Annotated in this window: 88 protein-coding genes, 4 pseudogenes and 1 riboswitch (1 of these 93 running past the window's edge); of the genes and pseudogenes, 56 read left to right on the plus strand and 36 right to left on the minus strand. The window is 74.6% G+C overall.

Annotation, left to right across the window (positions count from 1 at the left end):
* Positions 1–340 precede the first annotated feature (340 nt).
* Positions 341–1,240, plus strand: a complete 900-nt coding sequence (locus B124_RS10480) for a hypothetical protein (protein WP_496502465.1) — start codon at positions 341–343, stop codon at positions 1,238–1,240.
* Positions 1,241–1,281: 41 nt separating this feature from the next.
* On the opposite strand, the pseudogene B124_RS10485 reads toward B124_RS10480, so the two are convergent.
* Positions 1,282–1,452: pseudogene (locus B124_RS10485) on the minus strand (winged helix-turn-helix transcriptional regulator); the annotation flags it as partial.
* 255 nt (positions 1,453–1,707) lie between these two features.
* On the opposite strand from B124_RS10485, the pseudogene B124_RS10490 reads away from it, so the two are divergent.
* Together B124_RS10490 and B124_RS10495 are read left to right on the plus strand one after the other, a co-directional pair.
* Positions 1,708–2,758, plus strand: a pseudogene (locus tag B124_RS10490) (RNA-guided endonuclease InsQ/TnpB family protein).
* A 164-nt stretch (positions 2,759–2,922) separates the two neighbouring features.
* Positions 2,923–4,242, plus strand: coding sequence for a DUF6986 family protein (locus B124_RS10495; protein ID WP_496502466.1), 1,320 nt, complete (start codon positions 2,923–2,925; stop codon positions 4,240–4,242).
* Positions 4,243–4,439: 197 nt separating this feature from the next.
* On the opposite strand, the gene B124_RS10500 is transcribed toward B124_RS10495, so the two are convergent.
* Together B124_RS10500 and B124_RS10505 are read right to left on the minus strand one after the other, a co-directional pair.
* Entirely contained in the window at positions 4,440–5,633 is a 1,194-nt protein-coding gene (locus B124_RS10500; protein WP_496502605.1) for a fumarylacetoacetate hydrolase family protein, read from the minus strand.
* A gap of 260 nt (positions 5,634–5,893) precedes the next feature.
* Complete coding sequence (locus B124_RS10505) at positions 5,894–6,880, minus strand: LacI family DNA-binding transcriptional regulator (RefSeq protein ID WP_496502606.1); 987 nt, start codon at positions 6,878–6,880, stop codon at positions 5,894–5,896.
* A 153-nt stretch (positions 6,881–7,033) separates the two neighbouring features.
* Between B124_RS10505 and B124_RS10510 the strand changes: the two genes are divergently transcribed.
* The gene (locus B124_RS10510) at positions 7,034–8,008 is read left to right on the plus strand and encodes an ROK family protein (protein ID WP_496502467.1); all 975 of its coding nucleotides are present in this window, start codon (positions 7,034–7,036) and stop codon (positions 8,006–8,008) included.
* A 90-nt stretch (positions 8,009–8,098) separates the two neighbouring features.
* Here B124_RS10510 and B124_RS10515 read toward each other — a convergent pair whose 3' ends face one another.
* Positions 8,099–10,183 (minus strand): NPCBM/NEW2 domain-containing protein, encoded by a 2,085-nt coding sequence (locus tag B124_RS10515; protein ID WP_496502468.1) that lies wholly within the window; start codon positions 10,181–10,183, stop codon positions 8,099–8,101.
* 272 nt (positions 10,184–10,455) lie between these two features.
* Between B124_RS10515 and B124_RS10520 the strand changes: the two genes are divergently transcribed.
* The 6 genes from B124_RS10520 to B124_RS10545 all read left to right on the plus strand — a co-directional run bounded on the left by B124_RS10520 (position 10,456) and on the right by B124_RS10545 (position 16,807).
* Positions 10,456–11,730: an ABC transporter substrate-binding protein gene (locus B124_RS10520; RefSeq protein ID WP_496502469.1), complete on the plus strand. Its 1,275-nt coding sequence runs from the start codon at positions 10,456–10,458 to the stop codon at positions 11,728–11,730.
* Between the two features lie 6 nt (positions 11,731–11,736).
* Positions 11,737–12,657, plus strand: a complete 921-nt coding sequence (locus B124_RS10525; protein WP_496502470.1) for a carbohydrate ABC transporter permease — start codon at positions 11,737–11,739, stop codon at positions 12,655–12,657.
* Positions 12,654–13,592 (plus strand): carbohydrate ABC transporter permease, encoded by a 939-nt coding sequence (locus B124_RS10530; protein ID WP_496502471.1) that lies wholly within the window; start codon positions 12,654–12,656, stop codon positions 13,590–13,592. Before B124_RS10525 ends, B124_RS10530 begins: the two co-directional genes overlap by 4 nt.
* 370 nt (positions 13,593–13,962) lie before the next feature.
* Complete coding sequence (locus B124_RS10535; protein WP_496502472.1) at positions 13,963–14,919, plus strand: NUDIX domain-containing protein; 957 nt, start codon at positions 13,963–13,965, stop codon at positions 14,917–14,919.
* A gap of 245 nt (positions 14,920–15,164) precedes the next feature.
* Positions 15,165–15,842, plus strand: a complete 678-nt coding sequence (locus B124_RS10540; protein ID WP_496502473.1) for a hypothetical protein — start codon at positions 15,165–15,167, stop codon at positions 15,840–15,842.
* 386 nt (positions 15,843–16,228) lie between these two features.
* Entirely contained in the window at positions 16,229–16,807 is a 579-nt protein-coding gene (locus tag B124_RS10545; protein ID WP_496502607.1) for a class F sortase, read from the plus strand.
* 66 nt (positions 16,808–16,873) lie between these two features.
* Here B124_RS10545 and B124_RS10550 read toward each other — a convergent pair whose 3' ends face one another.
* A complete protein-coding gene (locus tag B124_RS10550) occupies positions 16,874–18,244 on the minus strand; it encodes a dipeptidase (protein ID WP_496502474.1) in 1,371 nt (456 codons plus the stop codon).
* A gap of 156 nt (positions 18,245–18,400) precedes the next feature.
* Between B124_RS10550 and B124_RS10555 the strand changes: the two genes are divergently transcribed.
* Positions 18,401–19,777: a geranylgeranyl reductase family protein gene (locus B124_RS10555; protein WP_496502475.1), complete on the plus strand. Its 1,377-nt coding sequence runs from the start codon at positions 18,401–18,403 to the stop codon at positions 19,775–19,777.
* Here B124_RS10555 and B124_RS10560 read toward each other — a convergent pair.
* A complete protein-coding gene (locus B124_RS10560) occupies positions 19,761–20,216 on the minus strand; it encodes a nitroreductase family deazaflavin-dependent oxidoreductase (protein WP_496502476.1) in 456 nt (151 codons plus the stop codon). The two genes, B124_RS10555 and B124_RS10560, sit on opposite strands and share 17 nt — an antisense overlap.
* A 140-nt stretch (positions 20,217–20,356) precedes the next feature.
* Between B124_RS10560 and B124_RS10565 the strand changes: the two genes are divergently transcribed.
* The 3 genes from B124_RS10565 (at position 20,357) to B124_RS10575 (ending at position 23,252) form a co-directional block, all read left to right on the plus strand.
* Positions 20,357–21,058: a TetR/AcrR family transcriptional regulator gene (locus B124_RS10565; protein WP_496502477.1), complete on the plus strand. Its 702-nt coding sequence runs from the start codon at positions 20,357–20,359 to the stop codon at positions 21,056–21,058.
* A 146-nt stretch (positions 21,059–21,204) separates the two neighbouring features.
* On the plus strand, positions 21,205–22,590 hold the full coding sequence (locus B124_RS10570; protein WP_496502478.1) for a sensor histidine kinase: 1,386 nt from the start codon (positions 21,205–21,207) through the stop codon (positions 22,588–22,590).
* Entirely contained in the window at positions 22,587–23,252 is a 666-nt protein-coding gene (locus B124_RS10575) for a response regulator (protein WP_496502479.1), read from the plus strand. The genes B124_RS10570 and B124_RS10575 overlap by 4 nt, the downstream gene beginning before the upstream one ends.
* Before the next feature lie 53 nt (positions 23,253–23,305).
* Here the strand turns inward: B124_RS10575 and B124_RS10580 are convergent, their stop codons facing one another.
* Positions 23,306–25,549, minus strand: coding sequence for a terpene synthase family protein (locus tag B124_RS10580; RefSeq protein ID WP_496502480.1), 2,244 nt, complete (start codon positions 25,547–25,549; stop codon positions 23,306–23,308).
* Positions 25,550–25,873: 324 nt separating this feature from the next.
* On the opposite strand from B124_RS10580, the pseudogene B124_RS10585 reads away from it, so the two are divergent.
* Positions 25,874–26,536: pseudogene (locus tag B124_RS10585) on the plus strand (Bug family tripartite tricarboxylate transporter substrate binding protein); the annotation flags it as partial.
* Positions 26,535–27,905 (plus strand): annotated as a pseudogene (locus B124_RS10590) (tripartite tricarboxylate transporter permease); the annotation flags it as partial. The pseudogenes B124_RS10585 and B124_RS10590, both read left to right, overlap by 2 nt.
* Here the strand turns inward: B124_RS10590 and B124_RS10595 are convergent.
* Positions 27,835–28,080 (minus strand): DUF6332 family protein, encoded by a 246-nt coding sequence (locus tag B124_RS10595; RefSeq protein ID WP_496502481.1) that lies wholly within the window; start codon positions 28,078–28,080, stop codon positions 27,835–27,837. The pseudogene B124_RS10590 and the gene B124_RS10595 sit on opposite strands and share 71 nt — an antisense overlap.
* Positions 28,081–28,168: 88 nt before the next feature.
* Between B124_RS10595 and B124_RS10600 the strand changes: the two genes are divergently transcribed.
* Positions 28,169–28,564: a MarR family winged helix-turn-helix transcriptional regulator gene (locus tag B124_RS10600; RefSeq protein WP_496502608.1), complete on the plus strand. Its 396-nt coding sequence runs from the start codon at positions 28,169–28,171 to the stop codon at positions 28,562–28,564.
* A gap of 32 nt (positions 28,565–28,596) precedes the next feature.
* On the opposite strand, the gene B124_RS10605 is transcribed toward B124_RS10600, so the two are convergent.
* Positions 28,597–29,865 carry an MFS transporter gene (locus tag B124_RS10605; RefSeq protein ID WP_496502482.1) on the minus strand — a complete coding sequence of 423 codons (1,269 nt, stop codon included), beginning with the start codon at positions 29,863–29,865 and terminating at the stop codon, positions 28,597–28,599.
* A gap of 68 nt (positions 29,866–29,933) precedes the next feature.
* Between B124_RS10605 and B124_RS10610 the strand changes: the two genes are divergently transcribed.
* The 3 genes from B124_RS10610 to B124_RS10620 all read left to right on the plus strand — a co-directional run bounded on the left by B124_RS10610 (position 29,934) and on the right by B124_RS10620 (position 33,436).
* Positions 29,934–31,109: an ROK family protein gene (locus B124_RS10610; protein WP_496502609.1), complete on the plus strand. Its 1,176-nt coding sequence runs from the start codon at positions 29,934–29,936 to the stop codon at positions 31,107–31,109.
* A 412-nt stretch (positions 31,110–31,521) separates the two neighbouring features.
* Positions 31,522–32,856: an NsdA family TPR-like regulatory protein gene (locus B124_RS10615; protein WP_496502483.1), complete on the plus strand. Its 1,335-nt coding sequence runs from the start codon at positions 31,522–31,524 to the stop codon at positions 32,854–32,856.
* Positions 32,857–32,902: 46 nt separating this feature from the next.
* The gene (locus B124_RS10620; protein ID WP_496502484.1) at positions 32,903–33,436 is read left to right on the plus strand and encodes an NUDIX domain-containing protein; all 534 of its coding nucleotides are present in this window, start codon (positions 32,903–32,905) and stop codon (positions 33,434–33,436) included.
* A gap of 100 nt (positions 33,437–33,536) precedes the next feature.
* Here the strand turns inward: B124_RS10620 and B124_RS10625 are convergent, their stop codons facing one another.
* Entirely contained in the window at positions 33,537–33,794 is a 258-nt protein-coding gene (locus B124_RS10625; RefSeq protein ID WP_496502485.1) for a hypothetical protein, read from the minus strand.
* A 317-nt stretch (positions 33,795–34,111) separates the two neighbouring features.
* Between B124_RS10625 and B124_RS10630 the strand changes: the two genes are divergently transcribed.
* From B124_RS10630 to B124_RS10640, 3 genes are read left to right on the plus strand one after another with little or no spacing between them, the layout of a single operon-like run.
* On the plus strand, positions 34,112–34,435 hold the full coding sequence (locus tag B124_RS10630) for an SHOCT domain-containing protein (protein ID WP_496502486.1): 324 nt from the start codon (positions 34,112–34,114) through the stop codon (positions 34,433–34,435).
* Entirely contained in the window at positions 34,432–35,247 is an 816-nt protein-coding gene (locus B124_RS10635) for an ABC transporter ATP-binding protein (RefSeq protein ID WP_496502487.1), read from the plus strand. Before B124_RS10630 ends, B124_RS10635 begins: the two co-directional genes overlap by 4 nt.
* On the plus strand, positions 35,244–37,814 hold the full coding sequence (locus tag B124_RS10640) for an ABC transporter permease (RefSeq protein WP_496502488.1): 2,571 nt from the start codon (positions 35,244–35,246) through the stop codon (positions 37,812–37,814). The genes B124_RS10635 and B124_RS10640 overlap by 4 nt, the downstream gene beginning before the upstream one ends.
* Positions 37,815–38,265: 451 nt before the next feature.
* Here B124_RS10640 and B124_RS10645 read toward each other — a convergent pair whose 3' ends face one another.
* On the minus strand, positions 38,266–38,607 hold the full coding sequence (locus B124_RS10645; RefSeq protein WP_496502489.1) for a hypothetical protein: 342 nt from the start codon (positions 38,605–38,607) through the stop codon (positions 38,266–38,268).
* A gap of 150 nt (positions 38,608–38,757) precedes the next feature.
* On the opposite strand from B124_RS10645, the gene B124_RS10650 reads away from it, so the two are divergent.
* Positions 38,758–39,900 carry a PLP-dependent cysteine synthase family protein gene (locus B124_RS10650; protein ID WP_496502490.1) on the plus strand — a complete coding sequence of 381 codons (1,143 nt, stop codon included), beginning with the start codon at positions 38,758–38,760 and terminating at the stop codon, positions 39,898–39,900.
* 26 nt (positions 39,901–39,926) lie between these two features.
* Here B124_RS10650 and B124_RS10655 read toward each other — a convergent pair whose 3' ends face one another.
* Complete coding sequence (locus B124_RS10655) at positions 39,927–40,748, minus strand: DeoR/GlpR family DNA-binding transcription regulator (RefSeq protein WP_496502491.1); 822 nt, start codon at positions 40,746–40,748, stop codon at positions 39,927–39,929.
* A gap of 440 nt (positions 40,749–41,188) precedes the next feature.
* Between B124_RS10655 and B124_RS10660 the strand changes: the two genes are divergently transcribed.
* Entirely contained in the window at positions 41,189–43,687 is a 2,499-nt protein-coding gene (locus B124_RS10660) for a hypothetical protein (protein WP_496502492.1), read from the plus strand.
* On the opposite strand, the gene B124_RS10665 is transcribed toward B124_RS10660, so the two are convergent.
* The 3 genes from B124_RS10665 to B124_RS10675 all read right to left on the minus strand — a co-directional run bounded on the left by B124_RS10665 (position 43,657) and on the right by B124_RS10675 (position 48,210).
* Complete coding sequence (locus tag B124_RS10665) at positions 43,657–46,110, minus strand: right-handed parallel beta-helix repeat-containing protein (RefSeq protein WP_496502493.1); 2,454 nt, start codon at positions 46,108–46,110, stop codon at positions 43,657–43,659. The two genes, B124_RS10660 and B124_RS10665, sit on opposite strands and share 31 nt — an antisense overlap.
* 98 nt (positions 46,111–46,208) lie before the next feature.
* Positions 46,209–46,781, minus strand: a complete 573-nt coding sequence (locus B124_RS10670) for a DUF6643 family protein (protein WP_496502494.1) — start codon at positions 46,779–46,781, stop codon at positions 46,209–46,211.
* A gap of 190 nt (positions 46,782–46,971) precedes the next feature.
* Entirely contained in the window at positions 46,972–48,210 is a 1,239-nt protein-coding gene (locus B124_RS10675; protein WP_496502610.1) for a glycosyltransferase, read from the minus strand.
* Positions 48,211–48,298: 88 nt separating this feature from the next.
* Between B124_RS10675 and B124_RS10680 the strand changes: the two genes are divergently transcribed.
* From B124_RS10680 to B124_RS10690, 3 genes are read left to right on the plus strand one after another with little or no spacing between them, the layout of a single operon-like run.
* Complete coding sequence (locus B124_RS10680) at positions 48,299–49,099, plus strand: glutamate racemase (protein WP_496502495.1); 801 nt, start codon at positions 48,299–48,301, stop codon at positions 49,097–49,099.
* Between the two features lie 57 nt (positions 49,100–49,156).
* Entirely contained in the window at positions 49,157–49,687 is a 531-nt protein-coding gene (locus B124_RS10685) for a hypothetical protein (RefSeq protein WP_496502496.1), read from the plus strand.
* A gap of 57 nt (positions 49,688–49,744) precedes the next feature.
* Positions 49,745–50,233, plus strand: coding sequence for an NUDIX hydrolase (locus tag B124_RS10690; RefSeq protein WP_496502497.1), 489 nt, complete (start codon positions 49,745–49,747; stop codon positions 50,231–50,233).
* A gap of 137 nt (positions 50,234–50,370) precedes the next feature.
* Here B124_RS10690 and B124_RS10695 read toward each other — a convergent pair whose 3' ends face one another.
* The 4 genes from B124_RS10695 to dhaK form a co-directional block, all read right to left on the minus strand.
* Positions 50,371–51,393 (minus strand): 2-dehydropantoate 2-reductase, encoded by a 1,023-nt coding sequence (locus B124_RS10695; RefSeq protein ID WP_496502498.1) that lies wholly within the window; start codon positions 51,391–51,393, stop codon positions 50,371–50,373.
* A 174-nt stretch (positions 51,394–51,567) separates the two neighbouring features.
* Positions 51,568–51,972: a PTS-dependent dihydroxyacetone kinase phosphotransferase subunit DhaM gene (locus B124_RS10700; protein ID WP_496502499.1), complete on the minus strand. Its 405-nt coding sequence runs from the start codon at positions 51,970–51,972 to the stop codon at positions 51,568–51,570.
* The gene (gene dhaL / locus B124_RS10705) at positions 51,965–52,576 is read right to left on the minus strand and encodes a dihydroxyacetone kinase subunit DhaL (RefSeq protein ID WP_496502500.1); all 612 of its coding nucleotides are present in this window, start codon (positions 52,574–52,576) and stop codon (positions 51,965–51,967) included. Before dhaL ends, B124_RS10700 begins: the two co-directional genes overlap by 8 nt.
* Positions 52,577–52,647: 71 nt before the next feature.
* A complete protein-coding gene (dhaK, locus tag B124_RS10710; protein WP_496502501.1) occupies positions 52,648–53,640 on the minus strand; it encodes a dihydroxyacetone kinase subunit DhaK in 993 nt (330 codons plus the stop codon).
* Between the two features lie 236 nt (positions 53,641–53,876).
* Between dhaK and B124_RS10715 the strand changes: the two genes are divergently transcribed.
* The 4 genes from B124_RS10715 to B124_RS10730 all read left to right on the plus strand — a co-directional run bounded on the left by B124_RS10715 (position 53,877) and on the right by B124_RS10730 (position 59,935).
* Positions 53,877–54,662, plus strand: coding sequence for a class I SAM-dependent methyltransferase (locus B124_RS10715; protein WP_496502502.1), 786 nt, complete (start codon positions 53,877–53,879; stop codon positions 54,660–54,662).
* Between the two features lie 123 nt (positions 54,663–54,785).
* Positions 54,786–55,700 (plus strand): oxygenase MpaB family protein, encoded by a 915-nt coding sequence (locus tag B124_RS10720; RefSeq protein ID WP_496502503.1) that lies wholly within the window; start codon positions 54,786–54,788, stop codon positions 55,698–55,700.
* 35 nt (positions 55,701–55,735) lie between these two features.
* The gene (locus B124_RS10725) at positions 55,736–58,201 is read left to right on the plus strand and encodes a serine/threonine-protein kinase (RefSeq protein WP_496502504.1); all 2,466 of its coding nucleotides are present in this window, start codon (positions 55,736–55,738) and stop codon (positions 58,199–58,201) included.
* 177 nt (positions 58,202–58,378) lie between these two features.
* Positions 58,379–59,935: a phytoene desaturase family protein gene (locus B124_RS10730; RefSeq protein WP_496502505.1), complete on the plus strand. Its 1,557-nt coding sequence runs from the start codon at positions 58,379–58,381 to the stop codon at positions 59,933–59,935.
* A 70-nt stretch (positions 59,936–60,005) separates the two neighbouring features.
* Here B124_RS10730 and B124_RS10735 read toward each other — a convergent pair whose 3' ends face one another.
* Positions 60,006–61,817, minus strand: a complete 1,812-nt coding sequence (locus B124_RS10735) for a serine hydrolase domain-containing protein (RefSeq protein ID WP_496502506.1) — start codon at positions 61,815–61,817, stop codon at positions 60,006–60,008.
* Between the two features lie 301 nt (positions 61,818–62,118).
* On the opposite strand from B124_RS10735, the gene B124_RS10740 reads away from it, so the two are divergent.
* Together B124_RS10740 and B124_RS10745 are read left to right on the plus strand one after the other, a co-directional pair.
* On the plus strand, positions 62,119–62,985 hold the full coding sequence (locus B124_RS10740; protein ID WP_496502507.1) for an endonuclease/exonuclease/phosphatase family protein: 867 nt from the start codon (positions 62,119–62,121) through the stop codon (positions 62,983–62,985).
* A 116-nt stretch (positions 62,986–63,101) separates the two neighbouring features.
* Positions 63,102–63,341, plus strand: coding sequence for a DUF397 domain-containing protein (locus tag B124_RS10745; RefSeq protein WP_027757485.1), 240 nt, complete (start codon positions 63,102–63,104; stop codon positions 63,339–63,341).
* 26 nt (positions 63,342–63,367) lie between these two features.
* Here B124_RS10745 and B124_RS10750 read toward each other — a convergent pair whose 3' ends face one another.
* Together B124_RS10750 and B124_RS10755 are read right to left on the minus strand one after the other, a co-directional pair.
* Complete coding sequence (locus tag B124_RS10750) at positions 63,368–64,087, minus strand: leucine-rich repeat domain-containing protein (protein ID WP_496502508.1); 720 nt, start codon at positions 64,085–64,087, stop codon at positions 63,368–63,370.
* Positions 64,084–64,812 carry a maleylpyruvate isomerase family mycothiol-dependent enzyme gene (locus B124_RS10755; RefSeq protein ID WP_496502509.1) on the minus strand — a complete coding sequence of 243 codons (729 nt, stop codon included), beginning with the start codon at positions 64,810–64,812 and terminating at the stop codon, positions 64,084–64,086. Before B124_RS10755 ends, B124_RS10750 begins: the two co-directional genes overlap by 4 nt.
* A 140-nt stretch (positions 64,813–64,952) precedes the next feature.
* Here B124_RS10755 and B124_RS10760 point away from each other — a divergent pair, with 140 nt between their 5' ends.
* Both B124_RS10760 and B124_RS10765 read left to right on the plus strand, forming a co-directional pair.
* The gene (locus B124_RS10760; RefSeq protein ID WP_496502510.1) at positions 64,953–65,456 is read left to right on the plus strand and encodes a hypothetical protein; all 504 of its coding nucleotides are present in this window, start codon (positions 64,953–64,955) and stop codon (positions 65,454–65,456) included.
* 116 nt (positions 65,457–65,572) lie between these two features.
* A complete protein-coding gene (locus tag B124_RS10765; protein ID WP_496502511.1) occupies positions 65,573–67,921 on the plus strand; it encodes a glycoside hydrolase family 95 protein in 2,349 nt (782 codons plus the stop codon).
* Here B124_RS10765 and B124_RS10770 read toward each other — a convergent pair.
* Positions 67,906–69,801, minus strand: a complete 1,896-nt coding sequence (locus B124_RS10770) for an N-acetylmuramoyl-L-alanine amidase (RefSeq protein WP_496502512.1) — start codon at positions 69,799–69,801, stop codon at positions 67,906–67,908. The genes B124_RS10765 and B124_RS10770 overlap by 16 nt on opposite strands.
* A 161-nt stretch (positions 69,802–69,962) precedes the next feature.
* The gene (locus B124_RS10775) at positions 69,963–71,084 is read right to left on the minus strand and encodes an aminoglycoside phosphotransferase family protein (RefSeq protein WP_496502513.1); all 1,122 of its coding nucleotides are present in this window, start codon (positions 71,082–71,084) and stop codon (positions 69,963–69,965) included.
* A 312-nt stretch (positions 71,085–71,396) separates the two neighbouring features.
* On the opposite strand from B124_RS10775, the gene B124_RS10780 reads away from it, so the two are divergent.
* Positions 71,397–72,866, plus strand: a complete 1,470-nt coding sequence (locus tag B124_RS10780) for a DNA-binding protein NsdB (protein ID WP_496502514.1) — start codon at positions 71,397–71,399, stop codon at positions 72,864–72,866.
* A 79-nt stretch (positions 72,867–72,945) separates the two neighbouring features.
* Here B124_RS10780 and B124_RS10785 read toward each other — a convergent pair whose 3' ends face one another.
* The gene (locus B124_RS10785) at positions 72,946–74,412 is read right to left on the minus strand and encodes a PP2C family protein-serine/threonine phosphatase (RefSeq protein ID WP_496502515.1); all 1,467 of its coding nucleotides are present in this window, start codon (positions 74,410–74,412) and stop codon (positions 72,946–72,948) included.
* Between the two features lie 286 nt (positions 74,413–74,698).
* Between B124_RS10785 and B124_RS10790 the strand changes: the two genes are divergently transcribed.
* From B124_RS10790 to B124_RS10810, 5 genes are all read left to right on the plus strand, one after another.
* Complete coding sequence (locus B124_RS10790) at positions 74,699–76,117, plus strand: HEAT repeat domain-containing protein (RefSeq protein ID WP_496502516.1); 1,419 nt, start codon at positions 74,699–74,701, stop codon at positions 76,115–76,117.
* Positions 76,118–76,167: 50 nt separating this feature from the next.
* The gene (locus B124_RS10795) at positions 76,168–79,797 is read left to right on the plus strand and encodes a hydantoinase B/oxoprolinase family protein (protein WP_496502517.1); all 3,630 of its coding nucleotides are present in this window, start codon (positions 76,168–76,170) and stop codon (positions 79,795–79,797) included.
* A 449-nt stretch (positions 79,798–80,246) separates the two neighbouring features.
* Positions 80,247–81,794 carry a hypothetical protein gene (locus B124_RS10800; protein ID WP_496502518.1) on the plus strand — a complete coding sequence of 516 codons (1,548 nt, stop codon included), beginning with the start codon at positions 80,247–80,249 and terminating at the stop codon, positions 81,792–81,794.
* Complete coding sequence (locus B124_RS10805; RefSeq protein WP_496502519.1) at positions 81,791–82,696, plus strand: hypothetical protein; 906 nt, start codon at positions 81,791–81,793, stop codon at positions 82,694–82,696. Before B124_RS10800 ends, B124_RS10805 begins: the two co-directional genes overlap by 4 nt.
* A gap of 36 nt (positions 82,697–82,732) precedes the next feature.
* Positions 82,733–87,979, plus strand: coding sequence for a hypothetical protein (locus B124_RS10810; RefSeq protein ID WP_496502520.1), 5,247 nt, complete (start codon positions 82,733–82,735; stop codon positions 87,977–87,979).
* Positions 87,980–88,001: 22 nt separating this feature from the next.
* Here the strand turns inward: B124_RS10810 and B124_RS10815 are convergent, their stop codons facing one another.
* From B124_RS10815 to B124_RS10825, 3 genes are all read right to left on the minus strand, one after another.
* Entirely contained in the window at positions 88,002–88,679 is a 678-nt protein-coding gene (locus tag B124_RS10815) for a hypothetical protein (RefSeq protein ID WP_496502521.1), read from the minus strand.
* Positions 88,680–88,695: 16 nt separating this feature from the next.
* Entirely contained in the window at positions 88,696–89,865 is a 1,170-nt protein-coding gene (locus tag B124_RS10820; RefSeq protein ID WP_496502522.1) for an L-histidine N(alpha)-methyltransferase, read from the minus strand.
* A 119-nt stretch (positions 89,866–89,984) separates the two neighbouring features.
* Entirely contained in the window at positions 89,985–90,374 is a 390-nt protein-coding gene (locus tag B124_RS10825; protein WP_496502523.1) for a hypothetical protein, read from the minus strand.
* Between the two features lie 173 nt (positions 90,375–90,547).
* Here B124_RS10825 and B124_RS10830 point away from each other — a divergent pair, with 173 nt between their 5' ends.
* On the plus strand, positions 90,548–90,970 hold the full coding sequence (locus B124_RS10830) for a roadblock/LC7 domain-containing protein (protein WP_496502524.1): 423 nt from the start codon (positions 90,548–90,550) through the stop codon (positions 90,968–90,970).
* Between the two features lie 31 nt (positions 90,971–91,001).
* Here the strand turns inward: B124_RS10830 and glpK are convergent, their stop codons facing one another.
* The 6 genes from glpK to B124_RS10860 form a co-directional block, all read right to left on the minus strand.
* Positions 91,002–92,543, minus strand: coding sequence for a glycerol kinase GlpK (gene glpK, locus B124_RS10835; protein ID WP_496502525.1), 1,542 nt, complete (start codon positions 92,541–92,543; stop codon positions 91,002–91,004).
* 15 nt (positions 92,544–92,558) lie between these two features.
* Positions 92,559–93,293 (minus strand): MIP/aquaporin family protein, encoded by a 735-nt coding sequence (locus tag B124_RS10840; RefSeq protein WP_496502526.1) that lies wholly within the window; start codon positions 93,291–93,293, stop codon positions 92,559–92,561.
* A 308-nt stretch (positions 93,294–93,601) separates the two neighbouring features.
* On the minus strand, positions 93,602–94,408 hold the full coding sequence (locus B124_RS10845) for an RluA family pseudouridine synthase (RefSeq protein WP_496502527.1): 807 nt from the start codon (positions 94,406–94,408) through the stop codon (positions 93,602–93,604).
* Positions 94,409–94,426: 18 nt separating this feature from the next.
* Positions 94,427–94,921 carry a TrmH family RNA methyltransferase gene (locus B124_RS10850; protein WP_496502528.1) on the minus strand — a complete coding sequence of 165 codons (495 nt, stop codon included), beginning with the start codon at positions 94,919–94,921 and terminating at the stop codon, positions 94,427–94,429.
* 53 nt (positions 94,922–94,974) lie between these two features.
* On the minus strand, positions 94,975–95,802 hold the full coding sequence (locus B124_RS10855; RefSeq protein ID WP_496502529.1) for a M15 family metallopeptidase: 828 nt from the start codon (positions 95,800–95,802) through the stop codon (positions 94,975–94,977).
* Positions 95,803–95,906: 104 nt separating this feature from the next.
* Complete coding sequence (locus tag B124_RS10860) at positions 95,907–98,246, minus strand: glycoside hydrolase family 31 protein (protein ID WP_496502530.1); 2,340 nt, start codon at positions 98,244–98,246, stop codon at positions 95,907–95,909.
* A 257-nt stretch (positions 98,247–98,503) separates the two neighbouring features.
* On the opposite strand from B124_RS10860, the gene B124_RS10865 reads away from it, so the two are divergent.
* Both B124_RS10865 and B124_RS10870 read left to right on the plus strand, forming a co-directional pair.
* Positions 98,504–100,615: an acetoacetate--CoA ligase gene (locus B124_RS10865; RefSeq protein WP_496502531.1), complete on the plus strand. Its 2,112-nt coding sequence runs from the start codon at positions 98,504–98,506 to the stop codon at positions 100,613–100,615.
* Between the two features lie 68 nt (positions 100,616–100,683).
* Entirely contained in the window at positions 100,684–101,568 is an 885-nt protein-coding gene (locus B124_RS10870) for a DUF8829 domain-containing protein (RefSeq protein ID WP_496502532.1), read from the plus strand.
* A gap of 269 nt (positions 101,569–101,837) precedes the next feature.
* Here the strand turns inward: B124_RS10870 and ptsP are convergent, their stop codons facing one another.
* Complete coding sequence (gene ptsP, locus B124_RS10875; RefSeq protein WP_496502533.1) at positions 101,838–103,508, minus strand: phosphoenolpyruvate--protein phosphotransferase; 1,671 nt, start codon at positions 103,506–103,508, stop codon at positions 101,838–101,840.
* Positions 103,509–103,963: 455 nt separating this feature from the next.
* On the opposite strand from ptsP, the gene clsA reads away from it, so the two are divergent.
* From clsA to B124_RS10925, 10 genes are all read left to right on the plus strand, one after another.
* On the plus strand, positions 103,964–104,584 hold the full coding sequence (gene clsA / locus B124_RS10880) for a cardiolipin synthase ClsA (RefSeq protein WP_496502534.1): 621 nt from the start codon (positions 103,964–103,966) through the stop codon (positions 104,582–104,584).
* A gap of 47 nt (positions 104,585–104,631) precedes the next feature.
* A complete protein-coding gene (locus B124_RS10885) occupies positions 104,632–107,151 on the plus strand; it encodes a sugar phosphate nucleotidyltransferase (RefSeq protein WP_496502535.1) in 2,520 nt (839 codons plus the stop codon).
* An 81-nt stretch (positions 107,152–107,232) separates the two neighbouring features.
* A complete protein-coding gene (locus B124_RS10890; protein ID WP_496502536.1) occupies positions 107,233–108,126 on the plus strand; it encodes a DUF881 domain-containing protein in 894 nt (297 codons plus the stop codon).
* On the plus strand, positions 108,123–108,455 hold the full coding sequence (locus tag B124_RS10895) for a small basic family protein (RefSeq protein ID WP_027744874.1): 333 nt from the start codon (positions 108,123–108,125) through the stop codon (positions 108,453–108,455). The genes B124_RS10890 and B124_RS10895 overlap by 4 nt, the downstream gene beginning before the upstream one ends.
* Before the next feature lie 242 nt (positions 108,456–108,697).
* A complete protein-coding gene (locus B124_RS10900) occupies positions 108,698–109,531 on the plus strand; it encodes a DUF881 domain-containing protein (RefSeq protein ID WP_496502611.1) in 834 nt (277 codons plus the stop codon).
* Between the two features lie 155 nt (positions 109,532–109,686).
* On the plus strand, positions 109,687–110,511 hold the full coding sequence (locus tag B124_RS10905) for a double zinc ribbon and FHA domain-containing protein (RefSeq protein ID WP_496502537.1): 825 nt from the start codon (positions 109,687–109,689) through the stop codon (positions 110,509–110,511).
* 32 nt (positions 110,512–110,543) lie between these two features.
* Complete coding sequence (gene ftsR / locus B124_RS10910; RefSeq protein WP_496502538.1) at positions 110,544–111,263, plus strand: transcriptional regulator FtsR; 720 nt, start codon at positions 110,544–110,546, stop codon at positions 111,261–111,263.
* Between the two features lie 53 nt (positions 111,264–111,316).
* Positions 111,317–111,790, plus strand: a complete 474-nt coding sequence (locus B124_RS10915) for a bifunctional nuclease family protein (protein ID WP_407563429.1) — start codon at positions 111,317–111,319, stop codon at positions 111,788–111,790.
* 158 nt (positions 111,791–111,948) lie between these two features.
* Positions 111,949–112,548 carry a MerR family transcriptional regulator gene (locus tag B124_RS10920; RefSeq protein WP_496502539.1) on the plus strand — a complete coding sequence of 200 codons (600 nt, stop codon included), beginning with the start codon at positions 111,949–111,951 and terminating at the stop codon, positions 112,546–112,548.
* Between the two features lie 102 nt (positions 112,549–112,650).
* Entirely contained in the window at positions 112,651–114,021 is a 1,371-nt protein-coding gene (locus B124_RS10925; RefSeq protein ID WP_496502540.1) for a DNA polymerase IV, read from the plus strand.
* Here B124_RS10925 and B124_RS10930 read toward each other — a convergent pair whose 3' ends face one another.
* Positions 114,022–114,432: a PRC-barrel domain-containing protein gene (locus B124_RS10930; RefSeq protein ID WP_496502541.1), complete on the minus strand. Its 411-nt coding sequence runs from the start codon at positions 114,430–114,432 to the stop codon at positions 114,022–114,024.
* 140 nt (positions 114,433–114,572) lie between these two features.
* A riboswitch (glycine riboswitch) is annotated at positions 114,573–114,669 on the plus strand.
* 178 nt (positions 114,670–114,847) lie between these two features.
* On the opposite strand from B124_RS10930, the gene gcvP reads away from it, so the two are divergent.
* Positions 114,848–115,343 carry the 5' portion of an aminomethyl-transferring glycine dehydrogenase gene (gcvP, locus tag B124_RS10935; protein WP_496502542.1) on the plus strand. It continues 2,411 nt past the right edge of the window, so the window shows 496 of its 2,907 coding nt (coding positions 1–496); it begins with the start codon at positions 114,848–114,850; the stop codon falls past the right edge of the window.

Below are 115,343 nucleotides of genomic sequence, written 5' to 3' on the forward strand. Positions count from 1 at the left end.
GCGCAGCCGGTCATACTCCGCCCGCCCCGGATGCCCGCCCCTGCCCGACTTCCCACGGCCACGCACCCCGGCCTTCCGCGCCCACCCAGCCGCCGTGTGCCGATTCACCCCGACCGCCCGAGCAGCACCCGCGACACTGCCGTCCTCGCGGTCCAGCGCCTCGAAGAACCTCGCCCTCAGCTCCTCAAAACCCACGATCCCCGCAACTCCCTGAACTCCAGGGTGTTGCGGGGATCACTAGAACCCGCCCTGCCGCGGGCCCTTCCGCGTGTGGTGAGACCGCCGGATGCCGCGGCGGCACCGTGGCTGCGGGCGTGCGCCGCGTGGGAGGATGCGGCGCATGAGCGGGAGCGGCGGCACGAGCCCGTACGCCTGGCTGCCGCGGGGCGCGCGGGAGTGGAGCCCGCCGTACGGCGGGCTGCCGGGCACCTGGCCGCGGTTCACCGCGGCGTACGCCCTGCTGGTGCTGCTGCGGATCACCGGGGACGTGCCGGTGCCGTGGCTGCTCGGCGCGGCGGCGGCCGTGGGGGCGGCGAGCGTGGCGGGGTACCGGCTGCGCCGGCGCGGCGTCCGGCCGCGGGGCGGCAGTTGGGTGGTCGCGGGGCCGGGTGCGGTGTCGCTGGTGGTGCCCGCCGGTGCGGCGGGGGCCGCGGTGCTGACGACGGTCACGGACCGCGGCCGGGTCCTCGGCGGGGTGCAGGCGGCGGGCGCGCTGCGCGGGGCGGCGGCGCTGCTGCGCTCGGCGGACCGGGACCCGGCGCTGCTGGCGGCGGTCCGCTCGGGGCCGGAGCGGGACGGCGAGGTGCCGTACGTCGTGTACGACGAGCGGTCCGCTTTCGTGCTGCGGGCCGGTGCTCCAGGCGCGGTGCGCGCGGGCCGGCGGGGCGGGGACCCGCAGCGGGGCACCAGCGCCCGGCAGCGGGCGCTCCTCGCGGAGGTGGCCGGGGAGTTGGGCACCGAGGTGCCGTCGGCGGACGGCACGGACAGCGCTGGCGGTGCGGGCGGCCCCGGCGACGTACCGGACGCGCTGAGTCCGGCGGGGCGTGCCGCCGCGTGTCTGGCGGCGTCGGCCGCCGCGGCCGACGGGCCCCCGCTGCCGGACACGGATCCCGGCGTACGCTCCCTGCCCTGGCCGCCGCACCACGCCGCCGCCGCGGCGGCGGACAGCGTGCTGCGTCTGCTGACGTTCGCCGCGCCGGTCGTGCTGTGGGCCGCCTGGCTCGCCGGCGCCTGGTCCTGAAGGCCCCGTACGTCACACCGCCGGCGGGCCTCCGGCGCGGCTCACCCGGCGGAGACCTTGTGCACGGCGGTGTCGTCGGGACTCAGCCGCCGGCCGTCCGCTGACCGCACCTCCAGTGCCTTCAGGCGCCGGCCCTCCCGCCGGTCGAGCAACTCCGAGTGCGGCTCACCGGGAGCGAAGAAGTTCTGCTCGCCCCACTGCCTACGCGGTACACGATGGTCCTGTACGCGTACTGCGCCGGCACGGCGTCGCCCGCCGGCGAAGCAGCGTTACAGGCAACTTCTGCGCTCCACCGTCACCGTGTTCCTCCGAGGATGCTCTGGCCTTCAGGCCGGGGAGGAATCGGACTCCTGCGGAGCAGGGCAGAGTGATGAGTCGACGTCAGGGTGATTCAGTGTTCCCGCGGGTGGGGGACCATCAAGAGCGATGAGGCTCAACTGTCAGTCTTCCGGGGTAGCTTGGTGTGCATGGCTGGGGACGCGACGGCGGAGGGTTCCGGGGTAGCCCGGTATACCTACCGGCTTCGCGTGTCTCGTGGTGCTGAGCGTCTTCTGCTCGGTGAGTGGGACCGGTGCCGCTGGCTGTGGAATGAATGCGTGGCGAAGTCGAAGCAGACGCACCTGTGGAACAAGGCGCCGATGCGGCAGCGGGCCGGTATGCCCCGCTGGAAGAAGAAGCGTGAGGCTGACCCGAGCCTGAACTACACCCGCCGCGGCTTCCGCCTCAAGGACGGCCGTTTGCACCTGGCGGGCGGCATCGTGCTGTGTGTGGTGTGGTCGCGGGACCTGCCCCAGCCGCCCAGTCCGGTGCGCGTGTACCGGGACAGTACCGGTCACTGGTGGGCGTCGTTCGTGGCGCCCGGTGATCGAGGAGCTGCTCGCCACCGGCCGCGTGATCGGTATCGACTGGGGCGTCGGTCAGATCGCCACGACCACGTCCGATGCTCACGATCTTCCGCATGCCCAGTACGGGCTTAGGGCCGCGCAGAAGCTGGCCAGGTACCAGCGGATGATGGCCCGCCGTAGGCCGAAGCGCGGCCAGGCTGGATCCAGAGGCTACCGCGAGGCGAAGCGGCAGACCGCGAAGCTGCACAAGAAGGTCGCCCGGCAGCGTCAGGACACCGGCCGAAAGTGGGCCAAGTCGGTAGTCCGCGACCATGACGTGCTGGCAGTGGAGGACTTCCGCCCGCGCTTTCTGTCCCAGACCACGATGGCGCGCAAGGCGGCCGACGCTGCCATCAGCACCACCAAAGCGGCCTTGATTGAGATGGGCCGCAAACACGGGCGAGATGTCCGTCTGGTGCACCCTGCGCACACCACGATGGACTGTGCGCAGTGCGGAGCGAGAACCAAGCACGCACTACCTCTTTCCGAACGAACCTATGCCTGCACCGCGTGCGGGGCTGTCTCCCCCAGGGACAAGAACTCCGCGCGCGTGATGCTGGTCCGGGCTGGTCTCAACCCGGACGGTGCTGAGGGCGTAAGACCTCGGGGGCCGCTGGCCCCCAAGGCAGCCTGAGCCGTGAATCCCCACACCAGCCCTGGAAGGAGGGAACCCTTCCCTTCAGGGAGGGGAGGTTTCAAGCTGCGGACGCTCATCAGGCGTGAGGTCGCCGTCCGTTGACGCACCCCGCGTGCCCGGTTACGTTCCCTTCAACGTTCTGTTGAACGCCGGGAGGGTGCATGGTGGCGCAGGACGACTCGGCGCGGGACGACTCGGCCGCGACGTCGATCGGCGCCCCCGTACGGGCCCGGATCGCCGCCTCGCTCGCCCCCGTCGACGCAGAACTCGGCCGCCGTTACCCGGGCGACCCCGGCACCCGCCAGCCCGTGCACACCGTCTACGTCCCCGCCGACGCCTTCCGCGCCCGTACCGTACGCGACTGGGGGCGGCAGGCCCTCGACGCGCTCGACGCGCACGCGCCCGACGCCGGCGCGTTCGCCGCCGCGGTGGGGCTGTCCGAGGGGGCGGCAGAGGTGTACGGCCGGGTGCGCGCCAAGCTCGCGCGCGAGCCGGTCGAGGACCTGCGGATCGACTTCGAGGACGGCTACGGCCCGCGGTCCGACGACGAGGAGGACGCCGCCGCCGTGGCCGCCGCCCGCCTCCTCGCGGACGCCGTCGGCGACGGCAGCGCACCGCCGTACGCCGGCATCCGGGCCAAGTGCCTGGAAGCCGCCGTCCGCGACCGCGGCATCCGCACCCTCGACCTCTTCCTCACCGCGCTGCTGCGGGCATGCGGCGGCGTACTGCCGGACGGGCTGGTGCTGACGCTGCCGAAGGTCACGTACCCGGAGCAGGTGAGCGCGATGGCCGCGCTGCTGGGGGAGTTCGAGAAGGCGCACGGCCTCGCGGCGGGGCGGCTGGGCTTCGAGATCCAGATCGAGACGACGCAGGCGGTCCTCGGCGCGGACGGCCGCGCCACGGTGGCGCGGATGATCGACGCGGCCGGCGGGCGGGCGACGGGGCTGCACTACGGGACGTTCGACTACAGCGCGGCGTGCGGGGTGAGCGCGGCGTACCAGTCGCTGGACCACCCGGTGGCCGACCACGCGAAGGCGGTGATGCAACTGGCCGCGGCGGGCACGGGCGTACGGCTGTCCGACGGCTCGACGAACGTGCTGCCGGTGGGGGACACGGCGCGGGTGCACGCGGCCTGGCGGCTGCACTACGGGCTGGTGCGGCGGTCGCTGGCGCGCGCGTACTACCAGGGGTGGGACATGCACCCGGGCCACCTGGCCACCCGGTACGCGGCGGTGTACGCGTTCTGCCGGGAGGGCCTGGATGCGGCGTGCGCCCGGCTGGCGGCGTACGCGGGCCGCGGTGCCGGCGCGGACGGCGGGGCCGGCGGCGTGCTCGACGAGCCGGCGACGGCGCGGGCCCTCAGCGGCTACCTGCTGCGGGGGCTGGACTGCGGGGCGGTCGACACGGCGGAGGTCACCGAGCGGACGGGGCTGGGGCGCGCGGAGCTGGACGCGCTGGCGGGGCGGGCGCCGCGGGGGTGAGGGCGGGAGCCGCGGGTGCGCATGGGGAGGCTGTACGGCGTGCTGCCGGGGACGCGTGCGTGTCAGTGGGGCGGCCTACCCTTGGGCGGGAGTGCGGGGGACGGGGCAGGAGGCCGCGGCAACCCCCGGGATGCTGGCCGAGGCCGCCGGGCCGGCGCGCGGTTCACGCGCACCGGAACTCCCGCTGCGGGCGCGGGTCACGGCGTCGCCGCCGGGAGCAGACCGCGGCGGGCGAACCCGGCGTACAGCTCGCGGATGCCGGCCTCCCACGCGGGTGCCCGCTCGCTGGTGGTGACGGTGTTGCGCAGGGTGCCGAGGAGCGGGCTGGATATCTCCACGAGGTCGCCCTCGCGATGGGTGAACCCGCTGCCCGGGGTGCCGCGGTCCGCGGTGGGCGCGAAGAGCGTGCCGGTGAAGAGCACGACGCCGTCGGGGTATTGGTGGCGGCGGTTGACCGCCTGGGCGACCAGGGTCTCCAGCGGGCGGCTGATACGCGCCATGTCGGAGGAGTCGCTGAGCTCGAAGCCGTCCTCGCCCCGCACCGACAGGGCGATCGTCGCCTCGCGTACCGAGTCGACGGTGAAGCCGTCGTCGACGAGGCGGACGAACGGGCCGAGCGCGGTGGAGGCATTGTTGTCCTTCGCCTGGGGCAGGAGCAGGGCGCTGCGGCCCTCGATGTCGCGGAGGTTCACGTCGTTGCCGAGGGTGACGCCCGCGACGCGGCCGTCCGAGGCCACGACGAGGACCAGCTCGGGTTCGGGGTTGTTCCACTCGGAGACCTCGGCCACGCCGATCCGCGCCCCGTACCCCACGGCCGAGAGCACCGGTCCCTTGGTGAAGATCTCCGCGTCCGGCCCGAGGCCGACCTCCAGGTACTGCGACCACAGGCCCTGCTCGCGCAGCCACGCCAGCAGTTCGACGGCCTCCGGGCTGCCGGCCCGTACCGTCTCCAGCCGGGTGCCGAGCCGGGCGCCGATCAGCGCGCGGATCTCGTCCGCCGCCGCGGCGACGCCGCCGGCGCGCTCCTCGATGACCCGCTCCATCATGCTGTCCGCGAACGTCACCCCGGCCGCCTTGAGCACCTGGAGGTCCACCGGCGCCAGCAGCCGCGGCCGGCCCGCGTCCCCGCCGGCGGTCGCGGCCAGCACCTCGGCGAGGGGCCAGCTCCGCCCGTCCGCCGCGCCGCGGACGCGGGCGGCGGCGTCGGGGTGCTCCAGCAGGTCCGAGACGGTCGGCCCGAGGGCGGTGACGTCGACGAGGGCGTCGCCGCGGACGGTGACCAGGCTCGGGCCGCCGTCCGCGGGGTCGAGAAGGCGGCCGACCAGCAGAGCGGCGTCCGCGTCTGCGGGCAGGACGTCCGCGGGGGCGGAGGGGATCTCGCGGGAGGCCATGGGCATCCGGCCTTTCTGTGCGCGTGGCGGCGTGGGCGTACGGACTTCGCACGGTGATCGGAACACAGCCGCCCGGGAAAGGGCGACCCCCCTGACGGAAGTTCGCCGTAGCCCCGCGCCTCCGAGCCGTAGCCCCGCGCCTCCGGGCCCGCGCCCCGCGCCTCGTGCCCCGCGCCTCGTGCCCCGCGCCTCGTGCCCCGCGCCTCGTGCCCCGCGCCCTCGCGCCCGGCGAACCCGCCGCGCGCGCCGGCCGCTCCGCCTCAGCCCGCCGGCGGGCGTTCGCCAGAGCCCCGTGCGATCAACCGGGTCGGCAGCACCAGCCGCTCCGGGTCGCCGACGGCGCCTTCGAGCCGCTGGAAGAGCCGTCCCGCCGCGCGCCGGCCCAGTTCCGCGGGGTCCTGGGCGACGACGGTGATGCCGGGGGAGAGCAGGTCGGCCATCTCGAAGTCGTCGAAGCCGACGAGCGCCGCCGTCCTGCCGCCGGCCGCCAGCGTCCGCACGGCGGTGACGGTGACCCGGTTGTTGCCGGTGAACAGGGCCGTCACCGGCTCCGGCCCCGACGTCATCCGTATGCACTCCGCCGCCACCCGCGCCGGCTCCGTGCTGCCCGGCGAGGTCCACGCCGCGGACACCGGCAGCCCGGCGTCCGCCATCGCCTCCCGGTAGCCCCGCAGCCGCTCGGCGGCGGTGTGGATACGGGGGTGGTCGCCGATGAAGCCGATCCGGCGGTGGCCGTACCCGACGAGGTGCTCGACCGCCCGGCGGGCGCCGCCGCAGTTGTCGGACAGCACGGTGTCGGCGCTGATCCGCCCCGGCGGCCGGTCGACGAAGACGGCGGCCACGCCCGCCGCCAGCTCCGGCTCCAGATAGCTGTGGTCGGCACTCGCCGGCACGACCACAAGACCGTCCACCCGGCGTGCGCACAGCGCGAGCACCAACTCCTCCTCGCGCCCGGGGTCCTCGCCGCTGGAGCCGTGGATGAGCAGCGAGCCGTGCGCGCGGGCGACCTCCTCCACGGCCCCGCTCAGCGGCGCGTAGAACGGGTCGGACAGGTCCTCCAGGACCAGCCCGACGGTGGCGGTGCGGCCCTTGCGCAGGATGCGCGCGCTGTCGTTGCGGCGGAAGCCGAGCGCGTCGATGGCGTCCCTGACGCGCCGCTCGGTCTCCTGCGTGACGCCGGGCTCGCTGTTGACCACCCGCGAGACGGTCTTGAGGCCGACACCCGCGCGGGCGGCGACGTCCTTCATCGTCGGGCGGCTGCCGTAGCGGGGCCGCTGCGGGCCGGGGAGGTGATCGGACACCCGCCTGATGATAGGGGCTGGACAACGTTGTCACATGCCGGGCAGACTGACCGCGCACCGCAATCCGACGCCCGCACCGCCCCTCCAGGAGGCGCCACGATGGCCGCCGCCCAGCCGACCGAACTCGTCGCCGCGCTCGACATCGGTGGCACGAAGACGGCCGCGGCCCTGGTCGACGTCGGCGGCCGGCTCCTCGCCCGGGCCCAGCGGCCCACCCCCGCCGCCGCGGACGGCGAGACGATCACGGCCGCCGTGACCGGCGTCCTGCGCGACCTCTCCGCCGCCGACCCCGCCGGCTGGGCCCTTGCGACCGCCGTGGGCATCGGCAGCGCCGGACCCGTGGACGCCTCCGTGGGCACCGTCAGCCCCGTCAACATCCCCGGCTGGCGCGACTACCCGCTGGTGGCCGCCGTGCGCGAGGCGGCCGGCGGGCTGCCCGTGGTGCTCGTCGGCGACGGCGTCGCCATGGCCGCCGCCGAGCACTGGCAGGGCGCGGCCCGCGGCCGGTCAGCGGCGCTGTGCATGGTCGTCTCCACCGGCGTCGGCGGCGGGCTCGTGCTCGACGGCCGCCCGTACCCCGGCCCCACCGGCAACTCCGGGCACATCGGCCATATCTCCGTCGACCTCGACGGCGACCCGTGCCCCTGCGGCGGGCGCGGCTGCGTGGAGCGGATCGCCTCCGGTCCCAACATCGCCCGCCGCGCGCTCGCCGCCGGCTGGACCCCGGGCCCGGACGGCGACGACACCGCCGCCGGCGTCGCCGCGGCGGCCCGCGCCGGCGACCCCGTGGCGCTCGCCTCCTTCGACCGGGCCGCCAAGGCGCTGGCCGCGGGCATCGCCGCCACCGCGACGCTGGTGGAGATCGAGGCCGCCGTGATCGGCGGTGGTGTGGCGGCGGCCGGGGAACTGCTCTTCGCACCCGTACGGCAGCATCTGAAGGCGTACGCCGCGCTGTCGTACGCCGCGGACGTGGCGGTGGTCCCGGCACATCTCGGTACGGATGCGGGTCTGATCGGCGCCGCCGCCGCGGCGGCGCAGGAGTTGGGCCTGCGGCGGTTCACCGCGCCCGGCTGACGGCCGGGTGCGGTGCGGGCGGGTGCGGCGCCGCGTGCGTCAGGCGCGGCGGCGCACCCGCCCTCACTCAGTGCGGTACGTGACGGGGCGTCAGCAGGTGAACTGCGCGTCCGCCCAGTCGGCGTGGTCGTAGTCCACACCGTCGCCGCCGTCGGTGACGACCAGCCGCACGGACTGGGCGCCGCCGATGTCCGCGGACAGCGGCTGCGCCGGCTTGTCGTTCGTCAGCACGCCGGAGTCCGCGACCTTGGCGCCGTCGGCCCAGACCTCGAAGGCCACCGAGCCGTTGTTCCCGGTCTCGTCGTCCAGCCCGACCCGGGCGCTGAACGTCTCGCACTCCTCGCCGGTGTAGAAGCCGATGTCGCTGGCGGCGTGCACGCCCAGGCCCTTGCCGTACGTCTCGCCGCCGATGGTGAGCGGCTTGCCGTCACCCTGCGACTGCTCGCCGACGCTGGTGTCCCGCTCCACCGGACCCCAGCCGTTGCCGGCCTCCAGCCACTCCCAGTCGCTCGCGTACGTCGTCCCCGCGGGCGGGGCCGCGACCACATACGCCGAGCCCGTCGAGGTCAGCGACGCGGTCGTGCCCGACGGGCCGGCGTAGTCGGCGGTCAGCGGGAACTCCTGGCGGCCCGTCGCGGCGTCCGCCGGGGCGGTGAGCCGCCAGGTGGTGGTCAGCTCGGCGCCCGGCTCGACCTTCTTCGCGGTGGTGGGCGAGTCGGTCTCCGCCTGCCAGCCGGCGGGGGTCTCGAGCGCGACGGCCACGTTCCTCGCCGGCGTGACGCCGGTGTTGCGGAACGTCGTCGTCACCTCGGCCTCGCCGCCCGCCTCGACGTACGGCGAGGCGTCGGCGCCGAACTCGGCGGCCGGCGGGTAGCTGCCGGCGCCGTCACCGGGCCAGACGCGGTAGAGCACGGTGCCGTGTGCGGGCACCGTCGCGGAGATCTCCGCGCCGGAGTTGTAGTCCTTGTGCTGCCACAGGTCGCGCACCCGGTAGCTGTCCGCGGCCGGCAGGCCCACGGCGTCGGCGGTGGTGGAGATGCGCTGCGGCGTGTTCGACTCGTTGAACAGGGCCACGGCCCGGCTGCCGTCCGCCATCTCCTTGGCGACGACCCAGCGGCCGTCCTCGGAGGTGACCACGGCGCCCTGCTTGCCCAGCGGGTCCTGGTCGACGGCGATGACGTCCTCGTTCTCCAGGATCTCGAACGTCGCCTCGTCGGCTTCGCGCAGGTCGGAGCCGATGAGCAGCGGCGCCGCCATGATCGACCACATCGAGAAGTGCGTGCGGTACTCGGTGTCGGTCATGCCGCCGTTGCCGACCTCCAGCATGTCCGGGTCGTTCCAGTGGCCCGGGCCGGCGTACTCGGCCAGCGGCAGGTTCTGCTTCATGATGCCGAGCATGCTCGACCAGTTGTCACTGATGTCACCGGTCGTACGCCACAGGTGGCCGACGTCCGCGGCCCACTCCCACGGCTTGTTCTGGCCCCACTCGCAGATGCTGTAGACGATGGGCCGGCCGGTGGTCTCGGAGGCGGCCTTCAGCGCGTCGCGCATTTTGGTGTAGCGCTCGATGGCGTCGACGCCCTGGTTGTTGCAGTTGTCGTACTTGAGGTAGTCGATACCCCACTCGGCGAACTGCATCGCGTCGCTCTCCTCGTGCCCGAGGGCACCGGGGAAGCCGGCCGAGTTGCAGGTCTTGGTGCCGGCGCTGGTGTAGATGCCGATCTTCAGCCCCTTGGAGTGGACGTAGTCGGCCACCGCCTTGATCCCGTCGGGGAAGCGCTCGGGGTCGGGGACGAGCTTGCCGTTCGCGTCGCGCTCGGGCAGGGCCCAGCAGTCGTCGAGGTTCACGTACTCGTAGCCGGCGTCCTTCAGGCCCCGTTCGACGAAGATGTCGGCGATGCCCGTGACCATCTCGTGGTTGAACTCCTCCCTGCAGTGGGTGGAGTTCCAGTTGTTGAAGCCCATCGGCGGGGTCTCGGCCAGCCCGTCGGGCAGCCGGAGCTCCGGCCCGGCCGCCGGCTTCGCGGCGGCGGTTGCGCTCGGCTTGTGGATTCCCGTCGGCGCCGCCACGGCGGGTGCGGTCAGGGTCGCGCACAGCGCGACCGCTCCCGCGGCGCCGATCAGCGTGCGTGTGCGGGGGCCGGCGACTCTTCGTCCGAACGGTAGGTTCCGCATCGGATCCACTCCTCTGGGTGGGGTGTTGCGAACGGATGGGTCATGGACGCGTCACACGAGCGTTTACGGTAGAGCTTGTTCGACTCTGTCGGAAGAGATGCGGTAACAGTTGGCTGACACTCGGTCAAAACCCTTGACAGTGCCCGTGGGTGGAGGTGTGATCCCTCAATCCACGTTCGATTGTGTTTGGTTAACACTTCACCGGAAGGGGAGCGATGAGCGCCTCATCTTCTGTCAGCAGGACTGTAGGCCGCCCCGCCGCTGCGTCACCGTTGACGCGCCGGAGTCTGCTGCGGGGCGTCGCTCTGGGCGCCGGCGCCGTCACCCTCCCGACCCTGCTCGCCGCGTGCGGGAGCGGTCCGGGCGGGGACGGCAAGACCGTGACGATGGGGTCCAACGCCTCGGACGAGGTGCCCCGCAAGGCGCTCCAGGACGTGCTCGACGCGTTTGAGAAGAAGTCGGAGAAGACGGTCGACGTCAACACCGTCGACCACAACACGTTCCAGGAGAACATCAACCGCTACCTGCAGGGCCGGCCGGACGACGTGTTCACGTGGTTCGCCGGCTACCGCATGCAGTTCTTCGCCGAGCGCGGGCTGCTCGCCGACATCAGCGACCTGTGGAAGGGCTTCGACGGCTTCTCCGGCGCGCTGAAGGACCAGTCCACCGGCGCCGACGGCAAGCAGTACTTCGTGCCGATGTACTACTACCCGTGGGCGGTCTTCTACCGGAAGAGCGTCTTCGAGCAGGGCGGCTACGAGATACCGACGACCTTCGACCAGTACACCGCCCTGGCCAAGCAGATGCAGAAGGACGGCCTGGTCCCGTTCGCCTTCGGCGACAAGGACGGCTGGCCGGCCATGGGCACGTTCGACTACCTCAACATGCGCACCAACGGGTACGAGTTCCACAAGTCGCTGATGGCCGGCGAGGAGGCATGGACGGACCCCAAGGTGCGCGAGGTCTTCGACCTGTGGCGCGGCCTCATGCCGTACCACGACCAGGGCGCCAACGGCCGCACCTGGCAGGAGGCTGCCCAGTCACTGGCCCTGAAGAAGACCGGCATGGGGGTGTTCGGCCTGCCGCTGCCCGGCCAGCAGTTCCCCGAGGCCGACCGCGAGGACCTCGACTTCTTCCCCTTCCCTGAGATATCGCCCGAGCACGGCCAGGACGCGGTCGAAGCCCCGATCGACGGCTACCTCATGTCGTCCAAGACCAAGAACGAGGAGGCCGCGCGGGAACTGCTGACGTTCCTGGCCACCCCGGCGGCCGAGGAGACGTACCTGAAGTCCGACCCCAACAACGTCGCCGTGAACTCCGGCGCCGACACCTCCTCCTACGGCACGCTGCAGAAGAAGGCCGCCGAGCTGGTCTCGGGCGCCAAGCAGATATCCCAGTTCCTCGACCGGGACACCCGCCCGGACTTCGCCTCGACGGTCATGATCAAGGCGTTTCAGGACTTCATCGACGACCCCGACGACATCGACGGGCTGCTGGACGGCATCGAGAGCCAGAAGAAGACCATCTTCGCCGAAGGCGGGGAGTAGTCCACCGTGCCGCTCGTCACCTCCGCGCGGCGCACCCGACGGCGGGGTCCGCGGCGGTTCACCGCCCGCGACCTCGCCGTCATCGGCGTGCTGCTGGGTCTGGCCATCCTGCTGGACCTGTTCATCATCTGGGGGCCGACCGTGGCCTCCGTCACCCTGTCCTTCTCCTCCTGGGACGGCCTGTCCGACCTGAGCTGGGTCGGCACCGACAACTACGACACCCTCGCGAGCGGCGACTACCCGGCGTTCTGGCCCGCGGTGCGCAACAACCTGCTGTGGATCGCCTTCCTGGGCCTGGTGGCCACGCCCTTCGGGCTGCTGCTCGCGGTCGTCATCGACCGCGGGGTGCGCTTCTCGCGGTTCTACCAGTCCACGATCTACCTGCCGGTCGTCCTCTCCCTCGCCGTCGTCGGCTTCATCGCCCAACTGGTCTTCTCCCGCGACCAGGGCGCGCTGAACGCCATCCTGGGCAACCAGGACAACCCCACCGACTGGCTCGGCGACCGGGACCTGAACATCTGGATGGTGCTGCTGGCCGCGGCCTGGCGGCACACCGGCTACGTGATGATCCTCTATCTGGCCGGGCTGAAGGCCGTGTCGCCGGAGCTGAAGGAGGCCGCCGCCATCGACGGCGCGAACGAGCGGCAGACCTTCCTGCGCGTGATCTTCCCCACGATGCGGCCGGTCAACGTCGTCGTCCTCGTCATCACCGTCATCGAGGCGCTGCGCGCCTTCGACATCGTCTACGCCATCAACAAGGGCAGAAACGGACTGGAGCTGCTCTCCGTGCTCGTCACCGACAACATCATCGGCGAGGCCAGCCGCGTCGGCTTCGGCTCCGCCATCGCCGTGGTGCTGCTGACCGTGTCACTGGGGTTCATCGTCACGTACCTGGTGCAGGAGATGCGCGGGGAGGAGAGCCGATGAGCGCCCACGCGCCCACCGCGCCCGGGGGGCGTCCCGGCGCCGCGGCCACGTCCAAGGCGCCGGACCCCCAGGGCCCGCGCCGGCCCCGCCGCGGGCGGTTCGGCGTGCACATCTTCCTCGGCGGGGTCTCGCTCGCCTTCCTGGCCCCGCTGCTGCTCGCCGTGTACGCCTCGCTGCGCCCGTACGAGGAGACCGCCGAGCACGGCTACTTCTCCCTGCCGCGGAAGCTGTCGTTCGACTACTACCGGCAGGCGTTCTCCGACTCGCAGATGAGCAAGTACTTCATCAACTCGCTCATCATCGCGGTGCCGGGCGTACTGGTGGTGCTGTTCCTCGCCTCGTTCGCCGCCTTCGTGCTGACCAGGCTGAACATCCGCGGCGGGTTCTTTTTGATCATCCTGTTCACCGCGGGCAACCTGCTGCCGCAGCAGGTCATCGTCACGCCGCTGTACGTGATGTTCAACCGCATCGAGCTGCCCTACTGGATGTCCGAGTCGATGCTGCTCTACGACTCGTACTGGGCCGTCATCCTCGTCAACGTCGGCTTCCAGCTGGGCTTCTGCGTCTTCGTGCTGGCGAACTTCATGCGTGCGCTGCCCACGGAGATCCTGGAGGCCGCGGTCGTCGACGGCGCGGGGGTGTGGACCCGGTACTGGCGGATCATCCTGCCCCTGTGCCGGCCGGCGCTGGCGGCGCTGGGGACGCTGCAGTTCACCTGGATGTACAACGACTTCCTGTGGGCGCTGGTGTTCATCTCCGACGGCGACAAGCTCCCGATCACGTCGGCGCTCAACAACCTGCGCGGGCAGTTCTTCACGGACTACAACCTGCTCGCCGCGGGGTCCGTGCTGGTCGCGCTGCCGACGATCGTCGTCTTCCTGCTGCTGCAGCGCCACTTCATCGCCGGTCTGACCCTCGGTTCCACGAAGGGGTGAGGCGGGCGGGAGAGCGTCGGCGGCCCGTCGGGGGAGGTGCCGGCGGCCCGGGGGGAGTCGTCGGTCAGCCTTTGCCGACCTCCGGACCGGGCCGCCGGACCCGGCTCGCGTGAAGCGGGCTGGTGAGTGTCATCCTGCCTGGTCGGCGGCGTGCGGTGGAGGGCCGAACGGCCCTGTCCCGCACGCCGTACGGCCCGGTCCCGCAGGGCATGACGGCGTACGGGCCGGCCGCCCGGCTGCGACCGCGACCCGGCGAAATCCCGCCGGGTCGCGGTGGTGTGACGTAGCCCGATGGCCAAACTCTTCGCGCGGAGTTTCCCCGGGAGCAGGTAGCGGGCAACTCTCTGGGGTCGGCTGAGAGGGGGAACATGTGATCGTCTGGCTGAACGGCGCATGGGATAAGGGGCTGCGCCGCGTCGCGCACGAACTGGTGGAGCTGACGCCGGGGAGCATGCTCTACGACCCGGAGCTGACGGGCGGGCAACTGCGCGAACTGCTGCCGCAGAAGCGCCTGGACGAGGTCGGCGATGAGCAGGAGCTGCCGTCGTGGCGCCGGCTGGTGGTGGAGACGGCGGCGGCGCTGCTGGCGGAGGCGGACGGTCCGCTGGTGGTGCCGGCGGCGCTGTGGCGCCAGGAGCACCGCGACGAGATCTTCGGGCGGCTGGCTTCTCGCGGCTTCGAAGTGCGGCATCTGCTGGTCTCGTTTGACGAAACGATCCTGCACACCGGGTCCCTTCCGCACTGGCTCACCGGCGACGCCCACCTCGTCGACGCCGCAGGTCACACCCCCCGCGAGGCGGCCGAGCAGATCGCGTTGTGCCTGCGCGCCGGGGCCGGATACTGCGACATCGTGCAGAACTCCGAGCCCACCGGCGAGACGCTCGCCGCCGGCGTGCTGCTCTTCGACGAGGACGACCGGGTGCTCCTCGTCGATCCGACGTACAAGCCGGGCTGGGAGTTCCCGGGCGGCATCGTCGAGGCCGGCGAGGCGCCCGCGCGGGGCGGCGTCCGGGAGGTGGCGGAGGAACTGGGGCTGAGCCTGCGGCGGGCGCCCCGGCTGCTGGTGGTGGACTGGGAGCCGCCCCGGCCGCCCGAGTACGGCGGGCTGCGGCTGCTCTACGACGGCGGCCGGCTGCGCCCCGCGGAGGCGGCCGGTGTGCTGCTGCCGGGGCCCGAGCTGCGTGCCTGGCGGTTCGTCACGGAGGACGAGGCGGGCGGGCTGCTGCCGTCGGTGCGGTTCAGCCGGCTGCGCTGGGCACTGCGGGCCCGGCGGCGGGGTGCGGCGGTCTACCTGGAGGGCGGCGCACCGGTCGCGGACGGGGCGTAGCGCAGGGGACGCGAGTCAGGCGGCAAAGCGGGGCGGGAGGCGTACGGGCCCGACAGGCATGCCGGTCCCGGGCGTACGGGCACGGGACCGCGGGATGCCCGGACGGGTGTCCGTAGCAACTCCATTGGCCCCGCTATTGCCCCATTCAGCAGTTTTTGAGTGCGTGTCACTGCCTTTGGCTGCATAGCGTCTGTGCTAGCGGCGGCCCACGTCGTCGCGTCCCCCACTTCAGGAGCGAACGACCGATGCGGATCATCACCACGGCGCTGGCCGCCGCGGCCGTCGGCGCCCTCGCCGCCGGCCTCACGGCCGCGGCGGCGACGGCGCAGGGCAACGACGACGACATCACCTCCTTCGGCTTCACCGTCACCCCCAAGACCGTCAAACCGGGCGGCACGGTCGATCTGGACGTGACGGAGTGCGACAAGGAAGCCACGGCCTCCTCGGCGGTCTTCGGCAAGACCGCCCTCGGCATGGGCGGCGGCACCCAGAGCGCGCAGGTGAAGGTCGACTTGGACGCCAAGCCGGGCGCCACGTTCGACGTGACCTTCACCTGCGGCGCCGAGTCCGGCACCGCGCCGCTGACCATCGCCGCCGCCGGTGGCGGCGACGGGTCGGAGGTCGGCGCCACGGCCAGGCCGCGCCAGGAGCCGGGCAACGCTCCGGACAAGGCAGAGACCCGGCCGGCGCAGCCCGGCAAGGAGGCGGTGCGGCCCGCCGAACCGGGCAAGGAGGCCGCCGCGCCGGTCCGGCCCGCCGAGCCGGCGCAGCCGGTGAAGCCCGTCCAGCCCGCCCGCGGCGGACTGGGCGGCTCTCAGGAGGACCACACCGCGATGCTCGCCGGCGGCGCCGGGCTCACGGCCGCCGGCGCGTTCGGCGGAGTCCTGCTCCTGCGGCGCCGGGAGGCGCCCGGGCGCGACTGACCGCGCGGCGCAGGCAGCGGTCCGCATCCCGCGTGCGCCCCGCGGCCTACGGGCCGCGGGGCGCACGGCAGAGCCGAGAACCGGCCCCCCGCGCAGTTCCCCCCGCAGCCCGTTCCGCTCCGCGCAGCCCGCCCTGCCCCGCTCCCTATGCGCAGAAAACGGTCCGCATCATGCACGAGCAACGCACCATCGACCCCTACGCCACCATGCCCTTCGGCATGACCCCGTACGGCACTCCGCCCCACGACATGACCGGCTACGAGGCCGCCCCGAACGGCACCGCGCCCGGCGGCCCGCCCCCGGACCGCGGTGGCGACGGCGAGGGCGGCGCGGGCGTCGCCGGTGCGCTGCGCAGCAGATTCGCCGCGGGCCTCGTCAGCTGCGTGATGCTCCTGGGCATCGGGATGATCCACACCGCCCTCACCGGCGGCATCGGCCCGCCGCAGCCCTCCGCGCAGCACGCGCTCGCCAACGGCGGCCCGCCCGCGCACCCGCCGCTGCCCACCTCGCCGCCGGCCGCGATCCGCATCCCCGCCATCGGCGTGGACGCGCCGCTGACCGACGTCGGGCTGGACGCCGAAGGCTGGCTCGCGGCGCCGCCCCCGGGGGTACGCGACCTCGCCGGCTGGTACCGGGACGCCGCCACTCCCGGCGCGGCCGGCACCGCCGTCGTCACCGGGCACGTCGACGACGCCGCCGGGCCCGCCGTCTTCTACCGCCTCGGCGGCCTGGAGCGGGGCGAGGTCGTCAGGGTCGACCGGGCGGACGGCCGTACGGCGGAGTTCACCGTCTACGCCGTCGAGGTCTTCGACGCCGACGCCTTCCCCGGCAAGCGGGTCTACGGCGACACCGACCGCGCCGAGCTGCGCGTGCTCACCTGCGGCGGCGACTACCGCGACGAGGGGGACAACCCCGGCTACCAGGGCAACGTCGTCGTCTTCGCCCGGCTCACGGACGTCGTCTGACGGCGGCCTTCCGGCCGGCTTCCCCCGGCCGGCGGCCGGCCGGACCGCCGGCGCGGGCCCGCGGCCTCAGTCCGTGCGCCCGGCCGCGTACGTCTGCAGGAACAGCGCCTCCGCGAGCGACAGCCGCTCCAACTCCTCCGGCGACACGCTCTCGTTCACCGCGTGGATCTGCGCCTGCGGCTCGGAGAGCCCGATCAGCAGGATCTCCGCTTCCGGATACAGGCCGGCGAGGGTGTTGCACAGCGGGATCGTGCCGCCCTGCCCGGCCACCTGCATCTCCTCGCCCGGGTACGCCGCCCGCAGCGCCTCGGCCATCGCGCGGTACGCGGGGCTGGTGACGTCGGCGCGGAACGGCTCGCCCGAGCCGTACGACTCGGTGGTCACCCGCACGCCCCACGGCGCGTTCGCCTCGACGTGTGCGGCCAGCCGCGCCGTCGCCTCGGCCGCGTCGTGGCCCGGCGGCAGCCGCAGGTTCACCAGCGCCGCCGCGGTGGCCTGCACCGAGGGCGTGGCCTCGGCCACCGAGGGGACGTCCATGCCGAGCACCGTCACCGCCGGGCCCGCCCAGACGCGGTCCGCGATGCTGCCGGAGCCGATCAGCTCCACGCCGTCCAGCACCTTGGCGTCCCGGCGGAAGTCCTCCTCCGCATACGCCAGGCCGTCCCACGTGGAGCCGGGCGCCAGACCGTCGACCGTGGTCGAGCCGTCGGGGGCGCGCAGCGAGTCGAGTATCCGGATGAGCGCGGCGAGGGCGTCGGGGGCGGCGCCGCCGAACTGGCCCGAGTGCAGGTTCCCCGCCAGCGCGTCCACCTGCACGCGCAGCATCGTCATGCCGCGCAGCGTGGCCGTGACCGTGGGCAGCCCGACGCGGAAGTTGCCGGCGTCGCCGATGACGATCGTGTCGGCGGCCAGCAACTCCGGGTGCGCTTCGGCGTACTGCTGCAGGCCGCCGGTGCCCTGCTCCTCCGAGCCCTCCACGATGACCTTGACCGAGACCGGCACGCCGCCGTTCTCGCGCAGCGCACGCAGCGCGGTCAGGTGCATGAGCACGCCGCCCTTGCAGTCCGCGGCGCCGCGCCCGTACCACCGGCCGTCGCGCTCGGTCAGCTCGAACGGCGGGCTGAGCCACGCCGATTCGTCGAGCGGCGGCTGTACGTCGTAGTGGGCGTAGAGCAGCACCGTGGGGGCGCCCGCCGGGCCCGGCAGGTACCCGTACACCGAGCGGGTGCCGTCGGGGGTGTCGAGCAGCCGTACGTCCGTGAAGCCTTCGGCGGTCAGGGCGTCCGCGACCCAGCCGGCGGCGGCGTCGGACTCGCTCGCCGGGAAGCGCTCCGGATCGATGAGCGCGACCGAGCGGAAGGAGACGAGCTCGGCCAGCTCGGTACGGGCGCGCGGCAGCAGGCCGGCGACGGTGCCGGCGAGCCGATCGGTGTCCATGGGAACGCTCCTCGGGAGAACTGCGTTGTGTCCTGCGGTGTCGGGTCCCGGAATCGGGGCTAGCGGTGACGATCATCGCACAGCGGTGCGTCGTTCTAGGATGCGGCAGGTGGGCGCCCCGGTGGGGGTTGCCGGGAACAGGAGCAGAGAGCCAACGTGACCATCGAGAACGAGGCGGGCAACGAAGCGGGCGAAGCGGCGGACGACCGGTCGCCGGGCGGTGCGCGGGACGCGGCGCGGGCCGGGACGCCGGACGAACCGGCCGCGCAGACGCCGGCACCGGCGGAGCCCCAGGCGGCGCCCGCGGGCGCGGAAGCCGGCGGGACCGGCGGGGATCCGAAGGTCTGGGACGTCGTCGTGATCGGCGCGGGCCCGGCCGGGGCCTCGGCGGCGTACGCAGCCGCCGGCCAGGGCCGGAGCGTCCTGCTGCTGGAGCGCTCCGACCTGCCGCGCTACAAGACCTGCGGCGGCGGCATCATCGGGCTGTCCCGCGAGGCGCTGCCCGACGGCGTCGAACTGCCGCTGCGCGACCGCGTCAACGCCGTGACGTTCACCATGCGCGGCCGGCTCGCCCGTACGCGCCGCTCCCGCCGCACGCTGTTCGGGCTCGTCAACCGCGCCGAGCTCGACGCCCGGCTGGCCGAGGCGGCGCAGACGGCGGGCGCGCGGCTGCGCACCGGCGTCACCGTCGCCCGCGTCGAGCAGCACGGGCCCGACGTGCCGGACCGGCGCACGGTGGCCGTGCACCTGGCGGGCGGCGAGAAGGTGCTGGCCCGCGCGGTGGTCGGCGCGGACGGCAGCGCGGGGCGGACCAGCAGCCACGTCGGGGTGGAGCTGGAGCAAGTGGACCTGGGCCTGGAGGCGGAGATCCCGGTGCCGCCGGAGGTCGCCGACGACTGGCGCGGCCGGGTCCTCATCGACTGGGGCCCGCTGCCCGGGAGTTACGGGTGGGTCTTCCCCAAGGGCGACACCCTGACGGTCGGCGTGATCTCCGCCCGCGGCGACGGTGCCGCGACGAAGCGCTATCTGGAGGAGTTCACCGCCCGGCTGGGCCTGGCGGGCTTCGAGCCGAGCCTGTCGTCGGGGCATCTCACCCGCTGCCGCGCGCACAACTCCCCGCTGTCCCGCGGCCGGGTCGTGGTCTGCGGTGACGCCGCCGGGCTGCTGGAGCCGTGGACCCGGGAGGGCATTTCGTACGCGCTGCGCTCCGGCCGGCTCGCGGGGGAGTGGGCGGTGCGGATCGCGGAGGCGCAGGACGCGGTGGACGCGCGGCGCCAGGCGCTCAACTACGCCTTCGCCGTCAAGGCCGGCCTCGGCGTGGAGATGGCGGTCGGGCGGCGGATGCTGGCGGCCTTCGAGCGGCACCCCGCGGTCTTCCACGCGGCGCTGACCGGGTTCCGGCCGGCGTGGCACATGTTCGCGAAGGTCACACAGGGGTCGACGACGCTCGGCGAGATCGTCCGCACCCACCCGGTGGCGCACCGGGCGCTGTCGCTGCTGAACCGGAAAGGCGCGGTCAGCGGGTCTCGGTGAGGCGGAAGACCGGGTGGTCGGGGGCGGCGGCGAGCAACTCCTCGTCGGAGGAGTCGGCCGTCACGCCCTGGAAGTACTGCTTGACCTCCCAGCCCCAGCGCTTGAGGTAGCTGCGCAGCACGGGCGCGGCGGTGGCGGGCGGCAGCTCCTCGACGGTGAAGGCGCGCACCTTGCGCCCGACGCGCAGCTCGCCGCCGCCGGCCGCGCGCATGTTCCGTACCCACTGGGAGTGGCCGCGGGCGGAGACGAGGTACTGCGCGCCGTCGTGGCGGTGGGGGTTGACGGGCAGGCGCAGCATCTTGCCGGACGTGCGTCCGCGGACGGACAGCTCGGCGGTGCCCATGATGCTCACGCCGCGGCGGGCGAGCCAGCCCACCGCTCTGTTGAGCCGCGAGGCGACGGGACCGGCCTTGAGGTAGTAGGGCTGCTGTGTGGTCATCGTGACCTCCTGGCGTGAGCGGTGATCTGATTCGAGAGCACTGCTCTCGTTCGAGAACAGTGTGCACCGGAGCACTGCTCTCATGCAAGAGCAGTGCTCTTGTTTGTGTGCACTGCTCTCGGAATGGCAGACTGGCCCCCATGACGAGGGTCACAGGAGCCAGGGAGCGCGCCCGCACCGAGATCGCCGAGAACATCAAGGCCGAGGCCAGACGCCAGCTCGCCGAGGCAGGCGCCGCCCGCCTGTCGCTGCGCGCCGTCGCCCGCGAGCTGGGCATGGTCTCCTCCGCGCTCTACCGCTACTACCCCAGCCGCGACGACCTCCTCACGGCCCTCATCATCGACGCCTACGACGCCGTCGGCGCCGCCGCGGAGCGCGCCGTCGCCGCCGCGCCCGCCGCCGACCCCGTGCTCCGCTGGACCGCCGCCTGCCACGCCGTACGCCGCTGGGGGCTGGCCCACCCGCATGAGTACGCCCTCCTCTACGGCTCCCCGGTGCCCGGCTACGCCGCCCCGGAGGACACCACCGCCCACGCCTCCCGCGTCCCCCTCGCGCTCATCGGCATCGCCGAGGACGCCGCCGACGCCGGGCTGCTCGCCCCCGCGCCCGTCGAGTCCGCCGCCGTGCTCTACGACGCGGAGCAGTTGATCCGGCGGCTGGACGTGCGGCTGAACCCGGCCGCGATGGCGCGGGTGACCGCCGCCTGGTCGCAGCTCTTCGGCCTCGTCGGCTTCGAGGTGTTCGGCCAGTTCCGCAACGTCGTCCACGCCCGCGAGGAGTTCTTCGACCGGGCCGTGGCGGACCTCGGCCGCGGCGTCGGGCTGCGCACCCCCGCCGCGTAGCCGCCCCGCCGCGCACCCGCCCCGGGCCCCCCGCGGTCCCTCCCGCAGCACCGGCCCCCCGCTGAGCAGGTACTCCACCGGGAGTACGCCGGGTGCCCGCGTACGGCTGACGCCGGAAACCGCCGCCGCCGGTTAGCGTTTCAGCCATGCGACGCGGAGGACCCCCGTGCCGGGGGCGGGATCACGAGGCCGGCGGCCGGCGCCGGCCGTGGCCCCCGTTCGGCGGCCCCCACGGCCCCGGACCCGGCGGTGGCCCCGGCGACCCCGACAGGCCGCTGCCCGGCCTGCTGCGCTGGCTGCCCAGCCGCGACCGGCTGCCCTGGCGCTCCACCCTCGTCCTGACCCTCTTCATGGTCGCCGGCACCCGCGGCGCCTCCCACGCCAGCGACCGCGCCGACGCCTTCCCCGGCGCCCTCGGCTTCCTCTTCGCCGCCGCCGTCCTCCTCCTGCTGCGGCACCGCTACCCGCGCACCGCCGCCTTCGGCACCGTCGCCGTCTGCCTCGGCTATCTGGCCGCGGGCTTCCCGTACGGGCCGATCTTCCTCAGCGCCGCCGTGGCCTGCTTCGCGGCGATCTCGGTGGGGGAGCGCCACACCGCCTGGGCGGCGCTCGCACTGCTCTTCGCCGGCCATGTCGCGTACACCGGCGTCCTCTACCGCTGGCTGCCGCCCGGCGACGACGGCGGCGGGAACTGGGGCCAGGTGCTGTTCGTCGTCGCCTGGGTGCTGGCGGTGGCCGCGGGCGGCGAACTCGCGCGCACGCGCCGCGAGCAGTGGGCCGCCCTGCGCGCCGAGCGCGAGCAGGCCAGGCGCCGCCGCGCCGACGAGGAGCGGCTGCGCATCGCCCGCGAGCTGCACGACGTGCTGGCGCACAGCATCTCCGTGATCAACATCCAGGCCGGCGTCGGCCTCGCGCTCCTCGACCAGCAGCCCGAGAAGGCCCGCGAGGCGCTCACCACCATCAAGTCCGCCAGCAAGGAAGCCCTCGGCGAGGTCCGCCAGGTGCTCGACGCGCTGCGCACCCCCGGCGGCGCCCCGCGCTCGCCCGCCCCCGGCCTCGACCGGCTCAGCGAGCTGAAGGAGCAGGCGGCGGCGGCCGGCCTCACGGTGGACGTCACCGTCGAGGGCGAGCGCTCCCCGCTGCCGCCGGGCACGGAACTGGCTGCGTTCCGCATCGTCCAGGAGGCGCTGACCAACGTCGTCCGCCACTCCGGCTCACGCACCGCCCGCGTCCTCGTCCGCTACGCCCCCGGCGAGCTGGAGCTGCGCATCGACGACGACGGCCCCGCCACCGCGAGCGGCCTCACCGGCGGCGGCAACGGCCTGGTCGGCATGCGCGAGCGCGCCGCCGCGCTCGGCGGCACCGTCGAAGCGGGCACCCGGCCCGACGGCGGCTTCCGGGTGCGGGCCCGCATCCCGCTCCCGGCGGATACCGTGAACGCCGGCCGCCAGCCCCGCACCCGCGACACCCCCGGCCGCGATACCCCAAGCCGCGGCACTCCCAACCGCGACACCCCAGAGGAGCGCCAGTGATCCGCGTGATGCTCGCCGACGACCAGGTGCTCGTACGGGCCGGCTTCAGCGCCCTCCTCGACGCCCAGCAGGACGTCCAGGTGTGCGGCGAGGCCGCCGACGGCGAGCAGGCCGTGGCCCTCGTCCGCGAACTGCGGCCCGACGTCGTCCTCATGGACATCCGCATGCCGGTCCTCGACGGCCTTGAGGCCACCCGCCGGATCACCGGCGACGCGGACCTGGCGGACGTGAAGGTCGTCATGCTCACCACCTTCGAACTGGACGAGTACGTCTTCGAGGCGATCCGCTCCGGCGCCTCCGGCTTCCTGGTCAAGGACACCGAGCCGGAGGAACTGGTGCGCGCGGTACGGGCCGTGGTCGAAGGCGACGCGCTGCTCTCCCCGGGCGTCACCCGCCGGCTGATCTCCGAGTTCGCCGCCCGCTCCAAGGAACCCGCGGCGGCAGCGGCGCTGGACGAGCTGACCGAGCGGGAGCGGGAGGTCATGGCGCTCGTGGGCATGGGCCTGTCCAACGAGGAGATCGCCCGCCGGCTGGTGGTCAGCCCGCTGACGGCCAAGACCCACGTCAGCAGGGCCATGGTCAAGCTCGGGGTGCGCGACCGGGCGCAACTGGTGGTGCAGGCGTACGAGTCGGGGCTGGTGCGCCCCGGCTGGCTCGGCTGACCTGCCCCCGGCCGCCCCTGCCCGCTCACCCCTCACCCCTCGCCCGTCCCCCCTCACCCCCGGCCCACGGCCCCCGCCCACGCCTCCGGCCGCGCCGCCGCCGTGCCGAGCCCCGTCGGCGCCCCGCCCGGCAGCCCCGGCCCGCCGGCGTCCTCCGCCAGCTCCGCGGCCCCGTACCGCCGTACGCTGCGGTGCCAGTTGAGGATCCCGGCCATCCAGTTCTGCAGGTCGCGTACGTAACCGTCCACCGCCGCGCGTGTCTCCTCCGCCGCGTCCAGATCCTGGTACAGCACCGGCAGCCCGGCGTCGAGGACGTGCTCGAACTGCCGCATCCGCCCCACCGCGAGGTCGTGCACGATCCGTACCGCGTCCGGGTAGCCGACGGAGAAGAAGCTCTGCACCACCAGTACGCCGTTGTGGATATCGCCCTCGTACTCGATCTCCTTCTGGTAGGAGAACAGGTCGTTGAGCAGGCAGGCGTAGTCGACGGCGGAGTTCTCCAGCGCCCGCACCGGCCCGCTCTCGTAGACCTCGGCCGGCACCGCGCTCCCGCGCCGCAGCCGGCACAGGTACATCGTCATGCCGGCGCCGAACGTCTGCCGGCGCATCTCGATGTAGTCGACCGGGTCGGGGATGCGGCGCTGCACCCCGTTGGACAGCTCCCACAGCCAGGCGTCGAGCATCACCTCCACCGCCGCCCGGAAGTGCGCCCGCTGCTCCGGCGACATCGGCCCGGCCGTCCGCCGCCACAGGTCGGCCAGCCCGCGCTCCAGCGCGTTCGCCGGGGGCTCACCGGCCTGCGGCGCCGTCCCGTCGTCCGGTGGCATGCACCGCTTCAGCCGGTCGTTCGAGGCCCGCGCCCCGGCCAGGTCGCCGGTGCGGCCGAAGACCGCCGGGTAGTAGTCGTCCCCGTACGTGCCCCAGGTCAGCCACCGCGCGCCCAGGTCCAGCTCGTCCTCGTCGGCGTCCGGGTGCAGACCGGCGGCGCAGAGCGGGAAGTCGAAACCGCGCAGCCGCCGGGCGTCCCAGATGTACGACCCCGGCACCCCGGGCTGGGGTTCGAGGAAGCCCGTCCGGCGCGCCCAGGCCAGGAGCCGCGGCCGGGCCGCGCCGAGGTGCGGGGAGAGCCGCAGCACGTACGGCATGGGCAGCTCCGGCACCTGCGACGGGCCGACGCGCCGGTGCGGCACGTGCGCGTAACTGCGCAGCCGCGTCGCCCCGGTGGCGGTCAGCAGCCCGCGCAGGCCCGCCCCGGCGGTGCCGGGTGCGGCCGGCGCGCAGGGCGGCGCGGTCCCGGCACCCTCGTTCATGTAGCGGCTTGAGCGCATGTGCCACTCGTGCCCGCCGGACTGCCAGTCCTGCAGCCCCTTCGCGTACGCGACCACCCGCGCGCACTCCGCCGGCGTCAGCTCCTCCTCGGCGAAGAGCACCGGCAGCTCGGTGAGCGCGGTGTGCTCGAACTGCTGCATCCGGGAGGTCAGCAGGTCGTTGACGCGCTCGGCGGCCTCCTGCGTGCCGCAGCCGAGGAAGGTCTCCAGCACCAGGACGCCGTTGCTCAGCTCGCCCTCGTCCTGGACCTCTCGCTGGTACGAGAAGAGGTCGTTGCGCAGGTGCACGGCGTCGGCGAAGGTGTCGCGCAGCACCCGCAGCGGCCGGGACGCGGCTACCCGGTCCGGCACCTGGGCCGCCGCGGCGTACTCCACCAGACCCGCGGACCACGGCGCCCCGCCGACCTTGCGGCGCATCTCGATGTACTCGACGGGGTTGGCCACCCGCCCCTCGTCGATGTTGGCCAGCTCCCACAGCGACTCCTGGAGCAGGTTGACCGTGGACTGCGCGAACCGCCGCCGCCACCCCGCCGACATCGCCGGCACGGTCCGCGCCCACAGGTCGGCGAGCCCCGCCTCGACCGGGTTGCGCGGCTCCGGCACGTCCGCGCCGGCGGGCTCCAGCGGCATGAACGCCGGCAGCCGGTCGAGGTATGCCTTGGCGCCGGCCCGGTCGCGGCTGCGCTTGAACGTCTCCACGAAGTGGTCGTCGAAGAAGAAGACCCACACGTACCAGTCGGTGACCAGCGCCAGCACGTCCGCGGAGCACTCGGGATGGGTGTACGCGCACAGCAGCGCGTAGTCGTGTGCGTCGAGGTCGGCGGTGTCCCAGACGCCCGAGCCCTCCAGCATCCCCCTCTCACGCGCCCACGCCCGCGAGTGCACCCGCGCCTGCTCGACGTGCGGGTTGAGCCGCGCGGGCCAGGGCAAGTAGAAGGCCGGCAGTTCGAACGGCTGCTTCTGCGGCATCCGCCCCTCCCCGTTCGCTCGCGTCCACGTACCCGGGGCAGCACTACCCCCGGCGTTGCCCCGGCACCCCGGGAAACACTCGAAGGAGTGATGTACGGGCCGCGCGTACGGACCGCGCGTGCCCCGCGCCGGCGCCCGCCGCCCCGTGCCGCACTCCGGCGACCTGCTCCGGGCAACCGGAGCGCGCCGCGGCGGGTTTCGGCGTCCCTGGACGCGGTGACCATGAGTACGTCGGTGTCCGCGTGCCCCCCCGCGTGCCCCCGCGTGCCGCCGCGGACGGCTCCGCGGAGCCGGCTTCTCGACGAAGAAGGCGGTGACCCGGACGTGCGTCTGCCGACAGCTCTGCGTATCCCGTTCGCGCTCGCGGCGGCGGCGCTGCTGGTGCTCCTCGGCCCGCCGCTCCTGACGGAGGGGGACGGTGCGGCGGGCGGCAGCCGGATCCCCGGCCTGGAGCTGATGGTGCCCAACACCCCCGGCGGCGGCTACGACATCACCGCCCGCACCCTCGCCCGGAACCTCGAGGAGGCCGGCCTGGGCAGCAACGTCGAGGTCTTCAACCTCCCCGGCGCCGGCGGCACCGTGGGCCTGTCCCGGCTGGTCGACGAGCGCGGCAACGGCAAGCTCGCGATGTCCATGGGGCTCGGGGTCAGCGGCGCGGTCCGTACCAACACCGCCGACCGCACGCTCGCCGACACCACCCCCGTCGCCCGGGTCACCGAGGAGCCCGGCATCGTCGTGGTCCCCGCCGACTCCCCGTACCGGACGTTCGCGGAGCTGCTGGCCGACTGGAAAGCCGCCCCGGGCACGACGCCGGTCGGCGGCGGCTCGTCTCCCGGCGGACCCGACCACCTGGCGCCGATGCTGATCGCCAGGGCCGCCGGGATCGTGCCGGAAGAGGTCAACTACGTGCCGTACGACGGCGGCGGCGAACTGCTCGCGGCCGTCCTCGGCGGCAAGGTCGCCTTCGGCGTCTCCGGCGTCGGCGACCGGCATCTACTACGGCGGCATGTTCGGCGGCTCCACCACCTCCATCCTGCTCAACACCCCGGGGGAGAGCGCCGCGGTGGTCGCCGCCATCGAGGGCCATCCGATGGCCAGGGCGGGCCGCGGCCCGCAGGCCCTGGCCGCCGCGGCGGTCGGACACTTCGCCGGCGGCGTGATCGGCACCGTCCTGCTGGTCGCGCTGGCCCCGGTGATCGCGGACCTGGCCGTCGGCATCGGCGCGCCCGACTACTTCGCCCTCATGGTCCTCGCGTTCATCGCGGTGACCTCCGTGCTGGGCCGCTCCCGCATCCGCGGCTTCGCCTCGCTGCTCGTCGGGCTGACGATCGGCCTGGTCGGTCTCGACCAGATGACCGGTCAGGAGCGGCTGACGTTCGGCTCGCTGCAACTCGCGGACGGCATCGACGTCATCATCGTCGCGGTCGGCCTCTTCGCCGTCGGCGAGGCGCTGTGGGTGGCCGCCCGGCTGCGCTCGGACGACCAGGGCCCCGTCCCCGTGGGCCGGCCGTGGCTGGCGCGTGCCGACCTGCGGCGCACCTGGAAGCCGTGGCTGCGGGGGCCGGCGATCGGCTTCCCGTTCGGGGCGATCCCGGCGGGCGGCGCGGAGATCCCCACGTTCTTGTCGTACGTGACGGAGAAGCGGCTGTCGAAGCACCGGGGCGAGTTCGGCAAGGGGGCCATCGAGGGCGTCGCAGGGCCGGAGTCGGCCGCGTCCGCCTCAGCGGCCGGAACGCTGGTGTCGATGCTCACGCTCGGTCTGCCGACGACCGCGACGGCCGCCGTGCTGCTCGCCGCGTTCCAGCAGTACGGCATCCAGCCGGGGCCGCTGCTCTTCGACCGGGAACCGGAGCTGGTGTGGGGCCTGATCGCGTCGCTGTTCGTCGGGATGTTCCTGCTGCTGCTGATCAACCTGCCGCTGGCGCCGGTGTGGGCGAAGCTGCTGCGGATCCCGCGGCCGTACCTGTACGCGGGCATCCTGTTCTTCGCAGCGGTCGGCGCGTACGCCGTCAGCGGCGAGGCGGTCGATCTTGTCATCCTGCTGGTGATCGGACTGATCGGGCTCGGCATGCGGCGCTACGGGCTGCCGGTGCTGCCGGCGGTCATCGGCGTCGTCCTCGGCCCGGCGGCCGAGCAGCAGATGCGCCGGGCACTGCAGCTCAGCGACGGCAGCCTGCGCGGCCTGGTCAACACCCCGTTCGCGGTCACGGTCTACGCCGTCATCGCGCTCATCCTGCTGTGGCCCGTGGTCAGATGGCTGGTCGGGCGCCTGGTCAGGCGCCTGTTCACCAGCGGCGCAGCACGAGCCCGACGCGGCAGACGAACGCCGCGGCCCCGGCCGCCTTCGCGGCCGTGAGCAGCCCCGCCCGCGCGTCGCCGTGCACCGCGTCGAAGAACAGCCCGGGGGCGGCGACGGCGAGGAACACCGCGCCCCCCAGCAGCGCCGCCGTGAGTGCCGCGTACACGATCTCGACGGTGGCGGCGTCCCGTTGGCTCTGCGTCCTCGGTCCCCGCATCTCCAGCCCCCTCATGCTCCGAAGGGTATCCGCACGGCCCCGTGTTCAATCCGTTGCACACCGGCCGTCACATACCGCTCACGGGCTGGTACGGTGCCATGCCATGGCAACGGGGAGCGCCGAGGGCGCGGTCGTTTCTCAATGGCGGGAGATCCGCGCGGTGCACGCGCGGGCTGTGGGCGAGTTGGACCGTGAGCTGCATCGATACGGCATCGGGGCCAGCGACTTCGAGGTGCTGGACGTGCTGCTCGGCATGGCGGACTCCGGCGACAAGGCAAGTCTGAGAGTCCAGGAGCTGGCGGACCGGGTGCACCTGAGCCAGAGTGCGCTGTCCCGCCTCGTCGGCAGGCTGGAGAAGCACGGCTTGGTGCGCCGCGGCATGTGCCCCGAGGACCGCAGAGGCGTGCAGGTGTGCGTCACCGACGCGGGCCGTATGCTGCACGCCCAGGCGCTGCCGGTGCAGCGGGCGGTGCTCGCCCGCACGGTCGGTGTCAGGTGACCGGCTGACCTGGCTGGCCCTTCAACTCCCGTTCAGCTCCGGCGCGGGCGCCCGGCGTGCTGCGCGGCCTGCATCGCGTACGCGATGACCGACGCGGCCCCGGCGAGCAGCGCCACCGTGCTCAGCGCGGCGCGCAGCGAGAACCAGTCGGCGAGGAAGCCGATCGCCGGCGGGCCCAGGAGCATGCCGCCGTAGCCGAGGGTGGACGCGGCGGCGACGCCGTGGGGTCCGGCCAGCTCGCCGGCGCGGCCGATGGCGATGGGGAATATGTTGGCCAGGCCGAGCCCGGTGAGGGCGAAGCCGGCCAGCACGCCCCAGACGAACGGGGAGAAGGAGCCGAGCAGCATGCCGGCGCAGGCGGTCGCGCCGCCGGCGACGAGGGCGCGGTGCTGGCCCAGGCGCAGCAGCAGCGCGGTGCCGGAGAGCCGGCCGGCGGTCATGGCGAGAGCGAAGACGGAGTAGCCGGCGGCGGCCACGCCGGGACCGGCGTCCAGGGTCTCCTTCAGGTGCAGTGCACTCCAGTCGGCCATGGCGCCCTCGCCGTAGGCGGTGCACAGGGCGACGAGCCCGAGCACCCCCACCAGCAGCCGGACGCGCCCGGCGGGCGGCTCCGTACGCGGCCCCTCCGCGGCCGGCCCGGCGCCGGGGGCGGCCGGGGCGGGCGGCTCCGGGGCCGGGATGGCGAGCAGCGCCCGGCCGGCGACGGCGGTGACGGCCAGCCCGAGCAGCGCGAGCAGCAGCAGGTGCCGGGTGGGGGAGAGCTGGCCGGCGACGAGCGCGCCGAGCCCGGCGCCGAGCATCCCGCCGAGGCTGAACGCCGCGTGGAAGCTGGGCAGCACCGGCCGCCGCATCGCGGCCACCAGGTCGACGGCCGCGCTGTTCATGGCGACGTTGATGGAGCCGAACGCGGCGCCGAAGACCAGCAGGACCAGGCCGAGTGCGAGCGCGGAGCGGGTCAGCGGCGGCAGCGCCACGCTGGCCGACAGCAGGGCGGCCGTACCCACGGTGACCGCGTGGGCGCCGTAGCGGCGGACGAGCCCGCCGGTGAGCACCATGGTCGCCACCCCGCCCGCGGACACGCCGAGCAGCGCCAGGCCCAGGGCGCTGGGCGAGGCGCCGGTCTGGTCCTTGATGTCCGGGATACGGACCACCCAGCCGGCGAAGACGAAGCCGTCGAGGGCGAAGAAGACGGTCAGGACGATGCGGAGCCGGGCGAGCAGGCCCCCCGTCGCGTCGCCGGGCGGGGTGGTGCCGCGGAGTCGCCGGGGGAGTGCCGCCCGTATTTTGTTTATCGTCGGCACAAAGACAGAATAGGAGGGTGACGCCGACACGTTCAAGGCCCGGGCGACCCGAAAGAGGCCGGAGCGCGCTGGGGCCCGCGCTGGAACTCGTCCACACCGGCCGGGCGCCCACCCGCGCCGTGCTCACCGCCGAGCTGGGGGTGACCCGCGCCACCGCGGGCGCCGTCGCGGCGGAGCTGGCAGCGCTCGGCCTGATCACCGTCGACTCCCGGCCGGCCGCCGCCGGGCACCAGGGCCGCCCCTCCCACGGTCTGTCCGTGAACCCCGAGGGCCCCGTCGTGCTCGCCGCGCAGGTGCACACGGACGGCTTCCGCGCCGCGCTCGTCGGGCTCGGCGGGCGCATCGTGGCCACGGCCCCCGGCTGCGGGACCGTACCTGCCGACCCCGCGCACGTACTCGCCGCCGTCGTCGAGGAGGGCGCGAAGCTGCTGCGCGCCACCGGGCGGAGCTGCGTGGGCGCGGGCCTGGCCGTGCCGTCCGCGGTCGCCGAGCCGGACGGCGAAGCGCTCAACCCGCTGCACCTCGCCTGGCCCGTGGGCGCGCCCGTACGCCGGATCTTCCACGACTGCCTGACCGCCTCCGGCATCGAGTTCGCCGTCCCCCCGCGGGCGTTCACCGGCAATGACGTCAACCTCGCCGCCCTGGCCGAGCACCGCCACGGCGCCGGCCGCGGCTCCGCGCACCTGCTCTGCGTCGCCACCGGCCACCGCGGCGTCGGCGGGGCGCTCGTCCTGGACGGGCGGCTGCACACCGGCAGCGCGGGGCTCGCGCTGGAGGTCGGCCACCTGACCGTCAACCCCGACGAGGGCCTGCCCTGCCACTGCGGCAGCCGCGGCTGCCTGGACGTCGAGACTGACCCGCTGGCCCTGCTGACGGCCGCGGGCCGCGCCCCGGGCCCGGAGGTCTCGCTGTTGCAGCAGGCCCGCGAGCTGGTACGCGACGAGTACGCGGACCCGGCGGTCGCCGCCGCCGTCGGGCTGGTCGTGGACCGCCTCGGCCTCGGCCTCGCGGGCCTGGTCAACATCCTCAACCCCGACCGCATCATCCTCGGCGGCCTGCACCAGGTGCTGCTGGCCGCCGCCCCCGAGCGGCTGCGCGCGGTGGTGGCGGACCGCAGCCTGTGGGGGCGCAGCGGAGCCGTCCCGATGCGGGAGTGCGTGCTCGAGCACAACAGCCTGGTCGGCGCGGCAGAACTGGCCTGGCAGCCCGTGCTCGACGACCCCCTCGGCGCCCTCGCGGGGTGACGGCGCGGCCGGCACCCGGGTGCCGGCCGAAGCAGGTTCAGGCCGCAGCCGTGCCGTATCGGCACCGTACGGGCATCCGGCTGGGCGCGCCGCCGGAGGGGCGGCCCCGCGGCCCCCTCGCCCCGGTCGCGGACGTCCGCGGGCCGGACCGCCGTCCGGTCCGCGGCGTCCGCGCCGGTGGGGGTGTGCCGCTCCGCCGGCCGGCCAGGTGCCGGGTCCGGCACGACCGGGCGGAGCGGCTACGGAACCGCCGCCAGGCTGCGGGGAAGCGAGCGGACCCGATGCCGCACAGTCAACTCGCCACCCGTGCCCACCGGGAGGGCGCACACGCCACCGCTGCGGGCGCGCACTTCACACCCCGTGTGAAAAGCCCTCGGTTACGCTGGCGAACACCCTGCTCGCGGGAGGGCACATGGAGCCCAACACCCTGCTGGACGCGGCGCTCGACGAAGCCGGGATCTCCCACGCCGGGCTCGCCGCGCACGTCAACCGGGCCGGCGCCGCGCGCGGTCTGCGGCTGCGCTACGAGCACACCGCCGTCGCCCGCTGGCTCAAGGGCCAGCGACCACGCGGCCAGGTGCCCGACCTCATCTGCGAGGTGCTGGCCGACCGGCTCGACCGCCCGGTCACCCTGGACGACATCGGCTTCGGCTCGGCCGGCGGCCCCTCGGCCGCCGCGCCGCTCGCCCGCTTTGTCGAGCGCGCCACCGCCCTGTGGCGCTCCGACGAGCAGCAGCACCCCAACGTCGTCGGCGCCCGCGCGCTCACCGGCACCCCCGCCGTCATCCCGGTGTGGGAGTGGGAGAACCCGCCGGAGGACGGGGACGTCTCCCGTACCGGCCCGGTGCACGTCAGCGAGGCCGACGTCACCACCCTCAGGGCCGCCCGCGCCCACTACGAGCAGATGTACCGCAAGGCGGGCGGCATGGCGACCCGCGCCCGCGTCGTGCGTTTCCTCAACTCCGAGGCGGCGCCGCTGCTGCGCGGGTCGTACGACGACGAGCTGGGCCGCCGGCTGCACCGGGCCACCGGCGGTCTCGTCGCCGTCGCGGGCATCTGCGCGTACGACTCGGACGCCCTCGGCCTGTCGCAGCGCTACTTCCACCAGGCGCTGCGGCTGGCCAAGGCCAGCGGGGACCGCGGCTTCGGCGCGTACGTGATCGCCATGCTCGTCAACCAGTCGCTGTTCCTGGGGGAGTACCGCCAGGCGGTGGCGTTCGCGGAGGCGGCGCTGCGGGCCGCGAACAAGGACGTCAGCCCCGCGCTGGCGGCCGATCTGTACGCGATGCAGGCCAAGGCGTACGCCTTCCTCGGCGACCGCTCGGGCACCCTGGACTGCATCCGCCGCGCCGAGTCCGCCGCCGGGCGGATCAGCGCACGCCAGGAGCCGGCCGAGACGGACTACGTCCAGCCGGGGCTGGTCAACGTGCAGGTCGCCGAGGCGTTGTTACGCATCGGGGACCTGCGCGCCGCCCGCGAGCAGGCGGCGACCGCCGTGCACACGCCCGCACACGACCGGGGGCGGGTGCACCGGCTGGCGATTCTGAGCCACGTCGAGCTGCGCCAAGGGGACGCCGAGGAGGCGGCGCAGGCGGCGCTGGAAATGGCAAGGGCGGCCAGAGGGATGGAGTCGCAGCGGCTGCGGGACAGGTTGCGCGCGGTCCGTCGCCATCTGACCGAGACCGGCGGAGGGGGGACCGCCGAGGCGGCAGAGCTGATCGACGCAGCGTTGCGCGTTCCGCTCTGAGGCGGGGGCCGTCACCGCCACTGGACGGCGACAAGGGGGATGGTACGTGCGATGGAGGAATCTCAGGGAGCACACCGTGTACGAAAACCGCTGGTTCCGCGTCAACCTGGCCGACGTGGAACTCCCGGACGGGCGCCACCTTGACCACTACCTGATCCGCCTGCGCCCGGTCGCCGTGGCGACCGCGGTCAACGAGGCGAACGAGGTGCTGCTGCTGTGGCGGCACCGTTTCATCACCGACGTCTACGGATGGGAGCTGGCCGCCGGGGTGGTGGAGGACGGGGAGGACCCCGAGGCCGCCGCCGCCCGCGAGATGGAGGAGGAGACCGGCTGGCGGCCCGGCCCGCTCACGCACCTGATGACCGTCGAGCCGTCCAACGGCCTGACGGACGCCCGGCACCTCATGTACTACGCGACGGAGGCGGAGCAGATCGGCGACCCCGAGGACGACTTCGAGTCCGACAGGCGCGAGTGGGTGCCCCTGAAGGGGGTGCCCGACATGGTCGGCCGCGGCGAGGTGCCCGCCGCGAACATGGCGGCGGCGCTGCTGATGCTCCATCACCTCCGCCTCGGCGCCTGACCCGCGCCGGGCCGCTGGCCCGCACGCCCCGGCCGCACCGGACCGCCGGTCCCGCCCACGGCGGGACCGGCGGCCGGTGCTCGATGGCCGGGCGCGCCACTCAGCGGCCCAGGGCCTGCCATAACGCCAGCACCATCGCCCCCGCGCCGGTCAGCGCGGCGATCGACGGCAGTGGCCAGCGCGAGTGCTCCAGCTTGCTGACGCGTGCCGTGAGGTCGTCGATCTCGCGCTCCATCTGCTGACTGCGCTGCGACAGCAGGGCGAGCCGCCCGTCGACGCGGGCCTGGCCCACATCGTGCGAGCGCCGGATCTCGGCGAGCTCGGACACGACCGCACTCGTGTCGGGTTCCGTGGCCACGGTCTCTCCTTTGTCCTGTTCGTGCCCCGTGTCCGCTGTCCATGGAAGTCCACCGCGGGGGGCGCGCGGGAGCGTGTGGAAGGCGCATATGCACGTGCACGGGACGCGCCCCGTGTGAATGCGTCACGCACGGTGACGGCAGTGGGCGTACGGGCCGCAGCAACCCGCCGCGTACGGCCGCGGGAAGCAGCCGCAGACCGCGTGCGTACTCCGCCGGGAGCAGGTCAGGTGCCGCTGGCCGTACGACGACCAGGCCCCCCTGTGAGCGGGAGCCTCGATGGTGTCAGCACCGCAGACACACCGAGGAGTTGAGAACGGTGAACACCCTGGCGCACTGGAACGACGGGGGACCCGGCCCCTGGATCCTGCTCTTCCCGCTCATGTGGGCGCTCGTCATCGGCGGCCTGTTCTTCTTCGTCCGCCGCGTCGTCTGGCGCGGACGCGGCGCCCCCTGGCAGCGGTTCCCCGGCGGCCGGGGCGGCCCCGGCGGCCTCGGCGCGGGATACGGCGAGCAGTCGCCGATCGCCGTGCTCGGCCGGCGCTTCGCGGCGGGTGAGATCGACGAGGACGAGTACTGGCGCCGGCTGTCCGTGCTGAACGAGGAGTTCGGCCGCGGCGTGGGCAAGGGCGGTGCGGCATGAGGTACGCGACCGGCACCGCCCCCGTGCTCACCGCCGCGGCGGCCCGCGTCGTCGACGCGGTCAAGGTCTACGGCAGCGGCGACACCGAGGTCCGGGCGCTCGACGGCGTCGGCGTCGCCTTCCCGGCCGGGAAGTTCACGGCCATCATGGGCCCCTCGGGGTCCGGGAAGTCCACGCTGATGCACTGCGCCGCCGGACTCGACACGCTCACCGCCGGTGCCGCCTTCATCGGCGACACCGAGCTGGGCACGCTCGACGACAAGCGGCTGACGATGCTGCGCCGCGACCGGATCGGCTTCGTCTTCCAGGCGTTCAACCTGCTGCCGACGCTGACCGTCGCGGAGAACGTCACGCTGCCGATGGACCTCGCCGGCCGCCGCGGCGACCCCGCGTGGATCGACTCCCTGATCGACGTGGTCGGCCTGCGCGACCGGCTGCACCACCGGCCGGCGGAGCTGTCCGGCGGCCAGCAGCAGCGCGTCGCCGTGGCCCGCGCCTTCGCGGGCCGCCCCGACGTGGTCTTCGCCGACGAGCCGACCGGCAACCTCGACTCCCGCTCCGGCGCCGAGGTCCTCGGCCTGCTCGCCGACACCGTGCGCGAACTCGGCCGCACCGTGGTCATGGTCACCCACGACCCGGTCGCGGCGGCCTACGCCGACGAGGTGGTCTTCCTCGCCGACGGCCGGCTCGTCGACCGCATGGCCGCGCCCACCGCGGACCGCGTGCTGGACCGCATGCAGCGCTTCGTGGGCGAGGCCCCCAGCACCGCCCGTTCCCTGGACACCACCGAGGAGAGGAAGAGTTCGTCATGAGCGGCACCCGTGCGTCGCTGCGGCTGAGCATGGCCGGGCTGCGCACGCACAAACGACGGTTCGCCGGCACGTTCTTCGCCGTACTCCTCGGCGTCGCGTTCCTCGGTGGCACCCTGGTCATGGGGGACACCCTCAGGTCCAGCTTCGACGCCATGTTCGGCCGCGCCACCAGCGGTACGGACGCGGTGGTGCGCGGCGACGACATGATCACCACCCCCGGCGAGTCCTTCGGCACCCGCCAGACTGTCCCCGCACAACTGGCGGACGACATCGCGCGGATGCCGGGCGTCGCCGCGGCCGAGCCCCGCATCGAGGGCCCCGGGCAACTGCTCGACAAGGACGGCGAGCCGGTGGGCGGCGGGGGCCCTCCGACCCTGGCCGGCAACTGGATCACCGACGAGGACCTGAACTCGTACCAGATCGCCGAGGGCCGCGCGCCCGAGCGGTCCGGTGAGGCGGTCATCAACCGGGGCGCCGCGAAGGCCGGCGGTCTGGAGATCGGCGACACCACGACCGTACGCACCCCCGACCCGCTGCAGGTGACGATCACCGGCATCTCCACCTTCGGCGGCGAGGACGGCATGGGCCAGACCACGTTCACGGCGCTGACCCGGGCCGACGCCGAGAAGAACCTGACGGCCGAGCCCGGCCGGGCCACCAGCATCCAGGTGCGCGCGGCCTCGGGGGAGAGCCAGACCGAGCTGGTCGAGTCCCTGTCTCCGGCGCTGCCCGACGGCATCGAGGCCGTCACCGGCCAGGAGGTCACCGAGGAGAACCAGGACCAGATCGCCGGCCAGTTCCTCAGCGGCTTCACCGCCGGCCTGCTCGGCTTCGCGGGCGTGGCCATGCTGGTCGCGACGTTCAGCATCTACAACACCTTCGCGATCGTCGTCGCCCAGCGCACCCGCGACAACGCCCTGCTGCGCGCGCTCGGCGCCACCCGGCGCCAGGTCGTGGGCCAGACCATGGCCGAGGCCCTGGCCGTCGCCGTCCTGGCCTCGCTCGCCGGTCTGGCCGGCGGCGTGGGCATCGCGGCCGGACTGCAGGCGCTGTTCCCGGCGGTCGGGTTTCCCTTCCCCGACGGCGACCTGGTGATCAGCGGGCTGTCGCTCGCGCTGCCGTTCGCCACCGGAGTCGTGGTGTGCCTGGCCTCCGCGCTGGCGCCCGCCGTCCGCGCCGGCCGCACGTCGCCGCTGGCGGCGCTGCGCGAGACGGCCGTGGACGACTCGGGCTCCTCGCGGGTACGCGCCCTCGTCGGCGGCGGGCTCACCGCCGCCGGTGCCGCGCTGACGGTGTACGGTGCCGTACCCGGCGGGGCCTCGTCTGGCCCGTCCGTGCTGTTCACGGTCCTCGGCGCGGTGGTCACCCTCGCGGCGTTCGTGGTGCTGGGCCCGGTGGCGTCCTCGTACGCCGTACGGATCCTCGGTGCCCCGCTGCGCCGCATGAACGGCCGCCTGGCCCGCCGCAACGCGCTGCGCAGCCCCAAGCGCACCGCGGCCACCGCGACCGCGCTGATGATCGGCGTCGCCGTGGTGTCGCTGTTCACGGTCTTCGGCGCCTCGCTGAAGTCCACGATGGACCAGAGCGTCTCGCGCGCCTTCGCCGGCGACGTGGCGGTGCGGGTGCCGGCCTTCGGGCCGGAGAGCGGCGCGCTCAGCCCCAAGGTCGCCCCGGCGGTGGCGAAGCTGCCGGAGGTGGAGCACGCGCTCGGCCTCGGCACGGGTATCGCCCGGGTGGACGGCGACGGGCGTGCGCTGACCGTCACGGATCCCGGGCGGATGGGCGACGTGCTGGACCTCGGCGCGGTCGAGGGCAGCCTGACGGACCTGGGCGCGGACGGCGTCGCGGTGTCGAAGAGCGAGGCGGACGACCACGGCTGGCAGGTCGGCAGCACCGCGCGCTTCACCTTCACGGACGGCGGGAAGCAGCCCTTCACCGTACGGGCCGTCTACGACCAGGCGGACCTGGCCGGAGACTACGTCGTCACCCGTGAGGCGTGGGAGCCGCACCGGATGCAGGACTCCGACTCGCTGGTCGCGGTCGCGTTCAAGGACGGCGTGGCCGAGGACGACGGCAAGGCGGCGGTGGAGACCGTCGCCGAGCGGTACGGCAACCCGGAGGTGCAGACGCGGGACGAGTTCGCCGAGTCCTCGGCGGCGGGCGTCGACATGATGCTGACGCTGGTGTACGCGCTGCTGGCGCTCGCCGTGCTCATCGCCCTGCTGGGCATCGCCAACACCCTGACCCTCGCCGTGCACGAGCGGACCCGCGAACTGGGCCTGCTGCGCGCGGTCGGCCAGACCAGGGCGCAGCTTCGCGCCATGGTCCGCTGGGAGTCCGTGCTCGTCGCCGCCTTCGGCACGGCCGGCGGGCTGACGCTCGGCGCGTTCCTCGGCTGGGCCATGACGAAGGCCACGGACTCCTCCGGCGACGGCGTGTTCACCGTGCCGCCGGTGCAGTTGGCGATCGTGGCGCTGGTCGGCCTGACGGCGGGCGCGCTGGCAGCCTGGCGCCCGTCCCGCAGGGCGGCACGCCTCGACGTCCTGGGCGCGATCGCCACGGAATGACCTGCGGTCCGCACGTCCGGTCACGGTGGCCCGCCCGCTCCTCCGGGGAGCGGCCGGGCCACCGCGGCGTGGCGACCGTGCCACGGCGAGCCCGCCAGCCCGGCGCGTGCGCCTGATCCGCACGCGGCGCACGCCGCGGCGGACCCCGAGCCCGGGCACGTCGAACCGCGTCGTCTGTCCGCTGCGGTCCCGCGGCGTCGGCCGCGGTGGGTCCGTACGTCTGCTTCCGCCCGGTGGCTCGCGGAGCGCACGCGCCTGTCAGCCGGGCCGGCGGTGCAGGCCCTCGGCCGGCATGGCCGTCAGCCCCGCCGCGCCCGTGCGGCGTCCCGGGCTTCCGCCCGGGCCCGCGGACCGTACACGCCTCGGCCGCCAACCGCTCGCGTGCAGGCCGACCGCACGCCCACGCGTCCGCTCCGGGCCCGCGCCTCCGCGGAGCGCGCACCCGTTCCCGTCAGCCGAAGTCCGCCGTGCCGCCGCCGCGCCCGCGCGCCGCGCGTACCGCTTCGAGGAAGCGGCCCGCCGCCTTCGCGCCGGAGTCCTCGCCGCCGCCCCGTTCGCCCGTCAGCGTCAGGACGTACTGCCTGCCGTTGACCGACGTCACGGCACGGTCGCCGCGGCCGAACCACGGCCGGGCCGCGCGCACATCCTGCACCGGGGCGCTGTCGATCTGGGTGCCGTAGCTGGTGAGCAACTCCAGCCGGCCGTCCTTGATGTGCACCTGTCCCGCCCGGGTCAGCGAGCGCAGCCAGCGCCCTATCCGCACCCCGCGAGCCGTGTACTCCGTCTCCGCCACGCCGACCCTCCTCGGCTCCCCCACAGCGCTCCCCCTGGAGCGTTGAGCGCGCATGGGCGGCACCACCCGCACCCGCGGGCGGCACCAGCACTCCTGCCAGTGTGCCCACGACCGGCGGAGGTGGCCAGAGGCCCCGCATATGATCAGGGCGTGACCGCCAGCGCACCACCCCCGGCCGCCGCGCCCGGCGGCGCCCTCCCCACCCTCGACGTCGACCGCAGCGACCCCGGGGCGCGCGCCTGGCTGAACGAGGCCGTCCGCAAGGTGCAGGCCGACGCCAACCGCACCGCCGACACCCACCTGCTCCGCTTCCCGCTGCCCGGGCACTGGGGCATCGACCTGTATCTGAAGGACGAGTCCACCCACCCCACCGGCAGCCTCAAGCACCGCCTGGCGCGCTCGCTCTTCCTCTACGGGCTCTGCAACGGCTGGATCCGCCGCGGCAAGCCCGTCATCGAGGCGTCCTCCGGCTCCACCGCCGTCTCCGAGGCATACTTCGCCGACCTGATCGGCGTGCCGTTCATCGCCGTGATGCCGCGTACCACCAGCAGGGAGAAGACCCGCCTCATCGAGTTCCACGGCGGCACCTGCCACCTGGTGGACGACCCCCGGACGGTGTACGAGGTCTCCGCCCGGCTGGCCGAGGAGACCGGCGGCCACTACATGGACCAGTTCACCTACGCCGAGCGGGCGACGGACTGGCGCGGCAACAACAACATCGCCGAGTCCGTCTACACCCAGCTGCGCCTGGAGCGCTACCCGGAGCCCGCCTGGATCGTCGCCACCGCGGGCACCGGCGGCACCTCCGCCACCATCGCCCGCTACGTGCGCTACCTCCAGTACGACACCCGCGTCTGCGTCGCCGACCCGGAGAACTCCTGCTTCTTCGCCGGCTGGGAGAGCGGCGACCCGGACGTCACCGTCGACAGCGCCTCACGCATCGAGGGCATCGGCCGCCCGCGCATGGAACCCAGCTTCCTGCCCGCGGCCATCGACCGGATGATGAAGGTCCCCGACGCCGCCAGCGTGGCCGCGGTGCGCGCGCTGGAGAAGGCCATAGGACGCAGGGCGGGCGGCTCGACCGGCACCGGGCTGTGGAGCGCGCTGAAGATCGTCGGTGAGATGGTGGCGTCCGGCAGCACCGGCAGCGTCGTCACGCTGATCTGCGACCCGGGCGACCGCTACCTCGACAAGTACTACTCCGACGGCTGGCTCGCCGGACAGGGCCTCGACATCGGCCCGTACGCCGCACACCTCGACGCCTTCCTGGCCACCGGCCGCTGGACCTGCTGACGCCCCGGCCGCTCAGCCCTCCCGGCTCAGCCCTCCGCCGGCTCCTGCGGCTCGCCCGCGACCACGACCTCCGGCAGGTGCTCGGCCATCTCCGCGCGCGCCTGCGGCTGCACCCCCGGGTCCGTCACCAGGGCGTCCACCGCGTCCAGCGAGGCGAACGAACTCAGGCCCACCGTGCCCCACTTGGTGTGGTCCGCGACCACCACGACCCGTCGCGCCGCCCGCACCAGGTGCCGGTTCGTCTCCGCTTCGGCCAGGTTCGGCGTCGAGAGGCCCGCCTGCACCGATATGCCGTGCACCCCGATGAAGAGCACGTCGAAGTGGAGCGTGCGGATCGCCTGGTCCGTCACCGGGCCGACCAGGGAGTCCGACGGCGTACGCACCCCGCCGGTCAGCACCACCGTCGAGCCGCGCGTACCCGGCTGCTGCGCCGCGTAGAACACGTCGGCGACGCGCACCGAGTTGGTCACCACCGTCAGGTCCGGGACCTCCACCAGATGCCGCGCCAGCGCGAACGTCGTCGTCCCGCCGGAGAGCGCGATGGCCGCGCCCGGCGCCACCATCTGCGCCGCCGCGCGGGCGATCTCCTCCTTCGCGCCCGTCTCCCGGGAGGACTTGGCCTCGAAGCCCGGCTCGTGCGTGCTCGCCTCGGCCAGCGGGACGGCGCCGCCGTGCACCTTCTCCACGACCCCCTGGCGCGCGAGCGCGTCGAGGTCGCGCCTGATGGTCATGTCCGAGACGTTCAGCCGGCGCGTCAGCTCGTTGACCCGCACCCCGCCGCGGCGCCGGACCTCGTCCAGGATCAGGGCGCGGCGTTGCTCCGCGAGCAGGTTCTGGTTGTCGCTCACGCCGTCCGCCCTTCGTCCCGAGGTCACCTGCCCGAGTCATCCTCCCATGCGGATACGACCCGTGGCCGCGGGTGTTCACCCACCGGGGTTCCCCCGCAGGAGTAGCCGATACGCCCACAAGGCGCATCGGCGTCCGGTAACGTCCGGAACGTGGGTTGCGAGAGCCAAGCCGCCCGCGCGTGCTGATCGAGAACCAAGACAGCACATGCACTTCCAAGAGCTTTGCTGTACCAAACCGGGCTGGTTTCAACCCGGCTGGTGTTGATCGTGGAAGACCTGTCGAGTCGCCCGCAGGCGGCGTGAGCCAGAAATCCCCCTGCTCTGCCGGGGGAGGATTCAAGATTCCGCTTCGCCTCCCGCGCGGGACGCTGCACCGCGGGGCCGATCCCGGGATGCTGGTTACCGGTACTCGACGCAGGACGGCACGGGGGGCGAGGGGCATGCAGCCGGAGGCGCTGAGCGCCAAGGGGCGCACACCGCTGGGCAGGACGGACGGACCGGACGGCACCAACCGCGCGGCGCCGCAGCCGGGGCTGGAGCTGCTGGTCCACGGCGTCGGCGGGGCCACCCCGCAGGAGATGCTGGGCGACCCGCGCACGGAGCTGGTCACCGGCGACCGTACGGCCGGCATCCACCGCCGCACGGACGACGTGCGGGCGGAGCAGGCGGCGGGAGAGGCCGCGGGGGAGCAGCGCGAAGAGGGCGGCGGATCCCGTACGGAGCCGGTGCAGGAGGCCTACTGCTGGTCGAACCTCACCTCCGGCAACGGCGCGCGTGCGCTGTGGCTGGTGCTCCTCCCGTTCATGATCGCCAATCTCGCGCACTGGATGCGCCCCGCGGCCCCGTCCCGGCACGCCGCCCACCGCGCCTACGACGTGCTGGTGCGGATCTTCGCGCTCACGCTCACCGTGCAGCTCGTGCTGGCCGCCGGCGAGGTGACGCTCGACCTGCTGGCCTGGCAGTGCGCGGGCAGCGCCCACTGCGTCGCGGACAAGTCGTGGCTCGGCTTCATGTCCGCCGGCTCCGGCGGCTGGTTCGGCGCCCCCGGCCGGCGGCTCGCGCTGGCCGCGCTGGTGCCCGTGCTGCTGACGGCGCTGCTGTGGTGGCTGTCGCGGCGCACCTGGAGCATCTACGAGTCCGCCAAGCCCGCGCCGCGCGCGGGCACGCCCGCCGCCGGCGAGCAGCCCGCGCTGTCCCTGCCCGGCTTCTGGTACGGGCGCCGGCTGGTGGCCCGGCTGCGCGCGGCGCACACCGCCACGGGGCTGCTCGCCGTCGCCTCCGCGCTCGTGGCCGTCACCGCCGCGGCCGACGACGACACCGGCGGCGGGCTGCGGGCCGCCGGCTGGGTGCTCGGCGCCCTGCTCGCCGCCGGCTGGGCCGCCGTCGTGGCCCTGGTGTGGCGCTCGGGGCGTACGGAGGCGGAGCCGGACACGGGCGAGGACCGCGGCGCCGTACGGGCCCTGCCGCTGGCGGCACTCGCGCTGCTGGCGGCGGTGCTCGTGCACACCGCGTGGTCCCGGCCCGACTGGGCCGCCACCGGCCGGCTGCCCGGCACGTCGGTCTTCGGCGGCCTCGCCGTGGCGCAGGGCCTGCTCGCCGCCGGGCTCGCGGTCACCGGCTGGCTCCTCCAGCGCCGCGCCACCGGCGAGCCGCCCGCCCTGCGCGGCCTCGGCGGCGCCTGCGTCGCGATGCTGGCCAGCGCCGTGGCCGGGCTCTTCTCCGGCGGCGTCGCCCAGCTCGTCGCGGACTGGCTGGACCGCGGCGCCACGCCCGGCGAGGACGGCCCGCTCGCCGGCCCGCCCGTGGTGCTGTCCTGGCAGGCCACGGCGATACCGCTGGTCGCCCTCCTCGTGGTGCTGCTGGCGCTGGCCGGCGCCTGGCGGACGTGGGTGCTGCGCCGGCAGATCGTCACCGAGGTCGCCGGGCTCTACCCGGCCGAGCACCGCTCCACCGACGACCGCTCCACCGGCCTCAACGACACCCGCACCGGCCGCATCGCCGGCGCCATCGCCCGCGCCCGGCTCACCGACGACGCGCCGCCGGCGGTCGGCGCCGCCGCGCTGGCCACCCTGGTCCTCGGCGCGGGCGCCGTACTCGGCGCCTGGCTCACCGGCGAGGTGCCCGGCAAGGCCGCCCACGGCACCGCAGGACCGCTGCCGGGGCTGGCCCAGACCGGGCAGGCGCTCGGCACCTGGATGATGGGCGCCGGGGTCATCCTGCTGCTGGCCACGGGCCGGCAGGCGTACCGGGATCCCAAGTCGCGCCGGACGGTCGGGATCCTCTGGGACGTCGGCACCTTCTGGCCGCGCGCCGCGCACCCCTTCGCGCCTCCCTGCTACGCCGAGCGCGCCGTTCCCGACCTCGCCTGGCGGACCAGCACCTGGACCGCCCGCACCGGCGGCTGCCTGGTCATCTCCGGGCACTCCCAGGGCAGCGTGCTCGCCGCCGCCGCGGTGTGGCAGCTCGACCCCGGCATCCGCGGCCGGGTGGCGCTGCTGACGTACGGCTCACCGCTGCGCCGGCTCTACGGGCGGTGGTTTCCGGCGTACTTCGGCGACCGGGCGCTGGCCGAGCTCGACGACCAGACGCACGCCTGGCGCAACCTGTGGCGGCTGACCGACCCCATCGGCGGACCGGTGCGGCCCACCTCCCCGGACGGGCGGCCCAGCGACGTCGACCGCAAGCCGCTGAAGGACCCGCTGGCCTTCGAGCGCACCGCCGACCACCCGCTGCCCGCCGCGATCAACGCGCACTCCGACTACCAGGCCGACCCGGCCTTCGCCGCCGAACGCGCCGAACTGCTCGCCCGCGTCGCCGTCGCCCCCGCGGCGCCCCCGGAGCAGTGGCCGCGCCAGGTGCCGCGGCCCGCGGGGGAGCCGGATGCCGGGGACGCGGGCGGCGCGGCGGCTCAGGGCAGCGCCGGGATGTCGTCCGCGTAGAGGAGCGTCAGCTCGTCGGTCGTGGGGTCCGGAAGCTGGGCCACGCGGCCGGCGTGCCGCTCCACCATCGCCTCGAACGTCTGCCGCGCGGTACGGCCGTTGCCGAAGCCGGCGCCCTTGGGGATCACGGTGAAGTACTTGAGCAGCGCCTCGTCCGTGCCGTCGCCGAGGCGGTACTCGTGCTCCTCGGCCTGCTGCGAGACTATGCGCAGCAACTCCTCCGCGGTGTAGTCGCCGAAGGTGATGGTGCGCGAGAAGCGGGACGCCACCCCGGGGTTGACGGCGAGGAACCGCTCCATCTCCGTGGTGTACCCGGCGGCGATCACCACGACCGACTCGCGGTGGTCCTCCATCAGCTTCACGAGCGTGTCGATGGCCTCCCGGCCGAAGTCGCGGCCGGAGTCCTCGGGCGCCAGCGCGTACGCCTCGTCGATGAACAGCACGCCGCCGTGGGCCCGTTCGAACGCCTGCTGGGTGCGGATCGCCGTCGAGCCGATGTGCTCCCCGACGAGGTCCACCCGGGAGACCTCCACCAGGTGCCCGCGCTCCAGCACCCCCAGCGAGGACAGGATCTCGCCGTACATCCGCGCCACGGTCGTCTTGCCGGTGCCGGGGGAGCCGGTGAAGACCAGGTGGCGGCGGACCGAGGCGGCCTTCAGACCCGCCTGCCGGCGCCGCCGGCCGACCTCGATCATGTCCGTCAGCGCCCGCACCTCGCGCTTGACGTTCTCCAGCCCGACCAGCGCGTCCAGCTCCGCCAGCACCTCCCGGGCGGGCCGGGCCGCGGCCCGGGCGTCAGGCGCCGGCAGCGCGGCGCCTGACGCGCCCGCCTGCTGCGGCGCGAACGCGCCGAGCAGGCCTTCCGGTTCCGGCTCGGTACGGGCGGCGGGCACGAGGGGGCGGGCGCTCGCCGTCTCCGCGCTCTCGTCGCTCGTGCAGTCCGTCACGACAGGGCCGCCGCCCGAGCCTTCGGGGGCGGCGGGGCCGGCGTCCGCGAACTCGTAGCCGCCGCGCGCGCAGCGCTCCGTACGGCAGCGGGTCAGGGCCGTACGGCAGCCGTCGATGACGTGGAAGCCGTACCCGAGGCTGCCGGTGACCCGGCAGTTGGTGAACGAGCCGCGCCCCGCGGCCGAGACGAACACCCCGGCCTCGGTGGGCGAGGTGATCGTGCAGCCCTCGACCTCGGGGTCGGCGCCCTTGGTGACGATGATTCCCGAGGCCACGGAGTCGACCGTGGTGTCCCGCACCGTGCCGCCGCTGCCGTGGTCGCGGAACCACGCGCCGGTCGCCGCGTCCCGGATCCGGCACTGCTCCAGCGCGACCTCGGCGCCGTCGCTCACCGACACCGCGGTGCCGCGCACCTGCGCGAGATCGGTGTCGCTCGCCTCGACCGCCGAGCCGCGGTCGAGGACGACGAGCGCGTCGGGCACGTCGTGCACCCGGCAGGACGTGAACGTCGCGGCGGCGCCGTCGCTCACCCACACCGCCGGGTAGTCGCCGGTGCCGTCGTGGACCTCGCACTGCGTCGCCTCGGCGCGCGTGCCCGCGTCCCAGACCGACAGACCGTTGCGGCCGAACCGGCGCACGGTCACCCGCGCCAGCCGCGCCTGCGCGCGTGAGCGCAGGTCCACGGCGTTCTCCGGGACGTCGTGGACCTCGCAGTCGGTGAGCGTGACGACGGCCTCGGTGTCGAGCGAGATGCCGTCACCGGAGGTGCGGTGCACCGTGCAGTCCGTCAGCTCCCCGGAGGCGCGGGACGTCACCTGCACGCCGGCGCCCTTGATCTCGTAGACCTCGCAGCCCACCGCCTCGACCGTGCTGCCCTCCCCGGTGAGCAGCACCCCGGCGCCGCCCGCGTGGTGGATGCGGCACTGCGACAGGTGCGCGCTCGAACCGCCGCGCACCGCGACCCCGCTGCGCCCGGCGGCCAGCACCTCGCAGCCCTCCAGCGCGCCGCCGGACCCGTCGGCGAACGTGACCCCCGTACCGGCCGGGTTGTCGACGGCGCAGCGGCGGACCGTGGGGCGGGCGTCGCCGCGGACCTCTATGCCCGCGGCGGAGCGGGTGACGACCCGCAGCCCGGTCAGCTCCGGCCGGCCCGCCTCGACGAGCACCGCGGCGACCGCCGCGTCCTCCCCCTCGACGTGCAGCCCCTCGACGACCGCGGACGCCCGCACGGTCAGCGCCACGCCGTCGGCGGGCGCGATGCGGACGGAGCCGACCGCGCCGCCGGGGCCGCGCAGCGTCACCGCCCGCTCCAGCACGACGTTCTCCCGGTACGTGCCCGGGGCCAGCGACAGCACGTCGCCGTCGCCCGCGGCCTCCAGGGCCGCGGCGAGCGACCCGTACTCCCCCGTGCGCCGGCGCCATCGCCCGGCCCGTACGGAGCCGGTGTGCGTGACCTGGACGGAGCCCTGTGCCATGTGCTGCTCTGCCCCCACCTCGTGCGTCGGCTTGGCTGGGGCACCACCGTAGCGCGCGCGGCGAGGTCGGCCGGCCACTGTTCAGGCCCGGCCCGTGCTCAGTAGCGCTGTCCGTCCTGGTAGTACGGGCGGGCGTACTGATCCGCATACGTCTGCGGGGACGCCGGCCGGGCGGGCTGCGCCTGCTGCGGCGGCGCGGGCCGCGGGGCGACGGGCCGCATGGCCTCGTACCCGGGCGGGGGCGCCGACTGCTGCTGCGGACGCGGCGGTTGCGGCTGGGGGCGCTGCTGCTCGTAGCCCTGGTCCCAGCGCGGCTGCATCTGCTGGGGAACGGCCGGCTGCGGCACTGCCGGCTGCGGCAGGGCCGGCTGCGGGAGGAACGGCTGCGGCGGGGCCGGCTGGGGCGCCGGCTGGTGGCCGTAGGCCGGGGGCTGCGCGGCGTGCGCCTGGTGCGGATGCGGCGCGGGGGCCGGCGCCGGTACCGGGGCGGGCGGCAGGGCGGCGCGGGGCGCGGGCAGGGCCGGCAGGTGGGGGCCGGTGTCGTACGAAGGAACCCGGATCGGGGCGATCTGGGGGGTACCCCGCTCTTCGACCAAACTGTCGTAGATAGGGGTGTCCGGGAAGGCCGGCGCGGCATAGTAGCCGCCGCCGTACGGGCGGGGGGAGGTCATACCCCATAAGTTAAGCCCACGATGTGCTCGTTGGGGAGGCCGATAAGAAGGTTGTTTTGCGGGTTCGAAGTGACTGACCCTTATCAATACGTGTGAACAAGGGTAAATGGGGCTTCTTGCCGCGTTGAGTTTCTGTAAAGAGCAGGTGGACGGGCGGAGTTGGGCTACTCCCGCGTACGTCATCGGTACGTCACGCGTACGTACGGCCCTTCCAGACGGCCCCCCTGCCGCGGTGGTGCCGTACGGCCGAGTCCACGGTCATGAGCAGATACAGCCCCGCGGTGAACGGCAGCAACGGGGCGGTCCACGGCGGTTGTCCGTAATAGCGGAGCACGGGCAGGTACGTCCCCGCCATCACCGCCCACGCCAGCGCCCCCGCGACGGCGACGCCCGGCGCGCCGCCGAGGAGCCCGGCGGCCAGGGCCAGCGGCGGCACGAGGTACACGAGCGCGAGCCCGCCGACGGTGGCGGCCAGCAGCAGCGGGCTGTACCGCAGTTGGGCGTACGCGCTGCGCGAGACCATCCCCCACAGCTCGGTCAGCCGCGGGTACGGCCGCACGCTGTCGACCCGCTCGGCGAGCCCCAGCCAGATCCGTCCGCCGGTGCGCTTGACCGCCCGCGCCACGGACACGTCGTCGATGAGCGCCCCGCGCACCGCCTCGGGGATCCTCGCCCGGCGGGCGGCGTCCGCCCTGAGCAGCACGCATCCGCCGGCCGCCGCGGCGGTCCTGCCGCCGGCGCGGTTGACCCAGCGGAACGGGTAGAGCTGGGCGAAGAAGTACACGAACGCCGGCACGACCAGCCGCTCCCAGCCGGTGGCGGTACGCAGCCGGGCCATCTGCGACACGAGGTCGTACCCCCCGGCCTCGGCGGCGGCGACCAACTCCCGCAGGCTCTCCGGCCGGTGGGCGATGTCGGCGTCGGTGAGCAGCAGATACTCGGCGTCCGCCGCGTACGCCTGCGCGATCCCGTGCCGCAGCGCCCAGAGCTTCCCGGTCCACCCGGGCGGGGGCTCGCCGGGGGAGGAGACGGTGAGCGGCAGGGCCGGTTTTCCGGCGTCCCCGGCGTCCCCGGCGTCCCCGGCACCCCCGGTGTTCCCGGCCTTCGCGGCGAGCGCGCGGGCGGTCTCCGCGGTGCCGTCGGTGCTGCCGTCATCGACGAGGAACACCTGCGCGGGCCCCGGGTACGACTGCGCCAGCAGGGACGGCAGGCTGTCGGGCAGCACGGCGGCCTCGTCCCGCGCGGGCACGATCACGGCCACGGCGGGCCACTGCGCGGGCGGTGGCCGCCGGGGCAGCCGGACGTCGGTCCGCCAGAAGAGCCCTTGCCCGAGCAGCAGCCACGCCCAGGAGAGCAGGGACAGCAGGGCGATCCACGACAGGAGAGTCACCCGCCAAGTCTCCCGCGACGGCCCCCGCGGGGCGAGCATCCAGGGGGCGGGTCGGGGCACGGCGGGCGGCACCGGCCGTACGGGGCCGTGGCCCGCTCGCCCCGGCCCGAGGCACTACAGTGACGGCGTGAAGATCGCCCTTGTGGACTCCGGGCTCGGGCTTCTGCCCGCCGCCGCCGCCGTGCGGCAACTGCGGCCCGATGCCGGACTGGTGCTGTCCTGCGACCCCGACGGCATGCCCTGGGGGCCCCGGGAGCCCGCGGATCTGGGGGAGCGGGTGCTCGCCTGTGCGCGGGCCGCCGTCGCGTACGGGCCGGACGCGCTCGTCGTCGCCTGCAACACCGCCTCCGTACACGCGCTGCCCGCGCTGCGCGCGGAGCTGGAGCACGCGCTGCCCGTCGTCGGCACCGTGCCCGCCGTCAAGCCCGCGGCGGCCGGCGGCGGCCCGCTGGCCGTGTGGGCGACACCCGCCACCACCGGCAGCGACTACCAGCGCCGGCTGATCCGCGACTTCGCCGGCGGCGTCGCCGCCACCGAGGTGCCCTGCCCCGGCCTCGCCGACGCCGTCGAGCACGGCGACGAGGCCGCCGTCGACGCCGCCATCGCCGCGGCAGCCGCCCGCACCCCCCGCGACGTCACCGCCGTCGTCCTCGGCTGCACCCACTACGAGCTCGTCGGCGAACGCATCCGCGCCGCCGTCCGGCAGCCCGGCGCGCCGCCCCCGGCGCTGTACGGCTCCGCCGCCGCCGTCGCCGGGCAGGTCCTGCGCCGTACCGGCGCCGCACCCGACCCCGCCGCGCCGCCCTCCGGCGACCTCACCGTCCTCCTCAGCGGCCGTCCCGGCGCCCTGCCGCCCGCGGCCCTCGGGTACGCGGCGGGGCGGCTGCTGGCCGGCGCCCCGGCCCGTTCCGGGGCCGTGCCCGGATAACCCCGTCCTGCCGCTGCCGTCCTGCCGCCGCCGTCCCGCTGGCGTACTCTCGGGAGCATGATGGACGACCGCCCCCACGTGTGGACCGGGCGGGCCACGAACCGTATGCAGTGGCTGCTCGCCCTGACCGGCGCTGCCTGCATGGCCCTCGGCATTGAGCTGGCCGTCGCCGCGCCCGGGACCGGCGGGCTCGCCCCGCTGGTCATGTCCGTCGTCGGCTGCATCGCCGCGGGCCTGCTCATCCTGGCCGGGACCGTGGCCTTCGTCCACGTGGCGGTCAGCGTCGACGACCACGCCCTGGAGATCCGCTGCGGCCACTTCGGCCTGCCGCGCCGCCGCATCCCCCTGACCGAGGTGCTCGGCGCCGACTTCGAGCCCCGGGTCACGCCCCGGCACTGGGGCGGCTGGGGCTACCGGTGGCGCCCCGGCAAGGGCACCGCCGTGGTCGTGCGCCGCGGCGAGGGCCTGGTGCTGCGGCTCGCGAACGACCACGACTTCACGATCACGGTCGACAACGCAGAAGAGGCCGTACGGGCCATCCGCGACCGCCTGCGCCGCCCCCTGACCGGCGGCGCCGCCGAGGCGTAGCCCGCAGGTCACGTCGCGTTCCCCGGCCGCACGACGGGCCCGTTTACGCTTACGGTCATGGCGACCCCCGACTTCATCCGCGAGCTGCGCACGACCGCCGGCCAGCAACTGCTCTTCCTCCCCGGTATCAGCGCCGTCGTCGTCGACGACGGCCGGGTGCTGCTCCACCGGCGCGCCGACACGGGGCGCTGGTCGATCATCGGCGGTATCCCGGAGCCGGGTGAGCAGCCGGCGCAGACGGCGGTCCGCGAGGTGTACGAGGAGGCGGGGGTCGTGTGCACGGCGGAACGGGTCGTGATGGTGGAGGCGCTGGACCCGATGGAGTACCCCAACGGGGACAAGTGCCAGTTCATGGACATCACGCTGCGCTGCCGGGCGACGGGCGGCGAGGCGCGGGTCAACGACGACGAGGGGCTGGAGGTCGGCTGGTTCGGCCCGGACGCCCTGCCCGGGGACCTGGAGGAGTTCGCGCGGCACCGGATCCGGCTGGCGCTGGCGGGCGGCCCGACGTGGTTCGCGGAGGCGACGGCGACACCGGGGCCGTAGCACGCGGGGCGGGAACGGGGGCGGGCGAGGGGCGCCGCGTACGGGCCGTGCCACCGCACGGACGCGCCTGTGCGCCGCGTACGCCGCGCCGTCCTTGGCGGGCACCCGCGGCCTCCCGCAGCCGCCCCGCGCGCAGCTCAGCCGTTCTTCGCCGCCGCCGTCAGCTCCGCCAGCAGCTCCGCACCGCCCCATCGCCGCGCCTCGCCCGGGCCCCGGGACTCCGCCTGCAGGACCAGCTCCGCCAGCCGCGCGTTCACCGGTGCCCGTGTCCCGTGGCTGGCCGCCAGCACCGTCACCTCGCCCTGCAGTGTGCCGATCTCCGTGGGGCGGCCCCGCTGCAGGTCGTCCCACATCGACGAGCGGGCCTGGGCGTCCACGCGCAGGGTCGCCGCGGCCAGGCGGCGGAAGAGCCAGTCCGGCAGGCGCAGCACCAGCGGCGTGAGGCCCGGCGGTATCGGGCCCAGGCGGGCGGGGGCCACATTCGCGGCGCGGAAGGCGGCCAGCGCCTCGCGCTGGCACAGCGCCAGGCACGCGCGGTACGAGCGCTGCCCGAGCTGTTCCCGCAGCGGGAGCCCGGACAGCGCGTTGATCGCGTTGTTGAGGTTCATCAGCAGCTTCGCGTGCTGCACGTCGGGCATGTCGTCGCGCTGCTCCACCTCGAGCCCCGCCTGCGCCATCGCCACCACCAGCGGGGCCGAGCGCTCGCCCCCGTCCACCATCAGCACGCCCGCCGTGCCCTGGTGGTACACGCCGGGCGCCGCCTGCACCACGTTGTACGGGACCATGCCCGCGAGCACCGTCCGCCCCGGCAGCCCCCCGCGCAGCAGCGCGGGGTTGCGCAGCCCGTTCTGGAAGCTTACGACCGTCGCCCCGGGGGCCAGCTGCCCGGCGAGCTCGCGGGCGGCCTGCGCGGTGGCCGCGGACTTCACGGTGACCAGCACGTAGTCCGCCCCCGCGACGGCCTGCGGCCCGGTCGCCAGGCGTATCTCGGCCGGCGCGACGCGGCGCTCCGCCCGGCCGCCGCCGGTCAGCAGGATGCCGCGGGAGCGCAGCACGTCCATCGCCGCCGGCCGGCCGACTAAGGTCACGTCGGCCACCTCTGCCAGCATGCCGCCCAGATGGCAGCCGATGCTGCCCGCGCCGAACACGGCTATCTTCACGGTCCCGCCCTCTCTCATCCGGCGGCGCCTCCACGCGCTCGCCGACTCCCGCGGCGCGCGCCGGCGCCGCCCGTACCTCCGACTGTGTTCCCCGCCGCGGGCGCTCCCATCCGCAACACCGGCACCGGAATCCGCTCCGGGCACTCCCGCCCCGGCCGCCCCGCCGGCCGGGCCCTACACCTTGCGGTATCCGTACGCCTCCTGCGCCGCCGCCTCGACCGCGTCCAGGTCCGCGCCCGTCGACGCCGTGACCACCGCCGCCACCGCGCCCTCCACGAAGGGCGCGTCCAGCAGCCGCGCGCCCGCCGGCAGCTCCTCGTCCTCCACCAGCGACTTCACCGTCAGCACCGCGCTGCCCAGGTCCACCAGCAGCCCGACGCCCGCGCCCCGGTCCGCCGTCCGCGCCGCCGCCGCGATGCGGTCCGCGTCCGTGCCGAAGCCGCCGTCCGCCGTGCCGCCCGCGTGCTCGACGGCCACCGTGTCCACGCCCGCCAGCGCGACCGCCATCGCGGCCACGGACTCGGCGACCGCGGCGCTGTGCGAGACCAGCACGAGGCCGACCAGCCGCTCCTCAGCCACCGGACACCGCCTCCGCCGCCTCGGCCAGCGCGCCGAACAGCAGCGCCGACGACGTCGCCCCCGGGTCCTGGTGCCCGATGCTGCGCTCGCCGAGGTACGACGCACGCCCCTTGCGCGCCTGCAGCGGAACGGTGTCCTGTGCGCCCTTGTCCGCCGCCGCCCGCGCCGCCGCGTAGCCGTCGCCGAGCGCGGCGACGGCCGGCACCAGCGCGTCCAGCATCGTCTTGTCGCCGGGGGCCGCGCCGCCGAGCTTGGCGACCGCGTTCACCCCCTCGCCCAGCGCCGTGCGCAGTGCCGCGTCGGTGACCTCGGCGTCGTCACCGAGGGCCTTGCCGGTGCCGCGCAGCAGGGTGCCGTACAGGGGACCCGAGGCGCCGCCGACCTTCGAGATCAACTGCCGCCCGGCGAGCACCAGCACCGCGCCCGGCGTCTGCGGCGGATCGTCCTCCAGGGCCGCGCGCACGGCGGTGAAGCCGCGCTTGAGGTTGGCGCCGTGGTCGGCGTCGCCGATCGCCGAGTCGAGCTCGGTGAGGCGCTCGGCCTCCCGGTCGACGGCCGCCGCGGTGGAGAGCATCCAGCGGCGGAAGAATTCCGCGTCGAGCACGTGCCGTATCCCTTCTCGTACCTTCTTCTGCGGACCTTCTGCGGACCTTCTGCTGACCTTCCGCGGTCCCGTCACAGTCCCCAGCGCAGCCCCGGCGTGCGCACCGGCGCGTCCCAGAGCCGCAGCAGCTCCTCGTCCGCCTGGCACAGCGTGACCGAGCACCCCGCCATGTCCAGCGACGTCACGTAGTTCCCGACGAGCGTACGGGCCACCGGCACCCCCCGCTCCGTCAGCACCCGCTGCACCTCGGCGTTGAAGCCGTACAGCTCGATCAGCGGGGTGGCGCCCATGCCGTTGACCAGCGCCAGCACCGGGCCCGACGGCCGCAGGTCGTCCAGTACGGCGTCGACCGCCGCGTCCGCGATCTCGTGCGACGTCATCATCGGCCGCCGCTCGCGCCCCGGCTCGCCGTGGATGCCGATCCCCAGCTCCAGCTCGCCGTCCGGCAGGTCGAACGTGGGGCTGCCCTTGGCGGGCGTCGTCACCGCGGTCAGCGCGACGCCGAAGCTGCGCGAGGACTCCGCGACCTTGCGGGCCAGCGCCTCCACCCGCTCCAGCGGCGCACCCTCCTCGGCGGCGGCGCCGGCGATCTTCTCGACGAACAGCGTCGCACCGACGCCCCGGCGGCCCGCCGTGTACAGGCTGTCGGTCACCGCCACGTCGTCGTCCACGAGCACCTTGGCGACCTGGATGCCCTCGTCCTGGGCGAGGTCGGCGGCCATGTCGAAGTTCAGCACGTCGCCGGTGTAGTTCTTCACGATGAACAGCACGCCCCGGCCGGCGTCCACGGCCGCCGCGGCGCGCGTCATCTGGTCCGGTACGGGCGAGGTGAAGATCTCGCCCGCGCACGCGGCGTCCAGCATCCCGCGGCCGACGAAGCCGGCGTGCAGCGGCTCGTGCCCGGAGCCGCCGCCCGAGACCAGGCCTACCTTGTCGGTGACGGGCGCGTCGCGCCGCACCACCACCCGGTTCTCCACGTCCACCGTCAGGTCGGGGTGGGCGGCGGCCATGCCGCGCAGGGCGTCCGGCACCACGGTCTCCGGCACGTTGATGAGCATTCGCATGGGGTTCCTCCGGTGTTCCGCCCGATCACGATCGGCTCTGGCTTGCCCAGTATCACGGCAGCGGCGGCCCCGGTCACTCCCTGGGCGGGCGTCGGAGGTACACCCGGACGGGAGGTTTCGCGCGCGTCACCTGAACAGAGCTGCATTGCTGCGACCGGCTTGCGTCCGCGGGTCCGGCACCTGCACTCTGCCGCCACCAATTGACCCGTTCCATCGGAAATCACCTGGAGTGCACCGTGCCGCGGAAGAACCTCACGGCAAACCGGACGACCCTGACGCACCGCGTCCGCTACGCCGCCCGCCACCCGGACCGCGTCCCCGGCTACCTCGCCCGCGCCGGCCGCGACGCCTGGCTGCGGCTGCGCCACCCCCGCGACCACGTGGCGTACTACCGGGCGGTGATGCGCTCCGACTCCGCCGCCGACCCGGAGGCGGCCGTGGGCAGCAGGACGCACGACCGCTGGCTGGCGCTGGGCAAGATGCAGTTCGACTACCTGGCGGGGCACGGGCTGCGGCCCGGGGACCGCATGCTGGAGATCGGCTGCGGCAACCTGCGCGCCGGCTGGCGCTTCATCGACTACCTGGAGCCCGGCCGCTACTACGGCCTCGACATCTCCCCGGACATCCTCTTCGCCGCCCAGGACACCCTCGTGCGGCACGAGCTGCAGGACAAGCTGCCGCACCTCACGCCCGTACGGGACCTGACCTTCGGCTTCCTCCCGGCCGCGCACTTCCGCGTCGTGCACGCGCACAGCGTCTTCTCCCACTCCCCGCCGCACGTCATCGACGAGTGCCTCGCGCACGTCGGACGGGTGCTGCGGCCCGACGGCTGGTTCGACTTCACCTTCGACCGCACGGAGGCCGAGGAGCACCACGTGCTGCGCGAGGACTTCTACTACCGCACCGAGACCCTGGTGGCGCTGGCGGAGAAGCACGGTCTGCGGGCGGAGTTCATGGCGGACTGGGAGAAGCTGCCGCACGGCCAGTCCAAGATCCGCGTCCGCCCTCCGGCCGGTTCCTGACCTCCCGCACGCCCCTTCACCCGTACAAACCGGAGCGCGACCCGAGCGCCGGCGTGCGCACCCGGCGGGTGACAATGGACCCGGCGTACGGCGGGCGCCGCGCGCCGTTGGGGAGGGGTCCGTATGGACGTGCCCGAAGGGGAGCCGGATCCGGGGCTGTTCGGGCCCGCGTCCGTGAGCTGGCACTTGCACAGTGATCCGGTGATGTGGATCGCCGGGGTACGCGCGCTGTACCTCCAGGCCCTGCACCCGCGCGCCGTCCGCGGCGTCATGCAGAACTCCGACTTCCGCGCGGACGCCTGGGGCCGGCTCCTGCGCACCGCCGCCTTCGTCGGCACCCTCACCTACGCCGCCGCCCCCGCCGCGGAACGCGCCGGCGCGCGCGTCCGCGGCATCCACCGCCGGCTGCGCGCCGTCGACCCCGCCACCGGGGAGCGCTACCGCGTGGACGAGCCCGCGCTGCTGCTCTGGGTGCACTGCGCCGAGATCGGCTCCTACCTCCACGTCGCCCGCCGCTCCGGCCTGACGGTCCCCGACGCGTACGCCGACGCCTACATACGCGAACAGCGCACCGCCGCCCGTCTCGTCGGCCTCGACCCGGTCACCGTCCCCGGTGACACCGCCGCCCTCGCCGCGTACTTCGCACGGGTGAACCCGGAGCTGGCCGCCACCCCCGAAGCCGCCGACGTGGACGCCTTCCTGTGCCGCCCGCCCGTCAACGCGCTCCTCGTCCCCGCCCGCCGCCTGCTCTGGCGCCGGGTCGCAAGCCTCGCGTACGCCACACTGCCCCCGTTCGCCCACGAGCTCTACGGCCGCCCCGCGCCCCCGCCCGCCGTGGTCGACCGCAGGCTGCGCGCGACGGCGGCCCTCCTGCGCGCCGTACCGGCCGGGCTGCGGTGGCGGCTGCCGCCGCGGAACATACTCAAGGCCATGGACCGCCTCGGCCCCGCGTCGCGGCCCTCACCTTCCACGCTCGTACGGACGGCAGCCATACTGGACGAGTCGGGGGATAAGGCCACGGGTAACAGCCACGAGTGACCACGAGGCGGCGACAGCGGGGGCGGCAGGGGGAGATGGCGGAGACCAGGCTGATCCAGGGCCGCTACCGGCTGCTCGAACTCCTCGGCCGCGGCGGCATGGGCGAGGTCTGGCAGGCCCGTGACGAGTCCCTGGGCCGCCGCGTCGCCGTCAAGTGCCTCAAGCCCGCGGGACCGCACCGCCAGGGGCACCCCCTCTCCACGGCGATACAGGAACGCTTCCGCCGCGAGGCCCGGGTCGCGGCGCTGCTCCAGCACCGCGGCGTCACCGTCGTGCACGACTTCGGCGAGGACGAGGGCGTGCTCTACCTCGTCATGGAGCTGCTGCAGGGCCGCAACCTCAGCCAGTTGCTGGAGGCGGGCGGGCACCGGCCGCTGCCCGTCGAGGAGATCATCGACATCGCGGAGCAGGTCGCGGCGGCCCTCGCGTACACCCATGACCAGGGCGTCGTCCACCGGGACCTGAAGCCCGCGAACATCATGCGGCTGGGCGACGGCACGGTGAAGATCCTCGACTTCGGCATCGCCCGGCTCGCGCACGACATCGGCTTCACCTCGCGCCTCACCGGCGCGGGCGGCATGGCCATGGGCACCCCGCACTACATGTCGCCCGAGCAGATCTCCGGCGGCGGGGGCATCGACCACCGCAGCGACCTGTACTCGCTGGGCTGCGTCCTTTACGAACTCGCCACCGGCGTCCCCCCGTTCGACATGGACGACGCCTGGGCCGTCCTCGTCGGCCACCGCGACACCCCGCCGGAACCCCTGCGCACCCACCGCCCGGAGATCCCGGAGCCGCTGGAACGGGTGGTCCTGGACCTGCTGGCCAAGGCCCCCGAGGACAGACCGACGGACGCGGGGGATCTGTCGACGCGGCTGAGGGGAAGCCGCGAGGCGGCGGAGGCGGGGACCCCGGGGCGCGAGAACGGCGCGGGCCCGGGAGGCGGGGCCGCGGGGACGGGCGGCGAGAACCGGAACCGCCGGGGGAGCCGGGAGAACCGGGAGAGCCGGGAGAGCGGCGAGGTCCGGGGGAGCGGCGAGGCCGGGCCGCCGGCGTGGACGGCGGGCATCACGGCGGGCGCCCGTTCCGTACGCGCCCCCCACACGACCCCGCAGCCCGGCCGCCCGGAGGACGTGCTGCTGCGCACCTGGCCGCCGGTGAACGCCCCTGCCCCCGGCCCCCCTGCGGTACCGCCGAGCTGGCCGGAGCGGGGCACCGGCCCCGGCATGGCCACGAGCGGCGTCTCCGGCACCGGGCGGCATCCCTTCTCCCACGCACCCCCCTCCTCGCACACCCCGCCCCACTCCAGCCACCCGCCGCACCCCTACGCGCCCCCCGCCGCCCCGCGGTCCGGCGGGAACTTCGCGCCGCAGCACGTCCTCGACGCCTTCGCCGGGCGGCACGACGCCGCCGTCAGCCTCGCCCGGCTCGGGCGGTGGGAAGAGGCCGCCGCCGCGCACCGCGCCCTCGCCGCGGAACGCGCCGCCGCGCTCGGCGGCGACCACCCGGACACCCTCGCCTCCCGGCACCAGAGCGGCTTGTGCCTGGCCCGCCTCGGCCGCACCGAGGAGGCGCTGGAGGAGTTCCGTACGGCCGCCGCGGGCAGGGAGCGGCGCCTCGGCCGGGAGCACGCCGACACCCTCGCCGTCCGGCAGGAGACCGCGTACGCACTCGGCCAACTGGGCCGGCACGCCGAGGCGCTGGAGGTCTACGGCGCCGTGCTCGCCGACCGCGAGCGCACCATGGGCTACGAGCACCCCGACACCCTGCGCTGCCGCCACAACCTCGCGTACACCCTCAGCCGCCTCGGCCGCTACGAGGAGTCCTACCGCGTCGCCAGCGAGGTCACCGCCGTCCGCACCCGCGTGCTCGGCGCCGACCACCCCGACACCCTCGTCACCCGCTACGAGGTCGGCCACGCACTGGGCAGCCTCGGCCACTGGGAGCAGGCCCTCGCCACCTACCGCGACGTCGCCACCGCCCGCGCCGCCACCCTCGGCCGCGAGCACCCCGACACCCTCGCCGCCCGCTACGAGGCGGGCATCTGCCTGGGCCGCCTGGGGCGGCACGAGGAAGCCCTCGCCCACTACGAGTCGCTGATCGCCGACCGCACGCAGAGCCTGGGCACCCGCCACCCCGAGACGCTGCGCGCCCGCCACATAAGGTGCGTCACCCTCGGCCGGCTGGGCCGCTGGCACGAGTCGCTGACCGAGGCCCGCGAGGTCACCGCCGTGCGCGAGCGCGTCCTCGGCCCGGAACACGCCGACACCCTCGCGGGCCGCCGCGAGACCGCCGTCGCGCTGGGCTGGCTGGGCCGCTGGGCGGAGGCCCTGACGGTCCACCGCGAGGTGGCCCGTGCCCGCGAACGCACCCTGGGCGCCGCCCACTCGGAGACCCTGTCGAGCCGCCACGACGAGGCCCACTGCCTGGAGCAGTTGGGCCGTACGGCGGAGGCGGCGGAGGTCTACCGCCTGGCGGCGTCCCGCCGGTCCTCGGGCTGAGGCGAGCGGGGCGGCCGGCGGCGGTGGGGCCGGCGGCGGGGCGGCAGCCCTCCGGCGGACATGCGGGCCGCGCCCGGGCACCCCTGCCCCGGATTCCCCGCCCCGGATCCCCCGGTTGCTGTCCGCGGGGCGCACGTGTCCCCTGGTCCGCCGCGATCTTCCGTGTTACCAAGAGCCATGTCACTCCGCAGCAGCTACGACGCCGTCGTCGTCGGGGGCGGTCACAACGGCCTCGTCGCCGCCGCCTACCTCGCCCGCGCCGGCCGCTCCGTGCTCGTGCTGGAGCGCCTGGACCACACCGGCGGTGCCGCCGTCTCCGCCCGTACGTTCCCCGGCGTCGACGCCCGGCTGTCGCGCTACTCGTACCTCGTGAGCCTGCTGCCCCGCGCCATCGTCGACGACCTCGGTCTCGCCTTCGCCGTCCGCAAGCGCGCCGTCTCCTCCTACACCCCCGCCGTGCGCGCCGGCCGCCCCACCGGGCTGCTCGTCGAGACCGACCCCGGCTCCGCCACCCGCGAGTCCTTCGCCGCACTGACCGGCGGCGACCGGGAGTTCGACGCCTGGCGGCAGTTCTACGGCATGACGCGGCACGTCGCCGAGCGGGTCTTCCCCACCCTCACCGAGCCGCTGCCCACCCGCGGCGAGCTCAAGGCCCGGATCGGCGACGATGCGGCCTGGCGCGCGCTCTTCGAGCAGCCGCTCGGCGAGAGCGTCGAGGCGGCGTTCGCCGACGACCTCGTGCGCGGGGTCGTGCTCACCGACGGGCTCATCGGCACCTTCGCCTCCGCCCACGACCCGTCCCTCGCCCAGAACCGCTGCTTCCTCTACCACGTCATCGGCGGCGGCACCGGCGACTGGGACGTACCGGTCGGCGGCATGGGCGCGTTCACCGACGCGCTCGCCGCTACCGCCCGCGCGGCCGGCACACGGCTCGCCACCGGCCACGAGGCCGTCGCCCTGCACACGGACGGCGAGCGGGCGGAGGTGACGTACCGGACGGCGGACGGCGAGGGGACCGTCGCCGCGCGCACCGTGCTCGTCGGCGCCTCACCCGCCGCCCTGGCCGGGCTGCTCGGGGACCCGCCGCCGCGGCCCGGCCCCGAGGGCGCGCAGCTCAAGGTGAACATGCTGCTGCGGCGGCTCCCGCGGCTGCGCGACGCGCGGGTGGACCCCCGGCAGGCGTTCGCCGGTACGTTCCACGTCGCCGAGGGCTACGCCGACCTGGAGACCGCCTACCGCCAGGCCGCCGCGGGCGGGCTGCCGCAGGCGCCGCCGTCCGAGATCTACTGCCACTCCCTGACGGACCCGTCGATCCTCGCCGACGACCTGGTCCGCGACGGCTACCAGACCCTCACCCTCTTCGGCCTCCACGCCCCGGCCCGCCTGTTCGCCGACGACAACGACGCCGCGCGCGAAGCGCTGCTGCGCGCCGCCCTCGCCCAGCTCGACGCCCAGCTCGCCGAACCCCTGGCCGACTGCCTCGCCACCGACGCCGAGGGCCGGCCCTGCATCGAGGCGAAGTCCCCGCTCGACCTGGAGCGCGACCTGCGGCTCCCGGGCGGCAACATCTTCCACCGCGAGCTGGCGTTCCCGTACGCGACGGAAGAGACGGGCCGGTGGGGCGTCGAGACACGGCACGCGAACGTGCTGCTGTGCGGGGCGGGCGCGGTGCGCGGCGGGGGCGTGAGCGGGATCCCGGGGCACAACGCGGCGATGGCGGCGCTGGGTCGCTAGCGCGGGGGTGTGCCCGGTGCCGTACGAGCCGGGCGCGGGGGCCACCGCCAGGCGGCCCCGCGCCCGCGCCTCAGTCCGCCGACGCCGTCCAGCCGTCCAGCTCCACCCGCTGCGCGTCCTCCCGCCGCCCGTCGTCGAACAGCACCCCGTACCCGTCCGTCACCCGCACCCCGTCCACGTACACCCCGCGACCGACGTACTGCCGGTCCGTCACATACCGCCACCGCAGCCGCACCGGCCGCCCACGCCACCCGTCGAGGCCGGCTGCGGCCCGGTGCCACACTCGCCCGGACCAGCCGTCCGCCGTCCCCTGCGGATGCTCCCGTACGCTCCCCTCGCCCCGCGGGCGGCTCGTGAACGGCACCGGCTCCCACGACCCGCCGCCGTCCGCCGACGCCTCCAGGCGCACCGTGTCCCACTGCGGCTCGGTGTCCCACCACAGCTCGAACTCCAGCGACCCCCGCTCGCCGGAGACCGTCACCTCGGGCAGTGTCAGCGTCGACGTCTTCTGCTGTGCCGTCCCGCCGAACCACGCCGTACGCCCGTCCTCCGGCCGCACCGCCACCGCACGCGCGAGGTTCGTCCCCGCCGCCGCCCGCGGCGCGCTGCCCGAACGCCAGTTGCGCACGGGGTGGACGGAGTTGCCGAGAAGCACGAGGAAGGTGTCGGTCGTCGGGTCGATGACCAGCGCGGTGCCGGTGAAACCGGTGTGGCCGGCGGACTTCGGGGTGGCCATCGCGCCCATGAACCAGTGCTGGTACAGCTCGAAGCCGAGGCCGTGCTCGTCACCGGGGAATGCGGTGTTGAAGTCGGTGAACATCAGCTCCACCGACTCCCGCTCAAGGATCCGCGTGCGCCCGTACACCCCGCCGTTCAGCAGCGTGCGGCAGAGGATCGCCAGGTCCCAGGCGGTGGAGAACAACCCGGCGTGCCCGGCGACCCCGCCGAAGGAGTACGCGTTCTCGTCGTGCACCTCGCCCCGCACCATCCCGCGGTCGAGCCCCGACCACGGCTTGCGCGCGTCCTCCGTGGCGGCGATGCGTGGCAGCCACCCGGCGGGCGGGTTGTAGCGGGTGCGGCGCAGGCCGAGGGGGCCGGTGATGTCGTCGGCGAGGAGCCGGTCCAGCTTCTTCCCGGTGACCTTCTCCAGCACGAGCTGGAGGCTGATCAGGTTGAGGTCCGAGTAGAGGTACGTGGTCCCCGGCGCGTTGGCCGGTGCCTCCCGCCACAGCCGGGCGAGCTTGTCCTCCCACGTCGGCTCCGCGTACAGCGGGATCCAGGCGGCGAACCCGGAGGTGTGCGTGAGCAGTTGGAGGATGGTGATGTCCTGCTTGCCCGCGGCGCCGAACTCGGGGAGGTACGAGGCCACGGTGGCGTCGAGCGCGAGGGCACCGCGCTCGATCTGCTGCACGGCGAGGAGGGAGGTGAAGAGCTTGGAGACGGAGGCGAGGTCGAAGACGGTGTCCATTGACATGTCGACCTGCTGCTCGGCCGGCAGCTCGACGCCCGTGTCGGTGGCTTCGTCGTACGACGCGTAGCGCACCGCTTTGCCGATCGCCCGCTCCAGCGCCACCGTCCCTCCGCGCCCCGCGAGGATGACGGCGCCCGCGTACCAGGGGTACGTCGGCGACGGACCGAGGAACGTCTCGGCGTCGGCCGCCAGTTGCCGCAGATGCGGCTCCAGCAGCCCGGCCCGCGCAGCGCTGCCGCGCCGCAGCACGGGGGCCGCCCCGCTCGCGGCGGACGCCGGGTCAGCGGCGTGCGCCGGGAGGCCGGGGGAACCGGGGACCACGAAGAGCGCACCTCCAGTAGCGAGTACACCGGCGGCGAAGCGCCGCCGGCCCAACTGACCCCATCCTCTGCCAGACGGTGCGTTCGTCATGATTCCGACTCCTCCTGAAAGAATCCTTCCGGGCAGCGCAGGAACGGTGAAACTTTCTTCCAGGGGATGGGTGCTGTCAAGACCGGCGTCTTCTCACCCCGGCACGAGGCAGAACGGATGGCCCGCAGGGTCCTCGTACACGCCGGCCCGCACCGTCGCCGTGGCTGCGCCGGGCAGTGCGTACACGTCCGCGCCCCGTCCCCGCCCGGTCGGCTTCACCCCCGTGACCCTCGCACCTCATTCCGGGCTCGTAGAGATAGCCTCTGAGCGCACAGTCGGCCCGTGGTTGGGATACGAACGCATGATCCGCGTCATGACCTGGAATCTCTGGTGGCGCTTCGGGCCGTGGCAGGAGCGGACCAAGGCCATCCTCAAGACCCTCCGTGACGTGCGCCCGGACGTCGTCGGGCTGCAGGAGGTCTGGGGCCGGGACGGGGACAACCTCGCCGGATGGCTCGCGGGCGAGCTGGGCATGCACTGGACCTGGGCGCCCTCGCCCGAGCCCGGGCGCTGGCAGCGGCGCATCGGCGATCCCACCGTCGACGTGGGCAACGCGGTGCTCAGCCGCTGGCCGATCGCCGAGCGGGAGAGCGTCGTGCTGCCCTCGGGCGAGGAGGAACCGGACGGTCAGCAGGCGCTGTACGCGCGGGTGGCCGCGCCCGGCGGTGTGGAGGTGCCGTTCTTCACCACGCACCTGATCTCCCGCCCCTCCGCCTCCGCCACCCGCTGTGCGCAGGTCTCGGCGCTCGCCCGGTTCGTCCACGAGCGGCGCGGCGACGGGGACTTCCCGCCCGTGGTCACCGGCGACTTCAACGCCGAGTCCGACTCCGACGAGATGCGGCTGCTGTGCGGCACGAAGACCGCCCCCGCCGTGCGCGGGCAGGTGTTCCTCGACGCCTGGCGCTACGCCCGGCCGGGGACCTTCGGTGCGACGTGGGACCCGGCCAACCCGTACGCGGCGCGGATCCTGGAGCCGGCCTCACGGATCGACTACGTGCTGGTGGGGCCGCCGGGTCCGGAAGGTGAGGGGCACGTGCGGGACGTGCGGCGGGCGGGGGACGCGCCGGCCGGCGGGGTATGGGCGTCGGACCACTGCGCGGTCGTCGCGGACCTGGCCACGGAACCCGTCGCGGACGTGGCCGCGGAACCGGTCGTCCCCGGCAACTGAACGGGTGCGCCCCGCTGTTCCCTTGCACGGCCGCGGTCCCTCTATCGTGGCCTGTTCCGCCGCCCGCCGCGGTGGATACCCTGGCTCCGGACGACGCTCACTGGGAGGAGCAGGACGTGGCCAACAGCACCACTCAACAGCCGGCGGCGGGCAGCGGGAAGCCGCAGCTCGATCTGACAGGCGCCACGTGGCAGTCGAGCAGCCAGGGGGTGGGAGACGTCGAGATCGCGTTCGTCGAGGGCTACATCGCCATGCGCGACGGGCGCAACCCGGAAGGGCCCGCGCTGATCTTCACCCCGGGGGAGTGGCGCGCCTTCGTCCTCGGCGCCCGCGACGGGGAGTTCGACCTGACCTGACCCGTCATCGGCCGTGACCCGCCGGGTCACGCCAGCACGGCGCAGCCCCGCTCGCGCAGCGCGACGAGCGGGGCTTCGGTGCCTTCGACCTCGTTCCAGCGCAGATCCAGCTTTTCCAGCGCGGGCAGGTGCGCCAGCCACGCCGGGACGTCGCGGATCGCGTTGGCCCGCAGATCCAGGCGGCGCAGCAGCGGCAGCCCGTCGAGCGCCGCGGGCACGCTCCGCAGCGCGTTCTCGCGCAACTCCAGCTCACGCAGCGCGTGGAGCCCCGCCGCCGAGTCGGGCAGTCCCGTGAGCGCGTTGCCGCGCAGCCACAGCTCGCGCAGCGAGGACAGCCGCCCGATCGACTCCGGCAGCCCGGTCAGCCCGCAGTGCTGCGCGCGCAGTTCCTGCAGGCCCGCCATCTCGCCCAGTTCCCCGGGCAGGGCGCCGAGGGGGTTCTCCCCGACGTTGAGGTAGCTCAGCGCACGCAGCCGGCCGAGCCCGGCGGGGAGCCGGGTCAGCCGGTTGTCGTGCAGGTACAGGCAGCGGTTCAGAGCGGGCAGGGACCCGACGGCCTCGGGCACCGCGGTGAGCGCGTTGTGCCCGAGGTCCAGGGTGTGCAGCCGGGTGAGGGCGGCGATGTCGTCCGGGACGTGTGTCAGCGCGTTGCCGGCCAGGACGAGCACTTCGGCGTCCGTCTCCCGCCACACCTCCGGCGGTACGGCGGCCAGGCCGGCCCGCCAGAGGTTGACGGTACGGGTCACGGCCAGGGACCCAGCTCCGGCAGCAGGCCGTCGAGGCGCTGGTGCGGCTCGCGGCCCGCCAGCCACGCGGCGAGATCCGTGAGCCGGCCCCTGACCACCTGAGCCCGGCCCGCGGGGTCCCCGGCGCCGGCGCCGCCCCCGCCGCCGAACGAGTACCGCACCGGCCCGTCCGACTCGACCAGCGTGAGCCCCGCGGGCGCGCGGGGCGCGAGGAAGTCGAAGAGGTGCAGGCACAGCTCGCGCGGCCAGGCCGCCGAGCAGGTCGCGAGGTTCGCGTCCGCGGTGTGCACCTCCAGCTCACGCCACCAGCAGTGCAGGGCGCCCAGCAGGTCGCCGTCGCGGTAGCGCACCGGGCGGTCCCAGTCCGCGTCCGCCACCGACCCCCAGACCGCCTCCGCCTCGGCCAGGGTGGCCGTGACCGCCGCGGTCAACTCCGCGGCGCTGCGTACCGCACCGGCCTCGATGCCCGCGTCGCGGGCCGGCCGGCCGCCGTCGTACACCTCGATCAGCTCGCCCTTCAGGGCGTACCGCGCCTGGCGGGCGAGCGCCCGGCCGATGCCTTCGATGTGCGACAGCACGTGCGCGCGTGTCCAGTCCGGCAGTCTGGACGATCCGCGCTCCTTTCCCACGGTGAGCTCTGCCAGCGCGATGCGCAGCCGTTCGTGCCCGTCCAGCACGTACGCCCACACCTCCGGTCCCCGCAACAGGCCCCCGGCTTGAGCCATCCGACCCCTCCTCTGTCGTCGACGGGGAGACACTACTCGCGCGGCAGCCTCCGTACGCCTCTTCCGGCAATGCCGGATGGGCCGCATGGCGGAGGCCGCCCCGAGGGCCGGTGGCAGCGCGGGACCCGTACGATTGGGGCATGGCATTCCTCCGCCGCCGCAGCAGCGCCGCCAAGCCCGCGGGCCCGGACTTCGACGTCCTGGCCATGGACCCGGGCGACTGGCCCGGCGACCTCGGTGCCGGCCTGCTGCCCGCGCCCGACGGTACCTGCCAGGGGGTCTTCCTGCGGTACGACCTGTTCGGCGGCCGGGGCCCCGCGATGATCATCGGGAACCTGCCGGAGGGGTCGCCCGCGCGCGACGTGCCCGAGGGGCAGCCGCCCTTCGAGGTGGCGCAACTGCTGCTGGCGCTGGAGCACGAGGAGCCGGTGACCGTCACCGAGGTCGAGGACGCGCCGGTGATGCAGGGGGACAATCTGCTGATCGTGCGCCGCCTGAAGCTCTCCGAGAGCCGTGTCTCCTGCGTGCAGTTCGACCGCAGCGACAACGTGCTCGTCACCATCGCGGCGTGGGACCGGCCGATCTCCGAGGACCTGTACGCGCTGCTCAAGCCGCTGCCCGCGGAGCTGTTCCAGCAGGGCTGAAACCCGCCCCTCGCCGCGGCTCCCCGTACGTCCGGCAACATTCGCCAACATCGCGCAGCATCCGGCGTTGCGCGATGTCTTGTCACGCAGTCATCGGACCTCTAGCGTGACGCGACATGACTGAGGGGATCTCGCGAAGAACCACTGTCAAGTCCGCAATGGGTATGGCAGGCATGATAGCCGTGGGGCCTGCCGTCATCTCCGGAGAAGCGTTCGCTGCCGATACCGGTGATACCTCCGATGAATTGAGCCTCTGGTACGACAAACCCGCCGCCGACTGGGAGCGCGAATCGCTGCCGGTGGGCAACGGTGCCCTGGGCGTCGGCGTGTTCGGCACGCTCGCCTCCGAACAGCTCACCCTCAACGAGAAGACCCTGTGGACCGGCGGCCCCGGCTCCCCCGGCTACGACTTCGGCAACTGGACGCAGCCGCGGCCCGGCGCCCTGGCCGCGGTGCAGGACCGGATCGACGCCGAGGGGCGGCTCAGCCCGGAGGCCGTCGCGGCGGAGCTGGGCCAGCCCAAGCACGGCTTCGGCGCGTATCAGGTGCTCGGCGACCTCCGGCTCGACCTGGCCGCGGCCCCGGGCGCCCCGGACGCCTCGTACCGCCGCGGGCTCGACCTGCGGCGGGCCGTCGCCACCGTCGCGTACGAGCACGAGGGCACCCGGCACCTGCGGGAGTTCTTCGTCTCGCACCCGGACGCGGTTGCCGTGGGCCGGCTGTCCGCGGACAGCCCGGGGCAGGTGGCGTTCACCCTGCGCTACACCTCACCGCGCAGCGACTACACCGCCACCGCGAGCGGTGACCGGCTGACCGTCCGCGGCGCCCTTCAGGACAACGGGCTGGTCTTCGAGACGCAGATCCGCCTGCTCACCGACGGCGGCAGCGTCACGGCCGGGGACGGCACGCTGACCGTGAGCGGCGCCGACGCCGCCTGGTTCGTCCTGGCCGCCGGCACCGACTACGCCGGCACCTACCCCGGCTACCGCGGCGCAGACCCGCACGACCGGGTCACGGACGCCGTCGACCGGGCGGCCGGCACACCGTACGACACGCTGCTGCAGCGCCATGCCGCCGACCACGGCGGGCTGTTCGGCCGCGTCGCGCTCGACATCGGCGGGCAGGTGCCGGACGTGCCGACGGACGCGCTGCTGGCCGGATACGGAAGCGGCTCGGCGGCCGACCGGGCGCTGGAGGAGCTGTTCTTCCAGTACGGGCGCTATCTGCTCATCGCCTCCTCGCGGCCCGGGTCGGCCCCGGCGAACCTGCAGGGGGTGTGGAACAACGTCACGAACCCGCCGTGGAGCGCCGACTACCACGTCAACATCAACCTGCAGATGAACTACTGGCCCGCCGAGATCACCAACCTCGCCGAGACGACCGTCCCGTACGACGAGTTCGTGGCGGCCATGCGCGCTCCCGGCCGGGTCAGCGCGCAGGAGATCTTCGGCAGCGACGGGTGGGTGGTGCACAACGAGACGAACCCGTACGGCTTCACCGGCGTGCACGACTGGGCCACGGCCTTCTGGTTCCCCGAGGCCGCCGCCTGGCTCACCCAGCAGATGTACGAGCACTACCGCTTCGGCGGCTCGGCGGACTACCTGCGCACCACCGCGTACCCGGTGATGAAGGAGGCCGCCGCGTTCTGGCTGGCGAACCTGCGCCCCGACCCGCGCGACGGCACGCTCGTCGTCACCCCCAGCTACTCCCCGGAACAGGGCGACTTCACCGCCGGCGCGTCGATGTCGCAGCAGATCGTGTACGACCTGTTCACCTCCACCCTCGAAGCCGCCCGCACGCTCGGCGACGACCCGGCGTTCCGCAAGCGGCTCGAGGGGGCGCTGCGGGGCCTGGACCCGGGGCTGCGGATCGGGTCGTGGGGGCAGTTGCAGGAGTGGAAGGAGGACCTGGACGACCCCGGCAACGACCACCGGCACGTCTCGCACCTGTTCGCCCTGCACCCGGGGCGGCAGATCGAGGTGGGCAGCCCGTGGGCCGAGGCCGCGAAGGTGTCGCTGACCGCGCGCGGTGACGGCGGAACCGGCTGGAGCAAGGCATGGAAGATCAACTTCTGGGCCAGGCTGACGGACGGCGACCACGCCCACAAGATGCTCAGCGAGCAACTGAAGTCCTCCACGCTGCCCAACCTGTGGGACACCCACCCGCCGTTCCAGATCGACGGCAACTTCGGCGCCACCTCGGGCGTCGCGGAGATGCTGCTGCAGAGCCAGCACGGGCCGATCGAGGTACTGCCCGCCCTGCCGGCGGCGTGGCCCTCGGGTTCCGTGACCGGGCTGCGGGCGCGCGGGGGTGCCACGCTGGACATCACGTGGGACGGCGGGCGGGCGACCCGCATCGTGCTGCACGCCGGCCGGGCCGGCCGCCTCACCCTGCGCAGCGACCTCCTCCCCGGCGGGGAGGAGACCTTCAACGCCAAGGCGGGGGGCACCTACACGTTCGGCTGACCGGCGCTCCGGGGCCGCGCCACGGTCACGTCCGCCGCCTTCACGTACCCGATCCGGTGGCCGGCCTGGATCTGGTGCCACAGGGTGCGGCCCCGGATCACGCGGCTCGCGGCGCCGGTCTCGTCGGTGAGGCCGGGGGCGTGGAAGTGCTCGCCGGGCAGCGTGTCGCCGAGGACGTAGCGCTGCCCGGGGCGCAGTTCGTACGGCAGGGGGCGGGGCTCCTCCGGCGCGACGCCGTCGGGGTACGCGGACGCCTCCGGCAGGGCGCGGCCGTACACCTCGACGGGGCCGGAGCCGGACCGCGGGGTGACGGTCGCGCCGTCGGTCCCGATCGCCGTGGGGGCGGACGCGGGGTTGCGGAACCACGCCTTGCGGCCCAGGTACCAGATCGCCGTCCAGTCGCCGCGGCGGCCGGCGACGGCGAACTGCTGGCCCGTCGAGGCGCGGGCCCCGGTGTCGTTGACGCCGGTGGAGGCGGCGGCGTCCTTGTGCAGCCCGGGGTCGCGGACCAGCGGGGCGCCGGAGGCGGGGCGGGTGCGCAGGCGGACGGCGCCGGAGCCGTGGGGCGGGCAGGGGGCGGCGGCGTCCTTGGCGCAGGCGGTGTAGCCGGGGCGGTGGGAGGCGTAGTCGGGGCGGATCGTCACGATCTCGCCGTCCGCCTGCGCCTCAGGCTCCAGCGGGGCGCCGAGCAGGTCGAAGTAGTGCGCCCAGTCCCAGTACGGGCCGGGGTCGGTGTGCATGCCGGGGACGTGCGCCGGGCCGGGGGCGGGGACGTTGTCGTGGCCGATGATGTGCTGCCGGTTCAGCGGCACGTCGTAGCGCTGCGCCAGATAGCGCACCAGCCGCGCCGACGAGCGGTACATCGCCTCCGTGAACCAGGCGTCGGGGTCGGTCAGCCGCGCCTCGTGCTCCAGGCCGACGGACTGGGCGTTGACCTGCCAGTTGCCCGCGTGCCAGGCGACGTCGCCGGTGCGTACGTGCTGGGCGACATGGCCGTCGGAGGAGCGCAGGGTGTAGTGCCAGGAGACGGAGTCGGGGTCCTGCACGGCCTGTACGGAGCCGTCGTAGCCGCCCTCGGTGTCGTGCACGACGAGGTACCGGATGCGCTGGTCGTGGGGGCGGCGCGCCTTGTCGTGGTTGCCGTAGTCGGGCTTGCCGTCCTTCCCGCCGTAGACCTCGTACGGTGCGGGCAGCCACTCGCAGGCCAGCTCCCGGGGGCACTCGGCCTCGGCGGGGGCGGCCCGGCGGGCGGCGGGGGCTGCGGCGTGGGCGGTGCCGGCGGCGGGGGTGCGGAGGGCGGCGTCGGCGGGGAGCGTGACCGCCTCGCCGGAGCCGGTGGTACGGCGCACGCCGGCGCGCAGCACCGCGTACACCTCGTCGGCGAACACCCGTGCCGTCGCCGCGTCCGGGGCCTGCGCGTAGGCCGCCACCGCCGCGTGCCACCCGGCCGCGGGCCCGCCGGGCTCCGCACCGAGCCGGCGGCCGTGGTCGGCGAGCAGCGCCGCCCCGCCGCGCACGTTGGCGGCGGGGTCCGTACGCAGCCGGGCCGCAGGGATCCCCGACAGCCGCGCGGCGCGCTGCACCGTCTGCGTACCCCGCCCGCCGTCCCGGCCCGTGGCGGCCCGCACGTCCGTCAGGTGCATCGGCCCGTAGCCGCCCGCCACGCTCGGCGCCCCGCCGTGCGCGTCCCAGCGCGACTGCAGGTACGCCACCCCCAGCAGCACGTTCTCCGGCACCCCGTAGCGCCGCGCGGCCTCGGCGAACGACGACTGGAGCGTCCCGGTGCCGCCGCGTGCGCCGCCCGCCGCGGGCGAGCCTGCGGCGAGCAGCGGCAGGAGGACGGCGATGGCGGCGGCGCGGCGCGCGAGGCGTCCTGGCACGGGGCTCTCCGGGGTGCGTAGGCGACGATCACCCAGCACTATCCGCTGACCTGACAGCCCGTCAATCATCTTCATTGGCGAGTCGCCGCACGTCAGGCCGTTTGCGCGGACCACGGGCGAGCGGGGCGGAGGGGCGGAGTCACGGTGCCGCCCCGCCGGGCTCACCGTGTTCCGACCGCCGCCCGCACCGCGCGGCGCGCCATCTGCACGTCGTCGTGGAGCCGGCGCAGCAGCAGCCGGTGCTCCTCTCCTGCGGTCATCCCGCTGTGCACGCCGACCGGCGGCGCCGGGTCCCTCATCGCCCGCTGCACGGCGGCCTCGTATGTACGGACCTCCCGTACCAGCACGAGCATCAGGTTCACCAGGAACCCGTCCCGGCGAACCGCTCCGCCCGCCTGCGCGAGCTGGCTGATCTGCCGCCGGGCGGGCGCGCCCTCGCCCAGCACCGCCCAGAGCGTCGCCAGGTCGTAGCCCGGGAGGTACCAGCCGGCCTGCTCCCAGTCGACGAGGACCGGGCCCGCGGGGGACAGCAGCACGTTCGACAGCAGCGCGTCGCCGTGGCAGAACTGCCGGTGCCCGGGGCCGATCCCGTGCAGCAGCGTCTGCAGGTCGTCCATGTCGCGGTCGGTGAGCAGGCCCAGCTCGTGGTACTGGCCGAGCTGCGTCCCGTAGTCGAGCGGCGCGCCGAAGGCGCCGGCCGGGGGCCGCCACATCCCGATCCGTACCAGCGCCGCGAGCGTCGCGCGCACGTCGGCGTGCGGCGGGACCTCCAGCGGGTGCCGCTGGAGCGCCGCGGCGCGGCCGGGGGTGCGCTCGATGACCAGGGTGCAACTGCCCGGGTCGGCGGCGATGAGCCGCGGCACGCGTACGGGCGGGCGGGCCCGGACGAACGTGCGGTAGGCAGCTATTTCCTGCTGGAGCTTCGCCACCCGTGCGGCCGAGGTGTCCACCGGGCACTTCGCCACCGCCGTGGTCCGGCCCGCCGAGCCGACCAGCAGCACCGTGCGGCTGCTGCGGCGCAGCACCTGCACGGGGTGGAAGTCGGGGACGACGCGGTGCACCGAGTCGACGGCGGCGCGCAGCAGCGCGCCGTGCGGGCCGGTCAGGTCGAGCCGGCCGCTGACGGGGCGGCGTGCGGTGGCGGAGAGCGGTCGCAGGCGGGTGCCGGCGGCCGGTGCGCGGCCCGGGTCGAGGAACGGCGCACCGCCGGCCGCGGTCCGGTGCGGGGCGGATGGGCGCGCCGTACGGACTGGTGCGGACGCGGATGCCGATGCTGCGTACATGGGCGAGACAGATCCCTTCAGGCACGGGCCGGTTGCGCGCGCCGCCGCAGGCCACCGGGCGCTGCCGCAGCCTCCCGTGTCGCTCGTCCGGGTGACCGGCTGGGGTCCGGTCCCCGGCGCTGTCCCCGGGATGCAGGGATGGCAGTGCCGCTGGCATGTGCCCCGAGTTCCGGGGCCGGTTGGCGCAGTGATAGCCCATACCGCACGACGGGTGGCACACCATCTGGCGAGCCCTGGCGAACCCTGGCGAATGCTCGCCGGGCCTTCGGCCCGCCGGTACGGTCAAGTGAGCCGAGACCCTGGGGGCTTGACGTGAGCAAGGGACCCAACACCAGGCTCGCCGACCTGTTCGGGATGACCGGCTGGTCGAAGGGCGAGCTGGCGAGGCTGGTCAACCGGCAGGCGGCGGCCACCGGCCACCCCCAGCTGGCGACCGACACCTCGCGGGTGCGGCGCTGGATCGAGACGGGTGAGATCCCGCGTGAGCCGGTGCCCAAGGTGCTGGCGGCCCTGTTCACCGAGCGACTCGGCCGTGTCGTGACCACCGAGGATCTCGGGTTCGAACGGGCCGGAGGGCCCGGCAGGGTCAGGCGGCAGTCCGACGACGCACTGCCCTGGGCACCCGAGCGGACGGCCGAGGTCCTCACCGAATTCACGGGAATGGATCTCATGCTCAATCGACGCGGCCTGGTCGGCGCGGGAACGGCGCTCGCGGCCGGCTCCGCCCTGACCGGCTCCCTGCACGAGTGGCTGCACTCCGACCCCGCCGCCCCGGACGCCGCCGCCGGGGGCGGCACCTCCACCGTCGAACCGGCCCGCTTCGGCCGCTACGAGGCGACGCCGGTCGGCACCCTGGAGGTCGAGGCGCTGGAACGCTCCGTTGACGTGTTCCGCGCGTGGGATGCCGAGCGCGGCGGCGGCCTGCAGCGCAAGGCCGTCGTCGGCCAGCTCAACGAGGTCGGCGGCATGCTCGCGTACCGGCACCCGGAGCCGCTGCAGAGCCGGCTGTGGGGCGTCGCCGCGAACCTCGCCGTGCTGGCCGGCTGGATGTCGCACGACGTGGGCCTGGAGCCCACCGCCCAGCGGTACTTCGTCATCGCGGCGCACGCGGCGCGCGAGGGCGGCGACCGGCCGCGCACCGCGGAGGCGCTGTCGCGCGCCGCGCGGCAGATGATGCACCTGGGCCGGGCGGACGACGCGCTGGAGCTGATCGGGCTGGCCAAGTCCGGGGCGGGGCCGGGGGCGCACCCGCGGACACGCTCGATGCTGTACACCGTCGAGGCGTGGGCGCAGGCGGCGAAGGGCCGGACGGGGGCGGTGCAGCGCACGCTGGGGGAGGCGGAGGAGCTGTTCGCCGCCGACCGCGGGGACGTGCCGCCCACCTGGATGCAGCTCTTCGACGAGGCCGACCTGCACGGCATGCAGGCTCTCGCCTACCGCACGCTCGCCGAGCGCGAGCCGTCCGCGGCGCTCCGTGCGCAGCAGCACGGAGAACTGGCGCTCGCCAAGCGGCCGGAGGGGCGCCAGCGCTCCCAGATCCTCGACTACGTGTCCATGGCCTCGGTGGGCTTCCTCGCCGACGAGCCGGACCGGGGCGACAGCTACGCCCGGCTCGCGCTGGAGCGCATCGGGGAGAACTCCTCGCACCGCACCTGGGACCGGTTGCGGGAGACGTACCGGCTGACCACGCCGTACTCGGGCGATCACGTGGTGAAGGCGCTGCGCGAGGAGATAAGGGACACGCTGGCGAGGGCGCCCAGGGGGCGCACGAGCACCATCTGACGGCGGCGTCTGCTGTCGCGGGGCTGTCGTACGGGGACAGGTGGGGAGTGACGGGCCGGGCCGCCGGGCAACGGGTGGCTCAGCCCGTCACCTTGGCCACGAGCACGCAGGCGTCGTCCCCGCGGCGCCCCCCGCCGAACTCGCCGACGACGGTGCGCAGGCAGTCCTGCGCGCCCGGTGCGGCGGTGAACCGCGGGGCGAGTGCGAGCAGCCGCTCGCGGGCCGGCTCCGGGCTGCGGGCGCCGAGCGCCGCGGTGTGCAGCAGCAGCAGATCGCCGGGGTGCAGCGCCTCGCTGACCTGCGTGTACGACGTGTCCGTGGTGGCGCCCAGCAGCACGCCGTCGGGGCCGGCCAGGGCGCGGCCCGCGCCGTCGCGGAACAGCAGCGGCGGCTCGTGCGCGGCCCGGGCCCAGCGCAGCGTGCGCTCCGCCGGGTCGTACCGGCAGCAGAGCGTGCCGACGAGCACCGGCTGCGCCGACACCTCCAGCAGCTCGTTCGCGCGGGCCAGGAGCCCGGCCGGCTCCGCGCCGCCCAGCGCCATGCCGCGCAGGGCGCCGAGGAGCATCGTCATCGCGGCGGCGGCCGGAACGCCGCGGCCGGCGACGTCCCCGACACCGAGGAGGGTGCCGCCGCCGGGCAGCGGCAGCGCGTCGTACCAGACGCCGCGGACGCTCTTGTCGACGGCGGCCGGAAAGTGGTGCCCGGCCACGGTCAACGCGCCCGGGCCGCCGGCCGGCCGGTGCACCGCGCCGTGCCACGGCGGCAGCACCGACTCGTGCAGTTCCCGGGCGGTGCGGCGCTCGGCGTGCGCGACGTGCCGCTCGCGCTGGAGCACGGACTCCGACTCGCGCAGCGCCTGCCGGCTGCGGCGCAGCTCCGTGACGTCGCGTACGACCGCCCACATCGACTCGGTCGCGCCGCCGGCGTCGAGGACGGGCTCGCCGACGACGTGCAGGGTGCGGGCGGCGCCGTCCGGGCGGCGGATGCGGAACTCGCCGTCGATCGGCTTCCCGTCGACCAGGCAGGCCGTGACCGACGCGGTCAGCCGCGGCTGGTCGGCGGGGTCGAACCAGGACGGCAGGTCGTCCAGCGACAGCGGGCCGTCGCCGGGGTCCCTGCCGAAGATGGCGAAGAGGTCGTCCGACCAGTCGACGTTGTCCGAAAGTAAGTGCCACTCCGCGCTGCCGACCCGGGACCGCGGCCGGTCCCACGGGCCGGCGGCGGTCTCCTCGCGGGTGCTTCTCCCGTGCCTTACGCGCCCGTCGCGGCCCTCGCGCTCTCCCTCGACCGGGTGGCCCTCGCGCAACTGTCCGAGCTGGACGGTCATGCAGTCGAGCTGCCGCGCCGCGAGGTCGCACAGCGCGCGCTGCCAGCGCAGCTCGGCGTCGCCCGCGGCGGCGGCCGTCTCGCGCAGTACCGCCTCCAGGCTGCCGCGCAGCCGGGCGATCTGTGTCAGCAGCGTGGCCACAGCGCTGCGCTCGGGCTGCTGCTGCTGTTGCTGCGCAGCGTGCGGGTCGGTGGCGTGGGGGAGGCGTGCGGCGGCCATGGCGTGATCTCCGATACCTTCCGGCCCGGCTCCGGCGGCGTTGCCGGTCTGCGGTTCGCCGTTACGACTGTGGCACAGGCGGCGACGCTGCGTAAGGTTTTTCGCGAGACCCAAGCAGATGCGGTTGGCATATGCGCACCGGCCGATTCCCTACCGCACTTCACCCGCTCCCCGCACTCCAGTAAGCTGCCGCCGCAATGGAGCCGGCAGCCGGCCGGTGGCCCGGTCTGTCCGTTCCGCGGAAAATTCCGTTGCCAGCGGTCCCACCACCCCGGATGCTGACGTCATGTTCGAGCCAGCCATAGCGCCCAGCGGCACCCTCCTCGGCCTCCTCCAGCGAGGCCGGGGCGACGGGACCCTGCACGCACTCGCCGCGCCCAGGGCCGAAGCCCTCCAGGCGCTGTACACCTGCGTGCTCGACGACCCCAGGCACGACTGGCAGGTGGAGAACCGCTCGCTCTATTACGCCCGGCTCTACCTGGAGCTGGACGCCCCCCTGGACGCCCTCGCCGACCACCTCTTCGCCCCCGACGACGTGCTGCGCCCCGACGAGCAGCGCACGGGCCTGACCCTCTCCGTCCTCGGCCACCTCGCCTCGTACGGCCGCGACGACGCGCTGCGGCTCCTCCGCCGCTACGCCGCCGCGGGCGGCTGCTGGCAGTGGGCCCTCGACGAGCTCGCCCTGCGCGACGACGACGCCGGGCTGCGCGCCCTCGCACCGCACGTGCTGGCCCGCTTCCCGCGCACCCCCGAGGGCGAGCGCGAGCTGGCCGAGGAGATGCGCGGCGCGTTCGAGCCGCGGCCCTGGCGGCTGTGGGCCGAGGACCCCGAGCTGGGCGCGCGGGTGCGCGCGGCGCAGGAGCAGGAGAGCTTCGACCGCTGGCAGCGCCAGCTCCGCTCCCGCGGCCCGCGGCCCGGCTGGAGCGTCGCGGAGATCCTCCAGTGGGCGCAGGACGGCCTGGAGCAGTACCCGCCGCAGCCCCGGCATGCCGCCGCCGCCCGCTGCCTCGCCGCCGTCGCCGGACCCGAGGACCGGCCCGAGCTGCTCGCCGCCGCCCGCGCCGGCGGCGACGGCGCGCGGGCCGCCGCCCTCGCACACCTCGCGGCGACCGGCGCCCCCGAGACGTACGACCTCATCGAAGCCGCCGCCTGCGGGCCCTCCGAGACGCTCGCCGAGGCCGCGCTCGCCACCTTCGGGCGGCTGTGCTCCACCGCCGCGCTCGGCACGGCCCGCCGCTGGGCCGCGCGCGAGGACGCGCTCGGCACCGCCGCCGGCGTGATGCTCGCCCGCCGCGGCGCCGCGCGCGACGCCCGTGCCGTACGGACCGTGCTGCTGCGCTGCGTGCGCGACGAGGGGCCTGACGCCCCCGAGTTGTGCGATCTGGTCGCCGGCGCGGGCCGGCTGGCGATCGCCTCCGCCGCCCCCGTGCTCCGGCACATCTACCGCGAGACCGGCAGCTCGCAGCTCCGCGGCGGCACCGCCCGCGCGCTGGCCGCCACCGACCCGTCGTTCCCCGCCTCCTTCGCCGTCGAGTGCCTGTGGGACTGCGAGGACGCCACCCGCGAGATCGGCGCCCGGTACGCGGAGACCGCCGACGCCCGCGTCGTCGCCCGGCTGCGCAGCCTCGCCGCCGACCCGGCCGAGGACGGCGACGTGCAGAGCACCGTGCGCACCCGCATCACCCCGGACGGCGCCGCCGGCTGAGGCCCGTCACGCACCCTTCCCGTACGGTCGCGGCCTGCGACAATGACCGCATGACGGCGCGCTGGCAGTTCTGGATCGACCGCGGCGGCACGTTCACCGACGTGGTGGGCCGACGACCGGACGGCACCCTCGTCGCCCGCAAGCTGCTCTCGCACGACCCGGGGCGGTACGGCGCCCACGACGACGCGGCGGTCGCCGGCGTGCGGCTGCTGCTCGGCCTCGGCCCGGACGAGCCGGTGCCCGCGGAGCGCGTCGAGGTGGTCAAGATGGGCACGACCGTCGCCACCAACGCCCTCCTCGAACGGAAGGGCGAGCCGACGGTGCTCGTCGTCACCGAGGGGTTCCGGGACGCGCTGCGGATCGCGTACCAGAACCGGCCGCTGCTCTTCGAGCGCCGCATCCTGAAGCCCGAGGCGCTGTACGGGCGGGTGATCGAGGTGCCCGAGCGCGTCGGCGCCCACGGCGACGTCGTCCGCGCGCTGGACCTCGACGCCGTGCGCGCGGAACTGGCCGACGCCTGCCGCGACGGGTACCGCAGCGCCGCCGTCGTCCTCGTGCACGGCTACCGGCACGCCGCCCACGAGCGGGCCGTCGCCGAGGAGGCCCGCAGGGCGGGATTCATGCAGATCAGCTGCGGCCACGAGGTCAGCCCGCTGATGAAGCTCGTGCCGCGCGGCGACACGACCGTCGTCGACGCCTACCTGTCGCCGATCCTGCGCCGCTACGTCGACCGCGTCGCCGGCGAACTTCCCGGCATCCGGCTGCAGTTCATGCAGTCCAACGGCGGCCTGCGCGAGGCCACCCGCTTCCGCGGCAAGGACGCCGTGCTCTCCGGGCCCGCCGGCGGCGTCGTCGGCATGGTCCGCTCCTCCGCGGAGGCCGGCCACGACCGCGTCATCGGCTTCGACATGGGCGGCACGTCCACCGACGTCTCGCACTACGCTGGCGAGTTCGAGCGCGACTTCGACACGCGGGTGGCGGGCGTCCGGATGCGCGCGCCGATGCTCAGCATCCACACCGTCGCCGCCGGCGGCGGCTCCGTCCTGCACTTCGACGGCCGCCGCTACCGTGTCGGCCCCGACTCCGCGGGCGCCGTCCCCGGCCCCGCCTGCTACCGCCGCGGCGGGCCGCTGACCGTCACCGACGCCAACGTCATGCTCGGCCGCGTCCAGCCCCGGCACTTCCCCGCCGTCTTCGGGCCCGGCGGCGACCAGCCCCTCGACGACGAGGCGGTGCGGCGGGCGTTCACCGAGCTGGCAGAGACCTCCGCCGCGGCCACCGGCGACCGGCGCTCCCCGGAGGAGGTCGCGGCCGGCTTCCTCGACATCGCCGTGCTCAACATGGCCAACGCGGTCAAGAAGATCTCCGTGCAGCGCGGCCACGACGTCACCCGCTACGCGCTCACCAGCTTCGGCGGCGCCGGCGGCCAGCACGCCTGCGCCGTCGCCGACGTGCTCGGCATCGCCACCGTCGTCGTCCCGCCGCACCCGGGCGTGCTCTCCGCGTACGGGATCGGCGTCGCCGCCGCGACGGCGATGCGCGAGCAGGCGGTGGAGGCGGAGCTGACCGAGGCGTCGATGCCGCGGATCCGGCAGGTCTGCGCGGACCTGGCCGAGCGGGCGGCGGCGGACCTCACCGACGAGGGCATCGACGCCGCCGCCGTGGGCACCGCCGCGCGGGTGCACCTGCGGTACGCGGGCACCGACTCGGCGATCGCCGTGCCGCTGGCGGACGAGGCGGGGATGCGGGCGGAGTTCACCGCGGTGCACCGCAGGCGGTTCGCGTTCGCGATGGACAAGCCGATCGTCGCCGAGGCCGCGTCCGTCGAAGCCGCCGCCGAACAGGCCCCGGCCACGCGCGAGGAGACCGGGCGGGCCGCTCTCGCCGGGGGCGGGCCGCAGCCCGCCGACCGGGTGCGGATCTTCGCCGGCGGGCGGTGGCGCGAGGCCGGGCTGTACCAGCGCGCGGAGCTGCGCGCCGACGACACCGTCACGGGTCCCGCGATCATCGCCGAGGAGGGCGCCACCACCGTCGTGGACCCCGGCTGGCAGGCCGACGTGCACCACCGCGGCCACCTCACGCTCACCCGCGTCCGGCCGCGGCCCGCGACGCAGGCGGTCGGCACGGGCGTCGACCCCGTGATGCTGGAGGTCTTCAACAGCCTCTTCATGGCGATCGCCGAACAGATGGGCGTACGGCTGGAAAGCACCGCCCACTCGGTCAACATCAAGGAACGGCTCGACTTCTCCTGCGCCCTGTTCGACGCCGAGGGCAATCTGATCTCCAACGCGCCGCACATGCCGGTACACCTGGGCTCGATGGGCGAGTCCATCAAGGAGGTGCTGCGGCGCAACCGGGACACCGCCCACGGGCTGCGGCCCGGTGACGTCTACGCCATCAACGACCCGTACCACGGCGGCACCCACCTGCCCGACGTCACCGTCGTCACGCCGGTCTTCGACGAGCCAGGGGAGGAACTGCTGTTCCTCGTCGCCTCCCGCGGCCACCACGCCGAGATCGGCGGCATCACCCCCGGCTCCATGCCGGCGTTCAGCCGCACGATCGAGGAGGAGGGCGTCCTCTTCGACAACTGGCTGCTCGTCCGCGACGGGGAGCTGCGGGACGCGGAGACGCGCCGGCTGCTCACCTCCGGCCCGTACCCCTCGCGCGCGCCCGACGCCAACCTCGCCGACCTGCGCGCCCAGATCGCCGCCAACAACAAGGGCATCGACGAACTGCACCGCATGATCGGCATGTTCGGCCTCGACGTCGTACGCGCGTACATGGGGCACGTCCAGGACAACGCCGAGGAGTCCGTGCGGCGCGTCATCGCCGCCCTCGGGGACGGCTCGTACCGCTACGAGACCGACGCGGGGGCCGTCATCGAGGTCGCCGTCCGCGTCGACCGCGACGCGCGCAGCGCCGTCATCGACTTCACCGGCACCTCGCCGCAGCAGCCCGGCAACGCCAACGCGCCCAGCTCGGTCGTCATGGCCGCGGTGCTCTACGTCTTCCGCACCCTCGTCGCCGAGGACATCCCCCTCAACAGCGGCTGCCTGAAGCCCCTGCTCGTGCGCATCCCGCCCGGCTCGATGCTCGCGCCGGAGTTCCCCGCGGCCACCGTCGCCGGGAACGTCGAGACCTCCCAGGCGGTCACCGGCGCCCTGTACGCGGCGCTCGGCGTGCAGGCCGAGGGCTCCGGGACGATGAACAACGTCACCTTCGGCAACGACAAGGCGCAGTACTACGAAACCGTCGCCTCCGGCTCCGGCGCGGGAGACGGCTTCCCCGGCGCCGACGTCGTGCAGACCCACATGACCAATTCCCGCCTCACCGACCCCGAGGTGCTGGAGTGGCGCTACCCGGTGCGGGTCGAGGAGTTCGCCGTACGGGACGGCAGCGGGGGCAGGGGGCGCTGGGCCGGCGGGGACGGCGCGGTGCGGCGTATCCGGTTCCTGGAGCCGATGACGGTGACGCTGCTGACCGGGCACCGGCGGGTGGCGCCGTACGGGATGGCGGGCGGCGCGCCGGGGGCGCTCGGGCACAACGCGATGGAGCGCGCCGACGGCACGGTGGAGCCGCTGGCGGGGTGCGACACCGTCGAGGCGGCGGCGGGGGACGTGCTGCGGGTCGAGACCCCGGGCGGCGGCGGCTACGGCGCGCAGGACGGGCGGGGCTGACCCACGGCGGCTTTCCCGGCTTGACAGCGGCAAGTGTGCCGCCGGCAGGCCGGCCCGCGGCCGGCGTGGTGCCGGTGACCTGGTTCTCGCCGGCCGCGGAGTTTCGCGCACAAGGACTCCGTGCACCGCGTCCGGCTGATGCGGGAGCACCAGCCCGCGATGGCGAGGAGGCCCGCTTCCTTCACGGCGGGCCAGGCGCTGGGCAGCCAGCCGACGCCCGCCTGACCGCCGCGGCCGGAGGGGCGCCGGGGCGGCGCCCGGCTGTTGCCGCCCTCGCCGCGCCGCTCCCGGCAGCGCGGGAACCGGCGCCGTGTCCCGCCGGACACCGGCCGCAGTCCCCTCCCGGGTCGCGGGCGTCCGCCGCCGGTCCGGCGCTGTTCGCCGGTCCGGGGCCCGTCGTGGACCCCGCCGACCCCGTCGACCGGGCCGGAGGCCGTCCGTTTCGGCCGATGTCGGTGGCACCGCCTAATCTGTCCGACGTGACTGCTCCGACCACCGCGACGCCCGCCGCCGGCGGGCCCCGGCCCGCCCCCGGCCCGGCCGCAGACGAGGGCCTGGCCCGCCGGCTGCGCGCCCTGGCCTGCACGGCCCCGCTGCACGACCTGGACGCCCGCAAGGCGATGCTCGCGGGCGAGTTCGGGGTGTACGCGATGGCGGAGGTGGCCCTGTCCGCCATCGACCTGGTCACGCTGCAGATGGACTTCGACACCGGCGCCGAGCCCGACGAGGTCATCGCCCGGCTGCTGCCGCGCGTCGCCGCCCAGGCGCCGCTGCGCCCGCGCGCCGAGCACGAGCGGGTGGCGCACTGGGTGCTGGACAGCCTGGTCAACGTCGGCAGTGTCGACCGCGGCTTCCGCGCGGTGTACGGCACGTTCGGCCACGACGGCGCGTATGTGCGCAGGGAGTACGACTTCAAGCTCCTCGAAGAGGTCCCGGGACCCGGCGGCGCGGTCTATCTGCGCACCACCGACGAGGCGGTCAACGTGCTGGTGGGCGCCCTCGACACCGACGTCACCAGCGCGCAGATCGCCGCCGAGGTCAAGCTCGAAGTCCTCATCAGCCGCGGCCGGCTCGCCGACGCCCAGCTCGCCGCCGAGCAGGCCCGCTACCGCACCGTGCAGTACGCCGAGACGCTGCGCCGCGCCCTGGAGGCCACCCGGCGCAACGTCCGCGCGGTCGACTGGCTGCAGACCGTGCCCGCGATGATCGACGAGGCGCTGGACCACGTCGCCGACCGGTACCGGCACGAGAACGCGATCCTCACCAACATCCGCCGCGCCCGCGACGAGGCGGAAGACCCCGACCACAAGCGCCGCGCCGCCGAGCTGGTCGACATCGTCAAGGACTGCATCCGCCGCCACACCCAGCTCCAGACCCGGCTGCTGGACGCGGGCCCGCTCTTCCGCGCCGAGCAGGACCGGCAGGCGTTCGCGCCGCCCGCCGTGCGCACCGGCGTCGACCTCTACGGCCAGCTCCTCGCGCCGGTGCTGCCGCTGCCCGTCTCCGCCGCCCACCGCGTCACCGACGCCTTCTTCGCCCGCGGCACCGGTCTGCGCGCCCCGCACGCCGTACGCCTCGCCGACCTCGCCGAGCTGCTGCTCACGCCCCCGCTGGAACGGGCCCACCTGGGCGCCGAGATGCCCGAGCCGGACCTCGTCGCCACCCCGGACGACAGCCGGTTCAGCGAGGAGCAGCTCGCCGCCGCGGGCGAGCTGCTCGACCTGCCGCCGGACGCCCCCCGCCGGCTCTCCGGGCTGCTCGCCGACGCCCGCCGCCGCGACCCCGAGCTGCCATACCTCGTCGCCCTCCTCGCGGTGCACGCCGCGGGCCCGGCCGTGGGGACGGCGTACCGGCAGGGGGACGAGCGGCTGCTGTTCGCCGTGGACGACGGGACGCAGATGGCGGACGCCGAGTTCGGCGGCGCGGACCTCATCGTCGGCACGGCACTGCTGGACGCCGCCGGGATGGCGGCCGGCCGGACGGAGGCCGCCTCGTGATCCCCGGCCCCGCGACCGTTTCCGGCACCGGGGCAGCCGCCGCGGCCGGGAACGCCGGAGAGCACCCGCCCGCCGTCACCCCGGCAGACGCCGCCGACGCGGCCCGGCTGGTCTCCTTCGGCCTCCAGCCCAAGCTGCTGCCCGCCCGCGACCTGGAGTACGCCGAGCTGCTCCGCCGATACCGCGAGGAGCCGCCCTTCGCGCGCCTCGCCGACGCCGTCGCCACCGGCCTCGGCCTCGTCGTGCTGGAGGTCTCGGCCCGTACGGGCATGGCCGTCACCGCCGCCGAGGACTCGGTCTTCGCCGTCCGCATGGGCGACTACGCCCGCCGCGCCGCCACCGACTCCGCCGACCGCTTCCTGCACGGCCTGGCCCATCTCGCCGTCGCCGCCATGGCGTTCCCGCGCCCCGAGGACCTGGCGGACGACGGCTACATCGGCCGCGTCAGCGTCAACGGCGTGGACGCCTTCGTCCGCCAGGCGTGCCGCCGCCTGGAAGAGCGCGCCGAGGAGGCCGGCGAGAACACCGACCCGGCCGAGGGCGAGCGCGGCCTGGAGGCCGCCTGGCGGGTGTACGCGCGCCGCAGCGCCACCGGTGCCACCAAGGACGCCCGCCGGCTCGCCGGCTCCACCACCGGCATCATCGGCAAGGCGATGGCGTTCCTCACCGACTCCGGCTTCCTGCAGCGCACGTCGGACGACGCCGGCGGCACGTACCGCACCACCGCCCGCTATCAGTTGCAGGTGCGGGACATGGCCGGCAGCGCGGCCATGTCCGAGCTGCTGAAGCTGGGCGTCGTGCCCGTCGCCGACGGCAGCGCCACCCTCGTGCCCGCCGCCGACGACGGCGAACCCGCGGGCGGCGCGCTGCCGTTCTTCCCCAGTCAGCACGAGCGGGCCTGACGGCCGGTCGAGACGTCACGAGCGAAGGCCGCGAGCATGTACGAGCTGTCCCGGATCCGCCTCTACTCCATCGGACCCGCCGGTGCGCGGTACGCCGACACCGTGCTGGACCTGCGCGGCGTCGGCGGCGAGGTGCCCCAGCCGGCGCCCGCCCAGGGCGACTTCTTCGCCGCCGAGCCCGTCGGCCCGCCGCGCCGGCCTGCGCCGGCGGGGGTGCTGTTCCTGGAGAACGGCGGCGGCAAGTCCGTACTGCTCAAGCTGATCTTCTCCGTGATGCTGCCCGGCCACCGCAACACCCTGGGCGGCGCCAGCTCCGGCGTGCTGCGCAAGTTCCTGCTCGCCGACGACACCGGGCACGTCGCGCTGGAGTGGCAGCACACCGTGACCGGCGAGCAGATCGTCGTCGGCAAGGTGAGCGAGTGGCGCGGCCGGCAGGTCTCCGGCGACCCGCGGAAGTTCGCCGAGGCGTGGTATTCGTTCCGCCCCGGGCCCGGGATGAGCCTGGACGCGCTGCCGGTCGCGGAGATCTCGGCGGCTGCGGCGGTGCGCCCCGCGGCGGAGGGCACGTCGGGCGCGCGTGGACGGCGCCGCACGATGAAGGGCTTCCGGGACGCGCTGACCGAGGCCGGCAAGGCGTACCCGCACCTGGACGTGGTGTGGGAGGAGATCCACGAGCGGTGGAACGAGCACCTGGGCCGCCTCGGCCTCGACCCCGAACTCTTCCGCTACCAGCGGGAGATGAACGCCGACGAGGGCGAGGCCGCCGGGCTGTTCGCGGTGAAGAACGACTCCGACTTCACCCACCTGCTGCTCCGGGCGGTGACCGACACCCGGGACACCGACGGCCTCGCCGACCTCGTCCACGGCTTCGCGCACAAGCTCGGCCGCCGCGCCGAGCTGACGGCCGAGCGGGACTTCACCGCCGGCTCCCTCGACCTGCTCACGCACATCGTCACGGGCGCGGAGCAGCGCGCCCGCGCCCGTGACGTGCTCGGCGGCGCCGAGCGCCGGGCCCGGGCGCTCGCCGCGCGGCTCACGGCGCGGGCCGGGACGGAGCGTGCCCGGGCGGCGGAGCTGGCCGGGCAGGAGCGGACGGCGGCGGAGCGGGTCACGGCCGCGGAGTCGTCTCGGCGCGGCAGCGAACTGATCGCCGCGGAGCTGGCGTACCGGCACGCATCGCTCGCGCTGGCCGCCGCGGAGAAGAGCGCCGCCGGCAAGCGCCGCGAGCTGACCGACGCCCGGACGCTGCACGCCGCCTGGCAGGCCGCGGAGGCGGTGCTGCGGCACCGCGCCGCCGCCGACCGCGCCGCGCGCGTCACCACCGCCATCCGCGAGGCCGAGCGCGACGCCGCCCCGGCGCTGGCCGCCCGTGCGGAGGCGGCCACCGGGCTCGTACGCGCGCTGCACGCCGCCGCCCGCGACGGCGAGACGCTGGCGGCGGAGCAGGAGGAACGCTCCGCCGGGCTGCAGCGGGAGTCGGAGACGGCGCACGCGGACGCCGTCGCCGCCGCCACCCGCGCGCAGCGCGCCCGCAGCGAGACCGACCACCTGCGCCAGCGGCTCGCGGAGGTCGAGCAGGAGACGGCAGCGGCGGTACGGGCCGGCTGGCTGGACGCCGCCGACGACACCCTCCCCGACACCGACCCGGCCCGCGCGGCCCTCGTCGCCGGCGACGCCGAGAAGGCGGCGGTCGCCGCCTGGGACGAGGCCCGCGAGTCCGCCCGTACGGCGGCGGAGCGCGCCCGCGAGACGGCGGCGTCCCTGGCCCGCGCGGAACTGGCCGGGGCCCGCGCCGCGGACGCCGCAGAGGCGGCGGAGGCGGCGTACGACACGGAGCGGCGCGCGGCCCAGGCGCTGGCGGCGGAGCCCCGGCTGGTGAAGCTGCTGGGCCTGCCGGAGCCGGGCGGGGAGGACCGGCACGCGGGATCCCCGGGGTGGCCGGAGGCCGCGGAGAGCGCGACCCGGGCCCGCCGAAGCCCCGGAGGTGCGCGCCCGGCGGACGGCCCCGCGGCCGGATCGTCGGGTAACGGTGCAGGGGCCACGGTCGGCTGGGGTTCGGCAGCGCCCGGTGCCGGTGCCGCCGGTACCGGCGTGGTTGCGGACGGCGCGTACGTGTCCGGCGCCGTACCGGTCGGCGACGGGAGGACCGGCGGGCCGGCCGCCCCCGGCGCGGGCGCGCCGGTGCCCGGGGCCGCCTCGGCGGGCGGGGCCGCGGCGGCGGCTGCCGCCCCCGGCGACGGTGCCGCCCCCCGCGGCGCCGCTCGGTCGCCCGGCCGTGCCCGGAGCCGGTTCCCAGACGGAACCGGGGGCGAACGACCGCTGAGCGCCGTGGAGTTCGACCGGGCCGCCGACGAGCTGCGGGCGCTGCTCGACGCGCGCGTCACCGACGACGAGCGGCGGCTGTTCGACCTGCGCACCGCCGCCGGGGACGACGCCCGCATCCTCGCCGCCCTCGGCGACGGCGGGCTGCTGCCGCCGGGTCCTGACGTGCTGGCCGTCGTGGACTGCCTCGGCGAGCACGGCATCCCCGCGCTGCCCGGCTGGCGCTATCTCGCCCAGGCCGTCGACCCGGCCGACCACGCCGCCGTGCTCGACGCCCGCCCGGAGCTGGTCGACGGCGTGGTGATCACCGACCCGGACACGCACGCCCGGGCCCGCGAGGTGCTGCGTGAGGCCGCGCTGCTGCCCCGCTCCGCCCTCGCCGTCGGCACCGCCGCCGCCCTGCTCGCGCCGCCGCCGCCCACGGGGGAGCGCGACGGTGGCGTCTTCCTCGTCCCGCCCAACCCCGCGATGCACGACGAGCGCGCCGCCGACGACGAGCGCCACGCCCTGCGCGCCCGCGCCGCCGACCGCGACGAGCAGATCCGCGGCCTGGCCGCCCGCCTCGCGGCCGACCGGACGCTGGCGGCGCGGCTGGCCTCATGGCGTACCGGCTGCCCCGCCGGCCGCCTGGCCGAACTGGCCGCCGCCGCGGAGTCGGCCCGTACGGCGTCGGCCGCGGCGGACGAGGCGCTGACCCGCGCCCGCGCCGAGGCCGAGGACGCGGCAGCCGCCGCCGAGGAGACCACCCGGGCCCGCGAGGAGCGCCAGGAGCAGGCGCAGCGCGCCCGCCGCAGCGCCGACGCCCTCGCCGGCCTGGCGCACCGCCTGCGGGAACGCTCCGGCTGGCAGGCCCGTCTGCGTGAACTCGCCGACGAGGCCCTGGAGTACGAGGCCAAGGCCGCCGACTGCGTCGCCCGCGCCCGCGCGGCCGACGAGGACCGCCGCGACGCCCAGCGCGCCGCCGACGACGCCCGCCGCACGTCCCGCGCGCTGCGCGCGGAGCGGGCGGAGATCGCGGGGGTGGCGGAGGAACTGGAGGCGGAGGCGGCGGAGACCGCCGGACTGCCGGAGCCGGCAGTGGCCGAGGGCCCGGCCGGGGCGGCGACGGACAGCGGCACCGGTGCCGGTGTACGCGCCGATTCCGCCGCCGCCGAACCGGCTGCCGCCGGCGCCCGTGCGGACGCCGCCGCCCCTGACGCAACCCGCACCGAACCGGCCGCCGACGCCCCCGCCGACCGCTCCGAGGGCTCCGCCCGCCGCCGGGCCCGGCTCGCCCAGGCCGCCGCCGCGGACGCGGCCCGCGCGTCGCTGCCGGCGCTGCGGGAGGCGTACCGGGCCGCGTCGCAGGTCTACGAGAAGGTCGGCGTCGGGGCCGATCTGCGGGCCGAGCAGGCGCGGGCCGAGAGCGAGGAGTCCGCCGCCCTTGCGGAGCTGAACCGGCTCAGCAACAAGGTGCGCACCCGAGCCGCCACCCTGCTCGCGGGACCGGACGGGGCCGACGCCCCGTCGCGGCAGGCCGCCGCCGCCCGCGCCGAGTCCGTCGTGCATCTGCTGGAGTCCCGCTCCGCCGCGGCCAGCGAGACCCTGGGGCGGCTGCGCGGCGACGCCGAACGGCTCGCGCCCGCGGACGGCGACGCCCACACCGAGCTGCCCGGCGACCTCGTGCCCGACGGGGCCGAGCATGCCCAGGCGCTGCTGCGTTCCGCCGCCGCCACCGCCGCCGAGCACGCCGACGAACTGGCCGCCGCCACCGCCGCCCACGCCGAGCTGCGCCGCGCCTGCGCCGCCGCCGAAGACGCCGCCGGCGCCTTCGGCGAGACCGCCGCCATGCTGCGGGACCTGCTCCGCGGGCCCGCCGCCGGCGAGGAGCAGGACGACGCGGCGCGCGAGGCCGAGCCGTTCCCGGGCGGGCTGGACAGCGCCCGGCAGGCCGCCGCGGAGGCCCGCCGCTCGCTGCGCGGCTGTGCCGCGGACCTCGCCACCGCCGAGTCCGCCCTGCGCGACGCGTGCGACGTGCTCGTCCGGCACGCCAACTCCGCCCGCTACGAACAGGTCCGCACCCCCGCCCGGCAGCAGATCCGCGAACTGCCCGCCGCCGCCCTGCCGGAGCACGCCGCCGCCTGGGCGGCGGCCTTCGCGCCGCGGCTGCGCGTACTCACCGACGAGCTGGCGCAGTTGGAGCGCAACCGCGACGGCATCGTCGACCGGCTGCGCGGTCTGGTCGAGTCCGGCCTCGCCACGCTGCGCGCCGCGCAGCGGCTCTCCCGGCTGCCGGAGGGGCTGGGGGAGTGGTCCGGGCAGGAGTTCCTGCGTATCCGCTTCGAGGACCCGGACCAGGCGACGCTGTCCGAGCGCCTGGGCGAGGTTATCGACGAGGCCACGCGCGCGGCCGTACGCAAGAACAGCGACCTGCGCCGCGACGGCACGACCCTGCTGCTGCGCGGCGTGGACGCCGCGATGGAGCCCAAGGGTGTGGCGGTGGAGATCCTCAAGCCGGACGCGGTGCTGCGCGCGGAGCGGGTGCCGGTGGGGCAGATGGGCGACGTGTTCTCCGGCGGTCAGCTCCTGACCGCCGCCATCGCGCTGTACTGCACGATGGCCGCCCTGCGGGGCAACGACCGCGGCGACGACCGGCACCACCACGCGGGCACGCTCTTCCTCGACAACCCCATCGGCCGCGCGAACGCCACGTACCTGCTGGAGTTGCAGCGCGCCGTCGCCGACGCCCTCGGCGTGCAGCTCCTCTACACCACGGGCCTGTTCGACACCACCGCGCTGGCGGAGTTCCCCCTCGTGATCCGGCTGCGCAACGACGCGGACCTGCGCGCGGGGCTGAAGTACATCACCGTGGAAGAGCATCTGCGCCCCGGGCTGCCGGCCCAGCGGGAGGGGGAGGAGCCGTCGGTCGGCGAGGTGACGGCGACCCGCATCTTCCGCCGTCCTCCGGCCACGGCACCGTAGCCCCGGCGCCACCGGCTGCGGCTCAGGTGCCGGCCCCTGCGCCCGGTCGCCCGGCTCCGCCGCCCCGCTCGGGCCCGCGGTCCCCGGTCAGCGCCTCGACGACCTCCGGCTTGTCCCGGTACCGGGTGCGCAGCAGGTCCTCGATCCGGTCCCGCAGGCGGCTGGTCTCGTCCAGGTGGCCGCCGTCGCGGTGCAGGTCGCGGTCGATGCGCAACAGCTCGGGGCCGTCGGCCTCCACGACGAAGCTGCGCAGCTCCGCCAGGTCCAGCCGGCGGTTGAACTCCCGTACCGCGTCGCGCCACTTGTGCAGCAGCGCCACCAGCTCCTGGTGCTCCCGGCCGGCCAGCACGCCGGAGACCAGGGCCGCGTCCGTCGCCGACAGCACCGGCCGCGGGAAGACCCGGTGCACCGGACGGGCCGGGTCGAGCGGCGCGAACCGCGGGTCGGTGAGGATCGCGGTGTTCTTCACCAGTTCCTCGGCGAGCGCGCGCAGCGTCTGCTTCTCCCGCTCCCGGGACGCCGCCCGGCGCTCCGCGATCACCCCGCTCATCGCCGCGAGGATCGCCGGCACCTGGATCGCGGGCTCCCACCGGCCGCCGTCCGAGGCGCGCACCAGCCAGGCGACGCACAGCCCGAGGGCGACGACGAGCGCGGTGGCCGTGAACACCCCGTAGAACGCGCTCCGTGGCGGACGCACCATTCCCCGCGCGCCCGGCTCAGCCGAACGGGTTCGGGGCCGGGACCTCCGCCGGGGTCTCTCCCGCTGTCTCGCCCGCCGCGGAGCGCAGCAGCACCAGGTCCATGCCGAAGCCCGTCTCGCCGAACCCGGCGTGCAGGCCGGAGCTGGTCCGGGTCACCTCCGCGGCACCGGCGTCGACGAGCAGCTTGTCGAGGCCGTCCGCGGAGTACTTGCGGGTGGTGTAGAGACGGATGGTGTCCCCGCCGGGGAACTCGACGCCGCTGCGGTCGGGCAGGGTGAGGAGCACCTGCTCGCCGGTGCGGTTGCGGTAGACGACCTTGACCTTCAGCGCCCGGTCGTCCTCGACCGACGGCTCGTACGTGACGCTGGCCATGTCGATGTGCAGGTCGGTGTACTCCATGACCGCGCTGGTGACGAACTCGGCGAAGCGCGGGCTCGACCGGTACTCGCGGGCCGCGGCCTGCCCGGCGTCCTCGTCCAGCGCGGTGGAGCGGGCGACTTCGAGCAGGAAGCGGTCCTGCGGACGCAGCAGGCTGCCGGTGAGCATCGTCAGCAGCCCGGTGTCGTCGGTGAAGTTGGCCAGCGTGTTGCCCAGCAGCGAGTACAGCACCGGCTCGTCGCCGACGACCTGCTCCACCAGCCGGCGCAGCTCGCGGACGCTGCGTACGTTCGCGAAGTCGAGCTGCACCGGTACGACCCCGCCCATCGGGAGGTCGAGATGGCGCAGCGCCTCCCGCTGGCCCAGCCGCAGCATCTCGGGGCTGACGTCCACGGGAACGTACGTCAGCGCGCCGGGCTCGCGTCCGCGGAGCAGCCGCTCCAGGATCGTCTGGTCCTTCTGCCCGGTGCCGGTCCCCAGGCTCACGTAGTGGCGCGGCGTGTCGACGACGTCGTCGGCGATCTGCCGCCACCGCTGGGCGAAGGACTCGATGCTCTCCCGCATCACCGGATAGAACAGGTCGGAACAGGCGTGCACCCACGCCATCGTCGAGGCGACACCCCAGTACGAGAACCCGGAGGCGATGTACTTCCCGTCGCCCGTCTCGGAGTACGGCTCCCGCAGCGCGCTGCTCATCTGGGAGAACTTCTGGGTCTGGTCCTCGCCGACCACGCAGAGGGACCAGGGGGAGTCCCACTGGGACAGTGCGGCCTCAAGGCGGTGAAGCCCCCTGCTGCCTGTGGTCATACGAAACGGCCGCCCTATGGAGAAGTTCCGACTGCTGCTGGTTGAACCGTAGTTGGCGACCGCACCGACAACAAGCTGAAACCGGTCCGCAACCCTCCACAGCCGGCCGGCGGGCCCGTTCAGACTCCCGCAGGCACCGCTCCGGGCGGCCGGTCGCGCTGCGTACGGCGACCGCCGCGGCGCTCCCTGCGGGCGCGGCGGGCCGCGCTGCTGGGCCGGGACTCCACCCCGTTCCGCTGCTTCCACACCTGCCGCGTCACCCATACGTCCAGCACGCCCCAGGTCGCGACCACGGTGCTCACGACCGTGCTCAGCAGCAGCGGGAAGGCGGGCCACGCCCCGGAGACGGTGAACAGCAGGGCCGCCATCGCCTGCGTCAGCGTCACGGCCACGATGATCACGGCGCGTACGGCCGCCGTCCGCACCGGGTCCGGAAGCCTCGGCGTGCCGACGGGCTCCTCGACCCAGAGCGGCGATTCGGGGCGCCGCAGCTCTTCCTCCGCAGCCATCTCTTCCCTCTCCCGCTCGACTGCCGGGTGCCCAGGGTGAATGCCCCGCGCGGGGGGTGACGAAAGCCTGGGGTACCCATGTTCACACGTTCCGATGTGTCAACGTTCGAAGGGGGCTACGAGTTGCCGGCGCGACGGTAGTAGGCTGCGCCGACTGGGGAAGGGACGCGGGCATGGTTGTGCAGGGTGGGAACAGACAGCAGCCGCCGGGGAGCCGGTTGAACTGGCTGCTCGACGATCTGGTGGGACGGCTGACGAGCGTGCGGATGGCGCTGGTGCTGTCGTCCGACGGGCTGCCGATGAGCGTGTCCGAGGATGTGAGCAGGGAGGACTCCGAGCATCTGGCGGCGGTCGCCTCGGGCATCCACGGCCTGGCCAAGGGCGTGGGCACCCACTTCGAGGCGGGTTCCGTACGGCAGACGCTCGTGGAGCTGGACGACGCCTTCCTCTTCGTCACCGCGGCGGGCGACGGCAGTTGCCTCGCGGTGATGGCGGCGTCGGACGCCGACATCGGGCAGATCGCGTACGAGATGACGCTGCTGGTCAAGCGGGTCGGTGAGCACCTGGCGGCGGCGCCGCGGGGCAGCCGGTCCTGAACGGCGGACGGCCGCCCGCGGCGCCGCGGCGTCAGCCGGCTGTCTCTTCCCGGTCATCCCGGTCAGCCTGGTCGTCCTGCCAGCCGAAGCTGCGCTCGACGGCCTTGCGCCAGTTGCGGTATTCGCGGTCCCGTGTGCCCTCGTCCATCCGCGGCGTCCACTCGGTGTCCCGCTTCCAGTGGGACCTCAGCTCGTCCTGGTCCTGCCACACGCCCGTGGCCAGGCCCGCGGCGTAGGCCGCGCCCAGGCAGGTGGTCTCGGAGATCACCGGGCGCAGCACCGGCACGCCGAGGACGTCCGCCTGGTGCTGCATCAGCAGATTGTTGGCGGTCATCCCCCCGTCCACCTTCAGGTCCGTCAGCCGTACCCCCGAGTCCTGGTACATCGCGTCGACGACTTCGCGCGTCTGCCAGCTCGTCGCCTCCAGCACGGCGCGCGCCAGGTGCGCCTTGGTGACGTACCGGGTCAGGCCGGTGATGACGCCGCGCGCGTCGCCGCGCCAGTAAGGGGCGAACAGCCCGGAGAACGCCGGGACGATGTACGCGCCGCCGTTGTCCGCCACACTCGCCGCCAGTGTCTCGATCTCCTCGGCGGCGGAGATGATGCCGAGCTGGTCGCGGAACCACTGCACCAGGGCCCCGGTGATGGCGATGGAGCCCTCCAGGCAGTAGACGGGCGCCTCCCCGCCGATCTGGTAGCCCATGGTGGTCAGCAGCCCGCTCTTCGACGGCACCGGCCGGGTACCGGTGTTGAGCAGCAGGAAGCTGCCCGTGCCGTACGTGTTCTTGGCCTCGCCGACGCCGAAGCAGGTCTGCCCGAAGACCGCCGCCTGCTGGTCGCCGAGGGCGGAGGCGACGGGGATGCCGGTGAGGCTGCCGGAGGTGGCGTGGCCGTAGACCTCGGCGGAGGAGCGGATCTCCGGCAGGATCGCGGCCGGGACGTTCATGGCCTCAAGGAGCGAGGGGTCCCACTGGTGGGTCTCGATGTTCATGAGCATGGTGCGGGAGGCGTTGGTGACGTCGGTGACGTGTACGCCGCCGTCCACCCCGCCGGTGAGGTTGTAGATCAGCCAGGAGTCGACGGTGCCGAAGGCGATCTCGCCGTTCTCCGCGCGGCGGCGCAGGCCCGGCACGTTGTCCAGCAGCCACGCGGCCTTGGGGCCGGAGAAGTAGCTGGCGAGCGGCAGCCCGGTGCGGTCGCGGAAGCGGTCCTGGCCGTCCGCGCCGCCGAGTTCGGTGCACAGGGCGGCGGTGCGGGTGTCCTGCCAGACGATGGCGTTGTGCACCGGCTTGCCGGTGGCCCGGTCCCACAGCACGGTCGTCTCGCGCTGGTTGGTGATGCCGACGGCGCTCAGCTCGTCGGCCCGCAGCCCCGCCGCGATAAGCGCCCCGGCGACCACTGCCTGGGTCTTCGCCCAGATCTCGGCGGCGTCGTGCTCCACCCAGCCGGGCCGGGGGAAGATCTGGCGGTGCTCGCGCTGGTCGACGGCGACGATGGCGCCGTTCTGGTCGAAGACGATGCAGCGGCTTGATGTGGTGCCCTGGTCGATGGCGGCGACGTACTTGTCCGTCATGACGTCCCCTTGCGGCTAGAAGGCGAGTTTGTAGATCAGCGCGCTCAGGACACCGCCGATCAGCGGCCCGGCCACCGGTATCCACGCGTAGTTCCACTCGCTGGTGCCCTTGTTGGGGATGGGCAGCAGGGCGTGGGCGATACGGGGCCCCAGGTCGCGGGCCGGGTTGATGGCGTAGCCGGTGGGACCACCGAGCGAGAGGCCGATGCCGGCGACGAGCAGCGCGACGACGAGCACCTGGGTGCCGGACTCGGCCAGCCCCTTGGTGAGGCCGAAGGCGAGGATCGGCAGCACGAGGCCGATGGTGGCGATGATCTCGGTGACGAGGTTCTGCCAGGGGTGGTAGATCTCCGGGCGGGTGGAGAAGATGCCGAGGGTCTCGACGGCCGTCTCGCGGTTCGCGTTCCGGGCGAACTGGCCGTAGTAGACGAGCCAGGCGAGCACGGCGCCGATGAGCGCGCCGAGCATCTGCGAGGCGATGTACAGCGGGACCTTCCCCCAGTGCTCGTTGCTCTCGACGGCGACGCCGAGGGTCACGGCCGGGTTGATGTGCCCGCCGGACAGCGGCGCCGCGGTGTACGCGCCGGCCAGCACGGCGAAGCCCCAGCCGAACGCGATGACGACCCAGCCGGATGCCTTGGCCTTCGATTTCTCCAGGGTGACGGCGGCGCAGACGCCCGCGCCGAACAGGATGAGAATGGCGGTGCCGATCACTTCACCGGCGAAGATGTCCCCATTGGGATAGTCCACTGCGGCTCCTCGAGCTCAATCACCGGGAACGCCGTCCCGGCAGAGACGAAGGGTGCGTTCTTCTCTGGCTGTTGCCATGACGTAGAGCGCCGGCGGGGGAGGGGGTCCACGCCCCGACCGGCGTCGCTGCGAGCGCGCGTCAGCGTGGCGTATCGCCGGTGGGAGACAGGGCGGCGAGGGCCGTCGTGCGGCGATGCCCGACTGACATCCGGCAGTGTTCACCTGGGCTGATGGGCCGTCAAGACAATTGACACGACGGCCTCATGTGTATGTCACGCACCCCTGGTCCGGGGCGTGGCCGGCGCGTGTCAGGCCGGGCGGACGGGCTTCGCGCCCTCGCTCAGCAGACGGGCGATGCCGGCGGCGGGGAGGGCGCCGGACAGCGGCTTCCAGAAGCCGTCGTCCGGGTCGGCGGCCACCTCGATGCGCTCGCCGTCGAGCCAGGAGGCGTCGAAACCCAGCCGCCAGGAGTGCAGATGAGTGCGCAGCCCCGCCGCGGCGGCGGCCTTGTCGAAGAGGGGATCGCCCAGAATCGGGTGGCCGATCCAGGCGAGGTGGACGCGGATCTGATGGCGCCGTCCGGTGACCGGCCGGGCGATGAGCACCGAATGGCCGCCGTCGCTCCAGATCGTCCGGAAGCGGGTGGTCGACGGGTAGCGCTTCACGTCGAGGAGATCGTCCTCCGCGACCGACCAGCGGCCCGCTGCCGCATCGGCCCGGATCGCCTCGCGCGCCGCGGCGATACGCACCGTGTTCTTGCGGCCGACGCTGAGCGGCAACTCGATCGTGCCCTGCTCGGGCAGTCCGGTGGTCCCGGTGATCACCAGATATGCCTTGTCGACCGTCTGCTTGTTGAACTGCCGGGTCAGCCCGCCGTGTGTGGCCACGTCCTTGGCGAAGAGAACGACACCGGAGGTGACCTTGTCGACGCGATGAGCCGGGAAAAGCCGTTCACCCGCCTCTGCGGCCAGCTCCACGAGATCGGTGCCGTGCCGCTCGCCCATCACGGAGATACCGGCCGGCTTGTCCAGCACGAGGACCGACTCGTCCTCCAGGAGCACCGAAGTGGCGCGGATCTCCCGCCAGCGGTCCACCGTCATCTGCGTGTCTCTCATCGAATCCAGGCGGGCGGATCAGCCTTCGGGGTACTGCTTGCAGTACTCGTACAGCGCCATCGCCGTCGCGGTCGCGACATTGTAGCTGTGGGGCATACCCCAGACGGGGATCTCGACGCAGTCGTCGACGAACTTCAGCTCCTCCTCGGTGAGGCCGAGCCGCTCGTTTCCGACCGCAAGGGCCGTTTTCCGGGGGAAGGAAAAGCTGTGCAGATTGTGGGAGTTGGTCGTCTGCTCCAGGCCGACGACCCGGTACCCGGCGGAGCGGAGGTCCCTGAGCACCGGCGGAAGCGTGCGGCGGACCTCGATCGTGACGTGGTCCGTGCTGTCCCGGGCGACGTCGGGGTCGACTTTCGCGTTACCGCACGCGATCACCCGCGTGATTCCACAGCACCCCGCGGTGCGGACAATGCTCGACAGATTGGCCCGGGTGCGAAGAGGGGCGCAGGCCACGACGATTTCGCGTTCCCTGGTGAGCGTGGCCGGCGGCCGGTGCCGAACGTGGTCGAACATGATCGGCCCAGTCTACAAGGACCGGTCCCGGGCACTCCGCCGGCCGCGCTCCGCTAGCGTCCGCCTCCGGACAGTGAGCTGCGGTGGACCGGGAAGTCGAAGTACGTGTCCGGGAAGGGCTCGTCCGCGAGCCCGTAGTGCCACCACTCGTTCTCGTAGTTGACGAAGCCCGCCGCCTCCAGGCCCTCCTTGAGACGCAGCCGGTTGGCGCGCTGTTCGCCCGTGACCCGGTCGTCCAGGGTGTGGCTGAGGGTGTCGAAGCAGTCGTAGCCGGTGGCCATGTCGATCGAGTTGTCGGGGAAGCGCTCCTGCTGCGGGGCGGCGCAGTCGACGAGCGGCTCGCCCGGCTCGTACGGGCGGGTGTTCCCGGCCGGCAGCCCGACCAGGGTGAGGTCGACGACGCTGCCGCGGCTGTGGCCGGAGCGGGCGGCGATGTAGCCGTCCTCGAAGAGCCGGGACTTGTCGACGCGCGGGTAGAACTCGTCCTTCATCCGCTGGTCGTCCAGGTCCTCGGCCCACGTGACGAACTGGTCCACGGCGCGCTGCGGGCGGTAGCAGTCGTAGACCTTCAGGGAGTAGCCGTCCCGGAGGAACGCCCGCTGCGCCTCCTTCAGCGCTTGGGCGGCGTCCTCGGTGAGGATGCACATCGGCTTGCGGTAGCCGTCGATGGGGTCGCCGGTGAAGTTGTGCGGGGTGACGTAGCGGATGTCGTGCAGGATCGTCGGGTCCACGTCGGAGAGCGCGACGAACTCCTCCGGAGCCTTCGGTTCCGGCTCCGCGGTGGCCGGGGGTGCGGCGGTGGCCGTGACGGCGAGGGCGGCGGCGGAGGCGAGGACGGCGAGCCGGGCCAGGGGGCGCACGAGGGCGGCGTTCTTTGGCATGGCCCTTTCACTATCGTGCCCGCGGGCGCGTGGGAAGGGGGAGGGGACGGCACAGGGCCGTTCGGGCGTACGGAACGGCAGGCCGGCGCGGTCCGCCCGGGGGGCTACTCGCCCCGTACCCGCACCGGAAGATCGGGCTCCGCGCCGTCCTCGCGCCGCACCGTCGTTCGGCCCTTCCACCGCGTCACGTACCGGTCAAGACGCGGTGCGTCCCAGCCGTCACCGTCGTCCCGTACCACCACGCCGCCGCCCGTGACGCCGGGCGGCGGCGCCCAGACCTCCAGCTCCGTCCCGCCGTCCGCTCCCGCCACCGGCAGCACCGCGCCCGCTCGGGCCAGCACCGGCAGCCGGGCCAGCGGCGCGTCCAGCTCCACGGTGCCCGGGCCCTGCAGGGCGCGGCCCGTCGCCGTGTCGTACCACCGCCCCGCGGGCAGCCGCACCGCCCGCCGCCGCACCCCCGCGCCCAGCACCGGCGCCACCAGCAGCGCGTCACCGAGCAGAAAGGCGTCCCCCGTCTCGCGCAGCGCCCGGTCCGCCGGGTCGTACCACCACAGAGGACGGATGAAAGGCGCGCCGGTGCGCTCCGCGAGCCGGGCGAGCGTCGCGAGATACGGGCGCAGGCGCTCCCGCGCGCGCAGCGCCGCGCCGGCGTGCGCCAGCACCTCGGGCCCGAACTCCCATGGCTCGCGCCGCCCGGCGTCGAAGGCGCAGTGGGTGCGGAACAGCGGCAGGTACGAGCTGAGCTGGAGCCAGCGCAGATACAGCTCCGGCTCCGGCCGGCCGCTGAACCCGCCGACGTCCGGGCCGGAGTACGGCACGCCGCACAGGCCGAGGCCGACGACGAGTGCCAGCGACGCGGACAGGCCGGGCCAGCCGGTGGCCACGTCGCCGGACCAGGTGCCGCCGTAGCGCTGCAGGCCCGCCCAGCCGGAGCGGGAGAACAGGAACGGGCGGCGGTCGGGCTGCAGGCTTGTCAGCGCCCCGTAGGCGGCGCGGGCCATGAGCAGGGCGTAGACGTTGTGCGCCTCGCGGTGGTCGCCGCCGCGGCCCTCCAGGGCGTGCCGGGCGGAGCGGGGCAGGGTCTTCTCGCCGAAGGCGGCGAAGGACGCGGGCTCGTTCATGTCGTGCCAGAAGCCGGTGAAGCCCTGCTCCAGCCGCTCGGCGTAGAGCCCGCCCCACCACTTGCGCGCCCGCGGGTCGGTGAAGTCGGGGAAGACCACGTCGCCCGGCCAGACCACGCCGCGTACGGGCCGGCCGCGCGCGTCCCGTACGAACGCGTCGGCGGCCACGCCGGCGTCGTACACCGGATAGCCCGGCTCGGCCTTCACGCCCGGGTCGACGACCGAGACCATGCGCACGCCGTCGGCGGCCAGCTCGCGGGCCAGCCGGGGCAGGTCGGGGAAGAGGTGCGGGTCGGCGGTGAAGACGCGGTGGCCGTCGTAGTGGTCGATGTCCAGGTGCACCGCCGCCAGCGGCAGGCCGCGCTCGCGGTACCCCCGCACCACGCGGCGCACGCCCTCGGCGCCGCCGAAGTCCCAGCGGGCGTGCTGGTAGCCCAGCGCCCAGCCCGGCGGGACCGCGGGGGCGCCGGTCAGCGCCGTCCAGCTCTGCAGGACGCGGGCCGGGGTGCCGGCCATCACCCAGTAGCGCAGCGGGCCGCCGGCCATACGTATCTCGATGCGGCCGGTCCGGTCGTGGCCGGAGCCGGCGCCCTCCTCGCCGCGGTACAGCTCGACGCTGCCGTCCCAGGAGTTGTCGTGGAAGAGCAGATGGCAGCCGGCGTCGGAGACGACGAACTGCACGGGCATGGTCAGCGACAGCGGGTCGTCGCCCTGGGTGAAGGCACCGCCGGGGTCGGTGTTCCACAGGCGGTAGCGGCCGTCGGGCAGGGCGGGGCCCGCGGAGCGCCCGCCGAGGCCGAAGAACCGGGCGTCCGGGGCGACGTCCGCGCGCTGCACCCAGCGCCGTACGCCGCCGTCTCCGCCGTCCCGGGAGTCGTCAGGGCCGCCGGGCGACTCCCACCAGCGCGGCGGCTGCTCCCGGCGCAGCACCACGCCGGCCGGCGTACGCACCTCCACCGCCCCGCGCCGCGACACCGCCACCGTGATCCGCTCCGACACCACCCGCCAGCCGCCGCCCGCCGCGTCCGGTTCGAGCTCCACGCGCGCGTCTGTCTCCGGCCCGCGGGCGAGCGCGTACGACGGCTCCGGCTCCGCGCCGTCCCAGCCGCAGAACACCGCTCCCGTCGTCGTCACCCGCAGTTGCAGCGCCGAGCGGGCGAAGCGGATCACGCCCCCGCCGGGCGCCGGTTCGGCCGTGACCGCGGGCCCCGGCACCCGGGCCCGCTCCGCGCGGCGGCGGGGGAGCGCGGCGGCGTCGGCCCGCCGGCTCCGCACGGCGGCGCGCAGCGCGCGGGCACGCCGGGTGAGGGCGGAGGGATCCATGCTGATCAGCCTGCCACCGCGCACCGCGGCGAGCGAGAGAGTTCAACCGCTGTTCACCGGGAGTGCGGTCACGCGCCTCCCGCGCACGTCGTACGACGGCACGGAGCGGCCGTACTGGTGCCGCATTCGATCACGTGGCATCGTCTCACCGGAGCCCCGGCCACCCCCGCCGGGCGCTCCCCGAGCGCCGCAGCCGCCCCGCTCGACCGGCGGCGGCGCAGACCCTCATGCGGATGCCGTACCACGGGAGTCACGCCATGCCGAGCCAGCCGCCCACCGAACCGTCCGCGCCGCCCGCTGCGCCGTCTGAGCCGCCTGCGCCGTCCGCGGCCTCTGAGCCGCCCGCGGCGCTGTGGCGGCCCGGGCCGGAGCGCGTCGCGCAGGCACAGCTCACCCGCTTCCACCGCTGGGCCGCCGAGCACCACGGCGCGCCGGCGCCCGGGTCCGGCGGCCCGGAGGCGGACTACGCGGCGCTGCACCGCTGGTCGGTGGCGCCGGACGGCGGCCTGGAGCGGTTCTGGCGGGCGGCGGCCGAGTGGTTCGACGTCCGGTTCTCCCGCCCGTACGAGACGGTCCTCGCGGACGCCGCCATGCCGGGCGCCCGCTGGTTCCCCGGCGCCCGGCTCAACTACGCCGAGCACGCGCTGCGCCACGACGCCGGCGACGGGGGCGCCGAGCCGCAGCCCCGTGCCGCCGGTCCGGCGCTGCTGCACGTCGCCGAGGGCGCCGAGCCGCAGCCCGTGAGCCGGGCGGAGCTGCGCGCGCAGGTCGGCTCGCTCGCGGCGGAGCTGCGCCGGCTCGGCGTACGGCCCGGGGACCGCGTGGGCGCGTACCTGCCGAACATCCCGCAGGCCGTCGTCGCGCTGCTGGCGACCGCCGCCGTCGGCGCCGTGTGGACCTCCTGCTCCCCGGACTTCGGCGCCCGCAGCGTCCTGGACCGCTTCCGCCAGGTGGAGCCGGTGGTGCTCGTCACCGTCGACGGCTACCGCTACGGCGGCAAGGAACACGACCGCCGCGAGACCGTCGCGGAACTGCGCCGCGAACTGCCCAGCCTGCGCGCCGTCGTGCACGTCCCGCTGCTCGGCACCGCACCGCCCGACGGCGCCCTGGCGTGGGACGCGCTGGTGGCCACGGGGGCGGAACCGGTCTTCGAGCAGGTGCCGTTCGACCACCCGCTGTGGGTGCTGTACTCCTCCGGCACCACCGGCCTGCCCAAGGCGATCGTGCAGTCCCAGGGCGGCATCCTGCTGGAGCACCTGAAGCAGCTCGCGCTGCACTGCGACCTCGGCCCGCGCGACCGCTTCTTCTGGTACACCTCCACGGGCTGGATGATGTGGAACTTCCTCGTCTCCGGCCTCCTGGTGGGCGCCACCGTGATCACCTACGACGGCAGCCCCGGCTACCCGGACGTGGCGGGGCAGTGGCGGGTCGCGGAGCGTACGGGCGCGACGTTCTTCGGCACCTCCGCCGCGTACGTCATGGCCTGCCGCAAGGCGGACGCGCACCCGGGCCGCGACCTCGACCTGGCGCGGGTGCGGTGCGTGGCCACGACCGGCTCGCCGCTGCCGCCGGACGGATTCCGGTGGATCCACGACGAGTTCCACCGGGCGGGCGGCCCTTCGGGTCAGGCGGACATGTGGATCGCGTCGGTCAGCGGCGGCACGGACGTGTGCAGTTGCTTCGCCGGCGCGGTACCGACGCTGCCCGTGCACATCGGCGAGCTGCAGGCGGCGTGCCTGGCCACCGACCTGCAGGCGTGGGACCCGGCGGGCGGGGCGGTGACGGACGAGGTGGGCGAGCTGGTGGTGGCGCAGCCGATGCCGTCGATGCCCGTGCGGTTCTGGAACGACCCGGACGGCGAGCGCTACCGGGACAGCTACTTCTCGACGTACCCCGGCGTGTGGCGCCACGGCGACTGGATCACGCTCACCTCCCGCGGCTCCGTCGTCATCCACGGGCGCTCCGACTCGACGCTGAACCGGCAGGGCGTGCGGATGGGGTCGGCGGACATCTACGAGGTGGTGGAGCGGCTGCCGGAGGTGCGGGAGTCGCTGGTGATCGGCGTGGAGCAGCCGGACGGCGGGTACTGGATGCCGCTCTTCGTCCAACTGGCCGCCGGTGCCCGGCTGGACGACGGCCTGCGGAACCGGATCCGCGACGCGCTCCGCGGGCAACTGTCGCCGCGGCACGTGCCGGACGAGGTGATCGAGGTCGAGGGCGTGCCGCACACGCTGACCGGCAAGCGGCTGGAGGTGCCGGTCAAGCGGATGCTGCAGGGCACACCGCTGGAGAAGGCGGTCAACCCGGGGTCGGTGGACCGGGTGGAGCTGCTGAGGTTCTACGAGCGGCTGGCCCGCGAGCGGAGCTGACCCCGGGGATTGTCAGACCCCTCGATTACGGTGCGTAGTGATTGGTTGCGTTCCGTAGAGGGGGAGTCATGGCGCGTACGAGGACGGACGCCCGGCTGCTGCGCCGGGAGATGCCGGGCACCGTGGGGCTGTTGGCGGATGCCGCGGATTTCGCGGCGATGAGGCGGTACGGGAGCTTTCCCTTCGACGACCACGCCGCGTATCTGCGGCAGGTGGAGGGCGTGCTGCGGGCCCGGGCGGCGCAGGGGGCGTACACGGCGGTGGCGCTCTTCGACCCGCCGGGCTTCGCGCACTTCTGCGCGGAACGGGGCCTGGAGCCGGACAGCCCGGCGAGCCGCTGCCGGTACGTGGCGGAGGCCGCCGCCCGCGGCCCCGCCGTGCCGTACGGGGGGCAGCCGATGGACCGGCTGGTGCCCCGACTGCTCGACGAGGCGGCCCGCAGCCGCTCCCGCGAGCGCGCGGCGACGCTGCTGGCGGCGGCGGGGCGCTGCGAGGACTGCGGCGAGCACCGCGCGGACGCGGCGCTGGCCCGCGCGGGCGTGCTGGTCGACCGGCTGACACAGGCCCTGGGCCCGGAACCGCAGCACGTGGTGAGCACGGTCCGCTCGGCGGGCTACCCCCTCGTCGCGGTGGCCCGCAGCGCGGTGCCGGAAGGAGCGGCGCCGCCGCGGCTGCGGCTCCCGGAGGCGGAGGCGCTGCGGCTGGTGCTGGCGGCGGGCATCGTCACGTCGGGGACGGGCGGGGTGGTGGCCCGTACGACCCGGGCGGACGGCAGCCAGCAGGTGCGCGGCTGGCGCCTGCGGGACGGCTGGCTGGAGCCGCTGACGGAGAAGGAGGTCAACGCGGCGTACTGCACGGACGCCAGAACGGGAGCCCCCCTTCCTCCGGAGCCCGGTGTCGCGTACCGCGCCGGCACCCCGCTGGCCCGCCCGGAGAAGGGCTGCCACCGATGACGGCGCGGAGGAGCCGGGGGCTGTCCGCGAGCCGTCGAGAGGCCCTGCGGGCCGGCAGCGCCGTGCCGCCGTGCCGCGCCGGCGGGCCCGGAGGGCCGCGCCGGCCGGTGGCGGCGTACGGGGTCCGGGGCGGCAGCCCCGGTTCCGGGAAGGGGCGGAGCCGGGGAACAGCCCTCGTCGCCCCACCCCCGCCCACCCGTGCCGTGCTGGCGGCTCACTCCGGCAGCCCTTCGGCGGACGGCTCGCCGGCCTGGCCGGCGGCGGCCCGCCTACTCGCCGGACAGGACCGTCCGCGCCGCCTCCCGCGCCTCCTCTGCCGTGTCCGCCGCCCGTGCCGCCGAAGCCGCGCGTTCGCACTGGGCCAGCGTCCGCTTCGCCAGCGCCGCCCGGACGTACGGGATCGCCGCAGCGCCCATCGACAGCGACGTGACCCCCAGCCCCGTCAGCACGCACGCCAGCAGCGGGTCCGACGCGGCCTCGCCGCACACGCCGCAGCTCTTGCCCTCCGCCTTGGCGCCCTCCGCCGCGAAGGACACCAGGTCCAGCAGCGCCGGCTGCCACGGATCCTGCAGCCGCGCCAGCGCGCCGGCCTCTCGGTCGGCCGCGAAGGCGTACTGCGCCAGGTCGTTCGTGCCCAGCGACAGGAACTCGACCTCCTGCAGGATCGCCCGCGAGCGCAGCGCCGCCGCCGGGATCTCCACCATGGCGCCGGCCTTCGCCCGCAGCCCCGCGTCGCGGCACGCCGCCGCGAAGGCCGCAGCGTCCTGGCGGTCCGCCACCATCGGCGCCATCACTTCGAGGTAGACCGGCAGTCCGGCCGCCGCCTGGGACAGCGCGGTGAGCTGCGTGCGCAGCACGTCGGGATGGGCCAGCAGCGAGCGCAGCCCGCGGACGCCCAGTGCCGGGTTCGGCTCGTCGGCCGGGGTGAGGAACTCCAGCGGCTTGTCCGCGCCCGCGTCCAGGACGCGTACGACGACCCGGCCCTCCGGAAACGCCTCCAGCACCTGGCGGTACGCCTTGAGCTGCGTCTCCTCCGACGGCGCCGTCCGGCTGTCGTCCAGGAACAGGAACTCCGTGCGGAACAGGCCCACGCCCTCCGCACCCGCGGCGACGGCCGCCGGCACGTCCGCCGGGCCGCCGACGTTCGCCAGCAGCGGCACCTTGTGGCCGTCGGAGGTCGCCCCGGGACCGGTGGCAGCCGCCAGCGCCGCCCTGCGCTCGGCCGCCACCTGCGCCATCTGCGCGCGCTTGCCGGGCCCGGGTTCGACGAACACCTCGCCGGTCGAGCCGTCGACGGCCACGACCGTCCCCTCGGCCAGCTCTCCGGCGCCCGGCAGCGCCACCACCGCGGGCACGCCGAGCGCGCGGGCGAGGATCGCGCTGTGGCTCGTCGGCCCGCCCTCCTCGGTGACGAAGCCGAGGACGAGCGAGGGGTCGAGAAGGGCGGTGTCGGCGGGCGCCAGGTCGCGGGCGATCAGCACGTACGGCTCATCGCTGTCCGGCACCCCCGGCATCGGCACGCCCAGCAGCCGGGCCACGATCCGGTTGCGCACGTCGTCCAGGTCGGCGACCCGGCCGGCCATGTACTCCCCGGCGCCGGCCAGCAGTTCGCGGTACGCCGCGAAGGCGTCGTACACGGCCCGCTCGGCGGAGGAGCCGACCGCGATCCGCCGCTCCACGTCCGCCGCCAGCTCCGGATCCTGCGCGATCATGGCCTGTGCTTCCAGCACGGCCTGCGCCTCGCCGCCGGCCAGGTTGCCGCGCGCCGTCAGGTCGGCGGCCACCGCCTCCACGGCCTTGCGCACCCGTTCCTGTTCGCGCGGCGCCTCCGCCGCGGGAATCTGCTTCGCCGGCGGTTCGAGCACCGCCGTGCCCATGTGCCGTGCCTCGCCGATCGCCACCCCGTGGCTCACGCCGACGCCTCGCAGGGTCGTCTCCATCCCCCCAGTGTTCCGCAAGTGCGCTCCGGCGTCCCGCCGCGGCCGCCGTACGCACCCCGGGCCGCGGCACCGGGGCCCGCCGGATGGCCGCTCCCGGCCCGTTGCTCCCGGGTCCGATGGCGCGGCCGGTGGGCGGGGGCGAGACTTGAGTCATGCCGGGGCCGCCAGAGACCAGCGGGGGGTCGGCGCCGACCGCGTCCGCCGAGGCCGTGCCGCTCCCGCAGGGCAACCGGTCGGAACTGGCCGTTCCGTGGCGCGTGAAGCCAGCCGGGGCGCGCCGCCGTCCCCCTCCGGGTCCACCCCCCGAGCGGGCCGCAGGACCGCCTGCCGCACCGCCCGGGGCGCCGGCCCACGCACCGGCCTGCGCGCGGGCCCGTTCCCGCCGGCGGGTAAGGTCGGAACGCATCGTCGGCGCGTCTGGCGGAACCGGCGGGAACGGACGGGGAGGCACGCGGGTGGAGGTCCAGGAGACGGCTGCATCGACGGACCGGATCTTCACCGTCCCCAACCTCCTCAGCATGTCCCGGCTCGTCCTGGTGCCCGTCTTCCTCTGGCTCATCCTGTGGCCCGAGTTCGGCGGCCCCAACGCCGACGGCTGGGCGCTGGTGATCCTCGCGTTCAGCGGCGTCAGCGACTATCTCGACGGCAAGCTCGCCCGGCGCTGGAACCAGGTCTCCAACCTGGGCCGCATCCTCGACCCGGCCGCCGACCGGCTCTACATCCTGGCCACGCTCGTCGGCCTGACCTGGCGGGAGATCCTGCCGCTGTGGCTGACCGTCCTGCTGCTGTCCCGCGACGCGATCGTCGGCGTGGCCGTCTGGCTGCTCGGCCGCCACGGCTATCCGCCGCCGCAGGTGAACTTCCTGGGCAAGTCCGCCACCTTCTGTCTGATGTACGCCTTCCCCTTGCTCCTGCTCAGTGACGCAAGTGGATGGGTGTCGTCACTCTCTGCTATTTTCGGATGGGCGTTCGCCGGCTGGGGTACAGCGCTGTACTGGTGGGCCGGCGGCCTCTACCTCATCCAGGTACGCCGTCTCATCCGAAGGGACGCCCACGCGGACACCACCCCCGACTAGGCGGCAGCCGGCATCGCCGTCTCACGCCCAAGGAGGACGCTTCCGATATGAAGGCCGTCGTGATGGCTGGGGGCGAAGGCACCCGCCTGCGCCCCATGACCGCGAGCATGCCCAAGCCCCTGCTGCCGGTGGTGAACCGGCCGATCATGGAGCACGTCCTGCGGCTGCTCAAACGCCACGGGCTCACGGAGACGGTGGTGACCGTCCAGTTCCTCGCCTCCCTGGTGCGTAACTACTTCGGGGACGGCGAGGAGCTCGGCATGGAGCTCACCTACGCCAACGAGGACCGTCCGCTGGGCACCGCGGGCAGCGTCAAGAACGCCGAGGAGGCACTGAAGGACGACTCGTTCCTCGTCATCTCCGGCGACGCACTCACCGACTTCGACCTCACCGACCTGATCGCGTTCCACCGCGAGAAGGGCGCGCTGGTCACCGTCTGCCTCACCCGGGTCCCCAACCCGCTGGAGTTCGGCATCACCATCGTCGACGAGGAGGGCAGGGTCGAGCGGTTCCTGGAGAAGCCCACCTGGGGGCAGGTCTTCTCCGACACGGTCAACACCGGCATCTACGTGATGGAGCCCGAGGTCTTCGACTACGTCGAGGCGGACACCTCCGTCGACTGGTCCGGTGATGTCTTCCCGCAGTTGATGAAGGACGGCAAGCCCATTTACGGCTACGTGGCCGAGGGCTACTGGGAGGACGTCGGCACCCACGAGAGCTACGTCAAGGCGCAGGCCGACGTGCTGGAGGGCAAGGTCGACCTCGATCTGGAGGGCTTCGAGATCTCCCCCGGCGTCTGGGTCGCCGAGGGCGCTGAGGTGCACCCCGAGGCCGTCCTGCGCGGCCCGCTCTACATCGGCGACTACGCCAAGGTCGAGCAGGGCGCCGAGGTCCGTGAGCACTCGGTGCTCGGCTCCAACGTCGTCGTCAAGCAAGGCGCGTTCCTGCACCGCGCCGTCATCCACGACAACGTCTACGTCGGCGGCCACAGCAACCTCCGCGGCTGCGTCATCGGCAAGAACACCGACGTCATGCGGGCCGCGCGGATCGAGGACGGCGCGGTCATCGGCGACGAGTGCCTGATCGGCGAAGAATCGATCATCCAGGGCAATGTGCGCGTCTACCCCTTCAAGACCATCGAGGCGGGCGCGTTCGTCAACACCTCCGTGATCTGGGAGTCGCGCGGTCAGGCCCATCTCTTCGGCGCCCGCGGCGTCTCCGGCATCCTCAACGTCGAGATCACCCCCGAGCTCGCCGTCCGGCTGGCGGGCGCGTACGCCACCACGCTGAAGAAGGGCTCCAGCGTCACCACCGCCCGCGACCACTCCCGCGGGGCCCGGGCGCTCAAGCGCGCGGTGATCTCCGCCCTGCAGGCCAGCGCCATCGACGTACGGGACCTGGAGAACGTGCCGCTGCCCGTGGCCCGGCAGCGCACCGCGCGCGGCAGCGCCGGCGGCATCATGATCCGCACCACCCCCGGCGTGCAGGACTCCGTCGACATCATGTTCCTCGACGAGCGCGGCGCCGACCTCTCCCAGGCCGCGCAGCGCAAGCTCGACCGCGTCTACGCCCGCCAGGAGTACCGCCGCGCGTTCCCCGGCGAGATCGGCGACCTGAGCTTCCCGGCCAGCGTCTTCGACTCGTACACCGGCTCGCTGCTGCGCGCCGTGGACACCGGGGGCATCGCCGAGGCCGGCCTGAAGGTCGTCGTGGACGCCTGCCACGGCAGTGCCGGCCTGGTGCTGCCGAGCCTCCTCGGCCGCCTCGGCGTGGACGCGCTGACCATCAACACCGGCCTGGACGAGTCCCGGCCGACGGAGACGCCGCAGTCGCGCCGCGCCGGCCTCGTGCGCCTCGGCGAGATCGTGTCCTCCGCGCGCGCCGCGTTCGGCGTGCGCTTCGACCCCGTCGGCGAACGCATCTCCCTGGTCGACGAGAAGGGCCGGATCGTCGAGGACGACCGGGCGCTGCTCGTCATGCTGGACCTGGTCGCGGCGGAGCGGCGCAGCGGGCGGGTGGCGATGCCGGTGACGACGACGCGCGTCGCCGAGCAGGTGGCCGCGTACCACGGCACACAGGTGGAGTGGACGACGACCTCGCCCGACGATCTGGCCCGGGTGGCGCGGATGGACGACGCCGTCTTCGGCGGCGACGGCCGCGGCGGCTTCATCGTCCCGGAGTTCTCCTCCGTCTTCGACGGCGCCGCCGCCTTCGCCCGGCTCACCGGCCTGGTCGCACGCACCCAGCTCACCCTCAGCCAGATCGACGCCCGCATCCCGCAGGCATACGTGCTGGGCCGGGACCTGGCCACTCCGTGGGCCGTCAAGGGCATGGTCATGCGCCGGGTGGTGGAGGCCGCGGGCACCCGCGAAGTCGACACCACCGACGGCGTCCGCGTCGTGGAGGCGGACGGCCGCTGGGTGCTGGTGCTCCCGGACCGCGCCGAGGCGGTCACGCACCTGTGGGCCGAGGGGCCCGACCAGGCGTCCGCCGAAGCCCTGCTCGACGAGTGGGCTGCGGTCGTCGACGGGGGCGGCGACGGCAGCGGCGACGGGAGCGGCGGCTGACGCGGGCACAGCGGAGCGACAGTTCACCCAACCCAGGGGTCGCGGCACCATAAGCCCTCCCGGCGTGCAACGATGTCCGGCATGCCGCAGCAGCCCCCCGAACGGAGCAGCGCACCGGCACGCCCCCGTCCGGACGCTTCCATGTCGCTGCTGACCCGGCTGATGGACCACAGCCTGGACGACGGGTACGCCGAGGCCGCCGCGCGCCACGGCGTACGCCCGCGCGGCGAGCGGCTTCCGCAGCGCCTGCGCGGGCGGGCCTGGCTGGCCGCCGGCCTGGTGCTGACCGCGCTGGTCCTCACCGTCGGCGCCGCCGAGGCGCGGATCGAGGCGCCCGACCTCGCCCGCGAGCGCGAGGAGCTGATCGAGCGGGTCGAGGACCGTACCGCCGCGGCGGACGACCTCGACCGCTCGGTCGAGCAACTGCACGGCGAGGTGGCCAACCGCCAGCGGGAGGTGCTGGAGGAGAGCGGGAGCGACCGGGCGGCCCTGCTCGCGCTGCTTGCCGGGGCCGCCGAGGCCCGCGGGCCCGGCGTACGTCTCGTGGTCGACGACGCCGCCGACGCGGGCACCGGCGCGACCGGCGGCCCGCGCAGCTCCACGAGCTTCGCCGACGACGGCCGGGTACGCGACCGCGACCTGCAGCGCATCGTCAACGGCCTCTGGCTCGCCGGCGCCGACGCCGTCTCCGTCAACGGCCGCCGGCTCACCGCCCTGTCCGCGATCCGGGCGGCCGGCGACGCCATCCTCGTCGACAACCGCCCGCTGGCGCCGCCGTACACGGTGCTGGCCATCGGCGACGGTGAACACCTGCTGGAGCGGTTCCGGGAGAACCCAGACGGCCATTACCTGGACGTGCTCCAGGACAACTACGGCATCAGGGCCGGGGTGTCCGTGCGGAACGACCTCCGGCTGCCGGCCGCCACCGGCCTGTCCCTCCGCTACGCAGAACCGAAGGAGAACCACCCCTCGTGATCGCCGTACTGGGCCTCGTCGCGGGCATCGTCATGGGCCTCGTGGTCCAGCCCGTGGTGCCGGCGGGCCTGGAGCCGTACCTGCCCATCGCCGTCGTCGCCGCGCTCGACGCGGTCTTCGGGGCGCTGCGGGCCATGCTCGACGGGATCTTCGACGACAAGGTCTTCGTGGTGTCGTTCCTGTCGAACGTCGTCGTGGCCGCGCTGATCGTCTTCCTCGGCGACAAGCTGGGCGTCGGCGCGCAGCTCTCCACCGGCGTCGTGGTCGTGCTGGGCATCCGGATCTTCTCCAACGCCGCCGCCATCCGGCGGCACGTCTTCCAGGCGTGACGCCCGTGTCCGACGAGACTCCTGTGAACCCTCCGCGCCCGGGCGACCCGCCCGCCGCGTACCCGCAGGACGCGCCCGGTGTGCCGCCTGCGCCGCCCGCACCGCCGAGCCCGCCGGCGACCCGGCACCAGCCGCCGCGCCACTCCCGGAAGCAGCCGCCGCAGCTGCAGCAGCCACCGCGCCAGCCGCCCCCGCAGCGGTCCGAGGCGCCGCGGCAGCTTCCGGCGCCGCAGCGTCCGCCCCTGCGGCAGCGGCCTTCCGCGCCGCCGCCCACGGCGCCCCGGCCGCCCGAGCCCGCGGCGCCCGAAGAACGCGCCGCACTCCCCGAGCCGCCCGCCCCGCCCGAGCCGTCGCTCGGCGCCGGCAGGCGCCGCCTGGTCGACGCCGTGTGGCCGCCCCGGGTGACCCGCTCCCAACTGATCGTCGCCCTGCTGCTGTTCGTGCTCGGCCTGGGCCTGGCCATCCAGGTCCGCTCCACGGGCGAGTCCAGCGCGCTGCGCGGCGCCCGGCAGGAGGATCTCGTACGGATCCTGGACGAGCTGGACGACCGCACCCAGCGGCTTGAAGACGAGCGCGAGCGGCTGGAGGACCAGAAGGCCGAGCTGGAGAACAGCTCCGACCAGGCCGAGGAGGCGCGCCGCCAGACGGAGGCCAAGGAGCGCCAGCTCGGCGTACTGGCCGGCACCGTCGCCGCCGAGGGGCCCGGCATCGAGATCACCGTCCGCGGCCCCGAGGGCGCGGTCGAGGCGGACATGCTGCTCGACACGATCCAGGAGCTGCGCGCCGCCGGCGCGGAGGCGATCCAGATCAACGGCGTGCGCGTGGTCGCGGGCACGCACTTCGCGGACATCGGCGAGAGCGACGTGGCGATCGACGGCCGACGGGTCTCCCAGCCGTACGTCTTCCGTGTGATCGGCCGCGCCGAGGATCTGGAGCCCGCGCTGAACATCCCCGGTGGGGTGGTTCAGACCATGGAGGAGGAGCAGGCTACGGTGTCCATCGAGCCCCGGGACACGGTCCTCGTGGACGCCTTGCGGCGGGAGAAGCGGCCTGACTACGCTCGGTCGTCGTCGTGACCTCAAGGTTACGGGGGGTCGAGGCATCGGCTGCGTTCACGTAGGGGAAACTGTCCGGGGGTTGTGGACGTTCAGTGAATGTCCGGTGCCGCTGATGCGCGTGTCGAGTGACCTGCTCGAACACGGGCCTGTCCGACGGTCAAGGGGAATCGCCCGTGAAGTTGTTCGCTAAGTTGTTCGGGAGGGGCTCGGCGGATCGGCCGGGTCGGCACCGCGCCGCGTCCCAGGGCGGCGAGGGCGGCGAGCGTGCGTTGTACCGTGATGAGGCGCCTCCGCCGCCCGGCGGCATTCCGGGTGGTCAGGGCGAGTCCTATGTTGACCCTGCCGCGTCGGGCCGCATAGGTTTCGGGGGACCGTCAACCTCAAGTGCGGGTGGAGGGTTCGCCCCCGGCTCGCATCCGCCCGACGCCGCTGCGGGCGCTCCGCAGCAGGAGGCACACTCCATGGACCTGCCGGTATGCAACAGGTGCGGGGCCCGCAACGCGCAGGCGAGCCGGTTCTGCTCCAACTGCGGCGCTCCGCTGCGGGCAGGTGTGGCCGAGCGTCCCTCGGAGACCACCACCACGATCTCCATCTCGGGCCTTGAGGCGTACGAGGCCGAGGTCGCCAGCGGCGGGCAGACGCTGCCGCCGCTGTCGCCCGAGGCGCAGGCGGCGGTCGACGCACTGCCGCCGGGCTCCGCGCTGCTCGTCGTCCGCCGCGGCCCCAACTCCGGATCCCGCTTCCTGCTGGACAGCGAGCTGACCACCGTCGGGCGCCACCCGCAGAGCGACATCTTCCTGGACGACGTCACGGTCTCCCGGCGGCACGTAGAGTTCCGCCGGGCCCCTGACGGCCGGTTCTCGGTCGCCGACGTCGGCAGCCTCAACGGCACGTACGTCAACCGCGAGCGGATCGACGAGATCGAGCTGACCAGCGGGGACGAGGTGCAGATCGGAAAGTTCCGGCTGGTCTTCTTCGCCAGCCGGCGCGCCGCCTGACGGCGGGAGCAGACGACCACGGGACGGAAGCGATGGGCGACACCCCGAGGGGCGGCACCGCCGCCCCGGAAGCGGACCGGCCGGACCGGCGCCGGGCACGCGACCGGCAGCTGAGCATCGGGGGCGTCCTCGCCGTGCTCCGCGAGGAGTTTCCCGAGGTCACCATCTCCAAGATCCGCTTTCTGGAGTCGGAGGGCCTGGTGGAGCCGCAGCGCTCCCCGGGCGGCTATCGCAAGTTCGGCGCCGGGGACGTCGAGCGGCTGGCCCGGATCCTGCGCATGCAGCGGGACCACTACCTGCCGCTGCGGGTCATCCGTGAGCAGTTGGACGCCGAGCCCGCGGCCGGCGCCGGCCCCGGGGTCCCGGCGGCCAGGGCCCCCCACGATCCCCGTATCGACCGTGCGACGCTTCTGCGCACCGCCGCCGTCGGCGAGGACGAACTGGCGTCCTGGGAGGAGTTCGGCCTCGTCGCCCCGGACGCCGACGGGCTCTACGACGCGGATGCCGCCGCCGTCGCCCGCCTCGTCGCCGAGCTCGGCAGCTACGGGGTCCAGGCACGTCACCTGCGCGGGCTGAAGGCCGCCGCCGACCGCGAGGCCGGCCTGGTCGAACAGGTCGTCGGCCCGCTGCGGCGGCACCGCAGCCCGCAGACGCGAGCCCACGCGGAAACCACCGCCGAACGGCTGATCGAGCTGTCCGCGCGGCTGCACACGACCCTCGTGCGGTCTTCTCTGCGGGTCGCCGGCGGCTGACCGGTCCCGTGCTCGACTACCCAAAACCGCCGGGGTCGGCCTAGGGTTGCTGTGTGAACGAGCTCGACGTTGTGGGTGTCCGGGTGGAAATGCCCTCGAACCAACCGATCGTTCTCCTGCGTGAAGTGGGCGGCGATCGGTACCTCCCCATCTGGATCGGTCCTGGGGAGGCGACGGCGATCGCCTTCGCGCAGCAGGGCATGACCCCCGCGCGCCCGCTGACCCATGACCTGTTCAAGAACGTGCTGGACGCGGTCGGCCAGGAGCTCGCCGAGGTCCGGATCACGGACCTGAGGGAAGGAGTGTTCTACGCCGAGCTGGTGTTCTCCGGCGGCGCCGAGGTGAGCGCCCGCCCCTCTGACGCCATCGCGCTCGCCCTGCGCACCGGCACGCCGATCTACGGCAGCGAAGGAGTGCTCAACGACGCGGGTATCTCGATCCCGGACGAGCAGGAGGACGAGGTGGAGAAGTTCCGCGAGTTCCTCGACCAGATCACGCCCGAGGACTTCGGTACGAACCCCCAGTGACCGCCGCCCGCGGCAGCCCGCCCGGGCCTACCGCAGGGGCGCCGCCGGCAAACCACCCGTAGGGTGATGAGCACCCGGCGTGCCCCGTGTGGCGTTCGTTGACGCGCCCGGGGCGACTGCCTACCGTCGGGAGGCAGGTCAGGGAGCGGGAGGTCGGCGTGGTGGTCACGGGCGGCGGGAGATCGGCCGGAGGGGGCGGAGCTGTTCCGCTGTACGGTCGCGGCGCGGAGCCCGCGAGGCAGCCGCAGGCCGCCTCCGCGGACCGGGACGAGGTCGGCTACCGGGGGCCCGCCGCGTGCGCAGCGGCCGGCATCACGTACCGCCAGCTCGACTACTGGGCCCGTACGGGCCTGGTCGAGCCCGGCGTCCGCCCCGCGCACGGCGCGGGCACCCAGCGGCTCTACAGCCCCCACGACGTCGTCGTACTCAAGATCGTCAAACGGCTGCTGGACGCGGGCGTCTCGCTGCAGAGCATCCGGACGGCCGTACGGCACCTGCGCGCCACCGGCACCGCCGACCTGCGGCGCATGACGCTCATCAGCGACGGGGCCACGGTCTGCGGATGCACGTCCCCGGACGAGGTCGTCGAGCTGCTCCAGGGCGGCCAGGGCATCTTCGGCATCGCCGTCGGCGTGGTCTTCAGCGACGTGCAGGCGGCCCTCGCGCAACTGCACGCGGAGCGCATCGACACCGGCGAGACGCTGGTCGGGCACAACGCCGCCGACGAGCTGGCGCGCCGCCGCAGCCGCGCCGGCTGACGCCCGGTCCGTACGCCCGCACCCACCTCCCGTACGGTGCCGTCGCGGCGGCCCTGCGGGCGCTGCCGGGCCGATGTCGTACCCATGGGGCACCATCACCGTGTGAGAAGTGCGCCGTCGGTCCTGCATCTGGACATGGACGCGTTCTACGCCGCGGTCGAGCAGGCCGCCAAGCCGAGCCTGAGGGGCAAGGCCGTGATCGTCGGCGGCCTCGGACCGCGCGGCGTGGTGGCCACCGCGTCGTACGAGGCGCGGGCCTTCGGGGTGCACTCGGCGATGGCCATGGGCATGGCCCGCAGGCTCTGCCCGAACGCCGCGTTCCTCATCCCCCGCTTCGGGCTTTATCAGCAGGTCAGCGGCCAGGTCATGGCACTGCTCGGGGAGCTGTCGCCGCTGGTGGAGCCGCTGAGCCTGGACGAGGCGTTCGTCGACCTCGAAGCCGGCGGCACGCCCGCCGAGGAGGCGGCGCTGCGGGGCGTGGCGCGCCGGCTGCGCGCGGACATCCGCGCCGCCACGGGCCTGACCGGGTCCGTGGGGCTCGCCGCCTCCAAGATGCTCGCCAAGGTCGCCTCCGAGCTGGCCAAGCCGGACGGCCTGGTTGTGGTCCCGCCTGGCGGCGAGCGGGCGCTGCTGGGGCCGATGAGCGTGCGTACGCTGCCGGGCGTGGGCCCGGCGACGGCGGACGCGCTGCGCCGGGCCGGGATCACCACGGTCGGGGAGATCGCCGACGCCGGCGAGGACGAGATGGTGCGGCTGCTGGGCAAGGCGCACGGCACCGGGATCCATGTGATGGCGCTGGGTCTGGACGAGCGGCCGGTGGTCGCGGGCCGGGACACCAAGTCCGTCTCCGTCGAGGACACCTTCGACGTCGACCTCACCGACCGGATCCGTATCCGCACGGAGGTGGAGCGGCTGGCGCAGCGGTGCGTGACGCGGCTGCGCGGCGCGGGGCGCTCCGGCCGCACGGTGGTCCTGAAGGTCCGGCGGTACGACTTCTCCACCCTGACCCGCTCCGAGACCCTGCGGGGCCCCACCGACGACCCGGCCGTGGTCACCGAGGCGGCGCTGCGGCTGCTGGACAGCGTGGAGACGACCGCGGGGGTGCGGCTGCTGGGCGTCGGCGTCAGCGGGCTGGCGGACTTCACGCAGGAGGACCTGTTCGCGCAGGCCGGCCAGGCGCCGGAGGCGCAGCACGGGCCGGTGGACGCCGACGGCCCGGTGGCGCTGCCGCCGCCTGAGCCGGCCCCGCCCCCGGCCCCCGCGGCGCCGGAGCCGGCTGCTCCGCGCTGGCTGCCGGGGCGGGACGTACGGCACGCCGAGTACGGCCCCGGCTGGGTGCAGGGCAGCGGCGTCGGCCGGGTCACCGTGCGGTTCGAGGTGCCGGGCTCGGCGCCCGGGCGGGTGCGTACGTTCGCCGCCGACGACCCGGCGCTGCAGCCGGCGGACCCGCTGCCGCTGGCGCCCGGCGGCTGATCAGTCGCCGGAGCCGGCGACCTCGCCGAAGTCCCGGTCCTGCGACGGCCGCGGCTGGTGGTTCGGGTGGTTCTTGGCGACGTCGGGCGGCAGCGCCATGCCGTAGTGGTGGTAGAGCTGGAGCTCCTGCGCGGGGGAGAGGTGCCGGCCGACGCCGAAGTCCGGCGCGTCCTTGATCAGCGCCCGGTCGAACGGCACCCGCAGGCCCTCGTCGGCCAGCTCGCTCGGCCCCAGCGGCACGAACGCGTCGCGGTGGAACAGGCCCGTGCGCACGGCCGCCCACTGCGGGGCGCCGGTGGCGTCGTCGAGGTACACCTCGTCGACGGTCCCGAGCTTGCCGCCGTCGCTGTCGTACGCGCGTACGCCGATCAGGCTCCGGGGGTCGATGTCGGTCTGCACGGTGCCTCCCACGTCTCGTCACAGCTCCGCTGCCCTCCACGTAACGGCACAATGCGCCCCGCGGCCACTCGGCGGGCGCCGCCCGGGCGCACCGGGGGAGCGCCCGCGCCGGGAAGCGCGGGGGCGTGCGCTGGTACCCTGACCGTGGCTGCAGACCCCGTGCGGGAGAGTCCTCCGACCGCCAGCCGGAGGCGCCGAAGGAGCAACTCCTCCCCGGAATCTCTCAGGCCCCCGTACCGCACGGACGAGGTCACTCTGGAAAGCAGGGCGGGCCGCCGCGCGGCCTTCCCTCACCGACGGTGCAAGCCGGCTCGCGCCCAGTCAGGGCGTACCGGTGAAGCTCTCAGGTCCGGATGACAGAGGGGGAGGCCGTACGGGTGCCCGGCCCATGGGCATCCGCGAAGGTCCGCGCGACCAGGAGGCCCCGTTGTCTGATCCGTCCGAGACGAACGCCCGCCGCATCCCGCTTTCCGCCCTGGAGCGCGGCACCGAATTCGAGCAGCGCCACATCGGCCCGGACGCGGGCGCCCGGGACAAGATGCTCGCCCAGGTCGGCTACGGCTCGCTGGACGAGCTGACCGAGGCCGCCGTGCCCGGTTCGATCAAGGGCACCGGCGCCTTCGCGCTGCCCGAGGCCCGCTCCGAGGCCGAGGTGCTGGCCGAGCTGCGCGGCCTGGCCGCCCGCAACGAGGTGCTGACGTCCATGATCGGCCTCGGCTACCACGGCACCCACACGCCGCCGGTCATCCTGCGCAACGTCATGGAGAACCCCGCCTGGTACACGGCGTACACCCCGTACCAGCCGGAGATCTCCCAGGGCCGGCTGGAGGCGCTGCTCAACTTCCAGACCGTCGTCTCCGACCTCACCGGGCTGCCCACCGCGGGCGCGTCGCTGCTCGACGAGGGCACGGCTGCCGCCGAGG

Source organism: Streptomyces sp. CNP082, from assembly GCF_059570535.1.

Bases quoted from the DNA above. Each gene is read 5' to 3' on its own strand.
- B124_RS10890 (WP_496502536.1), top strand. From the start codon at position 107,233: ATGCCGCAGCAGCCCCCCGAACGGAGCAGCGCACCGGCACGCCCCCGT.
- B124_RS10670 (WP_496502494.1), bottom strand. From the start codon at position 46,781: ATGACCTCCCCCCGCCCGTACGGCGGCGGCTACTATGCCGCGCCGGCC.
- B124_RS10560 (WP_496502476.1), bottom strand. From the start codon at position 20,216: ATGACCACACAGCAGCCCTACTACCTCAAGGCCGGTCCCGTCGCCTCG.
- B124_RS10675 (WP_496502610.1), bottom strand. From the start codon at position 48,210: ATGCTCGCCCCGCGGGGGCCGTCGCGGGAGACTTGGCGGGTGACTCTC.
- B124_RS10735 (WP_496502506.1), bottom strand. From the start codon at position 61,817: ATGACGAACGCACCGTCTGGCAGAGGATGGGGTCAGTTGGGCCGGCGG.
- B124_RS10720 (WP_496502503.1), top strand. From the start codon at position 54,786: ATGGACGTGCCCGAAGGGGAGCCGGATCCGGGGCTGTTCGGGCCCGCG.
- B124_RS10815 (WP_496502521.1), bottom strand. From the start codon at position 88,679: ATGGTGCGTCCGCCACGGAGCGCGTTCTACGGGGTGTTCACGGCCACC.
- B124_RS10550 (WP_496502474.1), bottom strand. From the start codon at position 18,244: ATGGACACCGATCGGCTCGCCGGCACCGTCGCCGGCCTGCTGCCGCGC.
- B124_RS10795 (WP_496502517.1), top strand. From the start codon at position 76,168: ATGACGGCGCGCTGGCAGTTCTGGATCGACCGCGGCGGCACGTTCACC.
- B124_RS10810 (WP_496502520.1), top strand. From the start codon at position 82,733: ATGTACGAGCTGTCCCGGATCCGCCTCTACTCCATCGGACCCGCCGGT.
- B124_RS10870 (WP_496502532.1), top strand. From the start codon at position 100,684: ATGGCGCGTACGAGGACGGACGCCCGGCTGCTGCGCCGGGAGATGCCG.
- B124_RS10765 (WP_496502511.1), top strand. From the start codon at position 65,573: ATGACTGAGGGGATCTCGCGAAGAACCACTGTCAAGTCCGCAATGGGT.
- B124_RS10615 (WP_496502483.1), top strand. From the start codon at position 31,522: ATGGAGCCCAACACCCTGCTGGACGCGGCGCTCGACGAAGCCGGGATC.
- B124_RS10690 (WP_496502497.1), top strand. From the start codon at position 49,745: ATGGCGACCCCCGACTTCATCCGCGAGCTGCGCACGACCGCCGGCCAG.
- B124_RS10635 (WP_496502487.1), top strand. From the start codon at position 34,432: ATGAGGTACGCGACCGGCACCGCCCCCGTGCTCACCGCCGCGGCGGCC.
- B124_RS10545 (WP_496502607.1), top strand. From the start codon at position 16,229: ATGCTCCTGGGCATCGGGATGATCCACACCGCCCTCACCGGCGGCATC.
- B124_RS10755 (WP_496502509.1), bottom strand. From the start codon at position 64,812: ATGGCTCAAGCCGGGGGCCTGTTGCGGGGACCGGAGGTGTGGGCGTAC.
- B124_RS10570 (WP_496502478.1), top strand. From the start codon at position 21,205: ATGCGACGCGGAGGACCCCCGTGCCGGGGGCGGGATCACGAGGCCGGC.
- B124_RS10505 (WP_496502606.1), bottom strand. From the start codon at position 6,880: ATGAAGGACGTCGCCGCCCGCGCGGGTGTCGGCCTCAAGACCGTCTCG.
- B124_RS10855 (WP_496502529.1), bottom strand. From the start codon at position 95,802: ATGCCAAAGAACGCCGCCCTCGTGCGCCCCCTGGCCCGGCTCGCCGTC.
- dhaK (WP_496502501.1), bottom strand. From the start codon at position 53,640: ATGCGAATGCTCATCAACGTGCCGGAGACCGTGGTGCCGGACGCCCTG.
- B124_RS10510 (WP_496502467.1), top strand. From the start codon at position 7,034: ATGGCCGCCGCCCAGCCGACCGAACTCGTCGCCGCGCTCGACATCGGT.
- B124_RS10760 (WP_496502510.1), top strand. From the start codon at position 64,953: ATGGCATTCCTCCGCCGCCGCAGCAGCGCCGCCAAGCCCGCGGGCCCG.
- B124_RS10685 (WP_496502496.1), top strand. From the start codon at position 49,157: ATGATGGACGACCGCCCCCACGTGTGGACCGGGCGGGCCACGAACCGT.
- B124_RS10640 (WP_496502488.1), top strand. From the start codon at position 35,244: ATGAGCGGCACCCGTGCGTCGCTGCGGCTGAGCATGGCCGGGCTGCGC.
- B124_RS10865 (WP_496502531.1), top strand. From the start codon at position 98,504: ATGCCGAGCCAGCCGCCCACCGAACCGTCCGCGCCGCCCGCTGCGCCG.
- B124_RS10595 (WP_496502481.1), bottom strand. From the start codon at position 28,080: ATGAGGGGGCTGGAGATGCGGGGACCGAGGACGCAGAGCCAACGGGAC.
- glpK (WP_496502525.1), bottom strand. From the start codon at position 92,543: ATGACGGACAAGTACGTCGCCGCCATCGACCAGGGCACCACATCAAGC.
- B124_RS10800 (WP_496502518.1), top strand. From the start codon at position 80,247: ATGTCGGTGGCACCGCCTAATCTGTCCGACGTGACTGCTCCGACCACC.
- B124_RS10825 (WP_496502523.1), bottom strand. From the start codon at position 90,374: ATGGCTGCGGAGGAAGAGCTGCGGCGCCCCGAATCGCCGCTCTGGGTC.
- B124_RS10830 (WP_496502524.1), top strand. From the start codon at position 90,548: ATGGTTGTGCAGGGTGGGAACAGACAGCAGCCGCCGGGGAGCCGGTTG.
- B124_RS10580 (WP_496502480.1), bottom strand. From the start codon at position 25,549: ATGCCGCAGAAGCAGCCGTTCGAACTGCCGGCCTTCTACTTGCCCTGG.
- B124_RS10845 (WP_496502527.1), bottom strand. From the start codon at position 94,408: ATGAGAGACACGCAGATGACGGTGGACCGCTGGCGGGAGATCCGCGCC.
- B124_RS10515 (WP_496502468.1), bottom strand. From the start codon at position 10,183: ATGCGGAACCTACCGTTCGGACGAAGAGTCGCCGGCCCCCGCACACGC.
- B124_RS10860 (WP_496502530.1), bottom strand. From the start codon at position 98,246: ATGGATCCCTCCGCCCTCACCCGGCGTGCCCGCGCGCTGCGCGCCGCC.
- B124_RS10480 (WP_496502465.1), top strand. From the start codon at position 341: ATGAGCGGGAGCGGCGGCACGAGCCCGTACGCCTGGCTGCCGCGGGGC.
- B124_RS10725 (WP_496502504.1), top strand. From the start codon at position 55,736: ATGGCGGAGACCAGGCTGATCCAGGGCCGCTACCGGCTGCTCGAACTC.
- B124_RS10495 (WP_496502466.1), top strand. From the start codon at position 2,923: ATGGTGGCGCAGGACGACTCGGCGCGGGACGACTCGGCCGCGACGTCG.
- B124_RS10600 (WP_496502608.1), top strand. From the start codon at position 28,169: ATGGCAACGGGGAGCGCCGAGGGCGCGGTCGTTTCTCAATGGCGGGAG.
- B124_RS10730 (WP_496502505.1), top strand. From the start codon at position 58,379: ATGTCACTCCGCAGCAGCTACGACGCCGTCGTCGTCGGGGGCGGTCAC.
- B124_RS10775 (WP_496502513.1), bottom strand. From the start codon at position 71,084: ATGTACGCAGCATCGGCATCCGCGTCCGCACCAGTCCGTACGGCGCGC.
- ptsP (WP_496502533.1), bottom strand. From the start codon at position 103,508: ATGGAGACGACCCTGCGAGGCGTCGGCGTGAGCCACGGGGTGGCGATC.
- ftsR (WP_496502538.1), top strand. From the start codon at position 110,544: ATGGGCGACACCCCGAGGGGCGGCACCGCCGCCCCGGAAGCGGACCGG.
- B124_RS10540 (WP_496502473.1), top strand. From the start codon at position 15,165: ATGCGGATCATCACCACGGCGCTGGCCGCCGCGGCCGTCGGCGCCCTC.
- B124_RS10885 (WP_496502535.1), top strand. From the start codon at position 104,632: ATGAAGGCCGTCGTGATGGCTGGGGGCGAAGGCACCCGCCTGCGCCCC.
- B124_RS10665 (WP_496502493.1), bottom strand. From the start codon at position 46,110: ATGGCACAGGGCTCCGTCCAGGTCACGCACACCGGCTCCGTACGGGCC.
- B124_RS10500 (WP_496502605.1), bottom strand. From the start codon at position 5,633: ATGGCCTCCCGCGAGATCCCCTCCGCCCCCGCGGACGTCCTGCCCGCA.
- B124_RS10740 (WP_496502507.1), top strand. From the start codon at position 62,119: ATGATCCGCGTCATGACCTGGAATCTCTGGTGGCGCTTCGGGCCGTGG.
- B124_RS10660 (WP_496502492.1), top strand. From the start codon at position 41,189: ATGCAGCCGGAGGCGCTGAGCGCCAAGGGGCGCACACCGCTGGGCAGG.
- B124_RS10565 (WP_496502477.1), top strand. From the start codon at position 20,357: ATGACGAGGGTCACAGGAGCCAGGGAGCGCGCCCGCACCGAGATCGCC.
- B124_RS10530 (WP_496502471.1), top strand. From the start codon at position 12,654: ATGAGCGCCCACGCGCCCACCGCGCCCGGGGGGCGTCCCGGCGCCGCG.
- B124_RS10820 (WP_496502522.1), bottom strand. From the start codon at position 89,865: ATGACCACAGGCAGCAGGGGGCTTCACCGCCTTGAGGCCGCACTGTCC.
- B124_RS10790 (WP_496502516.1), top strand. From the start codon at position 74,699: ATGTTCGAGCCAGCCATAGCGCCCAGCGGCACCCTCCTCGGCCTCCTC.
- B124_RS10850 (WP_496502528.1), bottom strand. From the start codon at position 94,921: ATGTTCGACCACGTTCGGCACCGGCCGCCGGCCACGCTCACCAGGGAA.
- B124_RS10785 (WP_496502515.1), bottom strand. From the start codon at position 74,412: ATGGCCGCCGCACGCCTCCCCCACGCCACCGACCCGCACGCTGCGCAG.